The organism is Planctomycetota bacterium (assembly GCA_016235865.1).
Lineage (GTDB): Bacteria > Planctomycetota > MHYJ01 > JACQXL01 > JACQXL01 > JACRIK01.
The window spans coordinates 1-115,343 of sequence record JACRIK010000021.1; the positions used below are offsets into that span (position 1 = coordinate 1).

At 48.8% G+C, this 115,343-nt stretch carries 101 protein-coding genes and 1 pseudogene (1 of these 102 running past the window's edge); 79 read left to right on the plus strand and 23 right to left on the minus strand.

Annotation, left to right across the window (positions count from 1 at the left end):
• From HZA49_05930 to HZA49_06020, 19 genes and pseudogenes are all read left to right on the plus strand, one after another.
• The coding region (locus HZA49_05930; GenBank protein ID MBI5778977.1) for a hypothetical protein at nucleotides 1-2,403 on the plus strand (2,403 nt) is incomplete at its 5' end.
• A 19-nt stretch (nucleotides 2,404-2,422) separates the two neighbouring features.
• Nucleotides 2,423-3,523 carry a hypothetical protein gene (locus HZA49_05935; GenBank protein MBI5778978.1) on the plus strand — a complete coding sequence of 367 codons (1,101 nt, stop codon included), beginning with the start codon at nucleotides 2,423-2,425 and terminating at the stop codon, nucleotides 3,521-3,523.
• A gap of 32 nt (nucleotides 3,524-3,555) precedes the next feature.
• Complete coding sequence (locus HZA49_05940; GenBank protein ID MBI5778979.1) at nucleotides 3,556-3,942, plus strand: hypothetical protein; 387 nt, start codon at nucleotides 3,556-3,558, stop codon at nucleotides 3,940-3,942.
• Between the two features lie 548 nt (nucleotides 3,943-4,490).
• Nucleotides 4,491-5,354 carry a hypothetical protein gene (locus HZA49_05945; GenBank protein MBI5778980.1) on the plus strand — a complete coding sequence of 288 codons (864 nt, stop codon included), beginning with the start codon at nucleotides 4,491-4,493 and terminating at the stop codon, nucleotides 5,352-5,354.
• 113 nt (nucleotides 5,355-5,467) lie between these two features.
• Nucleotides 5,468-6,022 (plus strand): annotated as a pseudogene (gene rplF / locus HZA49_05950) (50S ribosomal protein L6).
• Nucleotides 6,023-6,037: 15 nt separating this feature from the next.
• Nucleotides 6,038-6,406, plus strand: a complete 369-nt coding sequence (locus tag HZA49_05955) for a 50S ribosomal protein L18 (protein ID MBI5778981.1) — start codon at nucleotides 6,038-6,040, stop codon at nucleotides 6,404-6,406.
• A gap of 141 nt (nucleotides 6,407-6,547) precedes the next feature.
• On the plus strand, nucleotides 6,548-7,027 hold the full coding sequence (gene rpsE / locus HZA49_05960) for a 30S ribosomal protein S5 (GenBank protein MBI5778982.1): 480 nt from the start codon (nucleotides 6,548-6,550) through the stop codon (nucleotides 7,025-7,027).
• 3 nt (nucleotides 7,028-7,030) lie between these two features.
• On the plus strand, nucleotides 7,031-7,486 hold the full coding sequence (gene rplO, locus HZA49_05965; GenBank protein MBI5778983.1) for a 50S ribosomal protein L15: 456 nt from the start codon (nucleotides 7,031-7,033) through the stop codon (nucleotides 7,484-7,486).
• Nucleotides 7,483-8,814, plus strand: a complete 1,332-nt coding sequence (gene secY, locus HZA49_05970) for a preprotein translocase subunit SecY (GenBank protein ID MBI5778984.1) — start codon at nucleotides 7,483-7,485, stop codon at nucleotides 8,812-8,814. Before rplO ends, secY begins: the two co-directional genes overlap by 4 nt.
• A gap of 1 nt (nucleotide 8,815) precedes the next feature.
• Entirely contained in the window at nucleotides 8,816-9,463 is a 648-nt protein-coding gene (locus HZA49_05975) for an adenylate kinase (GenBank protein ID MBI5778985.1), read from the plus strand.
• Nucleotides 9,464-10,228 (plus strand): type I methionyl aminopeptidase, encoded by a 765-nt coding sequence (gene map / locus HZA49_05980; protein MBI5778986.1) that lies wholly within the window; start codon nucleotides 9,464-9,466, stop codon nucleotides 10,226-10,228.
• A 2-nt stretch (nucleotides 10,229-10,230) separates the two neighbouring features.
• Nucleotides 10,231-10,446, plus strand: coding sequence for a translation initiation factor IF-1 (gene infA / locus HZA49_05985; GenBank protein ID MBI5778987.1), 216 nt, complete (start codon nucleotides 10,231-10,233; stop codon nucleotides 10,444-10,446).
• A gap of 4 nt (nucleotides 10,447-10,450) precedes the next feature.
• A complete protein-coding gene (gene rpmJ / locus HZA49_05990) occupies nucleotides 10,451-10,567 on the plus strand; it encodes a 50S ribosomal protein L36 (GenBank protein ID MBI5778988.1) in 117 nt (38 codons plus the stop codon).
• A gap of 86 nt (nucleotides 10,568-10,653) precedes the next feature.
• The gene (rpsM, locus tag HZA49_05995) at nucleotides 10,654-11,037 is read left to right on the plus strand and encodes a 30S ribosomal protein S13 (protein ID MBI5778989.1); all 384 of its coding nucleotides are present in this window, start codon (nucleotides 10,654-10,656) and stop codon (nucleotides 11,035-11,037) included.
• A 53-nt stretch (nucleotides 11,038-11,090) separates the two neighbouring features.
• Complete coding sequence (gene rpsK / locus HZA49_06000; GenBank protein MBI5778990.1) at nucleotides 11,091-11,531, plus strand: 30S ribosomal protein S11; 441 nt, start codon at nucleotides 11,091-11,093, stop codon at nucleotides 11,529-11,531.
• Between the two features lie 23 nt (nucleotides 11,532-11,554).
• The gene (gene rpsD, locus HZA49_06005) at nucleotides 11,555-12,187 is read left to right on the plus strand and encodes a 30S ribosomal protein S4 (GenBank protein ID MBI5778991.1); all 633 of its coding nucleotides are present in this window, start codon (nucleotides 11,555-11,557) and stop codon (nucleotides 12,185-12,187) included.
• 102 nt (nucleotides 12,188-12,289) lie between these two features.
• Nucleotides 12,290-13,309 (plus strand): DNA-directed RNA polymerase subunit alpha, encoded by a 1,020-nt coding sequence (locus HZA49_06010; GenBank protein ID MBI5778992.1) that lies wholly within the window; start codon nucleotides 12,290-12,292, stop codon nucleotides 13,307-13,309.
• Between the two features lie 6 nt (nucleotides 13,310-13,315).
• Nucleotides 13,316-13,849, plus strand: a complete 534-nt coding sequence (gene rplQ / locus HZA49_06015) for a 50S ribosomal protein L17 (protein ID MBI5778993.1) — start codon at nucleotides 13,316-13,318, stop codon at nucleotides 13,847-13,849.
• Nucleotides 13,850-13,892: 43 nt separating this feature from the next.
• Nucleotides 13,893-14,318, plus strand: a complete 426-nt coding sequence (locus HZA49_06020; protein ID MBI5778994.1) for an HIT family protein — start codon at nucleotides 13,893-13,895, stop codon at nucleotides 14,316-14,318.
• 7 nt (nucleotides 14,319-14,325) lie between these two features.
• On the opposite strand, the gene HZA49_06025 is transcribed toward HZA49_06020, so the two are convergent.
• A complete protein-coding gene (locus tag HZA49_06025; protein ID MBI5778995.1) occupies nucleotides 14,326-16,656 on the minus strand; it encodes a tetratricopeptide repeat protein in 2,331 nt (776 codons plus the stop codon).
• Nucleotides 16,657-16,858: 202 nt separating this feature from the next.
• Between HZA49_06025 and lysS the strand changes: the two genes are divergently transcribed.
• Complete coding sequence (gene lysS, locus HZA49_06030; protein MBI5778996.1) at nucleotides 16,859-18,421, plus strand: lysine--tRNA ligase; 1,563 nt, start codon at nucleotides 16,859-16,861, stop codon at nucleotides 18,419-18,421.
• Between the two features lie 109 nt (nucleotides 18,422-18,530).
• Here lysS and HZA49_06035 read toward each other — a convergent pair whose 3' ends face one another.
• The 4 genes from HZA49_06035 to HZA49_06050 all read right to left on the minus strand — a co-directional run bounded on the left by HZA49_06035 (nucleotide 18,531) and on the right by HZA49_06050 (nucleotide 21,580).
• Entirely contained in the window at nucleotides 18,531-19,400 is an 870-nt protein-coding gene (locus HZA49_06035; GenBank protein ID MBI5778997.1) for a hypothetical protein, read from the minus strand.
• A 152-nt stretch (nucleotides 19,401-19,552) separates the two neighbouring features.
• The gene (locus tag HZA49_06040; GenBank protein ID MBI5778998.1) at nucleotides 19,553-20,359 is read right to left on the minus strand and encodes a hypothetical protein; all 807 of its coding nucleotides are present in this window, start codon (nucleotides 20,357-20,359) and stop codon (nucleotides 19,553-19,555) included.
• A gap of 144 nt (nucleotides 20,360-20,503) precedes the next feature.
• Nucleotides 20,504-21,259, minus strand: a complete 756-nt coding sequence (locus HZA49_06045) for a trypsin-like peptidase domain-containing protein (protein ID MBI5778999.1) — start codon at nucleotides 21,257-21,259, stop codon at nucleotides 20,504-20,506.
• A 33-nt stretch (nucleotides 21,260-21,292) separates the two neighbouring features.
• On the minus strand, nucleotides 21,293-21,580 hold the full coding sequence (locus tag HZA49_06050) for a hypothetical protein (protein MBI5779000.1): 288 nt from the start codon (nucleotides 21,578-21,580) through the stop codon (nucleotides 21,293-21,295).
• Nucleotides 21,581-21,963: 383 nt separating this feature from the next.
• Here HZA49_06050 and HZA49_06055 point away from each other — a divergent pair, with 383 nt between their 5' ends.
• The 6 genes from HZA49_06055 to HZA49_06080 all read left to right on the plus strand — a co-directional run bounded on the left by HZA49_06055 (nucleotide 21,964) and on the right by HZA49_06080 (nucleotide 27,565).
• Nucleotides 21,964-22,656, plus strand: a complete 693-nt coding sequence (locus HZA49_06055) for a sigma-70 family RNA polymerase sigma factor (GenBank protein MBI5779001.1) — start codon at nucleotides 21,964-21,966, stop codon at nucleotides 22,654-22,656.
• Nucleotides 22,657-22,745: 89 nt separating this feature from the next.
• Entirely contained in the window at nucleotides 22,746-23,240 is a 495-nt protein-coding gene (locus tag HZA49_06060) for a hypothetical protein (protein ID MBI5779002.1), read from the plus strand.
• A 178-nt stretch (nucleotides 23,241-23,418) separates the two neighbouring features.
• A complete protein-coding gene (locus tag HZA49_06065) occupies nucleotides 23,419-24,075 on the plus strand; it encodes an NYN domain-containing protein (GenBank protein ID MBI5779003.1) in 657 nt (218 codons plus the stop codon).
• 62 nt (nucleotides 24,076-24,137) lie between these two features.
• The gene (locus HZA49_06070) at nucleotides 24,138-24,935 is read left to right on the plus strand and encodes a hypothetical protein (protein MBI5779004.1); all 798 of its coding nucleotides are present in this window, start codon (nucleotides 24,138-24,140) and stop codon (nucleotides 24,933-24,935) included.
• Between the two features lie 270 nt (nucleotides 24,936-25,205).
• Entirely contained in the window at nucleotides 25,206-26,060 is an 855-nt protein-coding gene (locus HZA49_06075) for a hypothetical protein (protein MBI5779005.1), read from the plus strand.
• Entirely contained in the window at nucleotides 26,057-27,565 is a 1,509-nt protein-coding gene (locus tag HZA49_06080) for a hypothetical protein (GenBank protein ID MBI5779006.1), read from the plus strand. Before HZA49_06075 ends, HZA49_06080 begins: the two co-directional genes overlap by 4 nt.
• 659 nt (nucleotides 27,566-28,224) lie before the next feature.
• On the opposite strand, the gene HZA49_06085 is transcribed toward HZA49_06080, so the two are convergent.
• The 7 genes from HZA49_06085 to HZA49_06115 form a co-directional block, all read right to left on the minus strand.
• Nucleotides 28,225-29,814: a UDP-N-acetylmuramoyl-L-alanyl-D-glutamate--2,6-diaminopimelate ligase gene (locus tag HZA49_06085; protein ID MBI5779007.1), complete on the minus strand. Its 1,590-nt coding sequence runs from the start codon at nucleotides 29,812-29,814 to the stop codon at nucleotides 28,225-28,227.
• 72 nt (nucleotides 29,815-29,886) lie between these two features.
• Entirely contained in the window at nucleotides 29,887-31,590 is a 1,704-nt protein-coding gene (locus tag HZA49_06090; GenBank protein ID MBI5779008.1) for a penicillin-binding protein 2, read from the minus strand.
• A gap of 148 nt (nucleotides 31,591-31,738) precedes the next feature.
• Complete coding sequence (locus tag HZA49_06095; GenBank protein MBI5779009.1) at nucleotides 31,739-32,038, minus strand: hypothetical protein; 300 nt, start codon at nucleotides 32,036-32,038, stop codon at nucleotides 31,739-31,741.
• Between the two features lie 142 nt (nucleotides 32,039-32,180).
• A complete protein-coding gene (gene rsmH / locus HZA49_06100) occupies nucleotides 32,181-33,068 on the minus strand; it encodes a 16S rRNA (cytosine(1402)-N(4))-methyltransferase RsmH (GenBank protein ID MBI5779010.1) in 888 nt (295 codons plus the stop codon).
• A complete protein-coding gene (locus tag HZA49_06105) occupies nucleotides 33,069-33,335 on the minus strand; it encodes a hypothetical protein (protein ID MBI5779011.1) in 267 nt (88 codons plus the stop codon). It abuts the gene before it with no gap.
• Between the two features lie 18 nt (nucleotides 33,336-33,353).
• The gene (locus HZA49_06110; protein MBI5779012.1) at nucleotides 33,354-33,542 is read right to left on the minus strand and encodes a hypothetical protein; all 189 of its coding nucleotides are present in this window, start codon (nucleotides 33,540-33,542) and stop codon (nucleotides 33,354-33,356) included.
• A 23-nt stretch (nucleotides 33,543-33,565) separates the two neighbouring features.
• The gene (locus tag HZA49_06115; GenBank protein MBI5779013.1) at nucleotides 33,566-34,057 is read right to left on the minus strand and encodes a hypothetical protein; all 492 of its coding nucleotides are present in this window, start codon (nucleotides 34,055-34,057) and stop codon (nucleotides 33,566-33,568) included.
• 602 nt (nucleotides 34,058-34,659) lie between these two features.
• Between HZA49_06115 and phnD (HZA49_06120) the strand changes: the two genes are divergently transcribed.
• The 20 genes from phnD (HZA49_06120) to HZA49_06215 all read left to right on the plus strand — a co-directional run bounded on the left by phnD (HZA49_06120) (nucleotide 34,660) and on the right by HZA49_06215 (nucleotide 58,517).
• On the plus strand, nucleotides 34,660-35,589 hold the full coding sequence (gene phnD / locus HZA49_06120; GenBank protein MBI5779014.1) for a phosphate/phosphite/phosphonate ABC transporter substrate-binding protein: 930 nt from the start codon (nucleotides 34,660-34,662) through the stop codon (nucleotides 35,587-35,589).
• Nucleotides 35,586-37,001: a HAMP domain-containing protein gene (locus tag HZA49_06125; protein ID MBI5779015.1), complete on the plus strand. Its 1,416-nt coding sequence runs from the start codon at nucleotides 35,586-35,588 to the stop codon at nucleotides 36,999-37,001. Before phnD (HZA49_06120) ends, HZA49_06125 begins: the two co-directional genes overlap by 4 nt.
• Nucleotides 37,002-37,004: 3 nt before the next feature.
• Nucleotides 37,005-38,354: a sigma-54-dependent Fis family transcriptional regulator gene (locus HZA49_06130; protein ID MBI5779016.1), complete on the plus strand. Its 1,350-nt coding sequence runs from the start codon at nucleotides 37,005-37,007 to the stop codon at nucleotides 38,352-38,354.
• A gap of 812 nt (nucleotides 38,355-39,166) precedes the next feature.
• Nucleotides 39,167-39,706 carry a hypothetical protein gene (locus HZA49_06135; protein MBI5779017.1) on the plus strand — a complete coding sequence of 180 codons (540 nt, stop codon included), beginning with the start codon at nucleotides 39,167-39,169 and terminating at the stop codon, nucleotides 39,704-39,706.
• Nucleotides 39,707-40,024: 318 nt separating this feature from the next.
• A complete protein-coding gene (locus HZA49_06140; protein MBI5779018.1) occupies nucleotides 40,025-41,197 on the plus strand; it encodes a hypothetical protein in 1,173 nt (390 codons plus the stop codon).
• 93 nt (nucleotides 41,198-41,290) lie between these two features.
• Nucleotides 41,291-42,400: an FMN-binding protein gene (locus HZA49_06145; GenBank protein MBI5779019.1), complete on the plus strand. Its 1,110-nt coding sequence runs from the start codon at nucleotides 41,291-41,293 to the stop codon at nucleotides 42,398-42,400.
• A gap of 10 nt (nucleotides 42,401-42,410) precedes the next feature.
• A complete protein-coding gene (locus tag HZA49_06150; GenBank protein MBI5779020.1) occupies nucleotides 42,411-43,469 on the plus strand; it encodes an FAD:protein FMN transferase in 1,059 nt (352 codons plus the stop codon).
• Nucleotides 43,470-43,489: 20 nt separating this feature from the next.
• Nucleotides 43,490-44,155, plus strand: coding sequence for a hypothetical protein (locus HZA49_06155; protein ID MBI5779021.1), 666 nt, complete (start codon nucleotides 43,490-43,492; stop codon nucleotides 44,153-44,155).
• Nucleotides 44,156-44,510: 355 nt separating this feature from the next.
• Complete coding sequence (gene phnD, locus HZA49_06160; protein ID MBI5779022.1) at nucleotides 44,511-45,419, plus strand: phosphate/phosphite/phosphonate ABC transporter substrate-binding protein; 909 nt, start codon at nucleotides 44,511-44,513, stop codon at nucleotides 45,417-45,419.
• A 1-nt stretch (nucleotide 45,420) separates the two neighbouring features.
• On the plus strand, nucleotides 45,421-46,854 hold the full coding sequence (locus HZA49_06165; protein MBI5779023.1) for a HAMP domain-containing protein: 1,434 nt from the start codon (nucleotides 45,421-45,423) through the stop codon (nucleotides 46,852-46,854).
• Between the two features lies 1 nt (nucleotide 46,855).
• A complete protein-coding gene (locus HZA49_06170) occupies nucleotides 46,856-48,241 on the plus strand; it encodes a sigma-54-dependent Fis family transcriptional regulator (protein ID MBI5779024.1) in 1,386 nt (461 codons plus the stop codon).
• Nucleotides 48,242-49,196: 955 nt separating this feature from the next.
• Nucleotides 49,197-49,886: a redox-sensing transcriptional repressor Rex gene (locus tag HZA49_06175; protein ID MBI5779025.1), complete on the plus strand. Its 690-nt coding sequence runs from the start codon at nucleotides 49,197-49,199 to the stop codon at nucleotides 49,884-49,886.
• 211 nt (nucleotides 49,887-50,097) lie between these two features.
• Nucleotides 50,098-50,775 (plus strand): 4Fe-4S dicluster domain-containing protein, encoded by a 678-nt coding sequence (locus HZA49_06180; GenBank protein MBI5779026.1) that lies wholly within the window; start codon nucleotides 50,098-50,100, stop codon nucleotides 50,773-50,775.
• A gap of 4 nt (nucleotides 50,776-50,779) precedes the next feature.
• Nucleotides 50,780-51,958, plus strand: coding sequence for a polysulfide reductase NrfD (gene nrfD, locus HZA49_06185; GenBank protein MBI5779027.1), 1,179 nt, complete (start codon nucleotides 50,780-50,782; stop codon nucleotides 51,956-51,958).
• Between the two features lie 28 nt (nucleotides 51,959-51,986).
• Nucleotides 51,987-54,479, plus strand: coding sequence for a molybdopterin-dependent oxidoreductase (locus tag HZA49_06190; GenBank protein MBI5779028.1), 2,493 nt, complete (start codon nucleotides 51,987-51,989; stop codon nucleotides 54,477-54,479).
• 9 nt (nucleotides 54,480-54,488) lie between these two features.
• Entirely contained in the window at nucleotides 54,489-55,253 is a 765-nt protein-coding gene (locus HZA49_06195) for a sulfite exporter TauE/SafE family protein (GenBank protein MBI5779029.1), read from the plus strand.
• 97 nt (nucleotides 55,254-55,350) lie between these two features.
• Complete coding sequence (tatA, locus tag HZA49_06200; protein ID MBI5779030.1) at nucleotides 55,351-55,524, plus strand: twin-arginine translocase TatA/TatE family subunit; 174 nt, start codon at nucleotides 55,351-55,353, stop codon at nucleotides 55,522-55,524.
• Entirely contained in the window at nucleotides 55,499-56,509 is a 1,011-nt protein-coding gene (gene moaA, locus HZA49_06205) for a GTP 3',8-cyclase MoaA (protein ID MBI5779031.1), read from the plus strand. The genes tatA and moaA overlap by 26 nt, the downstream gene beginning before the upstream one ends.
• Nucleotides 56,510-56,511: 2 nt before the next feature.
• Nucleotides 56,512-57,156, plus strand: coding sequence for a hypothetical protein (locus HZA49_06210; protein MBI5779032.1), 645 nt, complete (start codon nucleotides 56,512-56,514; stop codon nucleotides 57,154-57,156).
• A gap of 242 nt (nucleotides 57,157-57,398) precedes the next feature.
• On the plus strand, nucleotides 57,399-58,517 hold the full coding sequence (locus tag HZA49_06215) for a hypothetical protein (protein ID MBI5779033.1): 1,119 nt from the start codon (nucleotides 57,399-57,401) through the stop codon (nucleotides 58,515-58,517).
• Nucleotides 58,518-58,654: 137 nt separating this feature from the next.
• On the opposite strand, the gene menA is transcribed toward HZA49_06215, so the two are convergent.
• From menA to HZA49_06240, 5 genes are all read right to left on the minus strand, one after another.
• On the minus strand, nucleotides 58,655-59,581 hold the full coding sequence (gene menA / locus HZA49_06220) for a 1,4-dihydroxy-2-naphthoate octaprenyltransferase (GenBank protein ID MBI5779034.1): 927 nt from the start codon (nucleotides 59,579-59,581) through the stop codon (nucleotides 58,655-58,657).
• An 82-nt stretch (nucleotides 59,582-59,663) separates the two neighbouring features.
• The gene (locus HZA49_06225) at nucleotides 59,664-60,227 is read right to left on the minus strand and encodes a peptidylprolyl isomerase (protein ID MBI5779035.1); all 564 of its coding nucleotides are present in this window, start codon (nucleotides 60,225-60,227) and stop codon (nucleotides 59,664-59,666) included.
• 488 nt (nucleotides 60,228-60,715) lie between these two features.
• Nucleotides 60,716-61,528 carry a peptidylprolyl isomerase gene (locus tag HZA49_06230; GenBank protein MBI5779036.1) on the minus strand — a complete coding sequence of 271 codons (813 nt, stop codon included), beginning with the start codon at nucleotides 61,526-61,528 and terminating at the stop codon, nucleotides 60,716-60,718.
• Nucleotides 61,529-61,832: 304 nt separating this feature from the next.
• Nucleotides 61,833-62,984: a GTP-binding protein gene (locus HZA49_06235; GenBank protein MBI5779037.1), complete on the minus strand. Its 1,152-nt coding sequence runs from the start codon at nucleotides 62,982-62,984 to the stop codon at nucleotides 61,833-61,835.
• Nucleotides 62,985-62,994: 10 nt separating this feature from the next.
• A complete protein-coding gene (locus tag HZA49_06240; protein ID MBI5779038.1) occupies nucleotides 62,995-63,849 on the minus strand; it encodes a type III pantothenate kinase in 855 nt (284 codons plus the stop codon).
• Nucleotides 63,850-64,003: 154 nt separating this feature from the next.
• Here HZA49_06240 and HZA49_06245 point away from each other — a divergent pair, with 154 nt between their 5' ends.
• The 4 genes from HZA49_06245 to HZA49_06260 all read left to right on the plus strand — a co-directional run bounded on the left by HZA49_06245 (nucleotide 64,004) and on the right by HZA49_06260 (nucleotide 70,661).
• Nucleotides 64,004-64,663, plus strand: a complete 660-nt coding sequence (locus HZA49_06245) for a hypothetical protein (protein ID MBI5779039.1) — start codon at nucleotides 64,004-64,006, stop codon at nucleotides 64,661-64,663.
• Nucleotides 64,664-64,743: 80 nt separating this feature from the next.
• On the plus strand, nucleotides 64,744-66,555 hold the full coding sequence (locus HZA49_06250; protein MBI5779040.1) for a hypothetical protein: 1,812 nt from the start codon (nucleotides 64,744-64,746) through the stop codon (nucleotides 66,553-66,555).
• Nucleotides 66,556-66,606: 51 nt separating this feature from the next.
• Entirely contained in the window at nucleotides 66,607-67,692 is a 1,086-nt protein-coding gene (locus HZA49_06255) for a WD40 repeat domain-containing protein (protein MBI5779041.1), read from the plus strand.
• A 53-nt stretch (nucleotides 67,693-67,745) separates the two neighbouring features.
• The gene (locus HZA49_06260) at nucleotides 67,746-70,661 is read left to right on the plus strand and encodes a VCBS repeat-containing protein (GenBank protein MBI5779042.1); all 2,916 of its coding nucleotides are present in this window, start codon (nucleotides 67,746-67,748) and stop codon (nucleotides 70,659-70,661) included.
• Between the two features lie 709 nt (nucleotides 70,662-71,370).
• Here HZA49_06260 and HZA49_06265 read toward each other — a convergent pair.
• The gene (locus HZA49_06265; GenBank protein MBI5779043.1) at nucleotides 71,371-72,681 is read right to left on the minus strand and encodes a hypothetical protein; all 1,311 of its coding nucleotides are present in this window, start codon (nucleotides 72,679-72,681) and stop codon (nucleotides 71,371-71,373) included.
• 391 nt (nucleotides 72,682-73,072) lie between these two features.
• Between HZA49_06265 and argR the strand changes: the two genes are divergently transcribed.
• The 9 genes from argR (at nucleotide 73,073) to HZA49_06310 (ending at nucleotide 83,312) form a co-directional block, all read left to right on the plus strand.
• Nucleotides 73,073-73,522, plus strand: coding sequence for an arginine repressor (gene argR / locus HZA49_06270; GenBank protein MBI5779044.1), 450 nt, complete (start codon nucleotides 73,073-73,075; stop codon nucleotides 73,520-73,522).
• A gap of 2 nt (nucleotides 73,523-73,524) precedes the next feature.
• The gene (proC, locus tag HZA49_06275; GenBank protein ID MBI5779045.1) at nucleotides 73,525-74,358 is read left to right on the plus strand and encodes a pyrroline-5-carboxylate reductase; all 834 of its coding nucleotides are present in this window, start codon (nucleotides 73,525-73,527) and stop codon (nucleotides 74,356-74,358) included.
• Nucleotides 74,359-74,495: 137 nt separating this feature from the next.
• On the plus strand, nucleotides 74,496-75,773 hold the full coding sequence (locus HZA49_06280) for an argininosuccinate synthase (GenBank protein ID MBI5779046.1): 1,278 nt from the start codon (nucleotides 74,496-74,498) through the stop codon (nucleotides 75,771-75,773).
• 111 nt (nucleotides 75,774-75,884) lie between these two features.
• Nucleotides 75,885-77,255: an argininosuccinate lyase gene (gene argH, locus HZA49_06285; protein ID MBI5779047.1), complete on the plus strand. Its 1,371-nt coding sequence runs from the start codon at nucleotides 75,885-75,887 to the stop codon at nucleotides 77,253-77,255.
• Nucleotides 77,256-77,579: 324 nt separating this feature from the next.
• On the plus strand, nucleotides 77,580-78,596 hold the full coding sequence (locus HZA49_06290) for an N-acetyl-gamma-glutamyl-phosphate reductase (GenBank protein MBI5779048.1): 1,017 nt from the start codon (nucleotides 77,580-77,582) through the stop codon (nucleotides 78,594-78,596).
• On the plus strand, nucleotides 78,597-79,793 hold the full coding sequence (gene argJ / locus HZA49_06295; GenBank protein ID MBI5779049.1) for a bifunctional glutamate N-acetyltransferase/amino-acid acetyltransferase ArgJ: 1,197 nt from the start codon (nucleotides 78,597-78,599) through the stop codon (nucleotides 79,791-79,793).
• Entirely contained in the window at nucleotides 79,777-80,634 is an 858-nt protein-coding gene (gene argB / locus HZA49_06300; protein MBI5779050.1) for an acetylglutamate kinase, read from the plus strand. Before argJ ends, argB begins: the two co-directional genes overlap by 17 nt.
• Nucleotides 80,631-81,806 (plus strand): aspartate aminotransferase family protein, encoded by a 1,176-nt coding sequence (locus HZA49_06305; GenBank protein ID MBI5779051.1) that lies wholly within the window; start codon nucleotides 80,631-80,633, stop codon nucleotides 81,804-81,806. Before argB ends, HZA49_06305 begins: the two co-directional genes overlap by 4 nt.
• A gap of 12 nt (nucleotides 81,807-81,818) precedes the next feature.
• Nucleotides 81,819-83,312 carry an aspartate aminotransferase family protein gene (locus HZA49_06310; protein ID MBI5779052.1) on the plus strand — a complete coding sequence of 498 codons (1,494 nt, stop codon included), beginning with the start codon at nucleotides 81,819-81,821 and terminating at the stop codon, nucleotides 83,310-83,312.
• Nucleotides 83,313-83,321: 9 nt separating this feature from the next.
• Here the strand turns inward: HZA49_06310 and HZA49_06315 are convergent, their stop codons facing one another.
• Nucleotides 83,322-83,627, minus strand: coding sequence for a hypothetical protein (locus HZA49_06315; protein ID MBI5779053.1), 306 nt, complete (start codon nucleotides 83,625-83,627; stop codon nucleotides 83,322-83,324).
• Nucleotides 83,628-83,808: 181 nt separating this feature from the next.
• Here HZA49_06315 and HZA49_06320 point away from each other — a divergent pair, with 181 nt between their 5' ends.
• The gene (locus tag HZA49_06320; protein ID MBI5779054.1) at nucleotides 83,809-84,942 is read left to right on the plus strand and encodes a hypothetical protein; all 1,134 of its coding nucleotides are present in this window, start codon (nucleotides 83,809-83,811) and stop codon (nucleotides 84,940-84,942) included.
• An 11-nt stretch (nucleotides 84,943-84,953) separates the two neighbouring features.
• Here HZA49_06320 and kdsB read toward each other — a convergent pair whose 3' ends face one another.
• A complete protein-coding gene (kdsB, locus tag HZA49_06325; protein ID MBI5779055.1) occupies nucleotides 84,954-85,694 on the minus strand; it encodes a 3-deoxy-manno-octulosonate cytidylyltransferase in 741 nt (246 codons plus the stop codon).
• A 9-nt stretch (nucleotides 85,695-85,703) separates the two neighbouring features.
• Nucleotides 85,704-87,122 carry a tetratricopeptide repeat protein gene (locus HZA49_06330; GenBank protein ID MBI5779056.1) on the minus strand — a complete coding sequence of 473 codons (1,419 nt, stop codon included), beginning with the start codon at nucleotides 87,120-87,122 and terminating at the stop codon, nucleotides 85,704-85,706.
• A gap of 220 nt (nucleotides 87,123-87,342) precedes the next feature.
• Here HZA49_06330 and fabD point away from each other — a divergent pair, with 220 nt between their 5' ends.
• From fabD to HZA49_06385, 11 genes are all read left to right on the plus strand, one after another.
• Nucleotides 87,343-88,239, plus strand: coding sequence for an ACP S-malonyltransferase (gene fabD, locus HZA49_06335; GenBank protein MBI5779057.1), 897 nt, complete (start codon nucleotides 87,343-87,345; stop codon nucleotides 88,237-88,239).
• 107 nt (nucleotides 88,240-88,346) lie between these two features.
• Nucleotides 88,347-89,093 (plus strand): 3-oxoacyl-[acyl-carrier-protein] reductase, encoded by a 747-nt coding sequence (fabG, locus tag HZA49_06340; GenBank protein MBI5779058.1) that lies wholly within the window; start codon nucleotides 88,347-88,349, stop codon nucleotides 89,091-89,093.
• A 33-nt stretch (nucleotides 89,094-89,126) separates the two neighbouring features.
• Complete coding sequence (locus HZA49_06345; GenBank protein ID MBI5779059.1) at nucleotides 89,127-92,276, plus strand: HEAT repeat domain-containing protein; 3,150 nt, start codon at nucleotides 89,127-89,129, stop codon at nucleotides 92,274-92,276.
• Between the two features lie 70 nt (nucleotides 92,277-92,346).
• A complete protein-coding gene (locus HZA49_06350) occupies nucleotides 92,347-93,615 on the plus strand; it encodes a hypothetical protein (protein ID MBI5779060.1) in 1,269 nt (422 codons plus the stop codon).
• A 280-nt stretch (nucleotides 93,616-93,895) separates the two neighbouring features.
• Nucleotides 93,896-94,723, plus strand: coding sequence for an alpha/beta hydrolase (locus HZA49_06355; protein MBI5779061.1), 828 nt, complete (start codon nucleotides 93,896-93,898; stop codon nucleotides 94,721-94,723).
• 106 nt (nucleotides 94,724-94,829) lie between these two features.
• A complete protein-coding gene (locus HZA49_06360) occupies nucleotides 94,830-95,744 on the plus strand; it encodes an SEC-C domain-containing protein (GenBank protein MBI5779062.1) in 915 nt (304 codons plus the stop codon).
• Between the two features lie 1,719 nt (nucleotides 95,745-97,463).
• Complete coding sequence (locus tag HZA49_06365) at nucleotides 97,464-99,008, plus strand: methylmalonyl-CoA carboxyltransferase (GenBank protein MBI5779063.1); 1,545 nt, start codon at nucleotides 97,464-97,466, stop codon at nucleotides 99,006-99,008.
• A 6-nt stretch (nucleotides 99,009-99,014) separates the two neighbouring features.
• Nucleotides 99,015-99,245 (plus strand): hypothetical protein, encoded by a 231-nt coding sequence (locus HZA49_06370; GenBank protein MBI5779064.1) that lies wholly within the window; start codon nucleotides 99,015-99,017, stop codon nucleotides 99,243-99,245.
• On the plus strand, nucleotides 99,233-101,089 hold the full coding sequence (oadA, locus tag HZA49_06375) for a sodium-extruding oxaloacetate decarboxylase subunit alpha (GenBank protein MBI5779065.1): 1,857 nt from the start codon (nucleotides 99,233-99,235) through the stop codon (nucleotides 101,087-101,089). The genes HZA49_06370 and oadA overlap by 13 nt, the downstream gene beginning before the upstream one ends.
• Before the next feature lie 5 nt (nucleotides 101,090-101,094).
• Nucleotides 101,095-101,697, plus strand: coding sequence for a cyclodeaminase/cyclohydrolase family protein (locus HZA49_06380; GenBank protein ID MBI5779066.1), 603 nt, complete (start codon nucleotides 101,095-101,097; stop codon nucleotides 101,695-101,697).
• Nucleotides 101,698-101,762: 65 nt separating this feature from the next.
• Complete coding sequence (locus HZA49_06385) at nucleotides 101,763-102,350, plus strand: hypothetical protein (protein ID MBI5779067.1); 588 nt, start codon at nucleotides 101,763-101,765, stop codon at nucleotides 102,348-102,350.
• Nucleotides 102,351-102,366: 16 nt separating this feature from the next.
• Here the strand turns inward: HZA49_06385 and HZA49_06390 are convergent, their stop codons facing one another.
• Both HZA49_06390 and uvrA read right to left on the minus strand, forming a co-directional pair.
• On the minus strand, nucleotides 102,367-103,494 hold the full coding sequence (locus tag HZA49_06390; GenBank protein MBI5779068.1) for a PilT/PilU family type 4a pilus ATPase: 1,128 nt from the start codon (nucleotides 103,492-103,494) through the stop codon (nucleotides 102,367-102,369).
• Between the two features lie 46 nt (nucleotides 103,495-103,540).
• Nucleotides 103,541-106,519 carry an excinuclease ABC subunit UvrA gene (gene uvrA, locus HZA49_06395; GenBank protein ID MBI5779069.1) on the minus strand — a complete coding sequence of 993 codons (2,979 nt, stop codon included), beginning with the start codon at nucleotides 106,517-106,519 and terminating at the stop codon, nucleotides 103,541-103,543.
• Between the two features lie 176 nt (nucleotides 106,520-106,695).
• On the opposite strand from uvrA, the gene lpxC reads away from it, so the two are divergent.
• The 8 genes from lpxC to topA form a co-directional block, all read left to right on the plus strand.
• The gene (lpxC, locus tag HZA49_06400) at nucleotides 106,696-107,529 is read left to right on the plus strand and encodes a UDP-3-O-[3-hydroxymyristoyl] N-acetylglucosamine deacetylase (GenBank protein ID MBI5779070.1); all 834 of its coding nucleotides are present in this window, start codon (nucleotides 106,696-106,698) and stop codon (nucleotides 107,527-107,529) included.
• 37 nt (nucleotides 107,530-107,566) lie between these two features.
• Nucleotides 107,567-108,049, plus strand: coding sequence for a 3-hydroxyacyl-ACP dehydratase FabZ (gene fabZ / locus HZA49_06405; protein ID MBI5779071.1), 483 nt, complete (start codon nucleotides 107,567-107,569; stop codon nucleotides 108,047-108,049).
• Between the two features lie 2 nt (nucleotides 108,050-108,051).
• Complete coding sequence (gene lpxA / locus HZA49_06410) at nucleotides 108,052-108,867, plus strand: acyl-ACP--UDP-N-acetylglucosamine O-acyltransferase (protein ID MBI5779072.1); 816 nt, start codon at nucleotides 108,052-108,054, stop codon at nucleotides 108,865-108,867.
• A gap of 66 nt (nucleotides 108,868-108,933) precedes the next feature.
• On the plus strand, nucleotides 108,934-111,030 hold the full coding sequence (locus tag HZA49_06415) for a hypothetical protein (GenBank protein MBI5779073.1): 2,097 nt from the start codon (nucleotides 108,934-108,936) through the stop codon (nucleotides 111,028-111,030).
• A gap of 171 nt (nucleotides 111,031-111,201) precedes the next feature.
• Nucleotides 111,202-111,774 (plus strand): elongation factor P, encoded by a 573-nt coding sequence (gene efp, locus HZA49_06420; protein MBI5779074.1) that lies wholly within the window; start codon nucleotides 111,202-111,204, stop codon nucleotides 111,772-111,774.
• Nucleotides 111,775-111,792: 18 nt separating this feature from the next.
• The gene (gene lipB / locus HZA49_06425; GenBank protein ID MBI5779075.1) at nucleotides 111,793-112,488 is read left to right on the plus strand and encodes a lipoyl(octanoyl) transferase LipB; all 696 of its coding nucleotides are present in this window, start codon (nucleotides 111,793-111,795) and stop codon (nucleotides 112,486-112,488) included.
• Nucleotides 112,489-112,492: 4 nt separating this feature from the next.
• Nucleotides 112,493-113,344, plus strand: a complete 852-nt coding sequence (gene lipA, locus HZA49_06430; protein ID MBI5779076.1) for a lipoyl synthase — start codon at nucleotides 112,493-112,495, stop codon at nucleotides 113,342-113,344.
• A gap of 304 nt (nucleotides 113,345-113,648) precedes the next feature.
• Nucleotides 113,649-115,343: the 5' portion of a type I DNA topoisomerase gene (gene topA / locus HZA49_06435; protein ID MBI5779077.1), read on the plus strand. The gene runs 870 nt beyond the window's last position; only the first 1,695 of its 2,565 coding nucleotides appear in the window; the start codon lies at nucleotides 113,649-113,651; the stop codon falls past the right edge of the window.

Genomic DNA, 115,343 nt, shown 5'->3' on the forward strand with positions numbered 1-115,343 from the left:
AAACGCGATGCAGAAGGGATTCATAGTATAGAAAGAGTTGCCAAGGATAATGCTGGTAATGAATCCGACAAGAAAACAGTTAAGATTAAGATTGATTTAACATCTCCTAAAATCAGCGATAATGCCAGCGGCTGGTATGCCGCTGGGCCCATAAATCTGGTATTTACTGCCAAAGACGGGGGAAGCCCGCCTTCCGGTTTTGCCAATGGTTCTGATACAATGATAGTTGATACTATTAATATCCCAGACCCGGGTTTCGGAGAGGTGTCATTTAATGAATATACAAGGGGACCTGTCAACGATTTAGCCGGTAACGCCAGCAATCAAAAGACAGCCCAGGTTGGAATTGACCGGGCTCCGCCTATCGTATCATACCCCATAGTAAATGGTTCTGCGGTCATAACCATAACCGTCATACAGAAAATACCAGATGGCATATCCAAAAGCGACCCTGAAATCCAGAAGTGGTTAAACGGTTTCGGTGCCTCTGATGTTGGTGTCGGTTTGGTTGCCGGGCAACCTCCGCCTACAAATAATGCGCCATCTGTATTCCAGGTGGGAACTACCGTGGTGATTTTTACGGCTAAAGATAGAGTAGGCAATTCATCAGAGCCATTAAACGGCTGGGTTGTGGTAGAACCGGTGAGGGTTAATCTAACTTTAGGGAATGAGAAAGATGAAGAAGACCCCGGCGCCTACATCGGAGTGAATAACGACGATGATAATGAAAATGATACGGCTGATAAAGATGAAAAAACAAGACCGCTTTTTGATAATACAGGCAAGCTGGTTAATGATGACGATTTAAGCCGGTTAGGCATGTATATAAGTTACTGGAATGAAATAAAGGAGGGTAATCTTATCCTAAAAGCACAGGGTAGTGAACGTATAAAAATCTGGTCGGTTGATAAGGTTGGTAAAGATGAAAAATGGACGCAGATAATAGGCGCAGGAAGCGCCGCACAAAAAGAATGGACGCCCGGACAGGAGTTACCCAAAGAATTATGGATAGAAGGTTATAAGGGGAGCGATTTTGAGAGAGATGTAACATTGGAATTATGGTATGATGCGGTTACAAACGATAATGTGACATTAACAGTGTGCGAAATTATTGTTCATCCGGTTGAAAACGATTTTACCGCTGGTAAGGAAGGTCGGATACTGATTTCTGCTAAACAAGACAAAAAATATCATACAGCAATTAAGTCTACCAAAGATAATAAAGTGGCGCAAAGAACAGATGGCCAAGTTACTATTACTGCCCATATTCTTCCGAACAACTTAAAAGATAGAATCATATATTTTAGAGTGATTGACCCAGACCCGGATGATAAATCGCAGTATGAAAAAGACGATAAAGGTGGCGATAATGCGGATGTGACAAATAAAAAAGTCCGATTAAGCCAGAATCGCAACGAAGCAACGCTATGTAACATAAATAATAAGCAAGTACTTGCTGCCGAAACGACATTGTATATCACCAAGCAATGTTCCGGCGACAATTATCGAATTGAGGCCAGTTTCACGGATAACTTCTCTCAGATAGCCGGAAAGTCAATGGTGTTCACTGCTTGGAAGAGGGTTTATTTGGAGTACGATAAGATGTATACTAAGGGTGCCACATTAACCCAACCTTTTAGTCCGGATGAAGATGAAGACGATGATAATATAAGTATTGACAATACAGATGATTTTTCAATTGGTGATATGGTTATTCTGTTTGATACTTATGGGACATCGGTTCCACGGATTATTACCGACAAGAGTAGTTTTCTCATAACCGTTGCAGATTTGGACGAGAGTTTTAGTAAATATGGCGGCGTGAAACTTGCAAACGATAACACCACCTATGAAGTATATTTTGACTATCTTGAGCAGACATATGGCAGCAATACTGATGGCAGTGACGGCGGGACTTTTGTCGAATTCGTTCAGAGCTTTGACGGTAGTGGTAACATACCCAAATACACCGAATTTCCGCCAGGTAACGAGCGAGATAATTTTTGCAGCCACTGGTTCAAAAATCAATTAGCGTTCTCAAATGTATTTCAAATAGTAGCCGCAAATAAACTTTACGTGCCGGGAACAATGGGTAGCACTGATGAAGACATTAATATTACCTGTATATATGTTGGTCGTTTTGACTATTTTCCTGAAGAGAAAAATAAGAAGGCGATTGCTGACACGGTGGTGCACGAAATAGGACATCAGTTTGGGTTAAATCAGAAAATTATTAGTCATGTAGATGGTGGGGAGTGCCTTAATCATCAGGGTGATGACCAGTGCGTTATGACCGACTCAGACACCCTTGATGAAATAGCAGAGTTTGATTATAGCAATAAAAACAAAACTCCCGAAGATGATTGTATTTCATTTATCCGCGAAGCACCAGACTTACGATAACTAAAAAAGGAGCATGATTATGAATATAACTAACAAAAAGATGTTTAAATTAATTACTATATTTTTGTTTATGGGCATGTTATTTGCTGTGCCCATTAATATTAAAAGTCAGGAAACTCCAGAGAAAACGCTGGAAGAAAAGATAAAAGATAGGGTTTTATTGGAGGTGTCATCTGTCATCGGGCAGCCATCCTCAGTATTAGAATTCACCATTAGGAATAACAGCGATCAGGTAATCTGGGCGTATAATTTGAATGAAAATAGCAACTTTACCATTATGCGAAACACTCTGGATAAAATATTGCCAAGGATTGAAAATGTCAATTATGGAAGTCGGTATATGCGTAAAGACAATTGGAACAATAATTTGATGATAAAAGCATTTCAGGCAAAGTCCTGGCGATATAATATTGCAGATGGGCTTTGGTTTCGCTCGTCCGATAATCGGAATCCTTATCGGGAATTTTCGGAAGAGGCCGGTATTTATCAACTGTATTGGAGAGTAAGTGCATATGTTGTATATGAGAAACCGGAAGACAAGAAGACGCAAAGCAGTTTTGAAAGTATGGAATATTTAGCCGGACCGATTTTACTTCTAAAAGAGCAAGGGATGGAAGGAATAGATAAGGTGCCTCATTATGAAGAGGCAATAAATGAAAAAACAACGAATTATAAAAATGTACTTCAAAAAGATGAGGTTAGTAAATCAAGCTTATTAAAGATTGTTCATATAGCAAACCAGCCGGCTACTCTATTAGAGTTTACGTTGATGAACGATACTAAAAAAGATATTAAGACGACTCAAATTCTTAGTAATTACAATAAAATTGTAATAGTTAAACCCAACGGTGATGAAACTGAATGTTTTACTTCAGTAAAAGAAAAGGATATTAAAACCCTGACTATTAAGCCAACTGAAAAGCAATCCTGGCGGATTGACTTGTTGCAAGTCGGCAAGGATTATGGCGTATCCTTTGACGAGCCCGGCACATACAAGGTCTACTGGAAACTCATCAATGACAAAGGCGAGACCAAGGAAGAAATCAATTCCGAACCGGTCCTATTCCTGAAAGAGGCGGAAAAGAAACCAGAGGACAAGCAACCGCCCAGGGATAAATAGAGTTTAAAGGAATTTCGCCAGAGGTTATTTATATGTCTTATAAAGCATTCAAGGGTAAGTGGCAGGCGTTCGGAGACAAGCCCATAATCAGCATCCTGTCCACCGGTCTGATTTGTTTTAATAAGGCTTGCTATGATACTTATGTTAAACCCACTAACTGCAAATATGTCAAACTCTATTACGAGCCGGATATGAAGAAGGTGGCATTCGCATTCCGCAATGATAGGAAAGGCGAGTTTGTGCTCCCGGTCAATCTGACCAAGACCGGGCTTATTGCCGTGGTCAATGGCAAGACCTTCTTTAACCAGTTCGGAATCAAATACCCGGAGCAGAGCCGGTCATTCCCGGTCCATCAGACCAAGCCATCAAGCGGAATCAAAGGGATTGAGATTAAACTCACTGAATACGCTACTGCGTAACCGCGCGGCTCCCCGAACGTTTTCGGGGAACGCAAGCGAATATTTCCCGGCCGGTTCTTAACCGCAGATTATACAGATAAACACAGATTATTGGTTCAATTCAACATTTTCTTTTTGGGGTATGAGGTTCCTGCCAGGGGAGTATGCCTGGCCAACCAAGGTAGTATGCCTGGCCCGACAAAGTAGTATGGGTAGCGCCACAAGGTAGTATGCTTGGCTTTACAGGGTAGTATGGGTAACCGCATAAGGTAGTATGGGTAACATTGCATGGTAGTATGCCTAACCCCACAAGGTAGTATGGGTAACATTGCAGGGTAGTATGGATAACCCCACAAGGTAGTATGAGTAGCCTTGCAGGATAGTATGGATAACCCCACAAGGTAGTATGCATAGCCTTCAAGGGTAGTATGCATGGCCTTACAGGGGGGTATGCATAACCTCAAAGGGTAGTATGCATACTCTTACAGGGGGGTATGGGTAATGGTAAGGGGGGAGGGTGGGGTCACTCCTGTTTACTACAACGGTTTAATTTATAAGGAGATATAAAAATGGGGCTTATAGAATTCAAAACCAGGCTGTTGGCGCCGTATTTTACCGAAATCCCTCCTGAAATTAGGGATAAATGGGTAAACGGGGCCAAAAAAGCGGTTTCCAAGACCTATAAAGGGCTAAAGAAGGCGGTCAAAACCCAAAAGGATTTTAAGGAAAAGATTGGCGACCCGACTATGAACACCATTGCCTCTTTTATCAACCCGGAATGGACTTCAAAACACGGCCTGACCTACAAGGACATAATGAATAAGACGAATGATAGTTTGGCCGGGGCCGGGAAACGTTATTTCAAGTCGCGCCAGACGCTTTATGAAAGCGGTAAATACGAAGAAAAACTGGAATACGGGCAAAGAGAATATGCCAGAAAATGGTGCAAATACCTCGGCCCGCTCAAGGGCTATAAAGCCGGTAATATTTTGGGGTTGTCAACTATGGCGATAATGGCGTTGACAGGCGGCAGTAAGTTGGTTGATTATCTAAGGGCTCGAAACGTTCCTCTTGAAGGTGAACCCATGGTCATCACCACCCTAGAGAAGCTTAACAAGTTCAGGCGCAGATTAGACAGCCGGATTGTTCACTGGGGCAGTGAGATAATCACCCAGGACTATAAGGAAGATGTCATTATGAGGGCTAATGAGGAGATAAATCAATTGGTCAACGAATATCGCCGTCCTGAGATTGCGCCATTTAGTCCGGCTGGCGATTCGTTCCGAAATAATCGGAACACCGCAGTGACCGCGATAGCGAACTCCGTTGCGACTTCACATATAGATTTTACAGTCATTTCAACGCCCGACTCAACCAAGCCCAACGGCATACGCAAATCATTGGCCTTGGATATCCAGGTGGCGGGTGGTTAGATATGGGATGCGCGGCCAGAAAATAATATTATTTTACCCCCAAATATTTGACTTTACAACTAAAATAGTTTATACAAATTAGTTCGTGTATTTTTGTAGAAAGGTAATATACTATGTCACGTTTAGGGAAGAAACCGGTACCGATTCCGGACGGGGTCAAGGTGTCCGTTAACGGCAATATTGTCAAGTCCGAAGGCCCCAAAGGTGTCTTGGAATATAAACTGCCGGGTAATGTCAAGGTAAAGGTTGACGAGGCCAAGAAATTACTGGCCGTGGAAACCACCTATGTGATACCTCAGGATAATATCAATCACGGCACTATCCGGAGCCATATAAATAATATGCTTATCGGCGTGCATCATGGCTACGAGGAGAAGATGGAAATTATCGGCACCGGCTACAAGGCGGTGATGGACGGCAAGAATCTGGCTATCAGCCTGGGATATTCGCATCCGGTTAAGGTGGATGTTCCGGCCGGTATAGCCGTGACCATACCCAATCCCAACCTATTGGTAATCCAGGGCGTCAATAAACAGGTGGTCGGCGCCTTTGCCGCCAAAATCAAGGCCATCAAGCCCTCTGAGCCGTATAATCTCAAGGGCATTAAATATACGGATGAGGTAATTAAGCGAAAGACCGGCAAGACCTTTGTATCGGGAACCGCATAGAGAGCAAAATAAATTATGAATATTCAAGAACAGAAGTTAGCCAGGCGCCAGCGAAGGCATAAACACATAAGGAAAAACGTAATCGGGACACCCGAACAGCCGCGTTTAAGCGTCTGCCGGAGTTTAAAGCATATCCGGGCCCAGATAATAGATGACCACAAGGGATTGACGGTCTGTGCGGTATCAACTCAGTCGCCGGATATAAAGAAGGTTATCAAAAGCGGCGGCAATATTGCCTCTGCCAAAGAAGTAGGTAAGAAATTGGCGGAACTGGCCCTGGGCAAGGGTATTAAAAAGGTGGTCTTTGACCGGGGATGTTTTCCGTATCACGGGCGTATCAAGGCCTTGGCTGAAGCCGCCAGAAAGACCGGATTGAAATTCTAAGTTAAAAGGAATGGCGCCGATGGCGCCATCTAACTCGTTCTAACGCCCATATGGGCTGACTGCGAGTAAGAAAGGTAGCTTACATTGGAAAATACTAATAGACAACAAGGTGGTCCGGGGAAAGAGAAGCCGGAAGGCGGGATAGAAGAGATTGTCATCAAAATCAGGCGTGTTTCCAAGACAGTCAAGGGCGGCAAGCGATTTAGTTTTGCGGCCTTAGTGGCCGTAGGCGACCGGCACGGTAAGGTTGGTTTCGGCAAGGGTAATGCCAATGAAGTTCCCTTTGCCGTGGAGAAAGCCGTGAAAGACGCCAAGAAGAATCTGGTGCACGTGCCGATGAAGGATACCACGTTGCCGCACCGAATCTGGGGTAAATACGGGGCCACCGAAGTGATTATCAGGCCGGCCTGCCGGGGTACCGGGATTATCGCCGGTTCGTCGGTCCGGGCCATCTTAGAGTTGGCCGGGGTTAAGGATATCCTGGCCAAGGTGATGGGTAGCACCAATCCGACCAACGTCGTCAAAGCTACCGTCAATGCGCTTTTGTCGATTAGAACATACCAGGAAAGAAAATCATTATTAAGAACCGTCCAGCCCGGGCGGGAGCATAGTGAGAATTAAAATATGAATCTTACCCAATTAAGCAAAGCAGTCAGGAGATACCATAAAAAGGCCAAGAGGCGCGGATGCGGCGACAGCTGTGGCCACGGCGGAACCTCATGCCGGGGCGGCAAGGGCCAGTCGGCCCGGAGCGGCTATAAGCGCAGAGGTTATTTTGAGGGTGGACAGATGACCCTGGTCAGAAAGACGCCTAAAAGGGGATTCCATAATACCAGATTCCAGGAAACAGTTGCCATTATTAATCTCCGGGATTTGAACAGGTTTGAGCCGGACGCGACGGTTAATCAGGCGGCACTGGTGGAAAAAGGAATACTGAAGGGCGCGTTTGATAAGATAAAGGTTTTGGCCAAAGGCGAATTGGAGAAACAAGGCCTGACTGTAGAAGTCCACTATTTCAGCGAATCCGCAAAAAAGAAGATAGAAGCAAAAGGCGGCAAAGTTATCACATGCAAAGAATAAAAGAAGTCATTACCAATATCTTCATGGTGCCGGAATTAAGGCGCCGGATTCTTTTTACCTTTGCGCTTTTGATTGTCTTCCGGCTGGGATACTTTATTACCATTCCGGGTATTGATAAGGATGTTTTAGCCCAGTGGATGAAGCAGTTATCCCAGGACGCCGGGCGGCTTTACGGGTTTGTCAGCCTGTTTTCAGGCGGTTCGGTTTCACAGCTCTCTATCTTTTCGCTGGGTATAATGCCCTATATCACGGCTTCGATTATATTCTCGCTTCTGGTAAAGGTTATTCCGCAATTAGAGGCGCTCAGCAAGGAAGGGCCTTCCGGTTATCGCAAGATAAGCCAGTATACCCGGCTGGTTACCCTGCCGATTTGTATTTTTTGGGCATTCTGGACGGTTTTGTATCTGCAATCATCCGGTGGGAATATCGGTGGTCAGGCGTTGGTGGCAAATCCTGGTTTCTGGTCATTCGGTCTGACCGCAATGCTTTCGCTGACGGCCGGCGCTTTATTCGTGATGTGGCTGGGCGAGCAGATTACGGAATTCGGAATCGGCAACGGAGCTTCCCTTATTATTATGACCGGTATTATTTCCCGTATGCCGGATGCAATCGGGAATATGGTTTATGATGTTTCGAATGGTCAAATCAGTGCGGATAAGCCCATTATGATTATCCTGATATACGTTGCGGTTATTGTGGCGGTGGTGTATATGACCCAGGCGCAGCGCCGGATTCCGGTCCAGTATTCCAAGCATATCAGGGGCCGGCAGATGTTTGGCGGGCAGCGGCACTTTCTGCCCCTGCGCATAAACCAGGCCGGCGTGATGCCGGTTATCTTTGCCTCCACCCTGATGGCTTTCCCGGATATGATTGGCCGGGTATTCAAGTCTGATTTTCTGGTGCATGTATTCAGCCGGGGCGAGGCCGGATTTATCTATAGTTTGTTGTATGTCGGACTCATATTTTTCTTTACTTATTTCTGGACCGCGTTATATTTTAGACCGGTAGAGATGGCTGAAAACCTCAAGGAATGGGGCAGTTTTGTTCCGGGCATCAGGCCCGGTTATGACACGGCCATATATCTGGAACGGATAATGAACCGGATTGCCATCGTGGGCGCGACTTTCCTTGTGGTAATAGCTCTTTTGCCTAACATGGCTTCCTATGCCTTGGGTGTTGATAAATATTTAACCTCTTTCCTGGGCGGCACCGGCATCCTGATTGTCGTGGGCGTGGGGCTGGATTTAATGCAGAAGATAGAGTCGCAATTGTTGGTCAGAGAGTACGACGGTTTCCTGAAAAAAGGCCGGATAAGGGGAAGGAGATAAAATGATAATAGTTTTCTTAGGAGCCCCGGGTTCGGGTAAGGGAACCCAGGCGTCAGTGCTGGCCCAGCATCTTAAGATACCTTTTATTTCCACCGGTGATATGCTCCGCAAGGAAGTGGGTAATTCATCCGTTCTCGGGCTTAAGGCCAAGTCATTTATGGACCAGGGCGGGTTAGTACCTGACATTGACGTAATCAGCATGATAAAAGAGCGGGTGACCCAGAGGGATTGCGTAAACGGCTTCGTGCTGGATGGTTTTCCGCGCAACAGCGTCCAGGCCAAGGCGCTGGACCGGGCCATGATGGAAATCAACAAAGAAGTCAATAAGGTAGTTTATCTGGAAATCCCGCAGGATGTGGCGATAGACCGGATTTCCGGCCGGCGCGTCTGCAAGAAATGCAAGGCCAATTACCATATGAAATACTCGCCGCCCAGGACCGCAGATAAATGCGATTCCTGCAGCAGTGACTTATACCAGCGTGATGATGACAAGCAGGAAACCGTGATAAAACGCTATCAGATTTATCTGGATCAGACCAAGGGATTGGTGGATTACTACCAGGACAGGTTGATAAGTATCAATGGCAATCTTCCGATAAATGCCATTGAACACAGTATCAGGGAAAAACTAAAAGTCCCTGTGGCTTAGATGATAAAATGTAAATCGCCTCGCGAGATAGAGTTAATCCGCCAGGCAGGTGCGATTGTCGCCGGCGCTCTTAATCTGGCCGCGGCACTCGCCAAACCGGGTATTACCACCAAATCGCTTGATGACGCGGTGGTTAAATATATCCACGAAAAAGGAGGCAAGGCGGCTTTCAAAGGATACCGGGGTTATCCGGCTAATATCTGCGTCTCGGTCAACGAGGAGGTAGTGCACGGCATCCCGGATAAACGCATCCTTAAGGCGGGCGATATTGTCAGCGTTGATATCGGTGTCGGCTACCAGGGCTATTATGCCGATGCGGCGCTGACTGTACCGCTGGCCAAAATAAGCCCCGAGGCACAGCAACTGGTTGAGGTAACCAGGGAATCGCTGCGCCGGGCTATAAATAAAATAAGAGCGGGTATAAAATTATCGGAGATATCCGCGGCTATCCAGGGCTTTGTGGAGTCCAACGGTTTTTCGGTGGTGCGCGATTTGGTCGGGCACGGCATCGGTTCGGCGCTGCACGAAGACCCGCAGATACCGAATTATGTGGATAAGACCGTCGCCAGGCTGGAAGATAATGTTATTCTTAAGGAAGGAATGGTGCTGGCAATAGAGCCGATGGTCAATCAGGGCACTTATGAAGTGGAAACCCTGGCCAACGGCTGGACCGTCGTTACCAGAGACCGCAAGCTTTCGGCTCATTTTGAGCATACGATTCTGGTAAAAGAGGATAAAGGAGAGATTCTGACGTCTATAAATTAAGTATGGCCAAAGAAGAAGCGATTAAAACGGAAGGGATAGTTTTAGAGGCGTTGCCCAATGCGATGTTCAAGGTGGAATTGAAGAACAAGCATATAATCCTGGCCCATGTGGCCGGGAAATTAAGGATGCATTTTATCAAGATTCTGGCCGGTGACAGGGTTCAGGTGGAAATCTCCCCCTATGACCTGTCCAAAGGCCGGATTGTTTACAGAGGATAATTTTATGAAAGTTCGGCCATCGGTAAAACGGATTTGCGAGAATTGCCAGATAATCAGGAGAAAAAGAGTCATCCGGGTTATTTGCTCTAACCCTCGGCATAAACAGAGACAGGGAAAATAGACGTGTTCCGCCACCCGTGGCGTCGATAGTGCCATCGGCGGAGCCTAATCCCGTTTCAGCGGGATAAGAAAGGGAAAAACTAATTTATGGCGCGTATTGCTGGAGTTGAATTGCCTCCGAATAAAAGAGTTGAAGTCGGGCTTTCCTATATTTATGGGATAGGAATGTCTAACACAAAAGAGATATTAAAAGAAACCGGTATTGACGGTAATATCAGGGTAAAAAACCTGACTGAGGACCAGATTAGCCGACTTAATGTAGCTATTGACAAGCGCTATACGGTTGAAGGCGCATTGAGGCGTCAGATTGCCCAGAATATCCAGCGGCTTAGAGATATCGGTTCTTACCGGGGTATGCGCCACCGTAAAGGCCTGCCGGCCCGCGGACAGCGCACCCGTTCCAATGCCCGGACCCGCAAGGGACCGCGTAAGACCGTAGCCGGCAAGAAGATGGCGCTGGAAAAGACATAACCTGAACTTTAAGAGAAGGATTATAAAATATGGGAACACAGAAAGCCAAGGTAATGGAGGGCGGACCGGAAGACAAACAGAAACAGGGCAAACAGGAAAAGCAGGCGGCGCCTGCCCCAAAGCCCGCTAAAAAGAAAATCAAGCGGACCGTGCCCAAAGCCGTGGCGCATATAAAATCAACCTTTAATAATACGATTATCACCGTGACGGACGAGCAGGGCAATGTCCTGTGCACGGCTTCAGGCGGGACTATCGGATTTAAGGGCTCGCGCAAGAGCACGCCCTTTGCGGCCCAGAAAGCCGCGGCCAGCATGGTTGATAAGCTCCGCAGATACGGGGTCCGGGAGCTGGAAATCCGGGTTAAAGGCCCCGGTTCCGGCCGCGAATCCGCCGTTCGGGCGCTCCAGGCCGAAGGTTTGATTATTACTTCCATTGAAGATGTAACGCCGTTGCCGCATAATGGCTGCCGGCCTCGTAAGAAGAGAAGGGTATAAGTTAAGTAAGGAGTTAAAATTTAATGGCAAAAATGACTGATGCAAAATGCAAGCTCTGCCGTCGGGAAAAGATAAAACTGTTCCTGAAAGGCAAGCGGTGCGAAACCGCCCGGTGCGCCGTGGAAAAACGGCCCCAACCGCCCGGACAGCACGGGACAAAAAGGAAACGCGGCCGCCTGACCGATTACGGCCTGCACCTCAGGGAAAAGCAGAAGATTAAACGGATGTATGGCGTCGGCGAACGGCAATTCAAAAGATACTTCCAAAAGGCCGTGGGCCAGCCCGGCAATACCGGGGAAAACCTCCTGGTCCTGCTGGAAACCCGGCTGGATAACGTGCTTTATAACGCCGGTTGGGCCACCTCGCGCACCCAGGCCAGGCAGTTTATCTACCATGGGCATATTATGGTCAATAATAAAAAGGTGTCTATTCCTTCATTTAATGTGCATGCCGGCGACGTCATCGCGCCCCACAAACACGAGTTAAGCCAGAAACTGGTGGTCACATGGAAAGACATTGCCAAGAAGGAACAGATTCCCACCTGGCTCAAGCGCAAAGACGATATTAAGCACATAGAAATTATCCAGTTGCCTAAACGGGAGGATATTTCAGTCCCGGTTAACGAACAATTAATTGTAGAATTTGCTTCAAGATAATGAAATAAGGTAGTCCCCCTAAGGACATCGGGGGGTCTAACTCACTGTAACGCCCCCGTCCTGACGGACATGGCTCTAACAGTGAGTAAGAGAGGTTTAGATATGAGAGTAAGATGGCGAGAATTTGAAATGCCCGCGCGCGCAACCCTGGACGAGAAGACCCGCACGGCCACCTACGGCCAGTTTATCGTGGAGCCGTTTGAACACGGCTTTGCCCACACCATCGGAAACGGCCTGCGCCGGATACTCCTGAGTTCCATCGAAGGCGCGGCTCCGGTCTGCGTCAAGATTAAAGGTGTGGAACACGAGTTCTCCACCATGGACGGCGTCCGGGAGGATGTGGTGGAGATTATCCTGAACCTGAAGAAACTCGTGGTTCAGATGGATTCCAGCGAGCCTAAGAAATTATACCTGGAAGTGGACCGTCTGGGCGCGGTTACGGCCGCGGATTTCAAGCCCGACCCGACCATCCAGATTATTAACACCGATTTGCATATTGCCACCCTGGTCAAGGAGCGCGATTTTGTCCTGGAGTTGACGGTTAAAAGAGGCCGCGGCTATGTCACGGCTGAAGAGCACCTGACTTCCGACGAGGAGCACGAAATCGGGATGATCATGATGGATTCGCTCTTCTCGCCGGTTACCCGGGTCAGTTATCAGGTAGAAAATACCCGGGTCGGCAAGCGCACCGACTACGAACGCCTGATTCTGGATGTATTCACCAAAGGTTCCATCAGTCCGGAAATGGGGCTGGTTGAGGCGTCAAAGATATACCGCAAGCATCTTAATCCGTTTGTCCAATACCAGGATGTGGGCCGGGAGATGCAGGTGGATGACCGCAAGGAAAAGGAAACCATCAAGAAGGAAGAGTATGTGGCTAAGCTCCATCAGAAGCTGGCCCTGCCCATCGCAGAACTTGACCTGTCCACCCGGGCTTCTAGGTGCCTGGTTAAACTTAAGGTCCAGACCATTAAGGATATTGTTGCTTATAGCGAACTGGACCTGCTCAAGACCCCGAATTTCGGCAAGACCTCGCTTAAAGAGGTCAAGAAGAAATTATCCGAGATGATGGGCCTGACCCTGGGCATGGACCTGACCGCAGTTACAGCAGAGAAAGAGTAAATATTTATGAGACACGGCAAGAAATGGCGTAAATTAGGACGTAAGGATAGCCACTATAAACTGATGGGGCGCAACCTGATGGCCGCGCTCTTCGAATACGAACGGATTACCACCACCGAAGAAAAGGCCAAGGAATTCAGGCCCCAGGCCGAGAAACTCATTACCATGGCCAAAGACCCGTCGCTGCATCACTACCGCATGTTGATTTCCCGGCTCCAGCACGAGACGGTGGTCAGCAAACTGGTCAAGGAAATAGCGCCTCGTTTCAAGGATAGGCCGGGCGGTTATACCCGCATCATTAAACTGGGCGGCTCGCGCCTGGAAAAGATGAAGCATCCCGGCCGCTTTGCAGCCACCCGGTTGGGCGACAACGCCAAACGGGTCATCTGGGAACTGGTGGTCAAGGCCGAACCGGCCAAGCCGGACAAGAAAAAGGGCGAAAAGGCAGAAAAACCAGCCAAAGCCGACAAGGCCGCAGCCAGTCCCGCTAAGAGGGAGAAAAAGCCCAAGGCTAAAAAGGTTGAAACAGCGGCTAAGTAAACAATAGCCCAGCCCATGAGTTATGGGCTGGGCTCTAAGCCCTATGCTCCCAAACTCCGACTGCATCTTCTGCAAGATAGTTGACGGCAAAATCCCATCCACCAAACTCTTTGAGGACGATTCAGCCATTGCCATTCTGGATATCAATCCTATTACCTTCGGCCATTCGCTCTATATCGCCAAAGAGCATTATGCCACATTGCTGGACGTGCCTGAAGGCAAGTTGCCGGGTATTATTAAGAATCTGCAAAAGGTGGTTTCCGCGTTGCTCAAAGCAACCGGATGCGAGGGTTTTAACATCATCCAGAATAACCAGCGTTGCGCCGGCCAGCTGGTTCCCCACCTGCATTTCCATCTTATCCCGCGCAGGCCCAACGACCCCATCCACTTCAACTGGCAGATTGGAACCTATCAGAATGAGGAATCGCAGAAACTGGCTGAGGAAATCAGGAAACAACTGGCAGAATAATCAACACTTATTTTTGCTCGATTCCCTGCAGTTTATCAGATGCCTGTTGGAATTTGGGGTCAAGCTCCAGCGCCTTTTTGTAATCCGCCTTGGCTTTGTTTGTATTCCCTTTGCCTTCGTAGGAAATGCCGCGGTAGTAATAATAAAGCGGCTCGCCCGGGACGATTTTAATCGCCAGGGTATAATCGATAATCGCCTTGTCGTGATTGCCCTTGGCCGCATAGGCCATTCCCCGGTAGTAATAGGAAAGGTGGTCTTCGGCGTTATTTTCCAGGGCCTTGGTCAGGTCGGCAATGGCTTTATCATACTCGCCCAGGGAATGATACGCCAGGCCACGATTGTAATAAGCAATTGCGTCGGCCTTGAATTCAAGAGAGGTGTTGTAATCCGCAATGGCTTTTTCGTAATCCTTTTTATAATAATAGGCCAAGCCGCGGTAATTGTAGGCTAAATAATTACTGGGGTCGTCGTCAATGAACCGGGTGTAATCCGCGATGGCATCGTCATATTTGGCGCTGGCCGCATAGGCCTGCCAGAGATACTGGTATGCCTTTAAATATTGGGGGTCCAGTTTCAGGGCGCTGTGGAAATCCTCAATGGCGCCGCTGTAGTCACCCTTGTTAAAATAGGACAGCCCACGGTTATAATACGCCTTTATTTCCTTGGGGTCAAGGTTGATAACCTTGGAATAATTGGCAATCGCCCGGTCGTCGTCGTTGCGGCTGAAATAAATAATGCCGCAATTGAGATAGGCGCCGGTATAGCGCGGGTCAAGTTCTATGGTTTTATTGAATTCCTTTAATGCCTTGTCATAATCTTTTTGGTAGTAATAAATCAAGCCGCGGTTAAAGTAAGCCAGTTTGTCCCGCGGATTGAGTTCTATGGATTTGTTATAATCAGCCAGCGCCTTGTCGTATTGGCCGTTATCATAATATGCGACTCCGCGGTCAAGATAGGCGTCGGCATATTCAGGGTTTAGTCCGATTGCCTTGTTGTAATAGGAAATGGCGTTGGCATAATCCGGAACCGCGCAATAGTCGGTGGCCAGGTTATAATAACCCACCGCGATTTTAGATTTCAGCGCCAAGGCCGCCATGTCATCAGGCGCCGGTCTGAGGATGTTATTGAGCGTCTTCCAGGCCTCATCCCATTTCTTCAGTTCTATAAACGACCGGGTGTTATTCATCCACATATTATAGTTCTCATTGCTGATATTTTTATGGGATGCCGTATTGCCCCGGGGCGGCGCTGTCTTGGCCGTTCCTTCGGGTTGTTTAGCCGCCTTGAAAAAAGCTATGTAAACCAAAAGAATCAGGATAATCCCTCCGCCGGCCGCGCCGAAGTAAAGAGGCAGTCGGCTTTTCGGCTGGACCGGGTTCATGTTTCCCGCCGGCCTCATCGTAGCATCCATTGCCACAGAACGGCGGAAATCGCGGGCATGAATAACTGTTTGCCTGTGCCGGAAGGCGTCCAAATCCTCCAGTAACTCAGTCGGGCTGGCATACCGGCGGTCCGGGTCTTTCTGGATGCATTTCATAATGACGGCTTCCAGGTCGAGCGGGATATCGGGATTATATTGGCTCGGCGCAATCGCCGTGTCATAAATATGGTGGCGAATCATGCTTACAGCCGTCCCGGCCTCAAACGGAATACGGTCGGTCGCCATCTCGTACATGACAATGCCCAGCGAATAAATATCGGAGCGGATATCAACCGCCTTTCCCATACCTTGTTCGGGTGACAGGTATTTAGGGGTTCCGATTACCGCGCCGGCCATGGTTGCCTCGTGGTCGCCTTCCATAATCTTCGCTAATCCGAAATCCATTACCTTGATTCTCGACTCCATAAGATTGATGTCCAGTGTACTCATCTGTGAGACACCGGACCTCACGGATGAGGGCATGGCCACCATAATATTGGAGGGTTTGATATCGCGGTGGACAATCCGGGCCGGTGATTCCCAGGCCGTTTTCAATGCCTGGGCAACCGATTCCCCGACATAGCCGATTTCCTTATCGCTGAATTTATGTTTGGTCTCAATTATTTTACTCAAGGGCTGGCCCTGGACTAATTCCATGGCGAAATAATAGGAACTTTGGTATTCTCCGGCTGAATAAACCTGGATGATGTGTTCATCCACCATTTTAGCCAGGCATTCTGATTCACGCCTGAATCTTTTGATAAAATCCTCGTCCTGGGTGAGTTCCGGTTTTAACAGCTTGATGGCGACCGGCCGGTTAAGGGATACCTGGCGTCCGATATAAACCTCGCCCCAGGAACCTTTCCCGATGAGTTTGGAACGGTCTAATTCAAATTCGCCTAACTTTTCAAGTGCCATAAATAGTATTGATATAATAACGGGTGGCAATTGTCAATTATTAGGAAAGTTATGGCTGAATAGTAAATCCGCAATGACTTTTAGTAAATTATTAACAACGGGATTTAGCGGATTAAACAGATTTTACCTTCCGCTAAATCCGTTTAATCCTGTTGTTGTTTTTCTTGCATTTTATAGTATGATTGTGTAATGAAGTAAAACTATGAACAAAGAATCAGAGATTCGCTTAGAGAAACTGGCCAAACTAAAGGCGCTGGGGATAAATCCCTTTGCCTATGAGTTCCGGGGCGCCACAGCGGTTAAGGCCATCACCGATAATTTCCAGGAAACCACGCCTGCCCAGCAGGGTGCTCCTGCAGGGCCGCCACAGGTTACCACCGCGGCCGGGCGGATACTCTCCATCCGGTCGCACGGCAAGGCCGCCTTTATGGACCTGCGCGACAAGACCGGCAAGGTCCAGATTTATATCAAGAAAGATAAAATCAGCCAGCGCGATTACCAGATATACGAATTGCTCGATATCGGCGACATCATCGGCGTCAAAGGCCAGCTCTTCAAGACCCGGACCGGCGAGGTGACCATCATGGCCGAGACCCTGACCTTCCTGACCAAGGCGCTATTGCCCCTGCCGGAAAAGTGGCACGGACTGCAGGACGTCAATCTCCGCTACCGCCAGCGCTATGTGGATATGATTGCCGCGCCAGAGGTCCAGCAGACCTTTATGACGCGCAGCGCCATCATCAAGGCCATCCGCGCCTATATGGACGCCCAGGGCTTTATGGAGGTGGAGACCCCGATGATGCATCCGATTCCGGGCGGCGCCGCGGCCCGGCCCTTCATCACCCATCACAATACCCTGGATATGGATTTGTATCTCAGGATTGCCCCGGAATTGTATCTCAAACGGCTCCTGGTCGGCGGATTGGAACGGGTCTATGAAATCAACCGCAACTTCCGCAACGAAGGTATGTCGGTCAAACATAACCCCGAATTCACTATGATGGAGGCATACCAGGCATACGGTGATTACAACGACATGATGGACCTGACTGAGGGCGTGATTGTCCATGCGGCCCGAAATGTTTATGACTCATTGCGTCATTCCTGCGAAAGCAGGAATCCAGACCACTCATCGGAACTGGATTCCCGTTTGCACGGGAATGACAATCAGGGTCTAAAGATACAATACGACAATCAGGAGATAGATTTGACTCCGCCTTGGAAACGGGCGCCGTATATGGAACTCTTCAAACAGTATTGCGGGGTGGATTGGCACGACCAGCCCGCGGTCATAGCCAAGGCCAAGGCGCTGAATATTCCCCTAATTGACCAATTACCCAATAACCCAATTCCCCGTTCTTTTGAACACATTGCCGGGGACCTGTTCGAGAAATTAGTCGAACCCAACCTGACCGGGCCAATCTTCATCACCGACTATCCGCTGGCCATCTGCCCGCTGACCAAGGCCAAGAGAGATAACCCAGAGTTAGCGGAAAGATTTGAACTATTTATCAGCAAGATGGAACTGGCCAACGCCTTCAGCGAACTCAATAACCCGCTGGACCAGAAGGAGCGGTTTGAATGCCAGCTCAAGAACAAGGCCGAGGGCATGGTCTCTATTGACGAGGACTATGTCAATGCCCTGATGCACGGAATGCCGCCGGCCGGTGGCTTGGGCATCGGCATCGACCGGCTGATAATGCTCCTGACCAACAGCCCGTCCATCCGGGATGTCATTCTCTTCCCGACACTCAGGAATACGTAGAAGAGAATCTGCGTCCCATTAGTCCTTTCAGCGTCCCGCATCTCTTAGAGTCAGTTTGAGTGAAACGAATTACTGACTCTTAGACCCCGCAGAATTGCGGGGCCGCCGCTCAAATAAACCATCCTAAAACCGCCAACTGCAATGTGGTAATGTCGGCGGCGATATAATAATCCACCAGCCGGTCGGAATCAATGGCCAGGATATCCGTTTTATCCATCGGAACGCCGGCCAGTACCGGCGAGCAATTAATAGTATTGGTCAGATTCACCCCGTCCCGGCGCAATACGAAGAACGATGGACCGACCGGCGATATGGCCACGATACCGAGATGGACCGCCCGGGCGCCGGCCGGCACGATGCCCGACAAATCAAGGCCGTCCACCTGCCAGGCGCCTGATATTGGAAAACCGGCTAACAGGAAATCGTATGTGGTGACCAACCTCGGAACGTATATCCCGGCCGCCGTTGGCGTAAACGACAATTTGGCCGGCGTCACCGCGCCATTCAGGATTTTATCCGTGGTTACGGCGTTGTTCTGTATCTCCGATGAGCCGACCGCATTGGCCGCAATCTTTGATGCAGTCACGGCATTAGTCCCAATCTTAGAATTGGTTACCGCGCCATCCGCAATCTTAATGGATGTCACTGCTCCGCTGGGCAACTTATCTGATGTAACCTGCCCGTTGGCAATCTTCTGGGCAATCACGGCGTTATCCGCAATCTTGGGAGTCGTAACCGAATTATCAGCCAGCGGAACGACCGAGACATCCGGGCCTAATTTGGCCTGGGTCACGGCCCCGTCCGCAATATCCTCGGTCTGGACCTGTCCGGCTCCGATATCGGCCCCGGTTATGGTCTCGTCCTTAATCTTGGCGGATGTGACGGCGTTATCCGCAATCTTTTCCTCGGTCACTGCGCCTTCAACGATGATAGGCGTGGTAACCTGTCCATCAATAAAATAGTTTCTTCTGTATGCCATAAAACACTTAATCCTTTAGATTGCTTCGCTATCGCTCGCAATGACAGTCATTGCGAGGAGTCCCAGCGGGACGACGAAGCAATCTCGTTCAAGTTATCATAACGCGTGGTCGGGGGACGCTGCAGCATCCCCACTCACGCTTTGCTGGCGCACTAAACCAGCACTATCCGTGCATGGAGTTTGATTTCCGGGTCGGAATACTCATACTCCAGGAGCGAATCGGTTGCTCCGCCACCCACTACGAACGGCTTCACCGGTGCGACCGTGGTATCCCTGAAGGAATTAGCCATGTCAACCAGCCGGGTGTTCTGCGCCGTGACTTCGCCTGCATCCATATCCGCCTTGAGGATATACATCCCCGCAGATACCAGCAGGTTGGTTATCGCAGCACGGAACTGTTTCCTCAGCCCCGGCTTGGTGAAATCGTAAGGACCTCCGCCGCCAACATTCTCCACGTGGTCTGTGAACTTATTGGCCTTGGGGTCGCCGGTCATCCAGTAACCTATCTGAGGCACCACCATACCACGCACCTTATCGCCGGTAAACCGTAACGAGCCATCGCTGACCGCAATCGCCCATCTGTCCTTGGCGTTAGTTACCTGGTCCTTGAAGAACTTGCCGAATACGCCGTCCACCGTGGCAAAAGCACGTCCGTACTTCTCCACAAATTTAGCGTATGACTCGGCCAACTTCTTATAGTGGAACCTGATGACATTTGCCCCGCTCTTGCCTGCATCAGACACGAATGCCGGGTCAATCATCTTCCTCCACTTCTGATTAGATACCTCAGCCAGTATGGACTGGAACCTACCCTCATCGGATAGGACTTCCAGCATCCGGTCATGCATGCGCTCGGTGTTGTTGAGCATTCCCTCAACCCACCGGTCAGGCATATCGCCCGCTGGTCCCAAACTAACCGGGATGGTTATTAACACATCCAATTTAATTTCGTTTGGCATTGTAATCACCCCCTTATGTTGCCTGTTACTGGCTGTTAGCCCGTCCGGGCGTTATCAGCCAGTTATCCCGATGAGCGTTAGCGACATCGGGACAAAGTTACGATTGGTCATTCCACTGCGCGCTTAGCGGAATTACCGAGTTGATTATTCGTGTTTATCTGCTTGCACTGAGCGAAGCGAATGTGTGTCCAAGAATTGATAGATTTGATTGATAGGAACTATACCGGCCATGGTAGTAACGAGTTGTCCTTGATATGTCTTAACCCATACTGCTATTCCGATTACTTCATAGGTTCGGGCATCGTAAACCGGGCCGCCTGAATTACCCGGTAATATTGGGCTTGACACTTCCCAGGAATCAGTATTGACAGCGGATATAATCCCCTGTGATGGCCGAGGTTTAAGCCCCAGAGAGCACCCCACGGTGTAAATCGGGGTGAAGAGGTAGGCAATGTAACTCTCCGGGGCAAGGCGTGCGGAATATACAACAATGTCATTGCGAGCGTCAGCGAAGCAATCTCTATTAATTCGTAATAACGCTAAATCATTATCAGTGTCAGTTATAACTACCGTTGCTGTGATATTAGTGAAATCATACAGTTCTACATCAACGACACTCTGGTCTTCTACCACATGCGCCGCCGTTAAGATATAGGTTTGGGTATGACTAATGACTACGCCAGACCCGGTCGAGAACCCGGCTGTTATTCTTACGGTCGGGTAGAGCATCTTCTCATATTCCTCTTGATATGGATTTCTTGGCTCTTTACTCGGCGCCTTGACTATTACTATCTCTTTTGCGTCCTGCGTTATGCGTTGGGCATCCTGAGTTAAGACCCAAGACACAAGACCCACGACGCACAGCGCACACCCCAAAACTAATCCTAATATCCTTTTCATATTATCCCCCTAATCTCCCAATTACCTAATTTCCTAACCTACCTCGCCTCTCATCCGTGCATCCCAGTAATCCTCCATCTCCCGGCGGAATGACGGAGACCAAACATCCGGGTTAAACCCGGCCTGTTCGCCTTCCCGGCGCTCGGACCAACCCAGGAGCCGTTCCGCGCCCATCCGGGCCGCCGGCAGGTTTGACGGCTTACGCCTGGGAAAATGCTCCGCATAATGGCTCCGGCAATAGCCCATCAGCCGGGCTGCCAGCGCCGTCAGGCTCTTGCCCCCGGCCACCTGGCTCTTACATTTATATTCCTTGCACCTCATAATCATGTCTCCTCTTAGGGACTGTTAGCGACCAAGGAGCGTTACAGTCCCTTAGACCCCCGCTTACAGCGAGGGCTTCTTAGTCATTCGCTCTTCACACTCTTCTCTCTTCCCTCCATAAGGTTAATACGCAAAGTGCCCGAATGTTACAGTGGAAAATGAGATTTCTGAGCAGATTCTTACAACTCCTCTTGACAAAAAGGGTTATAATGCTATAATTTTAGCATAAAATATAGGCCCGATGTTCACCCAGCCCATAATCTATGGGCTGGGTTCATCGGGATAACTCGCCCGTACGGGCGAGTAAGAAGATACCGATATGCCTGATGACCGCGCCCCGTTAGAGGCGGCCTGACTTGATAGATTAAGACAGTTTAAAACCTATGACAAACTCCAATGATAACGCCTCTAACGGGGTAAAAACCGACGAATCCCTGGCCATGGCCTACCAGAACGGCGATAACTCAGCGGTAGCCATCCTTATCCACCGGTATGAAAAGCCGCTCTGGAGATTCGCCTTAAGGTCCAGCCAATATAAGGACCGGCAGTTCATTGATGACATTCTCCAGGTTGTCTTCATACTCATCTTCAAATTGCTGAAAGACCGCCGGTTCAGGCCGGAATATGACGGCTCATTCAGAACCTGGGCATTTAATATCTGTAAAAAGATAACGCTCCACGAGAACCAGAGCCGGAAACATCTGGAAAAACCGATTAGCGCCCAGTATCAGGACGAAATCTCCGCGGACATCACGGCCCGCCGGTTTGCCGACTCGCTGGACACCCTGCGCGCCGAGCGGAGGATGGAGAAACTCAAGGCCGCGCTGGACCGGCTCAAGCCCGAAGAGCGCAAACTCATTGACCTGCGTAACCAGGAGCCGCCGGTCCCGTTTGACAAAATTAAGGATATGCCGGAGTTTCCGGGAAGTAATGCTGGACAACTCCGGACTGAACATTGTAGGTTATTGGACAGATTAAGGGAGTATATAGAAGGGATGACGATTCAGATTGTGCATCCCGGAACAGAGAGACCTGAAAGGACAGAGTGTCTTTTAGGTAATCTGAGCGGCGCGTAATAAGCCGACCCCGACAAATACTGTCGGGATAAGAACCAGTAAAGGGCATCCCTTCGGGATTTCTAACTGGTTCTAAGAGGAGTATTTATATGGCAAACGAAAAGACCGGGCAGAAACTGAATCCAGAATGCAAGGACTATCGGCTGGACATCGTTGACCTGGCCACCGGCGAAAACGCCTCGTTAGACCCGGCCCGGGTCAAAAAGGTCCTCAAGCACCTGGCCGGATGCTCCGCCTGCCGCGAGGCATTCCTGGGCTACGAGGAAATCTACGCCGCGGCCGCGACCGAGAAACACACCAAGACGCCTGAATTCCGCCAGAAGATGGACGACCTGATTAGCCGCATCAAGAGCGGCGATGATGCGAGCAAGCCCAAATCCGAGACCGTCAGCCGGATTATCCGCGATGCGGATACGGTCTATCAAATCCTGGAAAAGGACGGGACCCAGGTCATCCTGCCTGATTTAGCCAGCAGGTCCAAACTGCCGGCGGACAAATTCCATCAGGCCCTGGGTTACCTGGTCTGTATGGAGCGCATCAACCTCAACGACCACGGGACAAATACCTTTGTGGAGATGAGGTAAGTGAAAACCCTGTATTTTCAATAAATGAAAATACATTTCACTTTTTACTTGACAAATACGATATAATGTATATATTTACATTAGAAATAATTAAATCCGAACGCCAGTAGGCTGGCAAAACGGGCTCTTTATCCCTTAACTGGGGTAAAGAGCCCAATCCATTTATAGGGAGGTTTATATGAAAAAGGTAGCGATTCTGATTGACGGCGGGTTTCTATCCAAAATATTTCATGTTAAAACCAAGAAAAATATCACAGCAGATGATGTTATAAAGATAGCAAATAAATCACTATCAATGTTTTGCTTATCAAGCCCCGCTATTGGTCAAATTGATAGAGATGAAGCAGAACTATTCAGGATTTACTATTACGACGCCCCTCCTTTCGGGTATAAACTGATTAACCCGATAAATAGCCATGAGAACGATTATTCTAAAAACCCATTATTTACGGCGATAAGCAATTTCCAGAGAACATTGGCTGAAAAGGATTTCGTTGCCTTAAGATTAGGCAAGCTATCCTGTCATGACTGGAAACTCTCTAAGGGTGCTATTGATAAGATTAAAGCCGGAAAGCAATTAACCGCATTTGACATTGTCCCTGATTTCAAGCAGAAAGCCGTGGATATGAGAGTCGGCCTTGATATTGCCTGGCTTGCCACAAGAAACATTGTAGATACGGTTATTCTGATTGCCGCTGATAACGACTTTATACCGGCGATGAAGTTCGCCAGGAAAGAAGGCATCCACGTTGCCATAGCAAAGATTGAACAATTAAATAGCGAGATGCGCCAGCACTCGGACCGGGTAATTGAGGTTGATATAAGCCAACCATAAATATCGCCTGACCGAGGCCGAACGCAAGAGCTTCCAGCAGGAAAGCAAGAGGGTGTAGTGAAATGGATATAGATATTACACAATCATTAAAGGATACCGAAAATTCTCTTCGTGATTTTATCGCGCTTATGCTGCAACAAAAACTCGGAGAGAGTTGGGTTGAGAAATGCGGCGTTACGCCGGAACGAATAACAAAATGGAACGAGAAGAAATCTATAGAAGAAAAGCGCCAGAAAACGGGAACTGTTGAAGAACGGCTTATTTATTATGCTGATTTCTACGACTTGAAAACTATCCTTGAAAAGAATTGGGCTGATGTCTTCGCCCAAGTATTTAGTGAATGGAAAACAATGAAAGTGTGGCTTGAGGAATTAGAAAAGTTGCGCGACCCTGATGCACATAGAAGAGAATTGCTACCACATCAAAAACACTTGGCAATGGGAATAGCAGGAGAAATCAGGAGTCTTTTAATCCGTTATCGAAGCAAAAATGAAACAGGCGAGGACTATTTCCCGAGAATTGAAAGTGTAAGAGATAGTATTGGTAATATATGGGCTCCCAAAGAATATCCCGATACTATCTGTTTTACGAAAACAATATTAAGACCCAATGATATAATCGATTTCATAGTTACGGCTTCCGATCCAAAAGGAGAGGCGTTAAAATATGGCATAAGTACTGACACGAGCAAGTCGCTTACATGGCAAAAAGAAAATACTTTTTCAATCAAGATATTAAAGGAAGACATTAGGCATAGTTTTCACATAACTTTGTTTATATGTAGTTGCCGCGATTACCATGCCCAGGGAAAGTGGGATGATTTTGTTCATTTTGTATATCAAATCCTACCTAATAAATAAGACCGAAAGGAGAATGTTTAGTTGGTATGAATTTAGGCTAACAGGGCATGCAGTTCAAGGTTCAATTCCTTGGGCGGGATTAGATGCAGGCCACTTCTTAGTAACCGTATTTCTGGTGTGGTTCGCTAATTTTAATTTGTTAGTTAATTTTAGTTTAATAAAGGAGGTGGTGACTATGAAGATAAAGCTAGCATTGAATTTTAACGTTTGCGCTAATCTTGCGATGGTTTCCCTGCTTGCCTAAATTCATATAAAATAAAGATTAAATCCATGAATAAAACTAAATACCCAAAGGGGTCTATTAATAAGAAAGATATCTTAGATGCAATCGACAAATCAGGATATTTAATGGAGCAAAGAGTTGCCAAAAAATTGGACGATATGGGATGGAGAATTTCCCAGAGTTTTAAGTTTGAAGACCAGGACACGAAAGAATCAAGGGAGATTGATATACTTGCGCACCATAGGTTGGAAAGCGAAGAAATCGATAATTTAATTACTACCCTTGACGTTATTATAGAGTGTAAAGGATATAATTCCCCTCTGATTGTTTTCCCTCGGCAATCAACAATCCCTATTACGCCGAGTTGTCATCTTGTTTTTTCTGGAAGCCTTGACCAATTTTTCCAGAACAAACCGCCACTACCCATTAGTAATTGGTTTTATGAAATTAAGCCAGTTTTCCTGCCATATCTTTCGCATAATATAAAAATAGGATATCAAGCATGCACTATTAAAGAATCCAAACAAAATAGCGATAGTAAATTTCATGCTGACAATTCTGACTTCTATGATGCCATCGAACCATTAATAAAAACGCTGCATTTTATGAGAATGCAAGAGATTCATGTTAGGCCACCCTACGTAACGCTTAGACATCTTGTATTAATATGGCGTAAAGAACTTTACTTATATAACTATGAAAAGAAAGATATTGAACCAATTGACAGCATTCCTTTTTATTATTCCAATTTATCTGAAAAAGTGAAAGGTGATTTTTTTATAGATATTATACGCGAGGATAAATTAGAATCACCGCTTAATAATATAAAAAATAATGTCTTCCCACTTTTCCTGGAATGCATAGAAGATTTTCTATCTAAACATTTGAATAAACCAATATGACCACCTTAAAAGACGTTTTACAGCACTTAATGCCTTGTTACAAGAGCATAGATATTGGAACACTGGCAATTAATGATGGGGATAATAATTTTATCAACATTGCTACCAAGATAACTTTCTCGATGAACGGGTCTATAGTAGATAAAACACCAAGCCAAAAAGAACATGGAGCGTTCAGGTTAATCAAATGCCAACTGCCTATTGGAGAATATCAGCGTATTAAGACAGAACTTGCTACTAAGGGAAAGCTAATGATTTGTAGCACGGAGGTTGATTTCTTATGGAATTTGGATATTGAAAACAGTCCTAATGATAGCTTTCACACATCCATTGGTTATGGTTCTATTTGGCCTGTTTTCATGAGTCATCCTAACACGTATATAGGAAGACCGGATAATCCCCGAATATCAGACCCAATAAGAAACATCTTTGCAACACTTGATATAAACCAAGAATACAAGAAAGTGCTACCTGATTTTGGCTACGGATATATTAAACATCTAATCCAGAGTGAGCTAGAAATTAGATTTGAAGGGTCGCCTCAGATTGATATAGTTGTGCCTATTTATGCCAAGATAACTGATACGAAAATAACTCAGGAACGAAAACTTAATATTACTATTAATTATCATAAAGATGTTAGTCCGTTATTTCTCTTAGGATGGTATGCAAACGATACCCGCGGCATAAATTCTGGTAATTTAAGTGAAAAAATCGACAAATCAGAATCCGAAAAACTTATTTTAGAAAAGACCATAACCAAAACAATTTCGTCTGAAGACCAAAAAGAACGCAATTTGTACTTGGAGTTAAGGTATGCTGAATTTACGAATCCTATTTATGAAGAATATCATTCGGTACAGGAACTGCTGTTAGCGAGTAAGGTTTATCCTTCACCTCTATATACCGCGCTTTCTTTATTTATGCCTGATGATGAGCTTTTAAAAGTTATAGAAAAGCCAGAGGCGTCAAAATTATATAAGGACAACGGTAAGAAAAAGGAATTTGAACGGTGGGGAGCATCTGACGTATTTGAGGAGAGCGTTTGTAAATTGTTAAATGCCGGGGGAATGTCGACAATATGGTTGAATAAATATGAGTATTTTATAGAAAAGAACCGCGAAGGGCAACCATTAGGCTCTGTAGATTTATTATCCTATGATGCCAAAAACAGGATACTTTGTGTTATAAGTTGTAAACTGGCTACACCAGAAAAAAACTACATAGATAAAATCGATGAGGCTTCTCAACTAATAAAGGCACGCATAGATAATGAAATATGTGATGTAAGACCTATTCTTGTAGTTAACAAAAAGCCGGTTGAAGCTGAGGCTGTAGCAGAAAAAGCTGACGTCATAGTTGTTAATTCAGATGGCTTAAAAGAACTATTCAAGTTAGTTAAAACAAGACAAATTACTGTAAAGGATTTTATTAAGGAAGAGAGTTCTGCTCTAAAAGCATCAAGACAGCTTAGTCGGTCATGGAAATATCATGAGTTAAAATAGCATTAAAACGATCCATTTCAGACCCAAAAACCCCCATTTTCGGCTATTTCCGTGGTCCTCCCTGACGGGACTTCCGTCTAAAAATCACGTTATTGTAGGGCGCAACCCCTTACAAATCAATCCCTTACGCAGGCAGGGGGGTGTAGCCCCCCCTGGGGTAAGATGACCCCCACCCCGGGTGTAGATGACCCCCACCCAGGGTGAAGATGACCTATACCCAGGGTGAAGATGACCCCCACCCGGCGTGAAGATGACCCATACCCGGCGTGAAGATGACCCCCACCCAGGGTGAAGATGACCCATACCCAGGGTGAAGATGACCCCCACCCAGGGTGAAGACGACCCATACCCAGGATGTAGATGACCCATACCCAGGATGAAGATGACCTATACCCAGGGTGAAGATGACCCCCATCCAGGGTGAAGATGACCCCCATCCAGGGTGAAGATGACCCCCACCCAGGGTGAAGATGACCCATACCCAGGGTGAAGATGACCCATACCCAGGGGTAAGATGACCCCCATCCAGGGTGAAGATGACCCATACCCAGAGTGAAGATGACCCATACTCAGGGTGAAGATGACCTACCCCCCGGCGAAAAAGATTACCCCTTAACCGGTCTAAAGAATAGGGGAGGGGTGTTGAAAAAATGCTGGGGTTATTGGAGCAGTTGCTTCACTACCTCCCGGTCGTCAAAAGGTTTGACCGTATCTCTAAAAATCTGATAGGTTTCGTGGCCCTTGCCGGCTATCAGAACCAAGTCACCCTGGCGCGCCAGAGATAGCGCTTTTTTGATGGCTTCATACCGGTCCGGTTCTACATAATAGCCCCTCACCCGTTCCTTTCCCCTCACCCCAACCCTCTCCCCAGAGGGGAGAGGGAAGGGTGAGGGGGGAGAGGATAGGTGAGGGGAGCGGATGCCTTTCCTGATGTCCTTGATTATCTTCAGCGGGTCTTCGGAACGCGGATTGTCAGAGGTGATGACAAACAGGTCCGAGAGTTTGCTGACGACCTTACCCATCAGAGGCCGCTTGCCTCTGTCCCGGTCTCCGCCGCAGCCAAAGACCGTGATGATTCTGCCCTTGACCAGCGGTTTTAACGAGCCCAGGACGTTCTTGAGCGCATCCTCGGTATGCCCGAAATCCACCATCACGGTGAATCCGGCATTATTCGGGATGGTCTCCAGTCGGCCCCGCATCATTCTGAATTGTTCCACGCCTTCCCTGATGGTATCCACCGGCACACCCAGGGACACGGCCGTGGCCGCGGCGGCCAGGATGTTATAGACATTGTGCCGGCCGATGAGCGGGCTCTGAACGGTCGTCTCGCCTATCGGGGTTTTGAGCAGGATGGTATTGCCATAGAGCGAGGAGGAGAGGATTTGGGCCTGGATTAGAATCCCACGGAATCTGGGGACACAATTCTTATATTGTGTCCCCAGATTACCGCAGTGATACCACACTACCTGGGCCGGGGTTATTTTAGCATAGTATTTGCTGACCGGGTCATCGGCATTGAGTATAGCAATGCTTTCGGCTGACAGGTTCTTAAACAGTATTGCCTTGGCCTGCTTGTATTGATTTGGGGTTTTATGGAAATCCAGATGGTCACGGGTTAGGTTGGTGAAGATAGCCCGATGGAAGTCAATGCCCAGCACCCGTTTCTGGACCAGCGAGTGCGATGAGACCTCCATCACTGAATATTTAGTTCCGTCCTTTAACATCTGGGCGAAATAGTTCTGCAGGTCGTAGGACTGGGGCGTGGTTACCGGGGCCGGGATATGCCGCTCACCGATGAGGTATTCAATCGTGCCGATTAAGCCCGCCCCCACACCAAAATCTTTGGTGTGGGGGTGAATCTTGTCTAATATGCTCTTTATCAAATATGCCGTGGTGGTCTTGCCGTTGGTGCCGGTGATGCCGATGACCTTTAGTTTCCGGGATGGATAATGGAAGAAGTGATTACTGGCCAGGGCCAGTGCCGCGCGCGGGTCAGATACCCGGATATAGGGCACCATGGTAAAGAGATTGAGTTTCTGGTTGGAGATGACGGCCACGGCCCCGCGCTGGAGCGCCTCGGGGATAAAATACGCGCCATCGGTCTTGGCGCCCGGAATAGCCACGAACAGGTCGCCCGGCTTGACCTGTTTGCTGTTGTAGCTGACGCCCGTGATGTCCAGGTTCCGGAAATTGTATAGCTTGGTCCCTTTGAGCCCAAGCAGGATAGGTTTTAATTCAGAGAGTTCCATAATAAGCTTAGAGCATAGGGCTTAGAGCTTAGATATTTCTTCTATGCTATACGCTCCTTGCTCTATGCTTGGTTACCTGGTGTTCGCTACTCTTGTAGGAGTTTTCAGGTATTTCAGGGTTTCATCTATAATCACGCCGGCGGTCGGCGCGGCCACCGTGCTGGCATAATACTGGCCCTTGGGCTCGTCCACCAAAACCAGAACCGCTATGTCAGGGTGTTCTACCGGAGCGAAGGCCACGAATAAACTCCGGTATTTCTGGGTGGAGTATCTGCCGTTAGCGTCTAATTTGCGGGCGGTGCCGGTCTTGCCGGCTACCGCGTATGTCTTCAGGTTAGCCGCGGTACCGGTGCCGCTCAGGACTACGCCCCTTAATATCGTGGATACCTGCTTGCTTAATTCCGGCGAGATTATCTGATTGGTTAGTGGCTGAATCTCATTCTTATAGACGGTTTTGTTGTCGCGGTCTATGACCTCCTTGAGTAGTTTGGGCTGGACCAGATAGCCGTTGTTGGCAAATGCCGAATAGGCCCGGATTAACTGGAACGAATTAACGCTGACCTCATAGCCCATAGCCACCGAGCCGGTGGTGTAATTGCTCCATTTGTTCAGGGAGGTGATTAAGCCCGGATGCTCGCCCGGGATGTCCAGCCCGCTTCTGGTGCCGGCGAATCCGAAGCGTTTTATCATCCCGTAGAGCGACTCCTTGGGGGTCTGGGAGCCGATTTTGGTCATACCCACGTTGCTGGATTGCATCACCACCTCAGGCAGGGTCAGCCAGCCGTAGGGTTTGTGGTCGGTAATCGTCCGCTTGCCCATCTTGTATTTGCCGTTCTCGCAGAAGAATTTGTCTTTGGTGGTGCAGACGCCCCGTTCCAGCGCGGCCGCAATCACGAATGGTTTGAAGGTCGAGCCGGGCTCGTAGGCGTCGGTGAAGATATTGCAGTGCCGGACCTTTTCAGAATATTTCTGGTATTCGGCCGGGTCAAAGGCCGGGAGTTGGGCCAGGGCCAGAATCTCGCCGGTGGCCGGATTCATGACCAGCGCCTCGGCCCGGTTGGGCTGGTATTTCTTGCAGAGCTCGCGCAGGTTCTTTTCCGCGATGTGCTGGATATTTATGTCAATGGTCAGATAGACGTTCTGGCCGGGCTGGGCCGGTTTTTTAGGCAGGTCGGAGACGAACAGGCGCCGGCGGCCGTCCCGGTTCAGGAATTCATAACCGGCTTCGCCTTTGAGATAATTATCCGCATAGAGTTCCATCCCGTCCAATGCCTGAGAATCCATGCCCCGGTAACCGATGAGATGGCAGGCCAGCGTGCCTTCGGGATAGAATCGTTTATATTCCTTTTTGGTGCCGATGCCTTTGATGTTGAGAGCGATAACCTTTTTAGAGGTTTCGTCGTCTATCTTGCGTTTGACCCAGAGAAAGAGTTTGTCGTCCGCCACGGCCTTGGAGATTTTGGCGGCCAGTTCTGCCGGCTTTAGGCCCAGGAGCGAGGCGAGTTGCTTGATTTCGGTGGGGTGGTTGTCCAGGTCTTTGGGCACCAGATAGACCGAGTCCACCAGCCGGGACAGGGCCAGGATTTTTCCGTTCCGGTCCAGAATCATCCCGTTTTCCGGTGTCGTGTCCACCTTGAGATATGCCTGGGATACCTGGATGGCCCGGTATTTGCTGTGCTGGTAAATCTGGATATAGCCCAGCCGGATAGCCAGGACGGCAAAGACGACAGCCAGGCCGGCGAAGAAGATATTGGCGCGTTTGAGATGAGGCAACATAATTAAGTAAGTACACAGTATAGGATTTAGTGAAACACCCTACATAATTGTCATTCCCGTCCCGCTAAGGCGGGATGAACTCCGGCGGCGATTCCTGCTGGAGTTTATCCCTGCGAAAGCAGGGGCAGGAATGACATAACGGCGTTCCTTAGCGTGGCTTCAAAGCTACGCCGTGCCCGTTTTGGTTATTTATCTGATTTTGATTCAATAAGTCAGGGGAAACCATTTTGGTTTTAGACGGTGCCTCTGATGCCAGAAGTTGTTGGGGTGATTTGATGGAGGTCAATTTGAGGGTCAGGGCTTTCTGCTCACTGATGGCCGCCTCCTTAGCCTTGGTCGTGGCTGAGATATGGTAGCCGTAACGGATGGTCTGAATCTGCTGCCAGGCTGTGATGAGGCCCAGGAAGGTAATAAGCCCGATGATAATAAATAATCTGTTTATATGCATAGTAGAACCTTTCTTTTGCCACTAAGACACCAAGACACGAAGAATAATGTCACCCTGAACTTGATTCGGGGTCTATAGAGATGCTGAAACGAGTTCAGCATGACATCTTGTATTCCTTTGCGCCTTAGTGTCTTTGTGGCGATTATTTCTTAACCGCCACCCTAAATTTAGCGCTTCGGGAGCGCGGGTTTTCTTTAGCCTCTTCGGAGGTGGGGATAATTGGTTTCTTGGTAACTATCTCCAGCACCTCTTGTTTCTTATATTCCCTGAAAGAGTTCTTGACCAGCCGGTCTTCCAGCGAGTGGAACGAGATTATTCCGACCCGGCCGCCCGGCTTGAGCCATTGGGGGAATCCGGCTAAGAACCTTTCCAGATTGTCCAGTTCCTTGTTCACCTCTATCCTGAGCGCCTGAAAGACCCGGGTGGCCGGATGGATTCGTTGCCAGCCCGAGGGCGCGGCCTTTTTTATTATCTCCACCAGCTGTCCGGTGGTGGTTATCTGCTCCTTGGCCCTGTATCTTACGATTCTCTGGGCAATCCGCTTGGCAAACCGTTCCTCGCCGTAGGACCTGAATATCCTGATGAGTTCATCTTCAGGGTAGTCATTGACTACGGTTGAGGCGCTAAATGGATTATCCGGAGACATCCGCATATCAAGCGGGGCATCTGTCATAAAACTAAAGCCCCGGGCCGGCGTATCCAGTTGATATGAGGAAATCCCCAGGTCGAGCAGGATAACGTCTACGCCTTTTAATCCCAATTTCCCGATAATATCGCCGATATTAGCAAAGTTGTCACAGAACAGGTCCAGCGAGCCGATGTGCTCACCGGTCAGTAATCTCTTTTGCGCCATGGCCAGGGACTGGCAGTCCAGGTCAATGCCGATTAATCTGCCGCGCGGGAGAATCCTGGCCAGGAATAACTCCGAATGGCCCCCTAATCCGATGGTGCCATCAATGACTATCTCGCCGGGTTTGGGCGCAAGATACTGAACGACCTCCTTGAGTAAAACTGGTTGATGCACGGTTATTTAAAATAGGGCAGCGGCCCGGGCCAGGAGCGGATACTGCTTCTTGACTTTTTCATGCTGCAGCATCCGGACCAGGGCATAGATGTCTTCGCTCAGGTCAATCTCTTTCATCTCCGGATGGGCGGCGTGCAGTTTTTCCAGTTGATTGAACATAGTATAAATATCGTTTTCTATCTCTCTGACGCGCGATTCAACCACGGCTACAGGCATGTCTTTGAATTCGTCGAGGAATTTCTGGACCCGGTCAAATGATTTACCGTTATCCATAGGCGGGCTCCTTTCTAATTAAAGTAACAAGCGGATGTGGTCGCTCAGGTCCACATCCTTTAGTTTCGGGAATTTTGAGCGCAGGCGCTCTAATTTATCAACCAGCAGAGTGACATCTGCTTTTATTCCCTGGGGCGGGGTGATGGTCATGTCCTGGTTGGTGTCCAGAAATGCTTTAACCCGGTCGTAAGCTTCGACGTTATTCATATTTGGCTCTCTCTACGTGTTTATTACGGTTTATAAATATATTTTTCCAATTGGGGGATTTGGTTGTTAAGCCAGGGGGAAACCGTGTTCCATTTGGCCAGGTCCCAGATTTCTATATGGTCGCCGCCGCCGATAATCATGATGTCCCGTTTCAGCTCAGCCGCGCTAATCAGGCGGGTGGGCACCAGGATGCGCCATTGCGGGTCAACCTTACATAACTCCGTGTCCGAGGTAACCTTGCGCAGGTACCAGGCGGCTTCCTGGCTTTTCTTGGCATTTTCCTTGAGCCATTCAAAGTGTTTTTCCCAGACCTCAGGCGGATAGATTTCCAGGAATTGGGAAACCATGTTCTGATATTCCACCTTTTTCAGGGTGGCAAAGAGGTGGTAATCTTCTGATGCGGGCTTGTCAGATTCGCTTCGCTCACTGTAAACTGATAACGAGAGGCGGAACTTGGCCGGAATCACCAGCCGCTTCTTGTTATCCAGTGTATAATTAAATTGGCCAACGAACATATGACTACTATCCCCAATAGCCCTCTCTCGCTGGGTCCTAAGTTAGGCATAACCCATATGGGATGCTCTCCCACTTTATGGGATTATGTCCTACCTTATTACACTATATTATCGGACTGTCAAGAAATAATCTTTATTTATTAATATTTATTATATTTTATCATAGTTTAGGGCTTGGGATGACTATACATTTCTTAGGTCTTTGTATATCAGGAAGCACAATATATGGTATGTGCTGAGCCTGGGCCGGAATAGGGCTGAGGGGAAAATAATATAAATATAAAAATTATTTTGAGATAGGTGATAAATCGCAATATTATGCCGGAATGGGATTTTATGCCACCTTAAGATTTAGAGATGACAAATATCTTTTTGCCGGTAATATCGTGATCTCTATGCGTATAGATTATAGATGTGATTACTTGACCCCGTTAGAAGTACTTGTTTTAGTTATACGGGTAAAACTCGTGGCCATATTTTTTGCCTTAAGAGAGATGTTGTTTTAAGAAGACGGTGACCCGGAAATCATTTGGGGTCACCTACTTCTAACGGGGTTGATAAATACTTACGATACAGTATGAAATAATTTTGAGGAATAATGCATGCTTAATAGATTCATAATAATTATTGCCATTTTATTTATTATCCTGACTGGAATAATTATTTACACGGTTTATTACCCGCCGGCCGGGGCGCAAAAGGTTGATTTGGGCAAGACCGTGCCTCTGGAACATCATAAAGACACACCTTCGGATTCCTTGAGGGTGGCTATCGGCGGGATTGTTTCACCCAGGGAGACCGCGGTTTATTACAACGACCTGCTGGCTTGTATCTCCGAGAAGATAGACAAGCCGATTGTTATTGTCCAGCGAAGCAGTTATGTGGAGATTAACGACCTCTTGAAGAACGGGCAGGTTGATTGCGCCTTTGTTTGCAGCGGGCCGTATGTGGCGGCCCACGACGAATTCGGCGCGGAACTTTTGGTTGTTCCTGTAGTCAATGGAACGACCTTTTATTGTTCCTATATCATCGTGCATAAAGACAGTCCGTTTCAAAGCATTAATGACCTGAGGGGTAAGAATTTTGCCATCAGCCAGGTGCTTTCTTCCACCGGACGGATTTATCCTGCTTACCTGGTTACCCGGAGGGATTCCACGATTGATGTTTTCTTTTCCAAGACCACCACCATACCCGGGCATGACAATATCATAAAGGCCGTGGCCGAGAAATGGATAGATGGCGGCGCGGTAAACAGCTTCGTCTGGGACTATATGGCGGAGACCCAGCCGAAATATACATCACAGACCAGGATTATCCACAAATCGCCACAGTGGGGCAACCCGCCTTTTATCGTCCGGAAAGACCTGGACGTAGGGTTGAAGAAGAAGTTGCAGGAAGTTCTTCTGAATATGCATACCCATCCTTCCGGCGGTAGTATTCTTAAAGAGAAACTTTTGATTGATAAATTCGTTGAAGGTGATGATAAGTGGTACAATCCTATCCGTGATATGCTAAAAGGGCATGCTAAATGAACAAGAATAGTTTACAAGCCAAATTTATATTTAGTGTTGCCTTTTTGATTATCCTGTTAGGACTGGCGGTATTGCTTGTGATTACCGTAATTTACCGGCAGGAACTTTCTGCGGAATTGCGGCATAAGGGATTTTCCACGGGACGGCTTCTGTCGCTGAACCTGATTGACCCGATTATGACCAATAATATCGTTAATCTGCACCAGATTATCCAGGATGTGAAAGAGGCGGACAAGGATGTGGCCTATATTTTTGTGGTTAATCCCGGCGGTAGCGAAGTCCTGGCGCATACCTTTGACAAGGGATTCCCGATGGACTTATTGAAATCCGGTTTTCTTACGCCCCAGCAGGACTCGAGCATAAAAATACTTGATACTAAGGAAGGTGTTATTCACGATATTGCCACGCCGATTTTAGGCGGAACAATCGGAACAGTTCATATCGGCGTTTCCGAGTCGTCAATCAGGTCCGTTCTTAACAAGAGCACTCTGACCCTGTCTCTTATCACATTGGGTGTTCTTTCACTTGGCTTGTTTGTTTTCTATTTCCTGGTAAATCAGGCCGTCAGGCCGATTAGAGAAATGACCAGCGCCGCCAAAGCCATCGGCGAGGGCGACCTGACGGTTAAGGTTGAAGTTACCACCAGTGATGAAATCGGCATACTCGCCGAGACATTAAACCAGATGAGCGATAAGTTATTCCAGGCATACGAAGACCTGAAATCCGCCAAGACGCAATTAGACCGGGCCAACCGCCTGGCTTCGTTGGGGCAGTTTACGGCCGGTATCGCCCACGAGGTTAATAACCCTCTGGGCGGGATGCTTTTAACGGCCCGTCAGTTATTACGGGACCCGGCATTAAATAGCGCGGAGCGGGAACAATTAGAAATCATCCTGCGCGGGCTGATGAGGGTGGAATCCATTGTTAAGCAGTTGCTGACTATCTCGGACCATAGACCTTTTGCGCCGGTACCGGCGTCTTTGTCTGAACTTATACGGGAATCTCTTTTGTTATTCCAGCACCGGTTGGATGAACAATCCATAAAAGTTAATAATGAGTTAGCCGGCAGGGATGAAGAGATTATGGCTGAGCCGGTACAGCTTCAGCAGGTATTTACTAATGTGATTAAAAACGCCATTGATGCCATGCCCTATGGCGGTAAACTCACCATTGGTTCCATCACGGATAATAAGAGCATCCATATTCGGATACACGATACCGGTAAAGGAATGGACGAGAGGACAATGCATCATATTTTTGAGCCGTTCTTTACCACCAAAGAAGCGGGTAAAGGACAGGGGTTGGGATTATCTGTCAGTTACAGTATTATCCAGCGTCATAAAGGTGATATTAAGATTACCAGCTGTCCCAATGAAGGGACTGCGGTAACAATTATTTTGCCAAACGCATAAATTATGAACAAGAGAGTAATACTTATCGCCGAAGATGACGAAATAATGCGTTCGGCGCTGACCAATGCCTTGTCCCGGGAGGGGTACGAGGTAAGAACCGCCATTGACGGTTCAGAGGCCTGGGAGCAATACCATACCAACGACATTGACCTGGTTTTAGCCGACATCAAAATGCCCAAGATGGACGGGATTGAATTGCTTAAGGAAATAAAGAAAACCAGCTATGAAACCATCGTGATACTTATGACCGCGCACGGCACGATTCCTGACGCGGTAGAGGCCATAAAATTAGGCGCCTACGATTATATCACCAAGCCGTTCCTGATTGAGGAGCTTTTGATGATAATCCAGCGCGCTTTTGAATTGTACCTGCTTACTGATAAGACAAGTGAGGTGGATAAATTTCATAATATCGTCGGCCGGAATAAGGAAATGCAGAAAGTTTACCAGCTCATAGAAACCATTGCCCCGGGCGATAGCTCGGTGGTAATTTACGGTGAAACCGGCTCAGGTAAAGAGCTGATTGCCGAAGCCATCCATTATATGAGCAAGCGAAAGGACAAGCCGTTCATCAAAATCAGTTGCGGCGGTTTTCCTGAAACGCTCCTGGAAAGCGAACTCTTCGGGCACGAGAAGGGGGCCTTTACCGGCGCGTCAGAGCGCAAGACCGGGCGCTTTGAACTGGCCAAGGACGGTACTTTACTGCTGGATGATATTGATGATTTGTCTTTGTCTGCCCAGGTAAAACTGCTTCGTTTTATGCAGGAAAAGAAATTTGAACGGGTCGGCGGTATTGAAACCATTGAGATGGATGTCCGCATTGTTGCCGCAAGTAAAAAGGACTTGAGGCAGGAGGTTACTAAAGGAAGATTCCGGGAGGATTTATTCTATCGCCTGAACGTAATTCCTATTTTTCTGCCGCCATTGCGGGAGAGAAGAGATGATATTCCTCTTTTAGCCAGGCATTTTCTTGGTCATTATTCAGAAACGCTCAATAAGAAGGTGGAAAGATTTTCTTCCCAGGCGCTTAATGCTTTGTTTGAATATGATTGGTCCGGTAATGTCAGGGAATTAGAAAATATTGTAGAACGGGCCGTGGCGCTCTGCAAAGGTTCGGAAATCACTCCGGAAGAGGTATTGCCTTCTCTTGGTTCCCGGAGGTCTTTACGGTCAGGGAAAATCATTATTAGCGCTGACTTAAAACCAGCCGGTGATGTGGTTAAGGAAACGGAAAAACAACACATCAAGAAAATCCTCAAGGAAACCGGCGGACAGAAGATAAAGGCGGCCGAGATTTTGGGCATCAGCCGTAAAACACTCTGGGAGAAAATCAGGGAATATAAGATAAAGTAAAGTCCTGTTATTGGTCCAAATTAAATCCAGCGAAATATAGGGGGACTACACCTATCCCCCACCCCCACTACACCTCTCCCCCCTACCCCCTACCTCCCCCTCCCCATGTGTGGATATACCTCTGGTATCGGTATAAATATCCCCTCATATTCTGTAAATATAACCCCGGCATAGGGTTAATATGTCTCTGGCGGCGTTATATCAACCCGCCCATACCATGTTGATAACCCTCTCGCATCGTGCAGATATGCCTCTGGCGCTGCTATAAACACCCTCTGGCAATCGGTTGATATGCCTGATGGTGCCTTATAAACACCTTCTCACGGTGGGTTGATATGTCTCTCATACCTGTCCCGGCCTGCCCGATGTCCACGATGAAAGACCTCTATGAACATAATAGTAACATACTATTGTTAGAACCCTTACCAAACAGATGTTACATTATCGTAACATTTATATCTTATCTGCTTGATATTAAATGCGTTATAATAATTTACTGCAGTCAAATGTTACTATTTCGTAACATCTACCCGGTTAATCTGTCTATTCTACCTTACGGTCTCTTATATTTTTGTTGTTTCCAACCTATTATACGCCATAGTGATATAATTCACTGTGACATTTTCCACTGTTTTCAGGCAATCTGGCATACCATTTGCATATAAGTGTAGTAGAGGGTGTCAAAAAGTTACTCTGATTTAGGAAGGAGGAAACGAAATAGGTTAATAGGATGAGGGGATTTATTTTTTGGGCGTTTTAGCGCATTATTTCACAGTGAATAATTAAACAAGAACAAGAAAGGAAAAACAGGTATGTTCGAGAATCTGAAATTGAGCGCTCTGCCGGTGCGGATCAAAGTAATGATTACTGGCTTCCTATTGGTCATGGCCTTGGGTTATCTGATGTGTGTGGTAAATGTTTATCTGGTAACCAACTTTTCCATTAATGGGGTAATTGAACATTATCGGGGAACTCAGATTGCCGAAAGCACTCCTTCAACTGGCGGGCAGCCCGCGGCTCCAGCCGTGGAGTCAGAGATTCAATATCCCAAACTGCCGGTGGAAATGGTCCGGGTTTCCCACATCCATCTGATGACCTATGATATGATTTTATTGTTCGTCTGCCTGATATTCCTGCTGAGCGATTTCCCGGTCTGGCTGAAAACGGCCCTGACCACTCCGCCCTGGCTGCTGATTCCGCTGGACTTGGGATGCGGCTGGCTGGTCTGGAAGGTCTGGACGCCGGCGGCCTACGGCCATATAATCTTCGGGGCGTTGCTGGCCGTGTGCTTCTTCGGCGCAATCGGGTTTTCATTGATGGATATGTGGCTGAAGAAAACATCAAATAAATAATAAGGACGCTATGAAATTGGTGGCCCCGAAAGCATTCGGGACCATCTAACTCGCTGTAACGACCAGAGGTCTAACAGCGATAACCCCGATGTCGCTACGCTCATCGGGATAAGAGGCTGTAACACTCCTTTGTCGCTAACAGCCTCTAAGAAAGAGAGGTGTCCGGTTGTCGTTATGGGGTCTCGGCCCATGACGCAGGAGGATATTGGGAATGGAGGAGCAAGGGGACGCTACCTTCTTCCTGGCACGAGGCGCCAGGTTTCTGTTTCTTCTGGAAACAGGAATGTCCTACAGTTTCAATAAGGAGGGAATTAGAACATGGTAAAAAAAGGATTGTTTATCTTGGTGGGGCTGATGCTGATTATCGGCTCAAGCGTGACCGCTGAGGACAAAAAGCCGACCAAAGAAGGCACAAATATGGCATTTGAACTCAATTTGCGTATCCGCAACAATGTGGATGAGGATGTTGTTTCTGACCAGGGATTTCAAATATATGAAATGGAATTGTTTCTTGATTCTACGGTCAATGATAATGCCTCGGTATTTGTAGAGTATCCACTTGCCCACAAAAACGCTCTTAACCTGGGCAATGCTTGGTTGGACCTGCATAAAGCCGGCGAATTAGCCGCAACAGAACAGACCGGATTAATGATAGGCAACTTTGCGCCGCTGGTTGGTTATCTCAACTATGACGATAACCAGAGTTGGGCTTATGGCGGACGGACGACCACCAACACTACCCTTATGAGAGGACAATCTATTGATAGCCAGAAAGTGAGAGACAGACAATTGGGCGTTGCCGGCGGGTACAAAATTAATGATAGTTTCTTTGCCCAGGTTCATCTCTTTGACGGCAGCGGTCCGATTGAAAAAGCCGGCGGTGCGGATAACGACAAAAAGGTTGATGCCGCCACGAGAGTCCAGTACACCATGCCTAATAATTTAGGTAAGGTCGGCGTAGGATATTGGGTTTCACCGGGTACCGATGGGGCGACAGCCAACACTGCGGGCACCCAATTTGGTGGCGCTGGAGCAAAACACCCGCGTACTATAGAACGTACTGTGGTTTACTTTAAGTATCCTAATGTTAACCAGGCAACGCTTCCTGATTTCTCTTTAGGCGGTAAACCTTTTATGGTCTATGGAGAATATATGCAGGGGACAGCCAAGGCCGAAAAACGTGCCGGTGTTCCGGCCAGTTTACAGGTGGACACCGATTTTACCAGTTACTATCTGGAAGGCAATTTCCGGCTCCCGCTTTTTATGGAAAACAATAAAGTAGTCGGGGTATTACGTTATGACTATTGGGACCCTGACAAGGATAAGAGTTCAAACACCTTACAGGCAGTTACGCCATCTGTGAAATGGGAATTCCAAAACAATATGTATCTAACAGTTGGATGGGAATGGTACTTTAGCAATGGGACCAAGGCTGTGGTTCCAGAGAGAGATAACGACCGTCTCGCTGTTGAATTGGCAGTATGGTTCTAAAAACCAGATAAATAGCGCAGGTGGCGGTGACAAATACCGCCACCTGCTTCTATGTTAACCCGATATGTATATTAGTGTAAAAGGAGACAAGTTATGTTTGATAAAAAAGGATATTTTATCCTGACGATGGCGGTGCCGGCCCTGGTGGCCACGACCGCCGATAGGGCGTTTGCCGAAACTTTCCTGACCCATGAGCAGGCGCTTGAGTTCGCGTTCGGTAAGGAAGCCAAGAGCGAGACAGAGGTTAAGTCGCTTACCCCGGAGCAGAAAACCGAGTTCCAGAAGAAACTGGGTTTCCCTTTTGACCCCAATAAAACAGATTTCACATTCTATAAGGGTTTGGTTAATGGCGAGGTCGTGATGTATGCGTATATTGACGTGGTGCCGGGCAAGTGGGGCCCGATTACCTATGTTATTGTCATTACGCCCGAAGGCAAGGTCAGGGATATGTCCGTCACCGAACTGATGGAAAGACGCGGCCGGCCCGTCAAGGAACGGCGATTCCTGGACCAGTTCATCGGTAAAACCACCGAATCAAACATGGTTCTAAATAAGGATATTAAGCAGGTAGCCGGCGCGACAATTTCGTCAACCGGGATGAACAACGGCGTGCGAAAAGTCCTGGCGTTATTCAAACATTTCTATCCGCCGGCTGAGGTAATCAACAAGACCGATGAGGTGCTCAAGAATGTATTTCCCAAGGAAGCCAAAGTAAAATCAGAGGCAGTGACTATTCAGGAAAAGGATATGGAGGGCCTAAAGAAACAATATGGCGCCGCCGTCCAATTCCTGCCGGCTGAGAAACTGGTTGTCTATGTCGATGAAAAGGAGCCAACACCGTCCGTCTCCGCGTTAACCTATTCTGTAAAGGGGAAGAATAACAGCACGGTGAATTATCTGGTGGGATTATCACCGGATGAGAAGATAAATCAATGCTATATCCTTTCGTTGACCGACCCGAAGGATAATCCGGTGGCAGACAAGGCATTTCTGGAGCAGTTTAACGGCAAAGGGCTGGAGGAACTTTTACAGTTGAACCTGGAAAAGGATATCAAGAATGCCGAAGCGCTGTCAAATGTATCCCAGAACTTTGTGCAGGGACTCAGGAAGTCGTTGATATTTGTCAAGACGCTGAAAAACAACGGGAAACAGCAGGGTGCTTCTGACCCTGCAGCGCCGGCGGATAAATCAGCCAGTAAATAGGATATTGAATATGCTTGCAGTGGATAAAAAACCGGTTCAGGGGCAATCCATGCCTTGTTTCAGGCAGGTGCGTTTTCTGATGAACACCTTTGTCAAGGTGGTTATCTATGAGGATGACTCTGCCAAGGCAGAGCGGGCGATGAATTACGCCTTTGACGAGATGAAAAGGCTGGAGGCAATGATGAGCCGGTTTCAGCCGGATAGTCAAGTCTTCTTGATTAATCAATCCGCCGGACAAGCCGAATCTGTCCGGGTTAGTCCTGAGGTTATGTCTGTTTTGGAGGAATCAATCAGGATTAGCCGGCTGACACAGGGGGCGTTTGACATAACCATTGCCCCCTTAATGAACCTTTGGAGTTCGGTAAGCGCATTGGGGCGATTCCCGATCGGGGCCGAATTAAATGATGTCCTGCCGCTGGTCAATTATCAGGCGATAAAGATTGATCGGATTGATCAAACCGTCCGGCTGCCTGATAAGGGAATAGCTATTGACCTGGGCGGGATTGGCAAGGGCTACGCGATTGACCGCGTGATTTTCATCCTGAAATCAGCGGGTATCAAAGACGCCTTGATTGATGTCGGGGGAAATATCTGTGTGATGGGCGATGCCCCGTCAGAAAAAGGATGGAGTATCGGTATTCAGCATCCACTTAATGAAACACAAGTCGTGGCCGCCATAAACCTGGGAAACGAGGCCATGGCTACCTCAGGCGGTTATGAAAGGTTTTTTACGGTTAATAACCGTAAATTGTGCCACATTATCAATCCATCTGATGGCAACCCGGTCCATAATAATGTCTTAAGCGTAAGTATTATTTCCGGGTCGGCTATATTAGGTGACGCCCTTTCCACTGCGGTTTTTGTTCTCGGTGTTGAAAAAGGCATTGCATTGATGGACAAGTTCAAAGATGTCGAGGTTGTTATTATCCATCGCACCCAGCCCTTGCGTGCAAGGGCTGGTCAGCCCCTGCTCGCAGGGGCTGGACACGGTCAGTCCAGGGAAGATTCTTCTGTGTTTCAGGCGGTTTGTTCCGAAGGCCTTAAAGGCAGAATAAACTTTAGGGTTTAATAATACCAGGAGGTGAGGAGATGATTTGCATAATCAGAATTCAGGCACAGGAAAAACCGGAACTGCTCTGGAACGATGTCTTATCCAAAAAGGATAAGTTGCAGGAGGTTCTCAACGGCAAGGGGAAAATACTCTACCTTTCCAAGCGTCGTAACTATAACGAGGTGAGTTTGTTTGTCCATGTGGCCGATGCGAATATACTTGGATGTTTTATAGCCAATCACCTGGCGAAACTTGAGGGCGTGACCGGCATCTGGCTGATTAATATGCTTAAGCCCGTGTTTCATCCGTTGCCCAATGATGCGGGAAAGATGAAACGTTATACGGTGACGATAAAAGCATACTCGCCGAAACTGGGTGAAATCTACAGCGCGCTGGCTAATCTGGCGCCCTCGGATGATGTTTCTGTCGGTTATCTGGCTTATACCTGCCACCTTTTTGGTGACTGCATCCAGATTTCCCTGCAGGCGCCGGACAGCGTTAGGATACAGAAATGTATCGACGAAGTTATTAGCAAGATACCCGGCGTTTTGCGCACCACGCTTTGCGAGATAGAAAGAACCCATCCATTTGTTGCTTACGAGGAGTGGCAGAAATATATTTCCAGGAATGCGGTGCTGGTGGATTGGGATGACCGGCATATGGTGGCTCAGTTTTCTACTTATGGAAAGCAGGATTATAAATAAGATGAAGAATTCTGTTGATACCGAGAGTTGAAGACAGGATTTATTCATTATTGGTCCCGAAATCATTCGGGACCATACCGCCTCGACCCCGCCCCGGTATTTTATCGGGGCGGGGCTCTCTTTTGTCCTATCAAACCGTTATTGTCACCACCGGTTTTCTTGTAATCGTATTATTTTTCTTGACCAGGTCGGCAATTAAGATAATTTATAACTCAAGTTACGTACTCCCCGTCATTCCGTGCTTGACACGGAATCCAGACCGCTTTGGAATTACTGGATTCCCGCCTTCGCGGGAATGACATAAAGGAGGGCTTGTTAGTAATTGCGTAACTCGTATCTATAATGTAACAAACTTATGTTAAGATATTGCCTGATACTATTCCCATTCTTTTTTCTATTAGGCGTTTTTGGTTGTGGTGAGTCAGAGCCGCCGATAGAGGTATCTATGGCGCAGCGCAATGGGGTTGCCGGAGTCAAACAATTACCAGCCAACGGGTATATCCGGCTGGCCATTACCGGCGTTATCTCGCCTGATAAGACATTTAAGTACTACGAGGAGTTCATTGATTATTTTTCCAAGCAAATAAATCATCCGGTTCGGTTAGTCCAGCGCGAGAATTACCGTGAGATAAATGACCTGATGAAATTAGGCAAGGTTGACATTGCCTTTGTGTGCTCCGGCGCTTATGTGGATGCGGAATCCGGAGGCGGGATGGAGCTTCTGGTTGCGCCTGAGGTGATGGGTAAGACGGTTTATTATTCTTATATTATTGTGTCGGCTTCTGCGGATGCTCAAGGCATTAAGGAACTAAAAGGGAAATCATTTGCCTTTACAGACCCGCTTTCCAATTCCGGATATTTAAGCCCTTCTTATATCCTGAAGACCCAATTAGGCGCGACCCCTGAAACATTCTTTAAAGAGATTAAGTTTACCTATAGTCACGACATATCAATTAAAGCGGTTGCCCAGGGAAAGATCTATGGTGCGGCTGTGGATAGTTTGGTTTACGAGTATTTTAAGAGAACGGAACCGGAGCTTATTGCTAAAACAAGGGTTATTCACATTTCGCCGCCCTATGGAATCCCGCCGGTGGTGGTTTATCCCGGATTGCAACCGGAACTGAAAAAGAAGATGCAGGAAATATTTCTTAATATGTATCGGGATATTAGCGGTAAATTAATTCTTGATAAATTGATGATAGATAAATTCGTCATAGTTGACAATAGTTTATACGAGTCCGTCCGCCAGATGGGAAAACATTAGAATGAGATTGTTTGGTAGTTTAAGAAGCAAGATAATCGGCTCTTTTATTGCCTTGACGTTACTTTTGGGAATGGTTACCATCTGGCTGGTTTATAGCCAGGTTAATGGGAATTCCAAAGATGCTTTAATCAGAAAAGGCAGAGGGATTACTCAGGCAATGGTTGAATCGTCAAGGCATCTGATTCTTACGGATAATACCTTCCGCCTACAAGAACTTGTTGACACCCTTAAATTATCGGACAACGAAATTAATTATATTTACATAACAGACCGTTATTCTATGCCGATAGTTCATACCTTTAAGCAGAATATTCCTGATGATTTACTTAAATTGTCCGTTTCTTATAACAGTTCCCAATTTAAGTATTTTTATCTTAAGGCAGACAATGATTTTATCCACCATATCATAATGCCGATTGATGACGGCAAGGTCGGGTTTATTTCCCTGGGTTTGAGTGATTCGCATCGCCGGCAGCGAATCGGGATTATCCTGAGTAATATAATTGTTGTGGCATTGTTCTGTCTAATAGTGGGCGTCATAGGAGCATATATTCTTTCCAGTATTATTACCAGGTCGCTTGGTAAACTTACCAGGGCGGTAAGCAAGGTTGGCCAGGGTGATTTTAATGTAAAGGTTGATATCCCGTCCGGACACGATGAGATTAGCGAATTGGCCAGGACATTTAATAAAATGTCTGAAGACCTTAAGCAGTATGTCAATCGGCTGAACGATTCGGAAAATAATCTCAAGCGCGCCCAGCAAATGGCTGTGGTCGGACAGATGTGCGCCGGGCTGGCGCACGAGATTAACAATCCATTGGACGGCATCCAACGGAGCGTTGAGGTCATTCGTAAGACTCCGGGTGATAATAAAACAAATGAGACGCTTTTTGTCCTAATCAGCGATGGGTTAAAGAGGATTGAAAATACCATCCGTCAGTTATTGGCGTATGCCAGATATCAGCCGAATTTTGGACCGGTGGATATTAATAGCATTATCCAAGACGTGTTCAGGTTAATGGAGCCGCGGATTAAAGAAAATGAAATAGAAGTTGTAATGCAACCGGATAAGGCGCTTCCGTTGTTATCGGCAGACCGGAATGGGATGTTCCAGGTAATCTCTAATTTACTCTCAAATGCGCTTGATATTCTTCCGAAAAAAGGTAAAATAATCATTCGGACGTCCTGGCGGCCGGCTGATAATATCGCGGAAGTATCTTTTGAGGATAATGGTCCGGGGATTACCGAAGGAATTAAGAAACGGATCTTTGAACCGTTTTTTACTACCAAGGAAATGGGTAAGGGAACGGGACTGGGATTGTTTATCAGCAAGAGTATTATTGAACAGCATCAGGGTTCTATCCGGGTGGAATCGGCAGTTGGTAAAGGGTCTTGTTTTATAATAGAACTGCCGCTTAAAGGACATCGGAACTAATATGAAAAAACATATATTGGTCATAGACGATGAAGAGATAGAGCGGATTTCCATTCAGGCGCAACTTACCTCGGAGGGTTACCGGGTTACTACCTGCCCTGAGGTAATCTGCGCTTTGAAGGAACTGGGAAAAGACCCGGATGGATACGATATCATCCTCTGCGACATCAGAATGCCCGGTCTGGACGGCTATGCCTTTTTGGAACAGATTAAGGCGAAATTCCCCGCGCTGACTGTGATAATGATGACCGCTTACGGGACGATTGAGGGGGCGGTCAAGTCAATGCGCCACGGCGCCTATGACTATATTACCAAGCCATTCACGATTGACGAACTGTCCATAAAACTGGAACATGCCCTGGAATACCGCAATAAGGTCCAGGAAAATATTATGCTTAAAGAAGCGCTGAAGGGCAAGCACCAATTTTCCAATCTGGTCGGGAAGAGCAAGGCAATGCAGGGGATATTTGATAAGATTCAGGTGGTGGCTCCGACTAATACTACAATCCTGCTTCAGGGCGAAACCGGCTCTGGTAAAGAAGTGATTGCCTCGGCGATTCACTACAATAGCCCGCGAAAGGATAAACCGTTAATCAAGGTGAGTTGCGCCATGCTTAGTAAAGAGGTGCTGGAAAGCGAATTGTTCGGTCACGAGGCCGGCTCATTTACCGGCGCCATCAAGATGAAAAAGGGCCGGTTTGAATTGGCCAATACCGGCACGCTTTTCCTGGACGAGGTTGATGATATTCCCTACGAGCTTCAGGTCAAACTTCTTCGGGTGATTGAGCAGAAGGCGTTTGAGCGGGTGGGCGGCGAGACGGCTATCCAGTCAGACGTCCGCCTTATTGCCGCCTCAAAATATCCACTTCAGGAACTGGTCAAACAGGGTAAGTTCCGGGACGACCTCTATTACCGCCTGGCCGTGGTTACCGTTAATATCCCGCCTTTAAGGGAAAGAAAAGAGGATATTCCGCTTCTGGTGAACTACTTCGTCAATAAATATCGCAACGAGATTAGACAGGAAACAAGAGATAATACAAGCGATATGCAGATTCCGGATGAGGTGTTAAGATATCTAATGGATTACGACTGGCCCGGCAATATCCGGGAATTAGAAAATGTAATTAAACACATCCTGACGGTAAATAAGACCGGACAACTCAAAGTCGGCGACCTGCCGGAATCGGTGGTTATCCCGCGGCTCCTTGACCTGAAATCCCAGGGGACGGTAAAACTCTCTTCTGTAGTGGGCAAGGTAGAACGCGAAGTGATAGAATGGGCGCTCCAGAAGGCCGGGGGCAACCAGACCAAGGCCGCCGAGATATTGGGCATACCCAGAACGACCCTAAGAGAAAAGATGGCCAGCATTATTCATAAACATTTATAAGATTTCGTCTGAGACCGTCTGAGGATTGTTATATCATAAGGGCAATCCAGCACATAACCTCTACTTTGGGCTACCCAAGTTGAAGGTTATGTGCTGGGCTACTTTAATGGTATAGGCCTGAACATCTAAAACACTTTAGCATCATTTTGACCATTGTATGAATCTGTGATGGAACGGCTCAAGCCGGATTAGTCATAGTTATAGTGGTTATTATTGAAAATCTAACATGGTATTCACCCAATGTCATTCCCGCGAAAGCGGGAATCCAGATAAAAAGGACTGGATACCTGCTTCCGCAGGTATGACAGGTAATGACAACTTTTGACTAATAACCACTATATATATAAAGGGGGTGGCATCATCTTCACACTTGATATGGGTCATCTTCACGCTTGATATGGGTCGTCTTCACGCTTGATATGGGTCATCTTCACACTTGATATGGGTCGTCTTCACGCTTGATATGGGTCGTCTTCACACTTGATATGGGTCATCTTCACGCTTGATATGGGTCATCTTCACACTTGATATGGGTCGTCTTCACGCTTGATATGGGTCATCTTCACACTTGATATGGGTCATCTTCACACTTGATATGGGTCATCTTCACGCTTGGTATGGGTCATCTTCACACTGGGTGGGGGTCATCTTACCCCAGGGGGGGCTACACCCCCCTGACCAATGTCATAACCTGCACCTTTTGCAACATTTTGCCACTCCTGGACCTGACCCACCAAGTAGCCCTATTATTAGTAAAATAACAGACCAAAATCCGTCATATACACACAAACTGACGGAATAAGGTCATAGAATAGTCATAATTAAGGAATATAATCACTATTATTAGTAATTTTTATCACTTTCTACCCATTATATTACAATAAGTTACGGCAATCACTGTGAAATTTTTAGTTTATTAGGCATATCTGGCACGATATTTGCATATACATAGAACATGATAGAGAAAGTATTAAACCCGCAGAAGAAGGTTCCGAGCCCTACAATATCCCGCCTGTTTACCTATTATCGGGCATTGTTAGAATCTCGTGAGACCGCCTATATCTCTTCTGAAGAATTAGCCAAACTCACGGGTTGTATGGCGGCGCAGATTAGAAAAGACCTGACCTATTTCGGGGAATTCGGAACGCCGGGCAAGGGTTATAAAGTAGAGGAATTAAGCCAGCGTCTCAGGAGTATTTTAGGGATTGACCATGATTGGGAGGTGGTATTAATCGGGGTTGGGAATGTGGGTCGGGCGCTGCTTTCTTATCAGGGACTAAAGAGCCAGGGCTTTAAGGTTACCCAGTTATTTGACAATGACTCTAAGAAGATAGGCATGTCCTGTGCTGGATTGAGGATAAAAGATATTGCAAGCATAAAAGAGGAACTCCGGAATAATCAGGTCAAAATGGCGATTATTACGGTTCCGGCTAATTTAGCCCAGGAGGTGGCTGACCTTATCGTGGAGGCGGGCATCAAGGCCATACTGAATTTTGCACCGACCAGGATATCAGCGCCGGCAGATGTCAACATATTGAATATTGATATTACCAACGAATTAACCAGATTGTCTTATTATCTGACGCAATCGGCCCTGTTCGGGGTGAGTAGGCTATCCCAGCAACCGACAAATGAGATAGGGTAATTTTTTTATATAGATTGGTAACTGTATTCACAGTGATAATAATGACAGATACTAACATTAAAAAAGGAGTAATGGTATGGAAAAAGTGAAAAACAGTGAGGTAACCCGTCGCGGTTTTTTGCAGACCGCTCTGGTTACCGCGGGAACTGTGGCAGCGACGACTGCCTTAGGGAAAAATCTGATGGGGGCGCAAGAAACCAAGCCGAATAAGATTCGGCGCTGGGCAATGGTCATTGACCTGCGCAGATGTGTCGGCTGCGAGGCCTGCACCGTTGCCTGCAAGGTGGAGAATAACATCCCGATAGACCATTCCAAAACAGCGGGTCGTAAGATTATGTGGCAGGAGGTCTTGACCACCGAGGGCGGTAAATATCCGCACCCCAACCGCAAGTTCGTCCCCCGGCCCTGTATGCATTGCGAAAACCCTTCCTGCGTCAAGGTCTGCCCGGTCGGCGCCACCTATCAGGACAAGGAAAGGGGATTGGTCCTCCAGCGGTATGAACGGTGCATCGGATGCCGTTATTGCGCTACGGCCTGTCCCTACGGCGTGCGTTATTTCAACTGGTCCAAACCTGAATCGCCGATCTACCAGGCGGATGCAAAGAACCCGAATGTGGAGACCCGTTATAAGGGGATTATGGAAAAGTGTACTTACTGCGTGCACCGGATAAAAGAAGCCGAAGACCGTGCGCAACGCGAGGGACGCGATATCCGCGATGGCGAGGTTCAGCCGGCCTGCGTGCTTACCTGTGCCGGACGGGCCCGGTTCTTTGGCGACCTCAATGACCCGAACAGCCAGGTTTCTCAACTGGCCCGGAGCGGCCGGGAATTTCATCTCCTGGAACATCTCGGTAATGAACCAAAAACCACTTATTTAAAGGAGGCATAACATTATGGAAAATGTAAAAGTAAAACCGCATCCCCTGTTTTATCCGGTAATAATCGGCGCATTGGGTCTGATGGCCGCCGCTGTCTATGCCTGGATTACCCAGATTACCGATGGTCTGGGCGTAACCGGGATGAGCCGGCCGATTACCTGGGGTATCTACATTATCAATTTTGTATTCTTCATCGGCGTGAGCGCCGGCGGCATTGCCGTGGCCGCGCTGGCTAACTTAGGCGGGATTGCCCGGTATAAATCCATCAGCCGTATCAGCGAGGTGGTGGCTATTATCAGTTTAGTCCTGGCCCTGACGGCTATTTTCCTAGACCTGGGCCGGCCTGAACGATTTTACAACCTGATTCTATATGCCCAGTTTTTCTCGCCGCTAACCTGGGATATGGTGATTATTAATATCTACTTCGTCCTGTGCGCCGGATTGCTCTACGCCAGTCTTAAGGGTAATGACAAAATGGTAAAGACCCTATCCTGGATTTCACTGCCGGTCTTTGTTATGGTTCATTCCGTAACGGCCTGGATATTCGGTTTGGTCAAAGGCCAGCCCGGCTGGCACAGTGCGATACTGGCGCCGCTGTTTATTGTTTCAGCGCTGGCTTCCGGATTGGGAATGGTTATTCTGGCCTTGTTATTCACCAAAAAGGTCTGGCGTACGCCGTTGCACCATATTGAGGACGATGTTACGCTCGGTTTAGGCCGTTATTTCAAAATACTCCTGCCCGTGCTTTTCTATTTCTTGTTCTCGGAATTCATTACGATTGCCTATGCCAATGTGCCGGAACATAACCGGATTTTGTCGGAATTATTCACCGGTAATTTCGCTTATATTTTCTGGTTTGATATGGTTCTGGGCATCGTTGTACCGTTTATATTGATTATGTCGCCGCTGGGCAACACGTATTCCGGGGTGGCGGTTACGGCCGTTTTAACCACGTTAGGCGTGCTGGCTGAACGGACCAATATTATTCTGCCGACATTCTATCACCACGATCTGATTAGCACGCCAGCGGTTTATACTCCGACCTGGGTGGAATGGGTGCTGATGCTTGGTTTATGGTCCGGCGGTTTACTGCTTTACTCAATTGCCCTAAGATTTATACCGGCCCATAAACCTGCGCCGGTTATTCCTGCATCCTATCAGCGCAGGGAGGTTTTAGAGGGAACCAGGATTTAATTAACCTAAAATAAAGGAGACGCGCGATATGACAAACCTAACCAGAAGACAACTTTTAACAGGCAGTGCGCTAGCCGGCGGGGCGGCGCTTTTAACGCCCACCCTGCGCTCGCTGGCCCAAACTCCAGCGGCGCCGAATACACATACAGCAGGCGAATGGATTCCCTCCTGCTGTAATATGTGCGGTGGACAGTGCGGGATTATGGTTCATGTGGTTAATGGTAAGGCCGTAAAGATAGAGCCAAATCCCTATGCACCCAATAATTTCTCCAATAACTCAGATGACTGGTTTGCCAATCATCAGAAGGAAGGCAGCCAGATTTGTCCTAAGGGCAATGCCGGTCTGATGACGCTCTACGACCCGGACCGGGTGCAGAAACCATTACGGCGGACTAATCCCAATAAGGGTATCGGCGTGGACCCGGGCTGGAAGGAGATTTCCTGGGATGAGGCATTTGGTGAGATAACCGCCCGGCTTAAGAAACTCCAGGACGCCAATGAGACCCATAAACTTATTTGGTTCAGCGAAGACCATTCATTTACCCATATTCAAGGAGATTTTTGCAAATTATACGGGACGCCAAATTATTCCAATCATTCTAATTTATGTGATACTGCAAGAAAATCTAATTTCAAGGTAATGCTGGGTGATGAACGGCCGTTGTGTGATTTTGCCAACACCAAATATATCCTCTTCTTCGGTTGGAATCCGACCTCGGCCTTAAAGTGGGTTCATCTGGGACGGGTAATTCCGCGTGCCATAGAGAGGGGCGCTAAATTGGTCGTGGTTGACCCCTATCACAGCAAAACAGCCACCAAAGGTGAGTGGATTCCCATCAGGCCGGGAACAGACGGCGCGCTTGCTTTAGCAATGGCGCAGGTGATTATTAGCGAAAATCTCCACGATAAGCCGTTTATTGATGAATGGACAGTCGGATTTGATAAATATGCCGAGTATGTCAAGGACAAGACACCGGAATGGGCGGAAAAGATTACCACCGTGCCGGCCGAGACCATTAGAAGATTAGCCAAAGAGTTAGCCACCACCAAACCGGCCATTGTTGATGTCTGGTCCGGACCGGGACAGCATTCTAACCAGTTTGGCGGCGGCTGGGCTATCGGACTTTTGGCCGCTTTAATCGGCCAGATTGATAAACCAGGCACTTTAATTAATCCCGTTAAAAAAGGTAATAAACATCAGGAGGTTACTGCGACCGATACGGCTGCCGCGGCCAACAAACAACCCCGTCTGGATGGCGGCAAGGACAAATACCCGTTCTTCCACGGCTCAGGGGTCTATACTGAATATATCAACCGTCTTTTAGATGGTAAAGGGCCATATCAGCCCAAGGTTGGAATGGTTATCTTCCAGAATATGGCAATGTCCATACCGGGCACCAACAATGTAGTAGAGGCATTAAAGAAGTTGGAATTCCTGGTGGTGGTGGATATCTTCAAGAGTGAAACGGCCGAACTGGCTGATATCCTTATCCCAGGGGCGCTTTATTTGGAACGTTATGACTTGAATACCCAGTGGGTTACCTGGCCTGTGCTGGGTTTGCGTCAGCCGGTGGTAAAACCCATCTTTGGTCAGCCAACCGAATATGAATTTATAACAGAACTCGGCCGGCGGCTCAATCTGACCGAAAAAGACGGCAAGGAATTCTTCTGGCTTGGTCATGTTTCCGGGCAACGGATTGAGGATAGAACCAAATGGTATGAGGAATTTCTGTCTAAGGAATTAATAACCGGCGAGCCCAAAATGAGTTTAGAAGACCTGAAGAAACTGCCTGGCGCGGTCTGGGTCAGTTCAAAAGGCACCGCTTATAATAAGTTCAAGGCAACCATCCCCGAGGATAAAATGAAAGATACTATCGTAGAAAACGGGATTATTTATTCTACCAAAGAAGGAAAGAAAGACAAACAGGTAGGGTTTATGAAAACTAGTGCTGCGCCAGCGCCGGCACCAGCCGCAGGAGAAACACCAACGCCAGCACCGGTAGGGACGCCGACCGTTGGCTTTATGACACCATCCGGCAAGATTCAATTTGCCGATGAGGGGCTGGCTAAGAAAAAGGATGCCAATGGCAAGCCATTAGCCGTAATTCCGGAATATACTCCGCGCGATTGGCAGCCTGATGCTCAATACCCGTTGTATCTGATTAACTGGAAGGAGGCCAGCCATACCCATAGCCGGACGCAAAACAATCAATACCTGGTGGAACTACAAGGCGAAAATCCCTTAATGATTAATGTGGATACTGCCACAAAGTATGGGCTAAAAAGTGACGACATAGTTTTGGTGGAGTCGCCGTACGGTAAGGTTCAGGCAAAGGTAAAACTTACTGCCGGTATCCATCCTGAAGTGGTTGGACTGCAACACGGGTTCGGCCACTGGGCTTTAGGTAAAACAGCCAAAGGGCGCGGTTTCAGTGATGGCGTTTTACGGCCAACCAAGAGTTGCCCGATTTCCGGCCAGGCGCTCCATAAGGAATGTTGTGTCAAAATCTATAAGGCATAGGGGTTAAATATGGAACAGGAAATACTTAAGTCTATTGCTTTAGGAGTTAGTTTCTTTGTAGTGGCCGTTCTATATTCTTCGGTCGGGCACGGCGGGGCATCCGGCTATCTCCTGATTCTCTCGTTCCTGAGTTTCTCGCCTTTGCAGATGTCGTCCACGGCCCTTATCCTGAACCTGCTGGTGGCCGGGACAAGTTCCTATGTCTTTTGGAAAAACGGTTACCTTTCTCTCAGGTTTACAGCGCCTTTTATTATTGCGTCCATACCGGCGGCCTTTCTGGGCGGAATGCTTAAGGTGCCTTCAGGGATTTATTCTCTAATGTTGGGAATAACCCTGTTGCTTGTTGCCTTGCGTCTGGTGTTTGAGATGCGCCTTCCCCAGGCAGTACACAGTGATAGGAATCCTAATCTCTTGATTATTGTGCCGGCTGGCATAATTATCGGCTTGTTTTCCGGCATCATTGGGATAGGAGGCGGAATTATCTTAAGTCCATTGATACTCCTGATGGGTTGGGCTGATATCAAGCAGACGTCCGCCACTGCGGCTCTGTTTATTTTCGTTAACTCGCTGGCCGGCCTAGGCGCCCGTTTTATCCAAGCCGATACCCTGTATATGTTGCCTCAGGAACTGCTGCCTTATATTGCAGTGGCTTTTGTCGGCGGGTTAATCGGTTCGCATATGGGAGCAAACGTGTTTTCCACGGCCCGGCTTAAGTGGATATTAGGCGCCGTATTGTTTGGCGCGTCAACAAAACTAATCGTAACCGCATTATAAAAAAAACATCCTATAAGGAGTCAAGACAAATCCCGCCATTCGGCGGGATAACTCGCTGTAACGACCAGAGGTCTAACAGCGAGTAAGGAGATGCAGTATGTTTGGACTTGGTATGCCGGAACTTATCGTAATCGCGATTATTCTGATTCTGCTTTTCGGGGCAAATAAAATACCGGCCATTGCCCGGGGACTTGGTTCATCGGTCAATGAATTCAAGAAAGGCCTGAAAGATTCGGGAGAGAATAATGACACAAAACGTTCTGATAGATAATTACGGGCGGCGGATTAATTATCTGAGAATATCTGTCACCGACCGGTGTAATTTCCGATGCCGGTATTGCCGGCCCGCGGAGCCACATCCCGCCTTGCGGGACGCTTATGGCGGGGCAGAAGATGTTTCTCTCCTGCGGCAGGATGAACTCCTGTCTTATGAGGAAATAATGCAGGTGGTCAGGGCCGCCATTAAGTTAGGCGTAACTAAATTCAGAATCACCGGCGGAGAACCTCTGACCAGGCCGGGAATTATCGGATTTTTGCAAACTATGGCCGGAACACCCGGCGTTGAATGGCTGTCATTGACCACCAATGGGTTCTTTGTAAAACAGTATGCTCATCAATTGGGAAAAATCGGTTTGAACGGTATCAACATCAGTGTTAATTCCTTAAAAGATGATACCTTCAGCCGGCTGACCGGTGTGGCTGGGTTAGGCCGGGTATGGGAGGGGATTGAGGCATTATTGCAATCAGGCCAGGAGAATATCAAGCTAAATACCGTGTTGATGCGCGGATTTAATGATGATGAAGCACTGGATTTTGCCTGCCTGACAATTAACCGGCCGATTGTCATCCGATTCATTGAATATATGCCCTGTGGTAATTGGCAGGGAAGTGGTTTTGACCAGACTATTCCGGCGGAGGACCTGATTGACCGTATCAGCGCTATTGGCAGGTTAATACCGGTTAACAAACAGATGGGCAATGGCCCGGCTCGGTATTATCAATTGCTCGGTGCCAGAGGGTTGATCGGTTTTATCACGCCGGTTAGCCAGCCGTTCTGTGAGCGGTGTAATCGGCTGCGGCTCACCGCAGACGGGCATCTTAAACCATGCTTGCTCTCGACGGAAAGTGTTGACCTTAAGCCGGTTCTTAGGCACGGTGAGGGAAATCTTAATGAGGCCTTTTCTGAAGCAACATCATTTAAGCCCCGGGTTCATCAGGAAGAACAATTAAACGTGATGTCAAGGATAGGAGGTTGATTGTGATAGTAATTATCAGAATTCAGGCCCAGGAAAAACCGGAATTGCTCTGGAATGATATTTTAGCCAATAAGGATAGATTGCAGAATGTTCTCAATGGCAAAGGAAGGATACTGTATCTTTCCAAACGCCGTAACTACCGCGAGGTTAGTTTATTTGTCCACGTGGCCGACACCAATATCCTGGGTGATTTTATTGCCGGGCATCTGGCTAAACTTGAGGGGGTGACAGGTATCTGGTTGATTAATATGCTCAAACCCGTATTTCACCCTCTGCCGAAAGGCGTTGAGCAGATGAAACGTTATACGGTAACGATAAAGGCGTTTTCGCCGAAGTTAAGTGAAATTTACGGCGTGCTGGTCAATCTGCCGCCTGCGGATAATGTCTCCCTCGGCTATTTGGCTTATACCTGCCACCTTTTTGGCGACTGCATCCAGATTTCTCTGCAGGCGCCTGATGACACCGGGATGCAGAAATATGTGGATGAGGTCGTCGGCAAGATACCCGGAGTTTTGCGCACCACGCTTTGCGAGATAGAAAGAACCCATCCGTTTGTTTCTTACGAGGAATGGCAGAAATATATTTCCAAAAATTCAGTGCTGGTAGACTGGGATGAGCAGCATATGGTCGCCCAGTTCCAGAATTAGGAGTCATTCGGATTAAATACTCCCTTTCTCATCGGGAAGGAGGTGATGAATCGGGTATAGGGGCTCGGCTTATACTCAGAGAAAGGGTAAGTATCCAGGGTATAACAGGACAAATCCCCCCTGTCACGAGGCGACAGGGATGACGTCGGTCTCTTAAGCATGAACCCGGCGGGTTTACTGAGACATAGTGATTGGCGGCATTAATCCTGATTAAAATTATTTGATTTAAGGAGATTTGTTTAATGAGAACATTGTTATGCGTGATTGCGGCGGTTGCCTTTTTAGGGCTGCCGGTATTAGCCGAAGATGTTAAGGTGGATTTTAAAGGCAGCCGTATGGCCGCCGGCTATATGGATACCGGAGCACAGGGTGATAAAACCCCGGGGACTTTCGTCGTTCCGGATGCCAAGGTCCGGCTTAATGGCACATTTGATGAAAACACTTCTGCCGTGCTGAGATTAAGTTTTAGCAATGCCGCAGCCGGTAACGCCGACTATGCCTACGTGAAACTGACCAATGTTATTAAGAGATTGGCCAATAGCGATACGGTTAACCCGGACATCTATGTCGGTCGGATAAAGATTAACTTCGGAGAAGAGACCTTCACCGACAACCCAGTGGAAGGCGTCTTGATCCAGAATTCACGGGGAGTCGTCAATGGTTATGACAGCGGCGTTGAATTCAGGCAGAAGGCACTCCCAATCGAACTGCCGGTAACCCTGGGTTATTCGCTTTCAATTCTGAACGGTGGCGACGTTGCGGCAACATCAGGCTTTACTGATGACAACAACTCCAAGGCATACGCCCTAAAGGTAATGGCGCAGATGAAGAGCATGCCAATGTATTTCTCGCTGTCCCAGTATGATTCGGGCACGCTCCCGAGCGGCAGCACCTCGGCGCTAATGGGCCGCACTGATGCGACCGGGCCGTGGTATCTCAAGGGCTACGAACTCAATGTCCGTTATGACATGCTGGAAGGCGACCAGAAGTTTGACCCGGCAAAGGCGCCGTTGTTCAGCGATGCTAAGGCTGTTTTCCGTCTGGCTTATGGTTCGGCTACTGACGGGGACACGACGGTTGCCGCCCGGACTACTATCGGCCATGTAATGCTGGATGGCATCTTCAATGCTGATAAGAAGTGGTATGTCGCGTTCCGTTATAGTTATGATGATGTGGCTACTGAAACATCAGCAGATGTAGACGCCGGCAAAACCACCCGGATGTCAATCGGCGGTGGCCATCGGCTTTCGGACAATGCGATTCTGAAGTTGGATTATACAACGAATACCGAAGCTGACAACGCAACCAATCCGAAGGTTGACAATGATTCAGTCAGCTTACTAATGACCGTAAAGTGGTAATTTGATTGTTATAAACGAGGAATTCTGTTGATACCGAGAGTTGAAGGCAGGATTTCTTTATTAAATGGTGGCGTCAAAGACGCCAAACGCCTCGGCCCCGCACCTATCACAATGATGGGTGCGGGGCTCTTTTATCCCTAAAATAGCAGACCGTCTATTACATAGGCAATTATCAGGCCGGCCCCGAAGGTAAGATGCACCATAATCGTCGAGGCATTGGCCGGGATGAGCTCGTATGCCTTATCCTTATGCGCCATGGTTATCCGGATAATCTTTACTGCCAGCGGAAATGTCAAAATGGTAATCAGTCCGAAGACCGGTAATAGCCCTAAAATCACCAGTATAACCGTATAAAGATAAGTGCTCAAAAGCAATCCGTAAAACAGGTAGGCGGCTCGCTCTTTACCCAAAATCACCGGAAGCGTTTTCTTGTTGACCGATTTGTCCGCCTCGTAGTCCGGGAACTCGTTGATATACAGCACCAGGGCAATCAGCAGCGCCACCGGCACTGATGCCAGAAACGGAATTGGCGTCAGATGCTGGGTCTGGACATAGTAACTGCCCACCACCATCAGCGGTCCGAAACCCAGGCCGGTAGCTAATTCACCCAGCCCCAGCCCTCTGTAACCAATCTGTATTGGTCGTCCTGTATAGAAGAATCCCAGGAATACGCCGGCAATCCCGATATACAGAATTACATTACCGGGCAGGATATAGTTGAGATATAAGCCAATTAGCGAGCCGAGCGCAAAACTGGTCAGCGCTGCCAGTAATATCTGATACGGTTTGACGGCTCTATCTTGAATCACCCGGCTGCCGCCGGAAAACGGCGTGGGGGTCTGGTTATTCCAGTCATTGCCTGAAAGGTGGTCGAAATAGTCATTGGCCAGGTTCACGCCGATATGGATAAAAATCCCGCCCACCAGGGTCAGCGCAAAATAGCCCCAGTAAAAGGTATTTATCTCGGTCCAGCCGATGACTGCGCCTAAGATAATCGGGATAATGGTGGCCGTCAGGAACGGTGCCCGGATGGCCTTGAGCCAGATTTTTGCCTTATTGTTCATAAACAACTCCTTTTCTGACTGGCTGTTAGACCTTTAGTCGTTACAGCCAGTTAGACCCCGCCGTATGGCGGGGCATTCATTATTATTTCTTACTTGGCGTTTCCTTAAATTCAAACGATATCGTTCTGATGGTTACTTTTTCCGTAGGTTTTGATGGTGGGTCTTTCGGCATGTTCGGATTAGCCACGGTTCGGACATTGCCGATTGATTCAAGCACGTCCAGGCCTGATACCAGTTCTCCGAAGGCGGTAAACTTATTGTCCAGGATTGTTTGCGGCCCCAGGCAGATGAAAAACTGGCTCCCGGCGCTGTCATTGGGGTCGCCGTGCGCCATGGATAACGTGCCTTTGAGGTGCTTGTTCTTGTTGAATTCCGCCTTTATGGAGTAGCCCGGCCAGCCCAGCCCGTCGCCTTTGGGGCATCCGCTCTGAACCATAAAGTCCTTGATAATCCGGTGGAAGATATTCTTGTTATAATAACCCTCTTTGGCCAGGCGGACGAAATTTATCGTTGTATTGGGTGCCTCGCTGAAGAAAAATCGGCACTTCATCGTGCCTCGTGAGGTGTCTATCTTGGCAATCAGTTCTCCGTCGGTTGGTTTTTCCGGCTTGTTTGATTTAGGCGGGATGACGTTAATCTTCAGCATGTCAGAAGAAATCTGGTTTTGGGCGCCCTTATAATATGCCTTGATTTCCCATGTGCCCATGACCACAGCCGGAATATTGAAAACTGTTTTGGACTCGGCGCCGGCGGCCAGTGAAATCCTAGCCATCTTGGCTTTGTTATGGTCATAAACCGAAGGCGTAATCACCGAATAAGTAAAATTCTTGTCCGACGGATAAATGGTCTTTATCCGGAACGAGACCGAATCAAAATCAAGCATGGGTTTGATAATATCCATATTGTCGTGAGTCATATTGGTCAGGGTGAGCGTAATCACAATCCAGTCCCCGATAGTTACCTCGGTCTGGGCCGGCGTGGCAATCATTTTTAACGACGGCGGCGCGGCCTGACTCTCGTTGCTGGTAAATACGCCTGTGATGATAATGGCCAGGCCGGTTACAATCGCGGCCGTAAAAAGCGGGGCCCGGACGGCTTTAAGCCGGATTTTTAACTTAGCGGGAATAGACGGTTTCATTTATTGCTCGGCATTTCTCGAAATTCCAGAGAAATTGATTTTATAAACACATTCTCCATCGGTTTGGACATCTCTTTTGGGTTGCCGGGATTGGGCCCGGTTTGGATGTTGGCTATGGTATCCAAAACATCCGTGCCCTCGACCAGTTCGCCAAAGGCGGTATATTGGTTGTCCAATTTCGGAGCCGCGTCGTGGCAGATAAAAAACTGGCATCCGGCGCTGTCGTTATCCAAAGGTATCGGCGGATTCTGCGAGCTCCGGGCCATAGACAGGGTGCCTCTAAGATGCCTGTGGGCGTTGAATTCTCCTTTGATGCAATAACCCGGGCCGCCGCTGCCGTTGCCGTTCGGGTCTCCGCCCTGGATCATAAAACCCTTCATAATCCGGTGGAAGGTCAGGTTGTCATAAAACCCTTTTTTGGACTGGCGGAGAAAACTCAGCACCGTATTAGGCGCATCGTTGAAAAAGAACCGGCACTTCATCGTGCCCTTTGAGGTTTCTATTTTGGCAATCAGTTCGCCGTCGGTTGGTTTTTCCGGTTTATCAGACTTGGGCGGAACGATAGTAATCTTAAGCGGTTCGGCGGAAAACAGTTTATTGGACCCCTGATAATAGGCCGTGATTTCCCACAGGCCCAGGGTTGCGGCCGGCAGCTTAAAGGCTTCCTGGACTTGAGCCCCGGCAGCTAGTGAAATCCTGTCCAGCTGGCCAGGATTATGTTCATAAGCCGAGGGTGTAATCGCCGAATGGACAAATTTCTTGATCCCGGCTGGTTTTATCAAAAACGAGACCGAATCAATATCCAGCATCGGCTTGATGATATCCATCTTGTCAGCGGTGGTATTGGTGAAGGTCAGGGTAATCACAATCCATTCTCCGATAGTTACCTCGTTTTGTTCTACTGTAGCGGCCAGTTTTAACGGCTGAGCCGGCGGAGCGACAGCGGAGTCCCGCTCCAAGCGGGGCGGCGCGGCCTGGTTCTCGCTGCCGGAGAATCCGGCTACGCTTAATAATGCGCAGACAATAATCGCGCCGATAAGAATAGAGTTATTAAATGCCATAGACAATCCTTTCTGTTAAGCGTTTTATTTATATCAAAAAGCCATGATGGGGTCAATGAATTAACGCCACCTGTCTTTTGGTAAAAACCATTGGTTGCCCCGGTTTATGCCTGAATCCATCTAATCCTAACGCCCTGATAATCTCTTTTCTTAATTGGTCTATGCCGGTTCGCTTCAGAGCTGAAATATTTACATTTGGGATTTTAGATGTTAGATTTTTGATTTTAGGGTGCAAATCGATTTTATTTATTGCCACTATAATTGGCGCTCGGATTGTGTTTGGTAATTTAAAGATATTAAGAAACCATGGTTTTTTCTTCTTGGTGTCTTGGTGTCTTGGTGGCGGAATAATCTCATCCTTTTCCACCACCAGCACAATCACATCTGCCTTGGGGATTTCTGCCCGGGCATAGGCTATACCGATTTTTTCTATAGCGTCTCTGGTGGACTTGCGCAGTCCGGCCGTATCCACCAGCACAAACGGGAATCCGTCGATGGCAAAGACATCCTCTATAGTGTCCCGGGTCGTGCCGGGCAGATGGTGCGTAATGGCCCGGTCCTGTCCGAGCAGGGCATTGAATAGGGTGGACTTACCGACATTAGGCCGGCCCAGGATGAGAATTCGCCTGGACTGGGTCAGGGCCAGTCCGAATCCGGCTGATTCCCGCAGTTCCTTATGATTCTTGGCTGATTTTATCGCCTTTGATAAAGCGCCGTTGTATTGGTCTAACAGCACGGCCGCGGCCAAGGGCGTTTGGGCCTGCAGCAGGTATTCCAGCGCCTCGGCCTGGATTTTATCCAGCCGGCCTTGTTTATGGGCCAGGTTTATTAACTTTGGCCGGGACAGTTCCTTGGCGCCGAATCGCTTGAGCAGATAGCCGATTAAGCGGCAGGGCATTATCCCGCCGTGCGCGTTGATTTCCACGGTGTCTAACTTGGTCAAGCTATTCTTGGCCGGCGTAAAATGGATGATGACCTCGTCTATTATTTCGCCTTTAACCCTCTCCCCTTGTGGGAGAGGGGAGGGTGAGGGGGTGGAATAAATGTTCCCCAGATAAATCCGGTTCGGTTTAATCCGTCCTTTATGTTTAGCCGGCCTGAATATCTTTCCGGTTATCTCCAACGCATCCCGGCCGAATAACTCGATTATCCCGATGCCGCCTGTGCCCTGGGGCGTGGTGATGGAGAAATAATTGATATTCATAAATAACGGCTTATCTGCCTTTTGTGGACAAATACGCATGAACCAATCCCCTCAGTGTCAGATATGGCACCAGATTGGTTTTAAATGGTATGGCTGATTTGACTATCTCGGCATCGCCGCCGGTCAGCACGATTTTCAGTCCGGAAGGTTTTACCTTAATGGTCTTGACCAGTTCTTGGACGATATTCTTTACCAGTCCCGCACCACCGTGATAGACACCTGAGATAATTGCATCCTGGGTATTCTTGCCCAGAGCCACGGGCCTTTTAGACGGTAACTTTACCCAGGGCAGTTGGGCGCAGTTCTGGTAGAGCGATTTTGCCATCATACTGATGCCCGGCGCAATCACCCCGCCTAAGAATTCACCACGGCTATTGACTATGTCAAAGGTGATGGCTGTGCCGCAACTGATGACCAGAATCGGATGCTTTCCTTTAACCAGTTGCCTTGCCGCTAATGCATTGAGCAGCCGGTCCTTGCCCACCTTGGTCGGGGCATCGGTCCGGTTGATTATCGGGATATCAAAGTCGCCGCTGGACCGGGCCGTGTCGATTATCCGTGACGGTTTCTGAGCGCCATAAGGGCGCCATGGCGCTTCGGCGCCACCCGCCTTTAACGGTTTAATTTTGAATATCTTTCCCGCCCACTCAATGATAATCGGCTCGACCTCGGGATTGGTCGAGGCCACCAGGATGGTCTTGACCTTTGAGATAATCTTATTGCCGCCGTTGATGTCCAGGACCTTGCTTAAGAATGACTTATTAAGCGAGGTGTTGGGAATGCTCTCGGATGCAATAATCTTATTGGGATTAGCGAAGAAACCCAAATGGGTGTTGGTATTGCCGATGTCAATGGCTAAAATCATGATGATATTATACTTGCATCAGGGATAAAAAGCAAGATAATTATAGACGGAACGGTTGGATAAAAAGTATAAAAGAAACCACAGATTCCACTGATTATATCTTATGAAATCTGTGTTTATCTGTGCAATCTGTGGTTACGACTCTTCGGTATTTATGAATTATTTTGTTCCTGTTTTCGCGTACCTTAGCCCGGTACTTTTGGGATTGATAGTCGCCTTTCTGGTCGCCACATCTGAGTTTACCCGCCAAGGTGTAAAAAGCATAGGCAAGATGCTGCTATATTATTTGACCATACCTGTGCTTGCCGTGATGATAGTTATCGGTCTTGTTCCCAGTCCGGCGTCGTTTAATATCAGTTTTATTAATCTCCTCTGCCTGGCCGTCTTCTTCTGGGGCTGGCTGATAATGGTCGCCGGGGTCAGTTACCTGTTTATTAGGGCAGGGCTGAATAAGAACATTGCCTATATCATCGTATCATTGCTAATACTTTTGACAAACGCCACGGTATTTTATATCAATCCGTTTATCAGCGCCTGGCAGGACAATCCCGGCCTGCGCCAGTGGATAATCGGGCTGGCTGTAAAGATTAATCCGATGCTGACCGTGGCCGGTAACTTCTTCGGCCACGACCTGCTGCGGGCCCGGGCCATGTATTCGCTCTGCGATATCGGGCCGTATTACTTTTATAGCTATGCCAATTGGTTCACGCTATGGATTATTTATGTGATAATAGGCGCAGTGATGATTGGGCTGGCCTTAATCAAAAAGAATATAAACACGAATAAGACGAATACGGCGAATAAAACGAATTAGAATTATTCGTGAGATTCGTTCCATTCGTGTTATTCGTGTTCCTCTGGTTTCTTCGTGTTTTCTTGAAAGGTATTGTAACTATGAAGATTATTTTCTACCTGATGATTCCGTTTATCCTGGTGGTCGGAGCGATTATATTCCTGCTGAATGTCAAGATAGATACCAAGGATACTTTGGGCATCGGAATCGGGTTTCTGGTGGTTCTCTGGATTGCCTACTTTGTGATGCAGCGTTTCTTTAATAAGGCCATGAACCGGATTAATACTACTTCCCGCGGCAGCGGATTCCGGGTCATGACCAAGGACCGGATAAAGGAAGAACAGCAGACCCAGACCGCCGGACGCAAGTTCTACTCCCAGGGCTTGTTCCAGATTATCCACAAGGGCCAGCGTTACCGCTCCCCGGATGAGGACGAGAAATTATTCAAGATGCCGGTCTATAAAAAGCATACTGATAGCAACAGGCCGATGTCTTCTGGGTCAAATAGGGCTCATTTCGGCACAGCCGGCATCCGGGGCATGACCAACTCCGAAATCACCCCGCTCCTGGTGCTGAAGATGTCTGAAATCTACGGCGCGTACCTGTCCGAAAAGCGGTCTATTGGCCAGACCAAAGTCGCCATCGGCTATGATTCCCGTTACGGTGTCGAGATGCTGGCCTTGAGCGCCATCAGCGGTCTGAATTCAGCCGGGGTCCAGACCGTCAATTGCGGATGCATCACCACCGGCGGCCTGGCATCTTATATCACCTGCAACAAACTGGACGGCGGGGTGCTGATTACCGGCTCGCACATGCCGCATGACATGGTCGGTTTTATCATCCTCACCTCGGACGGTTCTTACCTGGATATCGAGACCTCGCGCGAACTGGAGCGGCGCTTTGATAATTACGGGCAGGCGCGCCAAGCCGTCAAGCCCGAGGGCATCGGGATTAACACCCCGGCAGTCAATCCGTCTGAGTGTTATAGGAAGTTCCTGCTCGGCAGCGTGGATGTCAATCTGATAAAGTCCAGGCATTACCGGGTGCTGTTAGACCCGGTCAACGGCCCGGCTACCCTGGTATTCCCGGATATCCTAAAGGAACTGGGCTGTGAGGTATTCCTGATAAATGATAAATTGTCACCAGTGCCCAATCGTCCGTCCGAGCCGCGCGCCAAGAACCTGACAGAGACCGCGGCCAAGGTCAAAGAGTATAAATGCGATCTGGGCATTGCCACGGATATTGATGCCGACCGGGTCCTGTTCATAGATGCGGAGGGTAAGGTATTGTCCGAGGATTTGGTGGGCGGTATATTCGCCCGCGAGGTGGTCTCGTCAGATAAGGTCTGCGTGGTGCCGGTTAATTCATCCGGGCTGATAGAAGAGGTTATCTCCAAATGCTCTGGAAAACTGGAATACTGCCGCATCGGCCAGCCCGAGACCATCAAGGCCATCAAGCAGTCCAATGCCTGTTTCTCGTATGAGGAATCAGGCAAGTATTATTTCTCCAATCAGGCATTGTGGCCTGATGCGCTCCTGTCCTCTCTCAAGTTATTGGAGATAATGGCCCGGCTCAACAAGCCGCTGGCTGAGCTGGCATCTGAATTCAGCCGGTTCTATCAGGTCAAGCATACCATACATTATGATGAATTAGCAAAGGGTAAAACCGACCACAATAAGCTATTCCAGAAGATTCAGGAACTCTGGGCCAGCGAACTCAAGGACAAGTCAGTCCGTGATGTGGTGATTGACGGCCTGAAGCGAATCTATGACGATAAATCCTGGCTGTTAATCCGCAAATCAGGCACCGAGCCGCTTATCAGGGTCTATGCCGATGCCCCGACCCAGGAGCGGGCCGAGCAACTGGTTCAACAGGGCGAGGAACTGGTGAAAAAGGCGGTTGGCCAGTTGTAAGGTGTGTGTCATCAGACCCACCAGACCAAAGAGCAGGGGATGAAATAGCTTATGAAAAAGATTGTTATGGCATTTTGTATTACAGTAATATGCATAATTATGGTGCACTACTTATTAAATTATAGAAAACAAATACCAGTAGAAAGTGTACCAATACCTCCGTCTTTTGAATTTGTCGATAACACGGTTGCATGGTGGGGCATATCCCAATCGTTTTTAGTGACTTGCTGGGATGATGGAGAAATGCGTACATGGAATCTTGATAATGGCAAGTTAATTAAGGAAAGCAAGATTAATGACTTTGACCGCAATAGGCTTTTTCTATCTCCCGTAGACAATTTTATTGCCCTAATTATTCCTCCTGATCTATCGACGATTAGGTTTATTTCTATAATAGACTCCTCGTGTAAAGAAATGGTATTAAATAAAAAACTTATGCTAATAAGGGGATTAGGTTTCTCATCTGATGGCAAGAGGTTTTTCTGCATTAACTCTTTTAAGTCATCTGTTTTAGTAATAGACGTTGATACATGTAGTATAAATTATGAGATTCCCTTTAGTCTTTTTAGCAGAACCCAAATTACTTCTGACGGTAACTTCCTAATAGAATGGCAAGAAACTAAAAAGAAGATAGAAACCTGGAAAATTAATAACAAGGGGAATAAGGCGTTACTCTCAGAAATTCCAGTTAATTATTATTTCCAGGAGATATTTGTTTCGAATGATAATAAATGCTTATACACATATCTTTCGGCAGATGGGATGTTACGGAAATATAGTATTCTTGATGGTAAAATATTGTGGGAGAAATCTGTTGGTATATTGTGCGATTCATCATGGGATGGAACGTGTTTAACCTCCTATAATGGTAAGGAAATTATAACGCTATCCTCTGATACATGTGAAGAAGTAGGAAAAGCAAAATACGACTATTCACAGACGCCAAAGATTATTTTTCGTCCATATTCTTCTTGTTATATTTATACTGCTCCCTTAGAGGTTGTGAAGACACTTAAAGAAAAAGATGGTAGCGGTGGACTAAGAGAAAGAATATATTATGCTCGTAAGGATAATATATTTAGGGTTATTGATGCGATAAGTGGAAAAGTTATGCGAACTATAGAAGTAAAAAAGTGATTCTCATGGCTTGGTGACAATTGGATGACTTATTAACGAAAGGAATATTATCTATGAAATACTCAGCAATGATACTGTCCGGTCTGATAATCGTTGGTGGGCTAGTTGTTGGTTGCGCGGCCTCGTCCGAGGCGCGGATTAAGGCCATTGGTGAAATCTCCGGCCAGGGCAAGCTGGATGAGGCCAAGGCCGAGTTCATTAAACTGCTCAAGACCGACCCGAAATGCGTCAAGGCGCATTATGAACTGGGCGGCATCTACCGGGCTCTCAATGATAATGCCAATGCCAATACGGAATTCAATACCGCGTTGAACATAGACCCGACATTTTATGACGCCTATTACGAACTCTGGGATATGGAACTGGAAAACGCCAAGGCCGAACCGGTCAAGACAGAGGCCAAGACGAGCATAAAGGCCCGGCTGGATAAACTCCTCGGCTCGGCCAAACCAACTGACAAACTCTATGCACTGGCATTTGAGATTTACGACAAGATAGACGAGAAAGCCAAGAGCGAGGAAGTCAAGCAGCTTTTCTTAAGCAAATTCCCGGACAGCGACAAGATGGACGATGTGGGCCAGACGGCATTTGAGCAGATGCTGGCCGCCACCCAGGGCGAGAACCGGCCCAAGCGCGCGCCGTTAGGCGAGGCATTTGTCCGCGATTTCCCCAGGCACAAGATGACCGATATCGTTTACCGGTTCCTGCTGGGCTATTACTGGAAGGAAGCCAAACCGCCTGACCCGGAAACCGTGTCCAGCCCCCACTGGGGGCTGAACCAGCCCATCGCAGATGGGCTGGGTGCGAAGGTCAGGCAATATGCCGGCGCCTGGACCGCGTCCAAACCCGAATCGCCCCTGGCATTGGGCACCTCAGCGTTGGTCTATGCCGAACTGAATATCGACATTGACCAGGCCGTCAAGTGGGCCAACGACGCCGTGAAATATATAATGAAGGACGCGCCGACCCTGGCCGAATGGGGCCAGAGCGATAAGAAACCGGTCTGGTATTATGAATGGCAGTTCACGGACGAAATCAGGCCGTTTCAGACCCTGGACACGCTGGGCTGGGTCTATTTCAAGAAAGGCGACTTGAGCCAGGCCGAGAAATATATCAATCAGGCCATGCAATACGAGGACTTCCACAGCCGCATCTGGTATCACCTGGGCAAGGTCTACGAAGCCCAGGGCAAATTGGACGAAGCATTGGACGCCTTGTGCCATTCGCTCATCTCGCGCAATGACGTGCCGGACGCGCCCACGGCCATTAACGAACTGCTCAAGAAGAAGTTCCCGGATATTCGCACCCAGCCCCTGCGAGCAGGGGCTGTGCAGCCCCCAGTGGGGGCTGGACACGGTACTCCCGATGCGCTGGCCGATAAGTTCCAGCAACTCCCGCGTGACCTGGCAACCAAGGCCGGCATCCCGTTCTTCACCGAGGTCACCACCGAGACCGGGCTGGCCAAGGTCAGCGGCCGCGGTGTGGCCTGGGGCGATTATGACAACGACGGCAGGCAGGACATACTATTTAACGGCAGTTATCTCTGGCGCAACAAGGGCGACGGCACATTTGAGGACGTCACGGCCCAGGCCAAGCTGACCGGCGGATACGGGTCCGGCGTCTGGGCTGATTACAATAACGACGGGTTCCTGGATTTCTTTGCCTTTGGCGATGCTGATGCGCTCTGGAAAAATAACGGGGACGGCACGTTCACCAATGTCACGGCTGAGGTCAATCCCAAGATGAGCGATGGTTATCCGACATTAGCCGTTGGCTGGGGCGATTATGACCGGGACGGATTCGTGGATTTGTATGTGGCCAACTACGAACGTCCCTTTGGGGTGGGCAATCCGGACTTCCTCTGGAAGAATATCAAGGGCGAGAGATTCGAGGACGTCACCGCTTCAGCCGGTGTGGTGCCGACCAAGAACATGTGCGGCCGGGGCGTGAACTGGGGCGATTACAACAACGACGGCTGGCTGGATATCTTCGTCTCCAATTACCGGCTCAACCCGGACTTCCTCTGGAAGAACAACGGGAACGGCACGTTCACCAACGTGGCCCGCGAGGTCGGTGTGGAAGGCAAGCCGGTCAACAACGCCTACGGACATACTATCGGCTCAGAGTGGGCTGATTACGACAACGACGGCAACCTGGACCTGTTCCAGGCCAACCTGGCCCATCCCCGTTACATCACATTTTCCAATATGAGTTACCTGCTCCACAATAACGGAGCGTCCCGATGCCCCGAAGGGATACGGGGCGCTCCGCTCGTGAGCATCGGAGCGCCGGAGTATCATTTTACCGAATGCCGCCGTGAATCGGGTATCAGGTATGAAGAGACCCACTCCGATGCGGCCTGGGGTGATTTTGACAACGACGGACTGCTGGACCTGTATATCGCGTCCTGCTATCCCAATGTCCCGTCATTCCTTTATCGCCAATCGCCCAAGGGTAAATTCACCGATGTTACCTGGCTGACCGGCACCCGGGCCACCGACACCTGGGGCTGCACCTGGGCTGACTATGACAACGACGGCGACCTGGACCTGATGGTCTGCGAGCAGGGCAAGGTGCATCTGTTTAGAAATGAAATGATTTCTAATACTGTCATTGCGAGCGAACCCAAAGGGGGAGCGCGGCAATCTCACAATTGGCTTGAGGTTAAACTGGTGGGCAAGGATTGCAACAAGTCAGCCATCGGCGCCCGGCTAATATTGAAAACTAAACCACAAGGAGAAATACCGATAATTTCCCTATCCGTATTAAACAAACCCGGGAGGTCTAGTCAGCAGTACATGCGTGAAGTTGAGGGTGGCAAGGGTGCGGGCAATCAAAACTCGTTGGTCCAGCATTTCGGGTTAGGGGACTATAACGGGAAGCTGGATTTGTCCGTGCGCTGGCCCTGCGGCAAGACCACCACGCATCAGGTGGAACCCAATAAGATTGTGACTATCCAGGAGCCGTAGTGAGGGTAGGGTAGAGGTGTTGCCGGGATCAGAACGTTTGTACCAGATTTGGGGCTATTTTTCTTATTACCCCTTGATTTACCTTGAGTTATATCGTTTTTTACATAAATCAGACTACAGGGGGGGGTACCCCGGGTATACCCACCCCCTCCCCCCGGTATACCCGGCCTGGCTTTTGGGATAATATTATGTTAGTTTTGAGCTAACATAACATTAGCTTTGAACTAACATAATATTAGTTTTGAGCTAATATAACCTTAGCTTTGAGCTAATATAATATCAGCTTTGAACTAACATAACCTTAGTTTTGAGCTAACATAACATTAGCTTTGAACTAACATAACGTTAGTTTTAAGCTAACATAATATTAGTCCATTCAGGCCGGGGTTTTTAAACAAAATCAGATTTTTCAGGTCCGCTTTTGATTCTTGGTTAGAGGGACTTTATTGTTTTAGTCGGGGATAATGCGATTGTGCCGGTTGTATCCGGCTCATTCCAATACGCCTTTATGGACGGGTCAGGAGATGTTAGTGTCACGTTCAACCCGTATGTAATCGGCTACGTGGTGTAAACCACGGGAGGCACTGAGGCACGGAGAGGAATCTGGGACGCAGACTCCACGAACCCTGACGCCCGTACGGGCGGAACAGGTAAACGCAGATAAGACGGATTTTATAATGAGGCCAGGAGATCGGGATGGATTCAAACTTTATCGCCAGTATCGGACTAAGGCAAAACCTCCTCCCACTTGGGCTTCTCCGGTAACTAGAATCTTATTGTCCGGCTGTAGGGTCATGGCTTTGGCATAATCATCACCGCTTCCGATATCCGTGGTGACTATGCCGTCCGCGCCGAAGCTGGCATCTAATTCTCCGGCGGCGGTATACCGCACTACGATAAAATCATCGTTAACGCCAGTCCAGGCACGTCCGGCGACCAGAATCCTGCCGTCCGCCTGCAGGGATAGGGCTTGGGCATTTTCATAACCGCCTCCGATAATGGTGATGACCACGCCATTTGCACCAAAGGTCGTATCTAATGCGCCGGCGGCGGTATATCGCACTAAGACGATATCATCATTAGTTCCATTCCATATACTTCCGGTGACCAGAATCCTGCCGTCCGTCTGCAGGGCTAGGGCAAAGATATCTTCATGACTGCTTCCGATAGTTGTGGTGACAATGCCGTCCGTATCAAAGGTGGTGTCGAGCGTGCCGTTAGTGTTGTAACGCGCTAAGGCAAAATCATCATCACCGCCATTATTAGCGTCTCCGGCGGCGATAATCTTTCCGTCCGGCTGCAGGACCAAGGCAAAGATATTTTCATAATTGCTCCCGATAGTCGTGGTGACAATGCCGTCCGTATCAAAGGTGGTGTCGAGCGTGCCGTTGGTGTTATAGCGCACCATGGCAAAATCACTATCAGCGACATTATTAGTAGCTCCGGCGGCGATAATCTTTTCGTCCGCCTGCAAGACCAGGGCATAGGCAACATCGTCACTGCTTCCGATAGTGGTGGTGACTACGCCACCTGTGCCGAAGGTGGTATCTAATGTGCCGGTGATGGTATATCGGGCTAAGGCAAAATTATAATGAACGCCATTATTGACTCGTCCGGCTAAGATACTCTTTCCGTCCGCCTGCAGAGCCATGGCATTTACCTCACTACTGCTTCCGATAGTGGTAGTGACCGCGCCATTTGTGCCAAAGGCGGTATCTAATGTGCCGGTGATGGTATATCGCACTACGGCAAAATCAAAACTAGCGCCATTCCAGGCATTTCCTGCGACCAGAATCTGACCGTCCGCCTGCAGGGATATGGCATAGGGAGAAACGCCGCTTCCGACAGTGGTGGTGACTATGCCGCCGGTGCCGAAGGTGGTGTCCAGGATTCCGGTGGAGAAGAGCGGGCCGCTGGAGCCGGAGGGTGGGTCTTTGTAGCACATACCGCCGTATCCGGCCATAATGGCAACAGATAAGATTATTCCCAGTCCTAGTTTAATTGTGGTTTGATGTGTCACGATTAGCTCCTTTGGTTAAACTGTTATAAATAATATAACCGGCCTGGATGGTTTGTCAAGGAGAATCAGATATTTTAGGCAGATTGCTAACGCAGGACATGTCGTTTAAACAACCAATAAATAATAACCAATGAAGAAAGTGGAATGGGACGCGGATTATCAGGATTATCCGTGTTAATCTGTGTGTATCTGTGGTCGCAGTCCTTCTTAAAATATTTTGCATAAATATTTATAAAATACTTGACATTTCCACAAATATCTGTATAAGTATGCAGTATTACTGAATAGTTATACAGAAGGGGGTAAGGTGGCCCGCCTGCGCTGAAGCTGCGGCGAGGTCTAAGAGCCAGTAACTCGCTACGCCCTAACTGGCTCTAAGAGAGGTTTATATATGAAAGAGAAATTGAACAGGCAATCAGAGATAGCCAAGATAATCAAAAAACATCAGGTGTTTACCCAGGATGGATTGCTAAAGCATCTCAAGCATGCCGGTATCCGGGTGACCCAGGCCACGCTGTCCCGGGATATTGCTGAGATGGGGATTGTCCAGGTGCCGGGTTTAGCCGGACGTTATTACCAGATGCCCTCGGCGGTCAATGTCCCGGTGGCGCCGGCTGAACTCATCCGGCGGTTCGGCAGTTACGTGGCGACTATTAAACATTCGGGCAATCTGATTGTGGTCACGACCCTGCCGGGCGAGGCCTCAGGCGCGGCCCGGTTGGTGGATGAGCTGAATTTCAAAGAGATACTCGGCACGATTGCCGGAGATGATACCGTTTTAATCGTGGCGGATGGTAATAAATCCGTGTCTAAAATAATGTCAGTGTTGAAGGTAAAATGAATATGATTAATAACCATGTTAAGTTAGCCATAATCGGAGCCGGGAATATCGGCTTGTCCATTGCCAAGGGGTTGGTGGCCTCGAAACATCTTTCGGCCGGCCAGATTATCCTGACCCGGCGGAAAACCGGTCCGCTGGATTCATTCGCCCAAAAGGGCTATGTGGTCATGTCCGATAACCAGGAGGCGGTCAAGCGGTCCGGGATTATCATTATCGCGGTCCGGCCCCAGGAGATTAACGGGATACTGCGCCAGATAGCGCCCAAACTGGCGGCCCACAAGCATCTCCTGATTTCGGTGGTTTCGGGCGTGGCAATCAGCCAGATTGCCGGCCAGATTAATAAAAAGGTGGCGGTTGTCCGGGCCATGCCCAATATCGCCGCGGCTATCAGGGAGTCAATGACCTGTATCTGTGGGGATGACCAGTCCGCGGTTAAGCGGGCCGCGGAGGTTTTCGGGCTGGTCGGCGAGACGGTGATTATAGACGAAGGCCAGATGATTCCGGCCACGGCGCTGTGCGCCTGCGGGATTGCTTTTTTTCTCAGGGCCATCAGGGCGGCCTCGCAGGGCGGGATTGAAATCGGGTTCCATCCCGAGGAATCCATCAGGATGTCAGCCCAGACCGCCAAGGGCGCAGCCGCGTTGCTGCTTAATTCGGAATATCATCCGGAAATGGAGATTGACCGGGTGACTACCCCGAGAGGGTGTACCATTGCCGGATTGAACCAGATGGAGCATAGCGGATTCAGTTCCGCCATGATAAAAGGGATTCTGACCTCGTCGGAAAAGGCCGAGGATTTGTATAATAATTCTGACGGCGCCCGTAAGCGCCCTTAGGGGCGAGATGATATCCGGAAACTGCCGGGCAATAAACAACAGCAAGATATTAAAAACATTAACCCCGACAAATGCTGTCGGGATAAGAGACAGTAAGTCGCTTCGCTCCTAACTGTCTCTAAAAGGAGAGTAAGAGAATGAAAGAACGAATTGTTATGGCCTACTCTGGTGGCTTGGATACCTCGGTGGCTATCAAGTGGCTCCAGGAGAAATACCATGCCGAGGTGATAACCGTAATCGTGGATGTCGGCCAGGGCGGCGACCTGGAGGCGGTCCGGAAAAAGGCGCTGACAATCGGGGCGGTCAAGTCCATCCTGATTGACGCCAAAGAGGAGTTTGTGGCCAAATACATTCTGCCGGCTATCAAGGCCAATGCGGCTTATGAGGATAGTTATCTCTTAGCCACGGCTCTGGGCCGGCCCTTGATTGCCCAACTGCTGGTCAAGGTGGCGGCTCAGGAAAACGCTACGGCTGTGGCGCACGGCTGCACCGGCAAGGGCAATGACCAGGTCAGGTTCGATGTGGCGGTCAAGGTGCTCAATCCGAAACTGAAGATTATCGCGCCGGCCCGGGAATGGGATTTCACCCGGCCTTCGGCTATTGAATACGCCCGGGCCAACGGGATTCCGCTGGACGGGATTATCAAGACCAAGATTTACAGCATTGACGAGAATCTCTGGGGCCGGAGCATTGAATGCGGCGTGCTGGAAGACGCCTGGTTCGAGCCGCCGGAGGATGCCTTTGATATGACTACATCGCCGTCGGCCGCGCCGGATATGCCGACCTACCTGACTATAGATTTTGAAAAGGGCGTTCCGGTCGGATTGGATGGCCAGAAGATTGAGCCGCTGGCGCTGATTAATTCGCTCAACATCATTGCCGGGGCTAACAGCGTCGGACGGATGGACCATATCGAGAACCGGCTGGTGGGCATAAAATCACGGGAGGTCTATGAATGCCCGGCCGGGACGGTCCTGCACATGGCGCATCAGGCCATGGAGTCGATGACCCTGACCCGGGACATGGCTCATTTCAAGAAGCTGATAGAGCAGAAATATTCGGAGCTGGTTTATTACGGGCTGTGGTTTTCGCCGCTCAGGGAGGCGCTGGACGCCTTTGTGGAAACCACCCAGCAGACCGTGACCGGCAAGGTCCGGATGAAACTATATAAAGGCACCTGCACGGCAGTTGGCCGGCAGTCGCCGTTCTCTTTGTATAACGTGAAACTGGCCACCTATGAGGCCGGGGATACCTTTAACCACAAAGCGGCTGAAGGTTTTATCCATCTCTGGGGCCTGGACCTGCAGACCTATGGCAAGGTCATCCGGAAGGCCAGCCAACCGGCGCCTGAGGCCGCGGTAACGGCCGAGGTTAATTGCCCGGTAACTGCGATTGATACCTGCTATACGGGGTAATTTATCGTATGGAGTTTCAAAGTCCCCTCTATCAAGAGGGGATTTAGGGGTGTGTCGGTTAGTAATTAACACACCCCCTGCCCCCTCTTTTTAGAGGGGAGTAAAAGGAATATGACAAAGACATTGTGGTATAAGAGTAAAAAAGGATTGACCAGCGGCCTGATAGATGGTTTTCAACAGTCATTCTCAGTGGATAAGCGGCTGACTGATGAGGATATTGCCGGCAGTATCGCCTATGCCCAGGCGCTCAAGCAGGCCAAGGTGTTGTCAGGCAAGGAAACTATGACTATCAAGAAGAACCTGTTAAAGATGAAGAAGCAATTTGCTGTTCGCAACGGCGCCAAGGCAGAGGATGTTCACACGGCTGTGGAAATGGAATTAACCAAGCTGTCCGGTAAGATGGCCGGGAAGATTCATACCGGCCGGAGTCGGAACGAGCAGGTGGTAGCGGACGAGCGGCTGTATCTCAAAAAGGCCGTGGCCGGGATTCAGGCGGAGATTCATAATCTGCAGCAGGAGATTGTCAGCCAGGCCCAAACACATATCAAGGTGATAATGCCCGGCTATACCCATCTCCAGCAGGCCCAGCCGATTTTGTTCAGTTACTACCTGATGAGTTGGTTCTTTGCCCTGGAGCGGGATAAGAACCGGCTGAGCGATTGCGCCCGGCGGATTGACGTGTCTCCGTATGGTTCCGGCGCCCTGTCCGGCAATTCCTATAAGATTGACCGGCGCAAGCTGGCTAAGCAATTGGGTTTTGGCGGTGTTTCTGATAATGCCCTGGACGCCATCAGTGACCGGGATTTTATCATCGAGTGTCTGTCCGGATGCGCCATTCTGATGATGCATTTGAGCCGGGTGTGCGAGGATTTGGTTATCTGGTCCACCGGCGAATTTGGGTTTGTCCGGATGGCCGAAGGCATTGCCACCTCAAGTTCTCTGATGCCCCAAAAGCATAATCCGGATGCGCTGGAACTTATCAGGGGCAAGACCGGCCGGGTCTATGGAAACCTGTTCAATATCCTGACCGTGATGAAAGGACTGCCCGGCGGATATAACAAGGATATGCAGGAAGACAAGGCGCCGATGTTTGACAGTGTGGACACGGTCCAAGAATGCCTGAAGATTCTGGCGCTGGCAATCAAGACCATGAAGATATTCCCGGACCGGATGAGCCGGGCGATAAACAGCCGGATTTTAGCCACTGATATTGCCGATTATCTGGTCAAAAAGGGCGTGCCGTTCAGGTCCAGCCACCATATTGTCAGCAAGCTGGTGCGCTACGCCATAGCCAAACAGCAGCCGGTCGAGTCGCTGAAGATAAATGAGTTCAGGCGTTTTTCTAAATTATTTGATAAAAGCGTTTATAAATTGTTTGATATAAAGAAATCGATTGAATCGAAAAACACCCTGGGCGGAACCGCTACGCCGATGGTGAAGCAGCAGATAAAAATAGCGCGGAAGTTATTAGAGCCAGTTTGAGTTTAGCGAATTACTGGCTCTTATCCCGCCATAGGCGGAGTTGAAGTAAATAATAGTTACCCGGACAGCGAAACTGCAGAAAACACTTGACGGGGCAGATTTTTAGTCTATCGTATGTAATTTCAAATATGAAATTCCAACAGCACTTAACCTTGCGTGTTAAGCGCTGGACTGTGTTAGGCAACCGTGCTAATACGACCCAGCACTTTGCGAAGCATAGTGCTGCCCGAAGGGAGTTGCCGAGCTAAGCGAGGCCTAACTGGTTATACCCGTTTCCATTTCATTTGCCGCATTAATCAGGTAGGGGAAGTGACAGGAGAATTTATGTTGAAAGTCGGGGTGGTCGGCGCGACCGGTTACGCCGGGCGCGAATTGATAAAGATTTTGCTGAGGCATCCCAAGGTCAAGATAACCTCAGTCAGCGCCAGCGGCAACAAAATCGAACCTATCTCGGATGTATTCCCGGTATTCAGGAATCATCTGGATTTGATATGCGGCGAGTCGGACCCGAAGGCAATAGGCCGGGTAGCTGATTTTATATTTCTGGCCCTGCCGCATCGGGTTTCCATGAGCTTTGCGCCGCAGTTCCTGGAGTTGAATAAGAAGGTGGTGGATTTAAGCGCTGATTATCGCCTGAAGGATGAATCGTTGTATGAAACCTGGTATGGCGTAAAGCATTCCAGCCCCCGGCTGCTGGCCGCGGGTGTTTACGGTCTGTCGGAATTGTACCGGAAAGACATTGCTAAGGCCAGGCTGGTAGCCAACCCCGGTTGTTATCCCACCTCGGCCATTCTCGGGTGCGCGCCGCTGCTTAAGAAAGATTTGGTTGAAGCAGACCGGATTATCATTGACGCCAAGTCAGGAGTGACCGGCGCCGGCCGGGTGCCGGCCAGGCCGTTGCAGTTTTCCGAGGTGAATGAAAACCTCAAGGCCTATAAAATAAACCAGCACCAGCATATGCCGGAAATAAATCAGGAGCTGTCCCGGCTGGCTAAATCAAAGATTGAGGTAACTTTTGTGCCGCATCTGGTTCCGATGAACCAGGGTATGCTGTCAACGATATATTTTAATCTCAAGAAGGAATTGGTTGCGAAAGATTTAATAACGCTATACCGGAATTATTATAAGGATGAACCGTTTATCCGGGTTTTGGATGAGGATGTTTTTCCCGAAACCGGGCATGTCCTGAATACCAATTTTTGCGATATCGGAATAAAGGTCACCGGCCGGAAAGCGTTCGTAGTAACCGCCATTGATAATCTCTGGAAAGGCGCGGCGGCCCAGGCGGTCCAGAATATGAATATTATGGAGGGTTTTGACGAGAAAGCGGGTTTATTATAGATGAGAAAAATATCAGGTTCCGTAACCGCGCCTAAAGGGTTCCTGGCCGCCGGCATCAAGAGCGGCATCAAGGAGAATAAGCTTGATTTAGGATTAATCTTCAGCAAAGTGCCGGCGCTGGCTGCCGGGGTTTTTACCCGTAATGAGATAAAGGCGGCGCCGGTAGAAATCTGCCGGGAATATCTGAAAGACGGCCGGGCCCATGCCGTTATTGTTAATAGCGGCAATGCCAATTGTCTCAGTGGACAGAAGGGATTCAATCAGGCCGTTGACATTACCAGGCATTTATCAGCCCGGCTGGGGATTCGGACCGAGGATGTGCTGATAGCATCTACCGGCGTTATCGGCAAGCCGTTCCCGGCTGATAAAATAATCGCCGCCATACCGGAGTTGGTGAATAAACTGAGCCGGTCCGGCGATATTACCGTGGCCAAAGCTATCATGACGACTGATTTGGTTCTTAAGAAGGTTGCCGTGAGTATAAAGATCGGCGGCTGTAATGTGAAAATCGGCGGCATCGCCAAGGGCTCCGGAATGATACATCCAGACATGGCCACGATGTTGTGTTTCCTGACCACCGACGCTTCTATTGAGTCCGGCGCGTTGAGCCAAGCCCTGCGCGATGCGGTTGACGAATCCTTTAATGCCATAACAGTTGACGGCGATATGAGCACCAATGACTCCGTATTGATTTTGGCGAATTCTCTGGCCGGTAACCCCCGGATAAAGACGGGCACCGGGCATTACCGAATATTCTATGATGCGTTGAAATATGTTGCCTCCTATCTGGCGAAAGAGATAGCCAAGGATGGCGAAGGCGCCAGTAAATTCGTTGAGGTGGCGGTAACCGGCGCTAAGAATAAATCTGATGCCCAAAAGATAGCTGATCGGATTGCTAATTCGAGTTTGGTCAAGACAGCCATTGCCGGTGAAGACCCGAATGTCGGCCGGATTGCCTCTGCCGCCGGCGCCGCCGGGGTAAGATTTGATGCGGCCAGGTTAGAAATCTATCTGAGCGGGCTGAAGATAATGGGCCAGGGGAAAATATATGACCAAGCCCGGGCGCGGGCCAGGAGATTGCTGCAGAATAACGCGATTAAAATAACCGTCAATCTTAATATGGGAAAAGCCACCGCGACCAAATGGACCTGTGATTTGACCGAAGGATACATAAAAATAAATGCAGCATATAATTAAAAAGGCCGAGGTTTTGATAGAAGCCATACCATACATCAGGAAATTCCGGCATAGCGTTACCGTGGTCAAGCTGGGCGGCAGCCTGGAAGACAACGGCCGGGCCATTACCGAAATCCTCAAGGACATTATATTCTTAAGCTCGGTCGGAATTAAGGTGGTCCTGATTCATGGCGGCGGACGGCGCATTAGCGCCCGGATGGCGCAGGCCGGCTTGCAGCCTGAATTCGTGGACGGTCTGAGGGTGACCAATCGAGCCGTTATCAAGATTGTCAAGAAGACGCTGTATGAAAGGAACCTGGAATTAACCCGGCAGATCAAGCGTTTGGGCTGGAAGGCCAGGTCGCTCTGCGGCAAAAGAAACGAGATAATCTGGGCTGATAAACTGAAGCCTCAGGGTAAGGATATCGGTTTTGTCGGCGAGGTGTCATCGGTGCATACCAGACCGATTGTCAAGGCGTTTAATATCGGTGAGATACCGGTATTGACCCCTTTGGGTTTTGGCAACGACGGCCAGACCTATAATATCAACGCCGACCAGGCCGCTTGCGATATTGCCGCCTCATTAAAAGCTGAAAAGTTCGTTTTGATTACCGATATCAAGGGGATTCTTAGGAACAAGTCGGACGAGTCGACCATTATTCCCACCCTGACCATAAAAAAGGCGCAGGCCTTAATAAGGAAAGGTGTTATTAACAGCGGGATGATTCCCAAAGTGAAGTCAATTATCAGCGCCTTAAGGCACGGCGTCAAGAAGACGCATATTATTGACGGCAGATTAGCCCATGCCATTCTGCTGGAGATTTTCACCGATAAAGGCATTGGAACGGAGATAGTAAAATGAGTTTAACCGAAGATGTGGCAAAATTGTATCAGCAATATGTCATGCCGACTTACACCAAAACGCAAACGGTCCTGGTCCGGGGCAAGGGCATCAAGGCGTATGACATAGAAGGAAAGGAATTCCTCGATTTCTTCCCCGGCTGGGCCGTATCCGGCATCGGTCATTGCCATCCCAAAGTGGTTTCGGCTATCAGGGAACAGGCGAAGAAAATGATTCACGTATCCAATAACTTTTATAATGAATTGCAGGCGCGCCTGGCCAAGAAAATAGCCGAACATTCGTTTGACGGCAAGGTATTTTTCTGCAACAGCGGGGCCGAGGCGGTTGAAGGCGCTATGAAACTGGCCCGCCGGTTTGGGTATCCGTCCCGATATGAAATAATCACCATGGAGAATTCCTTCCACGGACGGACGCTGGCGGCCATTACCGCGACGGCGCAGCCGAAATACCAGGAAGGTTTCGCGCCGCTGCCGGCCGGTTTCAGTTACGCTCTTTTTAACGATTTGGAGGCGGTTAAGGCCAAGATAACGGAAAAAACCGTGGCCATAATGCTGGAGCCGATTCAGGGAGAAGGCGGCGTTAATGTGGCCGCGCCGGATTTTTTAACCGGCCTGAGAAAGATATGCGATGAGAAAAAGATACTCCTGATATTTGACGAGATTCAAACCGGCATGGGCCGAACCGGCCGGATGTTCTGTTACCAGCATTATGATGTCGTGCCGGATATTATGACATTGTCAAAAACACTGGGCGGCGGATTCCCGATCGGCGCGTTTATCGCCCGGCGTGCGATTGCCGATACCTTGCAGCCGGGGATGCATGCCTCGACCTTTGGCGGCGGGCCGCTGGCCTGCGCGGCCAGCCTGGCAGTATTTGAAGCGATTGAGAATGGTGACTTGGCCGCCAAAGCGGAGAAAAGAGGCCGCTACCTGCGCAAGAAACTCCTCCAGCTAAAGAAGGATTTCAGTTTTATCAAGGCCGTCAGGGGAAAAGGGCTGATGCAGGGGCTGGAACTTGAAGTGGAAGGCGCGCCGATAGTCAACAAATGCCTGGAGCGGGGATTGCTTATAAATTGCACCCATAAAACAGTTTTAAGGCTGATGCCGCCAATGACCGTAAAGAATAAAGAAATTGATACAGCCATCGCTATTTTACAGGATGCGCTTAAATAAGAAAGACTAAAAATGAAGACAGCTCTGCTTAATGCGTTGGTTAACGACCGGACCGCGCATCCGGAACGGATGGCTGCGACTGTCGGACGGATAAAGGAGGTTTTGGATATCACCTGTCCGGCCAAGGCTCGGATGATATCTGACCATTATTTGAAGGCCGTATCCAAGGATAGTAATGGGAACGGACTGGTGCACCTGTCTCCGGCCGGAATCACCAAACTGGTTAATGCGTTGCTTAAAGAATTGTTATCGACTCAGGTAAGGAAGACTATATCGCTTCTGAACGATTCTGATGTTTCCACAGATGAGGCAGTGGCTATGCACGAGAGATTCAAGATACCGGTTTCGCGGCTGGAAAAGGATTTGGTGTTTGTTCGGGCCCAGGGCCCATGGCTCTATGACACGCTGGGCAACAAGTATCTGGATATGGACAGCAACTACAGCGCGACGAATCTCGGCAATGAGAACAAGGAAATCGCGCTCGGGCTCTTCAACCAGGCCAGCCAGCTGATTGGCACCAAGGAAGACCGGGTCCATATCCCGCGGACCCGATTCCTGAACGTGATTCATCCGATGATGCCCAAGGGCCTGACCCAGTTTTACTGGCAGAATTCAGGCGGCGAGGCGGTGGACAAGTCGCTCAAGATTGCCAAGGCCTATACCAAGCAGAAAGGCGTGATTGCATTAAAGAACGGATTCCACGGCCGGACCCACGGCGCGGTGGCCGTGACATATAATCCGGCCTATCGGACGCCGTTCATGCTGGATAAAGAGGATTGGGTCCATTTTGTAGAGGCGAATGATTCAGCAGCAGTGGAGAAACTATTCAAGCAGGGTAAGGCCCGGATTATTATTATGGAGTTAATCCAGAGCGAAGAAGCCGGCATCAGGCCGCTCAAGCCGGAATTCGTCAAGAAGGTCCGGCAACTCTGCGATAAATATAACGGCGTGATGATAAGCGACGAGGTCCAGACCGGATTCGGCCGGTGCGCCACCAAGCCGGGCGAGTGGTGGGCGTCCCAGACCTACGGCGTGGTGCCGGACATTATGGCCATCGGCAAGTCATTCGGCGGCGGGTATCCGGTGACGGCGGTGGTGACCAATCAGCATATCAGCGATGCCATGAAACCCGGTTATGACGGTTCGACCTTTGGCGGCAATCCCATGGCCATGGTCGCGGCCTATATCGCCACCCGGCAGATGCGGGAAAAGGATATTACTTCCAATGTTGTGGCCCGGTCAAGGCAGTTGAAAGATGGGCTGAAGAAACTCAAGAAACAGTTCCCCAAACTAATCGGTGAAATCCGCGGCCTGGGGCTGATGATTGGTTTTGAACTGCCTGACAAAGAGGCGGTCTGTAAAATGCAGGAATTGCTTAAAGAATACCAGATACACTCGTCGCTGTCCACGGATAATGCGATAAGGTTATTGCCGCCATTGATTATCTCAAAGTCGGAAGTGGCCTTTACCCTAAAAGGCATTGGACAAGCGCTGGCTCAGCTTTAATTAAAGCGACTATGCCTTTTTCTCTTCCGGCGCTGGTGTTGCGGCTGCTACCGGTGCGACGACTGGCGTTGCTGCTGGTTTGGCCGGTGCAGTAGCTGCCGGCGCGGCGGATGGGGCTTCTTTCTTGCCTTCTTCTTCTTTTTTGGCCGGGAGTTTCCGGCCGGTCATAGCCCGGACCTTGCGCTGGGCCCTTCTCAAACTCTTATGCAGGGTTCTGGCCTCGGCTAGTTTTGATTTGTCGGTATTCTTGTCGGCTTCCTGGACCTTGGTTTTGAGTACCTTTACCTTGGCTTGAAGTTCTTCTACTTTTACCATCTTATTTTCCTCTCCATTTCTGATTTTATGCTTGACTTTTTATGTTTAATCTGGTAGTATTTATAATAATTCAATAAGATTGTCCATAAAATAGGTAAATATCATTTTCAGGGAAACTTTATAGAAGTAAGGGTGTTTATGACATTACCTAAACCAACAATCTGTTTAATAGGAGGATAAAATGAAGATAAAGCATTATATCGCGTTCTGCTTGATAATGTTTTTAGCGTTCAATGTTATAAATCTTGAAGTATCAGGCGCGGGCGGCAGGCCGGCCCCGGCGCCCCGGCCAGCGGCTCCCAAGCCAGCGCCGGCTCCCAAGCCATATAACCCGCCTCAAAAACCGCCCAGCAGCAATAATCCTGGCACGGGCGGTTCAACCGGCTCCGGCTCTTCCTCAGGCACCGCAGCCGATGCGCCAGAAATATTAGAGCTCAACTGGCAGGCCGATACGCTTTCGTCCGCAATCAACACCGCTTCCCATGAGAAAAAGGTTGTGTTTGTGTATTTCTATTTTAACAAAGACAAGGAAGATTTTCCGGCTAACTACGACGCCAAACTGCAAAAGTTATCAAGCGAAAAATATATATTTGCCAAGATATTAGTGGTTACTGACAAAGACAAAAATGGTCGGGTGTTTATCAGCGATGGGAATGCCTCATTTTTCGAGAAGCACAAACTGGCCCATTCAGCCATTGGAGTAGCGTTCGACCCTTACGGCAACCTGATGGACAAACTCGCTCCTCCGATGTCGGCGCCTAAAATCGTCCCCTTTATGGAGAATGCCGAGAAAAAATATGAATCTATCCTGACTGATTTGGACAACCGGTATGAACGGGCTGACAAGATGTTTTCGGAACTGGAATCAACTCCGGAAAAGGATAAGGAATTAAGGAAGGGCAAACTTATTCCTGAAGCAACTAAAACCCTGTTGAGCATAGTTAACAGTATTTATGAAGGGTATCAGTCCGTAGAAAAGGCGAATACCAAGCTGGGCGAGTTAAATGAAGATGGCCGGGCCGAATACCTGAAGTTAATGAAAGAATATGCTTTGCTGGACAAGGAATTGCGCGACCCTAAGTCCGTTACGCCTGAGATGGAGAAACTGATGAAGATATATAAGGGTTTGCCGGTGGAACAGGAAATCAAAGATGCCATGAAAGATGTAAAAGAAAAGAACATTCCGGAAAAAGCGGTAAAGGAGCTGGAAAAACCTGCTGCGCCGCCGGCATCCAAGGATGAATCGGAAGATGACCATCAGGGGCACGGTGAGACTACGCCTCCTGAAGAGCAGCATGGCCCGGATAACAAGTAAGTCACCGTTGGTTAGTCGGTGTTTTTGATTCTTTTTAGGAATGCCTGATAATCCCGCGGCGTGTCTATTCCGTAAAATGCCTTATCAATCAGTGCCACCTTTATTTTGAATCCGTTCTCCAGCGCGCGTAGTTGTTCCAGCCTCAGTTCTTTCTCCGACTTGGTCTGGGGTAGCTTAACGAATCTTAACAGCGCATCTTTTTTGTATCCGTAAATCCCGATATGTCGGTATAATGGCGAATGGCGAGTGGCGAGTGGCGAGTGGTGAATAACTCTCATAAACCCGACCGCCAGGTTATTTTGGGCCACCCGCACCTTTACCTTATTCATGTCAGGCATATCTTTCTTGTCTAACCGCGCGGCCAGGGTGGCGATATCCACATCCTTATTACGCTGCAGGATGGCAATGACTTTGTCCACTGCCTTGGGGTCTATTTGCGGCTCATCTGCCTGGACATTGATGACATATTGGTAGGGCAGATGCCGGGCCACTTGGGCAATCCGCTCGGTCCCGCAGGTGTGATACCTTGAGGTCATGCGCGCCTCGGCCTTGAATTCCTTGCCTGCCTTAAAGACCCGCTTGTCATCGGTGGCAATAATTATCCGGTCAACTAATTTACATTTTAATGTTTGTTCGTAGGTGTGCTGCATCAGGTATTTACCGCTGGTTTTTAGAAGGACCTTGGCCGGCAGGCGGGTTGAGCCGTACCGGGCCGGAATAACCACTAATGTTCTGCATTCTGTATGCCGCATCCTGTATCCTTACTTTATCTGTTTTAATAAATTTACTATTTCCGCATCATCCGGATTTAATGCCAAGTATTTCTCCAATATCTCTGTAGCCTTTGGCAAGTCTTTCAACTTGTAATAGGTAATACCCAGATTTTTGTAATAAGCCGCATTATTCGGCTTGAGCGCCACCGCCCGCTCAAAATCACTAATCGCTTCATTATACCGTTTCTGATTGTTGTAGGCAAATCCTCGGTTGTTATAGGCGTCAGCCATTTTGTTATCCATTGACAGTGCTTTGGACAGGTCCTCAATAGCCTCATTATATTTCTTGGTGTTGACATAAACCAGGCCTCGGTCATAATAGGCCTTGGCGCTGGCCGATGACTTAATCACGAAAGACAGGTCTTCGAGCGCCTCATCATAGTCTTTTCTCTGGGCATATACCAGCCCGCGGTGATGATAAGCATCCAGGTATTGGGGTACCAGTTGGATGGCCTTATCAAGGAATCTTAATGCTTCGTCAAAGTCCTTGAGATTGAAATAAACCGCGCCCAGATTGAAATAGGTGCCCGGGCAGTCCTCCTCGAATCGGGCCGCCTTAATCAGGTCATCCAGTGCTTCGTTGAACCGGCCTTCTTTGAGATATGTCACGCCCCGGCTCTTGTAGGCCTCGTGGAAACTGTCGTATAGCTTCAGGCAGGCCGTAAAGTCCAGTATAGCCAGCTTATTATTATTGCGGTTGAGATTATCCACCCCGCGGTTGTAGAGGATTAGCCCGACAAACTGCTTCTTGGTCAGGACATGGAAACTGATGATGTCAGGCGTGCTGTAGTTCTGAATCTTGTTGCCGATAAGTTTCTTAATCTGTTTGACGTATTCCTCGTCTTTTATTTCGGCGCCGAATGCCGTGGCTTCAATATTCCGGTATTCCTTGCCCTGGTAATGGCGTAGGAAGACGTGCTGGGGAATGATGACCGCAGTCAAGGGCAGGTCCATCCGCTCGGCAATAGACCAGTAGAGCGTGCTCAGGCCCAGGCAGTTGCCGCTCATCGTGTCCAGCACCTTGCTGAGCATGAACTTATCGCGTTCGGATTCGGACAGGAACGATGGTATGCCGGTTAGGACCGATTCGGCCTTTATCTTCTTTTCCTTGAAGAATTGGTTTATCTCGGCAATGATTTGGGCCGGGTCGTTTGACCCCTTGGTTTTCATCCGGTTGCTGATTTCGCTGGCGATTTCATCCACCCGCTCCATATAGGTCTTAACATCCACCTTGGGATATATGGTTTTGGAAAAGACAAAGGCGGATTCAGCCAGGTTGATATTGTTGTCCGGCAGGTAGGGTGATTCCAGTTTCTCTATAACCTCCGCTTCTGTGGGTTCAAAAGCCCAGAGATAACCCGGTGAAAACAAGAGAATAATAGAGGCGATGCATAAAAATGATCTCATGCCAAAGAACTTTACTATATAAAAAGATGTTTAGCAAGAAAAAGAACAACAGGATTAAGCGGATTGATCGGATTAACCAGTTTACTTCGTTAAATCCCGTTGTTAATATTTCCACAAAATATTGACTGATGAGTTAATAGTTAATAGAAATTTAGCACCACTTGGCAAGATAGTTAATCAACCTTGTATTTATCTGTGTCAATCTGTGGCTGTATTTATTATGAGAACAGCATTATTATTCCCTGGTCAGGGCGCCCAGGTGGTCGGCATGGGCAAAAAACTATACGAACAGGAACCAAAGGCCAAGGAACTTTATGCTAAGGCAAACCAGATTCTTGGTTTTGACCTGGCCAAAATCTGCTTTGAAGGTCCGCAGGAGGATCTTAACAAGACCAATATCTGCCAGCCGGCCATACTGGTTACCAGCTTGGTGGCTTTTTACGTGATGCAGGAAAAAGGACAGTTGCCGGACTGGTCTGCCTCAGCCGGCCTGAGTCTGGGCGAATACACGGCACTGGTGGCAGCCGGGGCGCTGTCGTTTGACGATGCGGTTCGGCTGGTGGAACGCCGCGGCGCCTTTATGCAACAGGACTGCGACAAAACCAAGAGCACCATGGCGTCAGTTCTGGGCCTGGACCGTGAGAAGATTCAGGGCGTCTGCACGGCCGTAGGCGGGATTGTTGGAGTGGCTAATATCAATAGTGTTGACCAGATAGTGATTTCCGGTGAACTTAATGCAGTCCAGATGGCCAGCGCTAAACTTACCGAAGCCGGCGCCAAACGGGTCATTCCGCTCAAGGTGGCCGGTGCATTCCATTCGCCCCTGATGAAACCGGCCCAGGATAAACTTAAAACAGAATTAGCTAATGTCAATATCAAACAGCCGGTCAAGGATGTCATCTCCAATGTCACAGCTGATTATGTCAAGAGTCCGGATCAAATCAGGGACAACCTCAGCCGTCAGGTGGCTAGTCCGGTGCTCTGGGCGGACAGCATGCAGAAACTGGTTGCGGATGGCTATGATAACTTTTACGAAATCGGGCCGGGTAAGGTCCTGAGCGGTCTGATTAAGAAAGTCAGCGATAAAGTAACCGTGGCCAATTACGAAGTCCTGTAAGGAAAGGCGTCAGGAAAAGGTGTCAAAAATAATCAAGGGTAGTCAAGTCAATACTTGACCATCCTTGACGAATTTATACTTGACAATGCTTGACGATATTTAATGTTATGAATTATGAATTAAAAGACAAGGTGGCCCTGATTACTGGCGCCGGACGCGGCATTGGCCGCGAAATCGCGTTGAACCTGGCATCTGAGGGATGCCACGTGGCTATCGTTGACGTGGATGAAAATACCCTCAAGGCCACGGCCGCGGAAATACAGGCCAAGGGTGTCAAGGCATTAGGGCTTAAGGCCGATGTCTGCAGCTCGGCTGAAGTGGAAAAGGTGGTGGATGATGTCAATAAGCAACTCGGTAAAATAGATATCCTGGTCAATAATGCCGGCATCACCCGCGATAACCTGATTATGCGGATGAAGGACGAGGAATGGGATAAGGTCATTGCCATTAACCTGAAAGGGACATTCAACTTTACCAAGGCCGTGTGCCGGTATATGTTTAAACAGCGGGCCGGCAAGATTGTCAATATCGCATCCGTCATCGGCATCGGCGGCAATGTCGGCCAGGCCAACTATGCGGCCTCCAAGGCCGGCGTGATTGCACTGACCAAGTCATCGGCCAAGGAATTCGCCGCGCGTAATATCAATGTTAATGCCATTGCTCCGGGATTCATCCAGACCGCTATGACTGAGGTCTTAAGCGACGAGGTCAAGAATAAGATGAACGAGCGCATTCCGTTGCAGCGGTTGGGCACGGTTGAAGATGTGGCCAATGCCGTCTTGTTCCTGGCCTCTGAGAAATCCAATTACATCACCGGCCAGGTCCTGGTCGTGGACGGCGGGATGGTGATGTAAACAGTTAATAAACTCACGTCAAGGAGGGTGGTCATGAGAAAGACAATTCTATTATGCCTAATAGCCATCATTGGTTGCTCGATTGTAAGCGGGTTGGCTAATTCCAGTGAAAAGGGTCCAAATCCCGCCGCACTACCGGCCGTGGAAACTAAAAAGGATGACGGACCTATCCTGGGACAGGCCGAATTATATTACCTGCGCCAGGCATTGCGCTGCATCAAGATGACGCCCCAGGACCTGCTCTATAAGAAGAATCGGGACCCGGAGATGCCGTATCGTCTGAAGTGCGTGGATAATATGATGGCTAACCCGATTGATGTGCCGTTCTATACGGATAATTTGGCCATGGATATTTCTAAGCAGCAAAATAAAGTGTCATCTCTTATTCTTCGTCTTGAATCTGATCTTGATTTGGAAATGACAACTTCTTTAAATATGCCTCTCCCTGATGATAAAACTTTCACTCTGATAGTTGAAAAGGAAAATATTGCTAACGTCTTAAAACAAGTAGATGAACTGCCAAAGCCCTTAAAAGAAGCACTGTCTGTTTTGCTTATAGGAATGCGTAACTCGGGGGGGCTTATTAAAACAGCTTTTTCTGGCCTTTCAGATGAAGGCAAGAAGAACCTGGCAGAAAAAGGTGATTCCTTTGAGGTCTATCAGGAATATGAATCTGTTTCACGGGAAAAAATTATTGCAGCTGGCTATTATAGTTCAATGGCTGTGGAAGAATCACTGAAAAGGTTGAGTAAACTTAAATCCGAATTGGGCAAGCCGGCCAAGGAATTCGGCTTGGATGAAACCCGGGTCAAGGGCGGAATCCTGTTCTATGCCAAGACCGCTATCGGCGAGGTGATTATCGGTGACCGCGGCCCCAATGAATACAACGGAGATTTCTCGCTTATTATTGACTTAGGCGGCGATGACAAATACACCGGTCGGGCCGGGGGCACAGACGGCCGGACCCAGCCGCCGGTGGCTATCTGCCTTGATTTGGGCAACGGCAATAATGAATTCATCGCCCGGCTGGCTCCTGAACCTGTTGTGACTGACGGAAAAGACAGTCCGCCCAAGGATGAATCGGACAAGCTTGAGCCGGGTAATGACCGGATAGATTTCTGTCAGGGCGGGGCGCTGGCTGGCATCGGCATCCTGGTGGTGGACGGCGACGGCAATAATACATTTACAGCCGGTGACTGGTCTCAGGGCGCGGCCCATCTGGGCGTGGGCATACTCCTGAGAACCGGCCAGGGCAATGATTCCTACAAAGCCCTGGACTGCGTCCAGGGCGCGGCATCATTCGGTATCGGCATACTCCAGGACGAACAGGGCGATGACCGGTACCGGGGCACCTTTGCCTCTCAGGGATTCGGCGGACCGGCCGGGGTGGGTATGCTGAATGACCGGACCGGCAATGATAATTATTATGCCGGCGGGCGCTATGAGGGCTATCCCCTGCGTCCTAAGGGCTCTTTTATCGCCATGTCCCAGGGATTTGGCTACGGCCTCAGGCCGAGCTGTTCAGGCGGTATGGGCATCCTGATTGATAACTCCGGCAATGATTATTACCTGCTTCATAACCAGTTCGGTATCGGCGGCAGTTATTGGTACGCATTCGGGATGTTCGTGGACGACTCCGGCGATGATGTTTACCAGACCGGCAATGCCGGCGATTATGACGGCTATACCATGGGTGCGGCGATTCATCTGGCCGCGGCCTGCATGATTGACCGGGCCGGCAATGATAAATACCACGGCAACAAGATTGGCCCGGCGGTGGGCTGGGACCTGTCTCCGGCCTGGCTGATTGACGGCGGCGGCACGGACGAATTCACCACCGATGCCGAGCGCAAATGGAACTGGATTGGCGGGGTGCAGAACGGCTGCGGATTCCTGGTCAAGAAGAGCGGGCTGGCCAAGTTTGACTGCCTGAACTTTCCCTGCGGGCAGATTTGCCGCGACACTGGCAGTATCGGCATCCTGCTCAACCTGGGCGGCAACGGCCAATACAATATTGCCAATCTGATTTCGCCGGTCATACCGCCGCACGAAATGAATAAACCCCGGCCGTTTACCGGAATGAAACCGGGCGTCTACTGGAGCGGGGTTGGTATGACTGACAACAACACCTGGTGCGCCGGCATTGATGTGGCTGTGCCGCCGGACTTCAAGGCCGACGAGAATCTGGCCAACTGGCCGCGCCGCGAGGTGGCCAAGCCCAAAAAGGAAGAGCCAGAACCGCCGATGGAAGGCGTTGACAAAATTACGCCCAAGGAACCGATTACCGCCACCATCACGGCTGAAGAACTGGACAAACTCTGGGTAGCATGCGTCACGGAACAGGGCGCCAACTGGGATAAGTCATTCGTAGCCCGGGACAAATTCAAGGCGCTCGGACCCAAGATGCTCTATTACGTCATTCCGGAATTGGCCAGCGAGAATTACAATGAATCCGGCTGGGCCTCGGCATTTATCGCCGCGCAGGGCAAAGTGGCCGTGCCGGCGCTGCTGGAGCATCTTAAACTCAAGGACAAGGGATTGCGGCGGGCGATTATCATGACCCTGGGCGATTTGGCAGACCCGTCTGCCACCGAGGCGCTCCTGCCTTTCCTGCAACATCCGGGTCTGGTTGACATCACCTGTATGTCTTTGGGCAAACTCAAGGACAAGCGGGCCGTGCCGGCTCTGCTCAAACTGGCGGACAACAAGGCGTTCAAGGAGTCAGAGGGCCTGAGGAAATTACTGGCCGTGGCGCTGGGCAATATCGCGGATGCGGCTGCTGTTCCGCATCTGATTAAGGCGTTGGATGAGGAATATTTCTGGGTGCGCTATCCGGCTGAGCAGGCGCTGATTCAAATCGGAGAACCGTCTGTGCCGGCGTTGTTGGATGTGGTCAAGGCAAACCGATTCCCGGCATCAGCCCACGCCATTGAGGCACTGGGTCGGATTAAATCCAAGGACGCCAAGGTCTATGACGCGCTGGTTAAAGGGTTGGACAATACTGATTGGGCAATGAGGGGATTTGCAGTTGAGGCGCTGGGCGACTTAGGTAATACGACTGCTTTGACCGTGTTTGATACATTGAAGAGGACCGAAAAGCATCCCTTTGTCTTGAATAAGATTGAATGGTCAATAAGTAATTTGACCCCCAAGCCGCCGGCTCCGGTTGAAACGCCGAAGTAGGAATATAACCGGTTATTGACAAATAATCCCCGGAAGGTATAATACATTCTCTACAAAGCACTTATAAATTATGGTGAAACAAATTCTCATCACCGTTATTGTTCTTCTTCTTGTTGTGTTTGTCCAGCCCGGTCTGACCGACAAGGACAGCGACTATAATTTAAGTCGGCTGCAAATCAAGAAACCGCACAGCGGCAAGGCGGATAAGACCGTAAAAATAGTCATCGTCGGCGACGGCTATGTCAAGAAGGATTTAGCCCCGGGCGGCAAATACGAAGGCGATTGCCAGAAGGTGGTCAACGCATTCCTGAAAAAGGCGCCGTTCCGGCAATACCAGGATTATTTCAGCATCTATGTCATCTATGCCGAGTCCTACACCAGCGGCGCTGAGAATAATCCGGGCGAGGATAAAAAGAGGAATATCCTGGACACCACGGTAGAAACAAACCCGGACGGGACGCAGAAGGGCCGGCATATACTGATACAAAAGCCGGAGCGTTTGGGGCAGATTGTCAAGAAGGCCTGGATTGAGGATTTGCATATCGCATTGGTTATTGTCAACGACCAGCGCAATGCCGGCACGGGAAACGTCCTGATATATAATAAACAGCCGATACCAGCGCCGACCTTTACCACCTGCGGCGATTTTGAGAACACCGCCTTGCACGAAATCGGACACTCCTTTGCTAATCTGGCTGATGAATATGTTGATTATGACATGGGCAAAAATGTTAAATTGGCCGGCGCCGTGGATTTTTACGCGCCTAATGTAACATTAGCCGCGGTGGTAACCGATACCTCAAAAGAAGCGCTGATAAAGACACTGAAATGGGGGCATTTCCTTGAGTTGCCCGGTACTGAAGGGATTATCGGCCTATATAGCGGCGGTTATTATCTCCCGAAAGGGGTTTATCGCCCCCAGGCGGATTGTTTTATGCGCGGATTTGATTTCAACGTGGATTTCTGCTTCGTCTGCCAGGAGGCAATCATCAAAAAGACCTATCAGAAACTGGGACTGGCCTTTGACGACAGGGAATACCATCAAAAGAATCCTATTCAGGTAAAGGTAAAAGAGGACTACTTTACCGTGCTGGAAAAGGATATTAATTACTATTTTGATATGCTATTCCAGGATGCGGAAAAGTCATTGAAGACAGCTAAGGATAAGAAGTTCCTTATATCATCTCTGGGAAAGGTGATTGAGGAGCACGCCCGATGGCTGGAGAAGCCGGGATTTATCAGCACGCTCCCGATGAAAAACCCGCGCCGGTTAAGTACTATCGCCGACGGCTTGAGAAGCCGCCTGGAAAACCTGAAGAAAGTATATCGGGTGGAATAAAATAGTTTTAAGAATAGCGCCCGTATATTAACCACAGATTTCGCTATCGCGGTCACTGCGGTGTTCACAGATTGCGCAGATGTCATTCCCGCGAAAGCGGGAATCCAGAAGAGCAAAATAAAACTAAACAGAGACTCTTAAGAGACCTTAAAGAGACAATCTTGCTTAATATCGTCTGAGCGCCATAAGGGCGCCATGGCGCTTCGGCGCCACAAGTCCCTGTTATATCTTATCCGTGTCTATCTGCAAAATCCGTTTAATCCGCTTACGTAATTATCCTATGAATAAAATCAGCAAGTTACTGCTCAGGATATTTATCATTCTTATCGCTGCGTATCTGGGTATCCTGGGCCTGGTATATCTGGGCCAGGGGATGATGATTTACTTCCCGGATGATGAGATTACCGGCACACCTGATGATATCGGGCTGGCGTATGAAGATGTTGTCTTTACCACCACGGATGGCGTTCGGATAACCGGATGGTATATTCCCTGTACATCTGAAAGGGCTACTGTCCTGTTCTGCCACGGCAATGCCGGCAATATCTCCACCTGGCTGAACCGGATTGCCTTGTTCAACAAGATGAATCTGTCTGTGCTGGTATTTGACTACCGCGGATACGGTCGGAGCGGCGGAGAGCCATCGGAAAATGGAACCTATCTGGATGCCCAGGCGGCCTGGGATTATCTGATTAATATCCGGAAGAAATCACCGGCCAGATGCATCATCTACGGGCATTCATTGGGTGGTGCCATTGCCGCTGAGACGGCTTTACATAATAATCCGGCCGGGCTGGTCATAGAATCCAGTTTCACCTCAGTGCCTGATATGGGGGCGCGGATTTATCCCTGGTTGCCGATACGCCTGATTGCCAGATTTCAATACGCCACCATTGACAAGATTGGCCTGATAAAATGCCCCAAACTCATCATCCACAGCCCTGAGGACGAAACTATTCCCTTTGAATTCGGCAGGGCGTTATACGACAAGGCATCCAAACCTAAAACGTTTTTAGAAATCCAGGGCGACCATAATAATGGATTTATCACTTCAGGGGATGTGTATGTAAACGGCCTGAAATCGTTCCTGGATAGGTGTTTTAAGTAGGGCATTCAAATAATTAGCCACAGAGGCACAGAGACGCTAAGGTTCCTTGTTTTAATCGAGAAGAAATGGTAGAATAAAAATAAATTAGGACGTGTTCCTGGAATTTATGTCCCCAGAATTTGGGATTGAAATGAAACCAGATAGAAATTCTCCTTGCCCATGTGGAAGCGGTAAAAAGTATAAAAAATGTTGTTCTGAGAAAGGTAAGTTTATGGAAGTAACTCCGTCAAATAAACCTGAAACTATTGATTACCATTTAGTTGGTGATAATAAGGGGAACTGGATAAGAAAACCCGGTCTTTTAAACGTTACTATCGGTGTAAGAGAGGAAAATGACGTAGCCAGTGAAATAGAAGATATTGTTCGTATTATTCATAGTTGTCTTAAACAGCCGATTGATAACACCGTCTTGGAGAAATTTGTTAACTGCGAGCACAAATTATACGCTGTTAAGTACCATAAGAAGGCTATCGAAAATGAAATTGTCAGTCAAGTAGAGAAATTCAAGGAAAATTATAAGGCGGGATCTGGAGCGAAGTTTGAAACTGAAAATCACATTCTGCTATATAATACAGAAGCATTTTTATTCCAAGTAAAAAGTAGTTTGGATTTATTAATAAAGGGTTTAGCATTTTTTTATCCTGAGCTAAAAAGTTTATACACCTTTAAGCATAGAGGTGAAGGAGAAAATTATCGGGCAGGGGGGACGGTTATTGATGTTTTATATAGAAAAGGTCGGCAAGGAATTGCAGAGATTTTCGAGGCAAATAGAAAAATTTGGATTCAAGAAGTGACGGGTATGAGAGATACAATCACTCATTATTCTCGATTGAAGAATTTTAAATGTTTTGTTGAAGAGCCATATACTGGCGGATTGACTGTTAATGTACATTATCCGTCAATGCCAACAGAAGAGCAACTTGATATATATTGCACTAAAATATACGGCTATTTATTATCTCTATATAAAGATGTCTTTAATTTAATAAAAGAGGATCTCCATAACAAAAGTTTGTCGTAATCCGGTGACACCTACAACACCACACTGGAATCACGGAAACACCACCTTGACCCGGGCCTACCTGCCTACCGGCAGGCAGGCGCCCCCCGATTGTTTCGGGGTAGGGGCGGAGTACTGGTGGCCTGCCTACGCTATTTGAGTTTCGGTGAGGTCTAACGGACTATAACCCTTCGCTATGCTCAGGGTAAACTCTGGTCACAAAGAAATCCATTCCCCTTTTCAGCTATTCTACTCATCAGAAAGGAGGTGAAAGCAGCAGCGCATCCCGTGAGGGAAATGCAGTCATTTTCCGATATAGGATTGGAGTAATCCGATATGGGATTGGAACATTCCGATATGGGATTGGAACATTCCGATATGGGATTGGAGCATTCCGATATCGGATAGAGTAATCCGGTATGGGATTGGAGCATTCCGGTATGGGATTGGAGCATTCCGGTATGGGATTGGAGTAATCCGATATGGGATTGGAACATTCCGGTATAGGATTGGAGTAATCCGACATGGGATTGGAGTAATCCGACATGGGGCAAAGTCACCGCTTGGTGATATAACATTAGTATTATATGGAGTTATGAGAGATTGCCACGTTGGCCCGTACGGGCCACCTCGCAATGACTGTCATTGCGAACGAAGTGAAGCAATCCCAGAAAGAGAGGATAAAAGTATGGCAATCGCAAAAGTAAAGTTAGGGCTCAAGGGTATGACCGTTGGAGACAGGATTAAATTTGGGAAAAATGTCGTGGTTCAGATGACCGGGAATCCGAATTTCCCGATATCCATCGGGACTCCCCGCCCAAAGGCGGACGCTCACGCTACGTCAGCCCGTTCTTTACCAAAAAACCGACCCCAGGGATACGATTGCCGCCACCCATTCCTATATTACCAGATACCCATCCTTAGCAATACAGGTACCCTCTGATACGACAACCAGTACCCACTGATACGACAACCGGTATCCATAGATACGACAATCACCACCTATGGATACGACAACAGGCACCCATGGATACGACAAGAGCCACCTACGGATACGACAGCCGATACCCATAGATACGACAACCCGCACCCATATATACGACAACAGGCACCTATGGATACGACAACCAGTACCCATGGTTAGCATATAAGGGGGGTAGGGGGTAGTATACCCCGGGGGGAGGAGTAGTAGGGGTAGTACCCCCTTTAGGCACCTCAGTGTTGAATTTTACGACATTTTCACCGATTTTGCATGAGCCGACCGGGTAAAGTTTGGTTATTTAAAGAATTTACGCCAAATTCCTATTTTCTTTGTCACAAGGCCATTTTCGGTCAGTTTAGAATGGTGAAGGGGACGAAGGGCTTCCGGGTGGGGGTGTTAAGGGAAGATACGGATAAAAATCCCCCCCTTAACTTCCTCTAATCCCCCTGCCTCCCCCTTTGCAAAAGGGGGATACCCGCCCGACCGAACGGTCGTTCGGGCGGGAGAGGGGGATTTAACAAAGAGGGATATGAGGGGATTGGAAACAATGGGGATGATAAAAAGCTTTTCTTTATTTGACTCCATCAGGCAGAAGTGGTATTGATTCATTATTAACCGGTGGCGGACGATTGTCTTTGGCAAGGATGCCATTGACGGTGATTTCGTTAAACTTTAACCTGCATAGAGCTAAGAGCGTAGAGCGTATAGTAAATTCCTTAACATCTATGCTATAAGCCCTATGCTCTAAGCTGTAAATTATGGAAGACAAATTGAAGTTATTGCGCCAGAAGAAGGCCGAGTCGCTCCTGGGCGGCGGTAAGGACAAAATCGCCAAACAACACCAGCAGGGTAAACTCTCGGCCCGGGAACGGATTGACCTGTTGCTGGACAAGGATAGTTTCCAGGAACTGGACGCCTTTGTGGTCCACCAGTGCGACCATTTCGGTATGGAGGATAAAAAGGTCTTGGGCGACGGCGTGGTCACCGGCTACGGCACGATTGACGGCCGGCTGGTCTATGTCTTCAGCCAGGATTTCACGGTCTTCGGCGGCTCGCTGGGCGAGGCCTTTGCCAACAAGATTTGCAAGGTGATGGATTTGGCTATGAAGGTGGGCGCGCCAATCATCGGCATCAACGATTCCGGCGGCGCCAGAATCCAGGAAGGCGTGGTCTCGCTGGGCGGATATGCCGAGATTTTCTTCCGCAATACTTTGGCCTCCGGAGTCATACCACAGCTTTCCATTATTATGGGACCCTGCGCCGGCGGCGCGGTTTATTCGCCGGCACTGACCGATTTCATCGTCATGGTCAAGAACACCAGCCATATGTTTATCACCGGGCCTGAGGTCATCAAGTCCGTGACGGCCGAGGAAATCACCTTTGAGCAATTAGGCGGGGCGATGACCCACAACGCCAAGTCCGGCGTGGCCCATTTTGCGGCTGATGACGAGAAGGCCGGCATCAAACTGATTCGGGAGTTGATGGGATTTATCCCGGCCAATAATATGGAAGAGCCGCCGTATGCCAAGCCCAAGGACAAGCCCAACCGGATGGCCAAGGAATTGCTCAAGGTCATACCGGATGATTCTAACAAGCCCTATAATATCATTGATGTCATTAAGCACGTGGTTGACGACGCGGAGTTCCTGGAGATACACAGCGAGTGGGCTAAGAATATGGTCATTGGCTTTGCCCGGCTGAACGGGCACAGTATCGGAATAGTGGGTAATCAACCGGCTCATCTGGCCGGATGCCTGGATATCAATGCATCGGTCAAGGCCGGACGCTTTGTCCGGTTCTGCGACGCCTTTAATATTCCGCTGGTGACCTTTGTGGATGTGCCGGGATTCCTGCCGGGCAGCGCACAGGAATACGGCGGCATTATCCGGCACGGCGCTAAACTACTTTACGCTTATTGCGAGGCGACGGTGCCGAAGCTGACTGTGATTACCCGCAAGGCCTACGGCGGGGCATACGACGTGATGTGCAGTAAGCATGTCCGGGCGGATATGAATTTCGCCTGGCCGACGGCTGAGATTGCCGTGATGGGTCCGGATGGCGCGGTGAATATTATTTTCCGTAAGGAGATTATCGAGAGCAAGGACGCCAAGAAGACCAAGGATAAGCTGGTGTCCGAATACCAGGAAAAGTTTGAGAATCCCTATATCGCGGCCGAGCGCGGGTATATTGACGAGGTGATTGAGCCGCAGGAGACCCGGCCGAAACTGATTACGGCCCTGGAGAGTTTGTTGAATAAGCGGGAGTCCCGGCCGCCTAAGAAACACGGGAATATACCGCTCTAAGAAGAGATGAGAGATGAGAGTGGAGAGATGAGAGAGAATGACCTGGCGCTTATCAGCGCGGCGGTTTATGCGTATCTGTCGGATGGTCAGCCAGTCCTTCAGTCGGCCAGTCAACCGGCAGACAGGCAGACCGGCAGACCTTTTATCAGGCAAACCGGTAGACGTAACCGCTGGAAGCAGGCGTTTTTCCCTCAGGTAAATGAAAAAGGGATGAGGTGTAACCAATGGTCAAGATAACCGAAACTGTTTTGCGTGACGGGCACCAGTCATTGATTGCCACCCGGATGGCAACTGAGGATATGCTGCCGATTCTGGAAAAGATGGACCGGGTCGGATTCTTTTCCCTGGAGATGTGGGGCGGGGCGACCTTTGACGTCTGCCTGCGTTATCTCAAGGAGGATCCCTGGCAACGGCTGAGGCAAATCCGGGAGCGGGTTAAGTCCACCAAGCTTCAGATGCTCCTGCGCGGCCAGAATCTGGTCGGCTACCGCCATTATCCGGATGATATCGTGGTCAAGTTTATCCAAAAGTCGCGAGACAATGGCATCGATGTGTTCCGTATCTTTGACGCCCTGAATGATATCCGGAATCTGGAACTGTCCATCAAGACGGCCAAGAAGACCGGGGCCATGGTGGAAGGCACCATATCATACACGGTCAGTCCGATTCATACCATTGCGAAATTCATCAGTTTCGCCAGCGAGCTCAAGGATGCCGGGTCTGATATTATCTGCATCAAGGATATGAGCGGGATTATCACGCCGACCGCGGCTTACGACCTGATTAATGCTTTGAAGAAAGAGATTAAACTGCCGGTGCATCTGCATACCCATTGCACCAGCGGCATGGCGCCGATGGTATATCTGCTGGCTTGTGAGGCCGGGGTTGATTACCTGGACACAGCCATTTCGCCGTTCGGCTGGGGCACCTCACAGCCGCCGACCGAGAGCATTGTCGGCGCGCTCAAAGGCACGCCGTTTGATACCGGACTTAATTTAGACATTATTGTTGAGATTTCAGAACATTTCCAGAAGGTGCGCGAGAAATATAAGAGCATTTTAGACCCGATTTCAGAACGGGTGGACCCGAAGATATTAGTGCATCAGACCCCGGGCGGGATGATTTCCAATCTGATATCGCAGCTCAAGGAGCAGAATGCGCTGGATAAATACGATGAGGCGCTCAAGGAAACCGCGTTGGTGCGCAAGGATTTGGGCTATCCGCCGCTGGTCACGCCGACCAGCCAGATCGTCGGTACCCAGGCGGTCTTTAATGTCATTCTGGGCGAGCGCTATAAGATGATTTCCAATGAGGTCAAGGATTACATCAAGGGATTATACGGCCGCTCGCCCGGGCTGATTGACGAGGAGCTGCAGAAGAAGGCTATCGGGAATGAAACTCCGATTACCACCCGGCCGGCCGAGTCCATTGCGCCGGAATGGGACAAATCGCTTGAGACAGTCAAGGCCTTAAAGCAGACCGACCAGCCGTCAGATGAGGATGTGCTGGCCTATGCGCTTTTCCCGTTGGTGGCCAAGGAATTCTGGGCTAACCCGGCAGTGGTTGCAGCGCCGGCGCCAGCAGTAAGCCCTGTAGAGGCGAAACAACCCAAGGAGGAGGTAGATTCATATTCTTCTAAGGCTACATTGGTACTGGAGTTGAACAACAAGAAATATTCGGTCAAGGTTACGCCGGCTTCATCCGGCAGTTTAAAGGTGGATGTAGAGGGCCGGCCTTATGATGTCAAGGTTTCTTATTCGGGAAAATCCGGATTAAAGAAGCCGGCAGCAGAAATTAAGCCCGAGCCGGCCGCGGTAAAATCCGCCCAGCCAATAGCGCCGGTTCAGGCTGCGACTGAGGGCGGTATGACCAATGTCACGGTGCCGATGCCCGGCAAGGTGGTAAATATCAAGGTGAAAATATCAGATAAGGTCAAGAAAGGGGAAGTGCTTTTTATACTTGAGGCGATGAAGATGCAGAATGAAATCTGCGCGCCCGGCGACGGTATTATCAGCGAGATTTCAATAAAGGTGGGCGATACAGTTGATAACCAAACAATACTGATGAAGATAAAGGGGTAAAGATTATGTACAGCAAGATTAGTTTGGAAAAATATCTGGAGATGATAGCGGCGCCGACGGCCACGCCGGGCGGCGGGAGCGTTTCGGCATACGCCGGAGCCCTGGGCGCATCGCTGGGCAGTATGGCCAGCGGTATCGCGCTCAAGAAGGTGCTGGCCCATTCGCATGATTTTGAGACGCTCAAGGAAGCGCAGAAGATATTCCGCCGGAATTATTACGCGCTTTTGAAACTGGCCGAGGCGGATAGCGCGGCATACGATAAGGTTAGTCAGGCATATAAACTCCCGCATCACGTCCTTAAGCGCCGGGGCGAGATTAACAAGGCCCTTAAAGCCGCCACAGAAGTGCCGTATAGGACAATGCTCCTGTCGCTGGAAAACCTCAACGAGATAAGCAAGGTCCGGAAACTTCTGCCGGTCCAGATATTGAGCGACATCAACGTGGCGGCCCTGCTCAGCAAAGCGGCTTATAACGGGGCCCGGCTGAACGTTATTGTCAACGTCGAATCGCTCACTGACAAGAAGGTCTCGCGCAAGATAGAAAAAGATATAGAGAAGGTGGAGCAGGCATTTGCCGAGACCATTCTCTGGCTTGATGATTGGATGTAGGAGCAAAGAGCGTAGGGCGTATAGCGTAGAAACTATAAGCTCTATGCTATAAGCTCTATGCTATTATGTGGCAGATAGAAAAAACCACCAAACGCTGTCAGGAATGTAACTCAACTATAGAGGTCAGCCAGCATTATTTTTCGGCGCTGTTCCCTAATCCAACGGATAAAACAGGGGAGCCGCGCCTATTGCGCCGGGATTTTTGCGCTAATTGTTGGGAGCGGCGGACCGCGGCCGGTGAAGAGCCACCCTTTTCCTTCTGGCAGACTGTCATAGAACCACCGGCTGAGCCGCCCAAGACCCCGCGCGAGGTTCTGCTTAATTTCTTTGATAACCTATTTAAGGAAGCAACTGAAGTGCCCGCGGCAGAGAATACGTCTGTGCCGGTGGTTCAGGACACCAGATTAAAATCCCAGGTAAAATACCTCTTTGCTTTGATTATGATGCGCAAGAAATTATTGCGGCTGAAGAGCCCGCTGACCCGGGACAATACCCGGTATCTGGTCCTGGAGCGGTTTGCGAAGCCGCAGCGGAGTCCCGATAACTTCGGGGGTGATGCTAAGGTTTATGAGGTGGCCGAAGTAAACATTTCGGATGAGGAGTTAGATTCCCTAAGGCAGGAATTTTCACAACTCTTTGAATTCAGGATATAATCCGGTCTACTCCAGCTTATTTAACCTTGAAATCAAAGTCAGAGGCATCGCCTTTGGTAATCCCGCGCAGTTCCAGTTTCAGTTCATCAGGCCGGTCCGCAAAGGCCAGGGCATCTTCCACGCTGATGAAATTATTCTGGTAGAGGTACTTTAACGACTGGTTAAAGGTCTGGGTGCCGTAGTAGGTATTGCCTTCCTTGATGGCATCATATAATTCGCGGGTCTTGCCTTCATAAAGCATATCTTTGATAGTCGGCGTGGCCAGCAGTATTTCAGCGGCCGGAACCATTCCCTTGCCGTCGTGCCGGGCGATTAACCGCTGGGAAATCACGCCCTGCAGGAGCATCGACAACTGCTGGCGCAGAAGTGGATGCTGGTGGGGCGGAAAGAAATTGATAATCCGTTCCACGGTCTGGAATGAATTGATGCTGTGCAGGGTGCTGATGACCAGGTGACCGGTTTCGGCCGCACCGATGGCCGCTTCCATCGTGTCTTTGTCGCGCATTTCGCCGATCATAATGATATCCGGGCTCTGGCGGACCGCATGTTTCAGCGCCGAGGTGAATGAAAACGTGTCAATTCCCAATTCTCTCTGGTCAATCAGTGATTTTTCGTCCATAAAGAGGTATTCTATCGGGTCTTCTATGGTGACCACGTGTTTGCGCCAGTTTTTATTGATGTAATTTATCAGGGCGGCAATGGTGGTGGATTTTCCGCTGCCGGCGATGCCGGTGACAATGACCAGACCGCGGGTGGTGGTAGCTAATTTCTGCAACGGTTTCATTGGTAGTCCCAGTTCTTCTATCGGCGGGATATTGGAGCGGATATAGCGCATGGCCATTCCGATAAAACCTTTTTGCCTGAAAATATTTACCCGAAACCGGCCCATGCCAAAGACCTCATAAGCAGTATCCACTTCACCCTGGTCCACGAATTTTTGCCTTAATTTTTCAGTGGTGATTTCCAGGAAGAGTTTTTCTACCATCTCCGGGGTGAGCGGGAAAGTCTGAGGGAGAACTTCCAATTTTCCGGTCAGTCGGATCATGGGTGGGGCGCCGACTTTGATGAACAAATCAGAGGCGTTCTTGGCCACCACGGCGGCAAATAATCCCTTGACGTCTAATTCCTTTTTAGTTTCAGACATATTTGATTCCTTTCAGTTTGACTTCCCGTACTCTTAATGTAACAAATTATAGATATTTCTTCAATATTTTTCCAGTATAAGAGCGTTCTTGCCTGGCAATCTCTTCAGGGGTGCCGGAAGCGACTACTCGGCCGCCTTCATCACCGCCTTCGGGTCCCAGATCAATGATATAGTCAGCCATTTTGATGACGTGCATATTATGTTCGATGACCACAACGCTGTTACCGCGGTCCACCAGTCGATTGAGGACATTGAGCAGTTTATTGATATCGGAGAAATGCAGGCCGGTAGTCGGCTCGTCAAGTATGTAAAGGGTTTTATTGGTGGCGGTCTTGCCTAATTCAGCTGATAGCTTGACCCGCTGGGCTTCGCCGCCTGAGAGCGTGATGCTGGATTGGCCCAGGGCGATATAGCCCAGTCCGACGTTATCGAGTGTCTTGAGGATGCGCACGATATGCGGGAAGTTCTGGAAGAATTCCACGGCGGCTGAGACCTCCATTTCCAGGACATCGGCGATATTCTTACCCCGGTAGGTGATGTCCAGGGTCTCGCGGTTATATCTTTTGCCTTTGCACTGTTCACAGGTGATGTAGACATCAGGCAGGAAGTGCATCTCGATTAGTTTAGTGCCTTGGCCCTGGCAGTCGGCGCATCGGCCGGCCTTGAGATTAAAACTAAATCGGCCGGACTGGTAACCCCGTAATCGGGCTTCCTTAGTCATGGTAAAGACCTTGCGTATCTCGTCAAAGACGCCGGTATAAGTGGCCGGATTTGAACGAGGCGTCCGGCCAATCGGCGACTGGTCAATGATAATTACTTTGTCAACATGTTCGGCACCGATAATGTCGTCGCATTCACCTGAACGAATCCGGCTCCGGTAAATTTTCTTCATCAGCCCTTTATAGAGGATTTCATTGACCAGCGTGCTTTTGCCTGAGCCGGATACGCCGGTTACACAGGTAAAGCAACCTAATGGGATGGGTACATTGATGTCTTTCAGGTTGAATTCCCGGGCCCTGATGATGTTTAGCCAGTTATGTTCGCTCGCGCGGTCTCTGCGGAGTTCGCTGGCGCGGTCACTGCGGCCTTCTGATTTGTCATTTTTTATTTTATTATTAGCAGTATTTGGCTGCGGGAATAGATTGCGGTCAAAACGCCTTTTCTTTGGCACTTCTATTCTTAATTTATTGGTCAGGTATTGCAGGGTCAGGGAATGGTTATTATTATTTTCTCCTGAAGTTCCGTTAGGCGGTTTTACAGTATTATTATTGTTTGTCATTTTACCGTTTAGGACATCCTTACTCGGAGCCGAGATGATTACCTGTCCACCCCGGGTGCCGGCGCCCGGACCGACATCAATCAGATAATCCGATGCCCTGATGGTGTCTTCGTCGTGCTCAACTACAATGACTGTATTGCCTAAGTTTCTTAATTTTATCAGGGTATTGAGCAGGCGTTGGTTATCGCGTTGGTGCAGTCCGATGGTTGGTTCGTCAAGGACATAGCAGACCCCGACCAGACCTGAACCGACCTGGGAAGCCAGCCGTATCCGTTGGGCCTCGCCGCCTGAAAGCGTCAAACTGCGCCGGTCTAATGTCAGGTAGGACAGTCCCACGTCTATCAGAAATGAAAGGCGGTTCTTGATTTCCTTTAACGCCATCTGTCCGATAAGCGTCTGTTCAGCGGTTAGGACGAGTTTATCAAAGAAGTGATAGGCGTCCTTAACCGCCATCTGAATCACCTCGGAGATATTTTTTCCGCCGATGCGGACGGCCAGTGGCTCTGGTTTTAAGCGCGCGCCTTTGCAGGTTGGGCAGGGCAGTTCGCTCATATATGAGTGTATCCGGTGCTTGACTCCTTCGCTCTGGGTTTTGTAGAACCGGTTCTCCAAGTCCGGTATCACGCCGGTAAAACTGCGTTTATATTTGGCTTCATCTGGTTGATTGGTGCCGTACATCAGGATCCGTTTCTTATCTTCAGGCAGGTTGTAGAAAGGCGCATCCATAGCTATGTTGAAATCGCCGGCGAACTCCTTGATAACATACGAATAATAAATAGCCATCCGGTGTCCGGATTTACGCCAAGCCTCGATGGCTCCGTTAGCCAGCGAGAGCGACTTGTCAGGCACAATCAGGTCCATATCCAGTTCCATCCGTGTGCCCAGGCCGTTGCAGCGTGGGCAGGCGCCATAAGGTGAATTAAACGAGAATATCCGCGGGCTTAATTCCGATAAACTTATCTGGCATTCCGGACAGGCAAAATGCTCCGAGAATACCAGGTCGGAAAACCGTTTGCCCTGGGGCTGATGCGAGATGATGACCAATCCTTCGCCTAATCTCAATGCGGTTTCGACCGAATCAGCCAGCCGGCTCTTTTCTATGCCGGCAGGCTCAACGCTCAGTCTGTCGATGACTATCTCGATATTATGACGTTTGTATTTATCCAGTTTAGGGACGGATGAGCCGAGTTCTATAACCTTGTTGTCAACCCGGACTCGGACAAAGCCATTGCGCCGGATGCGTTCAAAGACATCCCGATGTTCGCCTTTTTTGCCTCGGATAATCGGAGCCAGGACAATAATCCGGGAATAAGCCGGGAATGATTGGATATGCTGGATAATCTGCTGGGCGGACTGTTTGACAATTGGTTTATTGCACTTGGGGCAGAAGGGTTGGCCCAACCGGGCGAAGATAACGCGCAGATAATCATATATCTCGGTAGTGGTAGCCACGATCGAGCGAGGTGTGCCGGTTCCGCCCCGTTGTTCTATAGAAATCGTGGGAGGCAGGCCTTCGATAGATTCCACATCCGGTTTGGCAATTTGTTCCAGGAACTGCCGGGCGTAGGCCGAGAGCGATTCGATATAACGGCGTTGTCCCTCGGCGTAAATGGTATCAAAAGCCAGGGAGGTCTTGCCTGAGCCGGAGACACCGGTTACCACAATTAGTTTATCACGCGGGATATCAATGTTGATATTCCTGAGATTATGCTCCTTGGCTCCGCGTATGGATATATGATTGGTCATAGGGGTAATTAATCCTGCAGTATATATTATTTTGTAAACTGTGTCTACGTTTTGGGATTTATTCTTTGACGATGGCTAGTGGTTTTTGGTATAGAATAAAGGTAATGAACTAAGCGAAGCGTGAACTCGAAGAGGCCGCGAAGCGTGACCCTGAGCGAAGCGAAATGAAAACCTTAATGCAATGTACTATTAAAAAGCCTGTTTTCTGTGAAGGCATCGGACTTTTTACCGGGCAGAAAGTGAAATTGTGTTTCCAGCCCGCTAAAGTTAATGATGGCATAACATTCATTGCCAATGGCGCCAGAATTTCTGCTTCTATCAGTAACGTGCTGACCCAATACCGCCGCAATGCCATCGGGAAAGACGGCATCATTATCGAGACTATAGAACACCTAATGGCAGCTTTGAACGGATTAGGTATTACCAATATTGATATCGAGATTTATTCTGATAGTCAATCTGCAACCTATGAGATACCGAATACGGACGGCAGCGCTAAGTTATTTGTGGATTTATTATTAAAAGCCGGTATTGAGGAACAGCGCGCACCCAGGAGAGTCCTGCGAATAAATGCGCCGGTTAATTACAGGGATGGCGAGTGCTCTATTATTGCCTTGCCAGCCGCTGACGATTCATTAACTGTTGACTATACCTTTTCGCATAGCGCCGTGATTATCGGCAATCAGCATTTATCAGTGGAACTGGTACAGGATAACTTTATTTCGGAGATAGCCCCGGCCCGAACGTTTTGTATGGCCGACGAAGTGGCGTCTCTTCAGGCACAGGGAATAGGTAAGTCAGCCAATTATCAGAATGTTCTGGTGGTGGATAATGACAAAATCGTCCAGAACACCTTGCGCTTTAAAGACGAATTCGTGCGCCATAAAATACTTGATTTAATCGGCGATTTATACTTGTTAAATGCCTCGTTATTTGCTAAAATAGCAGCGGTTAAGACCGGCCATAGACAAAATGTAGAATTTGTCAGGAAATTGGTTGGATTACTCTAAGGCAGCTGAATTAATCAGATAAATGGAGGATAATGTTATGAATCCAGAAAATAGCGAAATTAAATCTTCCGATGGGAATAAAGGCGTGAGGCTTGACATCAGGGAAATCCATAATATCCTACCGCATCGGTATCCTTTTCTCCTGGTGGATCGGGTTATAGAAATGGAAGGATACCAGCGTGCGGTCGGGATAAAGAACGTCACGATGAATGAACCGTATTTCCAGGGGCATTTTCCGGGTATGCCAATTATGCCCGGCGTTCTGCAGATTGAGGCGATGGCGCAGTTGACTGGTATTATGCTTCTTTCCCGGGCCGGTAACGAAAAGAAAATAGCCATGTTTTTGTCGATTGACGAGGCTAAGTTCCGGCGATCGGTCATTCCGGGAGACCAGTTGCGCATAGAAGTCAATACCACCAAGGTCAAGTCCAGAATTGTTGAAGCCGAAGCCAAGATTACCGTGGAAGGAGAGGTGGCTTCAGAATCAAAGTTCAAGTTTATGCTGGTAGATAAGGAATAATTATGACAAATATTCATCCGACGGCCATTATTGACAAGAGCGCGGAGATTGACCAGAGCGTTACCATCGGTCCATATACGACTATCGGGCCTGATGTCAGAATCGGCGCGGGTAATATTATCGGCCCTTATTGCCATTTTGAATCGCATACCACTATCGGCCGGAATAATAAGTTCCTGGCCTATTGCAGTGTTGGCACCCCGCCCCAGGATGTCGGCTACAAGAATGAGCCGACCCGCCTGATTATCGGCGATAATAATACCTTCAAGGAATTTGTCACGCTCAACCGCGGTACTATGAAGGACAGGCAGGAGACGGTTATCGGCAACAATAATTATCTGATGGCATATGCCCATGTCGGACACGACAGCGTTTTAAGCAATAATATCATTATGGCCAACGCCGTTCAGGTGGGCGGACACGTTCACATAGAGGATTACGCGGCTTTAGGCGGGATGGTCGGGGTTCACCATCTGGTTACTGTTGGAGCCCATGCTTTTATCGGAGGAATTGCCCGGGTGATTCAGGATGTGCCTCCCTATATGATTGCCGAAGGCCATCCGGCCAAGGTGCGCGCCCTTAATGCCATCGGCCTGGAAAGAAGAGGGTTCCCGCCGGAGATTATCAGCGCTTTAGAAGCGGCGTACAAACTTATCTGGCGCGGTAAGATAACAACCGCCGAGGCATTTCAGAAACTGCTTTCGCCTGAAAAGAATCCCTGCAAAGAGGTTCAGTATCTGATAAAATCACTGCAAAACACCCGGGACGGCAAACACGGGCGCTATCGCGAATCGCTCCGCAAGGTGCCGGCCAGGTAGTCAATAGTGAATTGTGGAATGCGAATTGTGAATTGACTAATCCGCAATCCGCAATTCGTATCCATTATGTTCCAAAAAAGGATTACGGTCATTGTCGGATTTATCGCGATAACCTTTTTTATCATTGTCATTAGGTTATTCGCCTTGCAGGTTATCAATAATTCTTATTATCGAACCCAGGCGCGTAAATATGCGACTCGGATTGAACTCATCGCCGACCCGCGCGGCAAGATTCTTGACCGTAACGGTAATACCCTGGTTAGCAACAAACTTGCCTTTGATCTTTTTATCACACCGGCAATATACCTAAAACCGAAGACGCCGGCCGGCAAGACCGCAGTCAGTCCCGCTAATAGCGACAAAACCGCCGGCAAGAATGATTTGCCGTCTAAATCTGATGTTTCTAAGGCGGCTGATTACAATACGGATGACGATTTGGTTCAGTGGGAAGTGATCAGGAAGCTGACCGGGCTGCTAAATATTAAATCAGACTTGTTTATTTCAAAGATAAAAGCCATTCAGGAGAAAATCATTGCTCAGGCCCAGACCAGACCGGAGCGGGAACAAAAACGTTATATCAAGCAACAATACCGCAATAAATACCGGATTTTCTCGGGCCTGACGCTCAATCAAGCCATGCAGATAGAGTCGCACCCGGAGATTTTCAGGGGCTTCAGCGTTTCGGAAACCATCTCGCGTAATTATATCTATAACGATCTGGCCTGTCATGTTATCGGATATACCGGTCCGATCTGGAAAGAGGAATATGACCAGTTTGTGGAGAACGGCTATTTTGACGATATGCTCAACCAGGAGATAGACGAGAATACCTACCAGGCGTTGATTGATATGGGCGAATTTAAGAATGTGTTCATCGGCCGGAGCGGTATCGAACGGATGCATAACCGCTTGCTGACCGGGCGATACGGTGTTCGGATGAGTGAATTCGATTTTGCCACCAGGCAGAAGGACGAGTTGAGCCGGACCGAGTCCGTTCCGCCGACGGATATTATGCTGACCATTGACCTGAATCTGCAGAAGAAACTGGAAGCGGCGCTTAAAAATAAGTCAGCCGGCGCCGGAATCGTAATGGATATACATACCGGTGAGATCCTGGCCATGGCCAGCGCGCCGTCGTTTAATCTCAACCTGCTTCAGCCGCCGGTGGATAGTCAGGTAACCGAGTTTATCTCCAAGTCGCCCCTGAAACCATTGTATAACCGGGCCATTTCCGGCGAATACCCGCCCGGGTCGGTCTTTAAGATTATCACCGCCCTGGCCGCCTTGGAAGAAGGCAAGATTACGCCTTATACGCCCTTTTACTGCAACGGCCATTTTTCGCCTAAATACAAGAAATTCAAATGTTGGATTGCCGAGCATAACCGGGAGCATGGTTCTCTTTCTTTAGAAGAGGGTTTCAAGCATTCCTGCAATATTTTCTTCTTTAATGCGGGTAATTTAGCCGGCGGTGAGGCGATTACCAGATGGGCGCGGAATATGGGGTTCGGTGAGCGCGCCGGCATAGATGTCTCGGGCGAGAAAAAAGGCCGGGTGCCTAAGTCGCCGGCTGATAAAGACCTGAAAACAGGTAGACCTAATTGGGCGCTGGCTGATACCCTCAATATGTCCATCGGCCAGGGTGACTTGATGGTTACGCCGCTCCAGATAGTCCGGATGGTGGCGGCCATTGCCAACGGCGGCACGCTGGTCAAGCCGCGGATTATCAAGACCGATATACCGAAAGAGCCGTTAGAATCATTACATGAAAACGATTCAAAACTTTCTGTTTCATTCAAGCCCGGAGACAGCAAGCCGGCTGTGGTTCAAAAGAATGAGCCGCCTCAAAAGATAAATATCTCCGAAAGCACGCTGACGCATATCCGTAACGGGATGTATAAAGTGGTGCATTCCGAGGGCGGGACCGCCCACGGTAGCGGGGTGCGGAATTTCCCAGCCGCCGGCAAGACCGGCACGGCCGAGGTCTGGGGCAAGAAATCGCACGCCTGGTTTGCCGGATTCGCGCCTTTTGACAAACCGCAATTCGCCTTTGTGGTCGTGGTGGAATACGGCGGCAAGGGTTCTGAGGTCTCGGCGCCCATCGTGGCCTCATTCCTGCCCGAAGCCCTGGCCATATATCAGCCGGCCCAACCGCAGGGAAAATAAGATATAATCCATAAATTCCTTGACCCCGCACATAAATAGTGTTAGAAAACCACACTACAAATAATAACTAAATTAGTACTGTATGTACTGCTTATGTGCGGGGTTGACTAATTACCTTTTACATAAAATGAGCTTGTAATCTCTAACGGGATGAATGAGAAGATTTAACCTATGTCTACTATTAATGCGACCGAGATAAAGAAGGGGATGATCATTAAGTTCAATAATGACCTTTACGAGGTGGCGGACTATGACCACGTCACGCCCGGCAACTGGCGGGCCATGATGCAGGTCAAGATGCGCAGTGTCAAGACCGGCTCCACCCTTGAATACCGTTTCCGTTCGGTGGACAAAGTAGAACAGTTATCCGTGGAAGTAAAGCCGGCAGATTATCTTTACCAAAAAGGGAATTTCTTCGTATTTATGAGCACTGAGAACTACGAAGAGATTTCCATTGCCCTGGATGTCATTAAGGAAAAAGCCAAGTATATGAAAGAGAACCAGTCCGTGATGCTGGTTTATTGCGACGGCGGGCTGATTGATGTCCAGTTGCCGGTAACGGTTGACCTGAAAATCACCGAGACTACGCCGCCTTTGAAGACCGCCACGATTACCAATGTTTCCAAACCCGCCACCCTGGAAACAGGACTGGTGGCTCAGGTACCGGCATTTATCGAGCAGGGGGAAACCATCCGCATTGATACGCGCGACGGGCGCTACGTGGAACGCGTTAAAGTGGAATAAGGTCTCTGCACTTTCTGTATGAAACCATTAACTGTCTTCAAATTGGGCCCTACTGCCTATGATGAGGCGCTTTCTTTCCAGTTCGAACTGGTGGAAAGGGTTCGGGAGTCAAAAGGCAAGAATTCATTCCTGATGCTTCTGGAACACCAGCCGGTTATCACCAAGGGCAAGAATGCCAACGGCAATAATATCCTGGCCTCTCCTGAGGCGCTTAAGAGAAAAGGCATCTCGGTAAAACAGATTGACCGGGGCGGCGATGTGACATATCACGGCCCGGGACAGCTGGTCGGCTATCCGATAATACAATTAGCATACCACAAGAAAACGCTCCGGGAATATGTCCGCCTGCTCGAGCAGACCCTGATTAAAACCCTGGCTGGTTTCGGCATAGATGCCCAGACCAATGATAACAGCTCGGCCGGCGTCTGGGTCGGTGATTCCAAAATCGGATTCATCGGCATGCGGGTTTCCAAAGGCGTCACTTATCATGGGTTTTCGTTTAATGTCAATAACACTCTCGATGCCTTTGAACTGATTAATCCCTGCGGTATGAAAAACCCCCAGATTACCTCGTTGGCCAAACTGCTTAATAAACCGGTGTCAATCAGTGAGGTGACTGCCAAATATCTTGAGGCGTTCCGGGAATTATTTAATGTCGGGATAACCGAGGTCAAGACCCATCTATCGTATATACCCAAAGAAATACCGTCATAAAATTATGTTGCCGTCCTGGTTAAAACAGAATAAACCATCGCTGGGCAAATCCATGGCAATTAATAATATCATCAAGAGTCATGGTCTTCATACGGTCTGCCAGAGCGCCAAATGCCCCAATATCTTCGAATGCTTTGCCAAAGGCACGGCTACCTTTATGATTCTGGGCGATGCCTGCACCAGGCACTGCCGGTTCTGCTCGGTCAAGAAACAAGCGCCTCTGCCGTTGGCTTCCAATGAAGCGAAGGAAGTGGCGGATGCCTGTTGCAAGATGAAACTAAAACATGTCGTGATTACTTCGGTTACCCGCGATGATTTGCCGGACGGCGGGGCAGGCGTATTCTATGATACGATTATGGAAGTGCGTAAGACGTCTCCTGGAGTGGCTATTGAGGTCCTGACTCCGGATTTCCAGGGTAATCAAACAAGCATCCGCCAGGTTGTCTCAGCCCAACCCGATATATTTAATCACAATATCGAAACCGTGCCCCGGCTTTACTCCGAGATTAGACCCGAAGCGGATTATCAGCGCTCATTAAAACTGCTGGCCTATGTTAAGGAGTTAAACCCGGCCATGCGGACCAAGTCAGGCCTGATGTTGGGATTAGGAGAAAGAGAAGACGAGGTGCTGTCGGTGCTCAAAGACCTGAGGGTCGTGGATTGCGATATGGTTACCATCGGTCAATACCTGCGCCCGTCATTAAGCGCCGGAACCGTGGAGGTGGCCAGATTCGTCCCGCCCGAGGAATTCGAGGCATACCGCGCCAAGGCATCAGAGATGGGTTTTAAGGCCGTGGCCTCGGGTCCTTTTGTTCGCTCGTCATACATGGCTGCGGAGTTGTACGGAGTTCGCTAGCGCGGTCACTGCGGTGTTCCGATAATTTCGGGGAAGAATTAGGATTAACCCCTCGACTTCGCTCGGGATAAGACATTGTAACGTTCTCCCGCCCCAAAGGGACGGCATAACTAACAATCTCTAAAGTTTAGCCGCTAAACAACCGAGAGTCATATAATGGGTTTTTTCTTTTATCTTATCGGATTTCTTGCCATTGGAGTGTTTTTTGTTATGCTTTGGAAAACCAGGTCCCGGAAAGAGGCCATGAGGCAAGAAGACGAGTGGATGCAGAGTTTGCCTCCTGAAGAGTGGGGTAGTAGTGAACATGAAGAAGAAGACGAAGAAAAAGATAGCTAAGGCTTCTGGTGCAGGCGCTAAGGCCAAACCGGCCACCAAGATTAAGTTCAAGTCGCCAGTTGATGCCTCTGGCGCCCCTGAAGCAAAATCAGAACCGGTAGCTAAGGTCAAAAAAGCCAAGGTGGTGTTGCCGGCAACGAAAGGTAAGTCACTGGTGATTGTCGAATCGCCGGCCAAAATCAAAACCATCAGCAAGATTCTGGGCAGCGATTATGTCATCACCTCGTCTTACGGCCATATCCGTGACCTGCCCAAGAGCAAGCTCGGCATAGATATCGAGGACAATTTCAAGCCCGGCTATATCATCATGCGCAAGCAGATAAAGAATGTCAACGCGCTGAAAAAGATGGCGGCCGCGTCCAATGGCGTGTATCTGGCCACTGATCCGGACCGGGAAGGCGAGGCCATTGCCTGGCACCTGTCCGAGATTCTGGGCATGCCGCCAGATAAGTTCTGGCGGGTGAGTTTTGACGAGATTACCGCGCCGGCCGTTAAGGAGGCGTTCAGCCATCCCCGTAAGATTTCCATAACCCTGGTCAATGCCCAGCAGACCCGGCGTTTCCTGGACCGGATTATGGGCTATAAATTATCACCGCTCCTCTGGGACAAGATAACCCGGGGCCTGTCAGCCGGCCGGGTCCAGTCCGTGGCGCTTCGGCTGGTGGTGGAACGGGAAAGGGCCATCCGGTCATTCAAGCCCCAGGAGCACTGGAAAATAACGGCTGACCTGTCCCACGCGATGCCGCATGGCTGTCGCGCCCATCAGGGCAAGGACATATTTAACGCGACACTTTACAAACTTAACGACTCCAATGTCGGCAGTCCGATGGACGGCAGCGCCAATATCTGGATTGGCTCGGAAACCGAATCCAAGAAACTGGTCGAGCGCCTCGGGAAAAGCGATTTCAAGGTGCTGGGTATAACCGAACGCGAAAGCAACCAGTATCCGGCGCCGCCGTTTATCACCAGCACGCTCCAGCAGACCGCGTCCATCAAGCTCAATTTCAGCCCGCGCAAGACCATGATGATTGCCCAGCAATTATATGAAGGCGTGGAACTGCCGGAAGGCCCGGCCGGCCTGATTACCTATATGCGCACCGACTCGGTCCGGGTCAGCGAGGTGGCTATCAAGGAATGCCGGAGTTTTATCGCTAAGCACTTCGGAGAGGGGTTGCTTAATCCGGAAGCCCGGCATTACAAGCCCAGCAAACAGTCCCAGCAGGCGCACGAGGCCATCCGGCCGACCTATCCGGCCAAGATGCCGGATGATATCGCCCAATACCTGACCAGAGACCAGTATAAACTCTACACCCTTATCTGGAAACGGTTCACGGCCACCCAGATGAAACCGGCGGCCTGGAAGAGCAAATCAGTGGAGATTGAATCGCAGTTGGCGCCAGCACTGGAACTGGAGGTCTTCTCCAATGACAAGCGGCACAAGCTCATCGCCGAAAAGATACTCGCCTCAGTTGGGTCCGGCCAGAACGGGGCAGTGCTGGAAAAAATCATAACCATATTAAGCCGGAACAAGCAGGACGATGAGACGGCCCGGAAAATCATTGAAGCCCTGGGGCAGAATGTGGAAGACAAGGCATTAACCGCCCGGATAATCGGCATCATGGATGAAACCGTGGACGGTGCTCTGATACTTGAGAAGATGAAC

What these genes read in the sequence shown, in the direction of transcription:
- HZA49_05935 (MBI5778978.1), top strand. Translation starts at nt 2,423, where the DNA reads ATGAATATAACTAACAAAAAGATGTTTAAATTAATTACTATATTTTTG.
- HZA49_05940 (MBI5778979.1), top strand. Translation starts at nt 3,556, where the DNA reads ATGTCTTATAAAGCATTCAAGGGTAAGTGGCAGGCGTTCGGAGACAAG.
- HZA49_05945 (MBI5778980.1), top strand. Translation starts at nt 4,491, where the DNA reads ATGGGGCTTATAGAATTCAAAACCAGGCTGTTGGCGCCGTATTTTACC.
- HZA49_05955 (MBI5778981.1), top strand. Translation starts at nt 6,038, where the DNA reads ATGAATATTCAAGAACAGAAGTTAGCCAGGCGCCAGCGAAGGCATAAA.
- rplO (MBI5778983.1), top strand. Translation starts at nt 7,031, where the DNA reads ATGAATCTTACCCAATTAAGCAAAGCAGTCAGGAGATACCATAAAAAG.
- HZA49_05975 (MBI5778985.1), top strand. Translation starts at nt 8,816, where the DNA reads ATGATAATAGTTTTCTTAGGAGCCCCGGGTTCGGGTAAGGGAACCCAG.
- map (MBI5778986.1), top strand. Translation starts at nt 9,464, where the DNA reads ATGATAAAATGTAAATCGCCTCGCGAGATAGAGTTAATCCGCCAGGCA.
- infA (MBI5778987.1), top strand. Translation starts at nt 10,231, where the DNA reads ATGGCCAAAGAAGAAGCGATTAAAACGGAAGGGATAGTTTTAGAGGCG.
- rpmJ (MBI5778988.1), top strand. Translation starts at nt 10,451, where the DNA reads ATGAAAGTTCGGCCATCGGTAAAACGGATTTGCGAGAATTGCCAGATA.
- rpsM (MBI5778989.1), top strand. Translation starts at nt 10,654, where the DNA reads ATGGCGCGTATTGCTGGAGTTGAATTGCCTCCGAATAAAAGAGTTGAA.
- rpsK (MBI5778990.1), top strand. Translation starts at nt 11,091, where the DNA reads ATGGAGGGCGGACCGGAAGACAAACAGAAACAGGGCAAACAGGAAAAG.
- rpsD (MBI5778991.1), top strand. Translation starts at nt 11,555, where the DNA reads ATGGCAAAAATGACTGATGCAAAATGCAAGCTCTGCCGTCGGGAAAAG.
- HZA49_06010 (MBI5778992.1), top strand. Translation starts at nt 12,290, where the DNA reads ATGAGAGTAAGATGGCGAGAATTTGAAATGCCCGCGCGCGCAACCCTG.
- rplQ (MBI5778993.1), top strand. Translation starts at nt 13,316, where the DNA reads ATGAGACACGGCAAGAAATGGCGTAAATTAGGACGTAAGGATAGCCAC.
- HZA49_06020 (MBI5778994.1), top strand. Translation starts at nt 13,893, where the DNA reads ATGCTCCCAAACTCCGACTGCATCTTCTGCAAGATAGTTGACGGCAAA.
- HZA49_06025 (MBI5778995.1), bottom strand. Translation starts at nt 16,656, where the DNA reads ATGGCACTTGAAAAGTTAGGCGAATTTGAATTAGACCGTTCCAAACTC.
- lysS (MBI5778996.1), top strand. Translation starts at nt 16,859, where the DNA reads ATGAACAAAGAATCAGAGATTCGCTTAGAGAAACTGGCCAAACTAAAG.
- HZA49_06035 (MBI5778997.1), bottom strand. Translation starts at nt 19,400, where the DNA reads ATGGCATACAGAAGAAACTATTTTATTGATGGACAGGTTACCACGCCT.
- HZA49_06040 (MBI5778998.1), bottom strand. Translation starts at nt 20,359, where the DNA reads ATGCCAAACGAAATTAAATTGGATGTGTTAATAACCATCCCGGTTAGT.
- HZA49_06045 (MBI5778999.1), bottom strand. Translation starts at nt 21,259, where the DNA reads ATGAAAAGGATATTAGGATTAGTTTTGGGGTGTGCGCTGTGCGTCGTG.
- HZA49_06050 (MBI5779000.1), bottom strand. Translation starts at nt 21,580, where the DNA reads ATGAGGTGCAAGGAATATAAATGTAAGAGCCAGGTGGCCGGGGGCAAG.
- HZA49_06055 (MBI5779001.1), top strand. Translation starts at nt 21,964, where the DNA reads ATGACAAACTCCAATGATAACGCCTCTAACGGGGTAAAAACCGACGAA.
- HZA49_06060 (MBI5779002.1), top strand. Translation starts at nt 22,746, where the DNA reads ATGGCAAACGAAAAGACCGGGCAGAAACTGAATCCAGAATGCAAGGAC.
- HZA49_06065 (MBI5779003.1), top strand. Translation starts at nt 23,419, where the DNA reads ATGAAAAAGGTAGCGATTCTGATTGACGGCGGGTTTCTATCCAAAATA.
- HZA49_06070 (MBI5779004.1), top strand. Translation starts at nt 24,138, where the DNA reads ATGGATATAGATATTACACAATCATTAAAGGATACCGAAAATTCTCTT.
- HZA49_06075 (MBI5779005.1), top strand. Translation starts at nt 25,206, where the DNA reads ATGAATAAAACTAAATACCCAAAGGGGTCTATTAATAAGAAAGATATC.
- HZA49_06080 (MBI5779006.1), top strand. Translation starts at nt 26,057, where the DNA reads ATGACCACCTTAAAAGACGTTTTACAGCACTTAATGCCTTGTTACAAG.
- HZA49_06085 (MBI5779007.1), bottom strand. Translation starts at nt 29,814, where the DNA reads ATGGAACTCTCTGAATTAAAACCTATCCTGCTTGGGCTCAAAGGGACC.
- HZA49_06090 (MBI5779008.1), bottom strand. Translation starts at nt 31,590, where the DNA reads ATGTTGCCTCATCTCAAACGCGCCAATATCTTCTTCGCCGGCCTGGCT.
- HZA49_06095 (MBI5779009.1), bottom strand. Translation starts at nt 32,038, where the DNA reads ATGCATATAAACAGATTATTTATTATCATCGGGCTTATTACCTTCCTG.
- HZA49_06105 (MBI5779011.1), bottom strand. Translation starts at nt 33,335, where the DNA reads ATGGATAACGGTAAATCATTTGACCGGGTCCAGAAATTCCTCGACGAA.
- HZA49_06110 (MBI5779012.1), bottom strand. Translation starts at nt 33,542, where the DNA reads ATGAATAACGTCGAAGCTTACGACCGGGTTAAAGCATTTCTGGACACC.
- HZA49_06115 (MBI5779013.1), bottom strand. Translation starts at nt 34,057, where the DNA reads ATGTTCGTTGGCCAATTTAATTATACACTGGATAACAAGAAGCGGCTG.
- phnD (MBI5779014.1), top strand. Translation starts at nt 34,660, where the DNA reads ATGCTTAATAGATTCATAATAATTATTGCCATTTTATTTATTATCCTG.
- HZA49_06125 (MBI5779015.1), top strand. Translation starts at nt 35,586, where the DNA reads ATGAACAAGAATAGTTTACAAGCCAAATTTATATTTAGTGTTGCCTTT.
- HZA49_06130 (MBI5779016.1), top strand. Translation starts at nt 37,005, where the DNA reads ATGAACAAGAGAGTAATACTTATCGCCGAAGATGACGAAATAATGCGT.
- HZA49_06135 (MBI5779017.1), top strand. Translation starts at nt 39,167, where the DNA reads ATGTTCGAGAATCTGAAATTGAGCGCTCTGCCGGTGCGGATCAAAGTA.
- HZA49_06140 (MBI5779018.1), top strand. Translation starts at nt 40,025, where the DNA reads ATGGTAAAAAAAGGATTGTTTATCTTGGTGGGGCTGATGCTGATTATC.
- HZA49_06145 (MBI5779019.1), top strand. Translation starts at nt 41,291, where the DNA reads ATGTTTGATAAAAAAGGATATTTTATCCTGACGATGGCGGTGCCGGCC.
- HZA49_06150 (MBI5779020.1), top strand. Translation starts at nt 42,411, where the DNA reads ATGCTTGCAGTGGATAAAAAACCGGTTCAGGGGCAATCCATGCCTTGT.
- HZA49_06155 (MBI5779021.1), top strand. Translation starts at nt 43,490, where the DNA reads ATGATTTGCATAATCAGAATTCAGGCACAGGAAAAACCGGAACTGCTC.
- phnD (MBI5779022.1), top strand. Translation starts at nt 44,511, where the DNA reads ATGTTAAGATATTGCCTGATACTATTCCCATTCTTTTTTCTATTAGGC.
- HZA49_06165 (MBI5779023.1), top strand. Translation starts at nt 45,421, where the DNA reads ATGAGATTGTTTGGTAGTTTAAGAAGCAAGATAATCGGCTCTTTTATT.
- HZA49_06170 (MBI5779024.1), top strand. Translation starts at nt 46,856, where the DNA reads ATGAAAAAACATATATTGGTCATAGACGATGAAGAGATAGAGCGGATT.
- HZA49_06175 (MBI5779025.1), top strand. Translation starts at nt 49,197, where the DNA reads ATGATAGAGAAAGTATTAAACCCGCAGAAGAAGGTTCCGAGCCCTACA.
- nrfD (MBI5779027.1), top strand. Translation starts at nt 50,780, where the DNA reads ATGGAAAATGTAAAAGTAAAACCGCATCCCCTGTTTTATCCGGTAATA.
- HZA49_06190 (MBI5779028.1), top strand. Translation starts at nt 51,987, where the DNA reads ATGACAAACCTAACCAGAAGACAACTTTTAACAGGCAGTGCGCTAGCC.
- HZA49_06195 (MBI5779029.1), top strand. Translation starts at nt 54,489, where the DNA reads ATGGAACAGGAAATACTTAAGTCTATTGCTTTAGGAGTTAGTTTCTTT.
- tatA (MBI5779030.1), top strand. Translation starts at nt 55,351, where the DNA reads ATGTTTGGACTTGGTATGCCGGAACTTATCGTAATCGCGATTATTCTG.
- moaA (MBI5779031.1), top strand. Translation starts at nt 55,499, where the DNA reads ATGACACAAAACGTTCTGATAGATAATTACGGGCGGCGGATTAATTAT.
- HZA49_06215 (MBI5779033.1), top strand. Translation starts at nt 57,399, where the DNA reads ATGAGAACATTGTTATGCGTGATTGCGGCGGTTGCCTTTTTAGGGCTG.
- menA (MBI5779034.1), bottom strand. Translation starts at nt 59,581, where the DNA reads ATGAACAATAAGGCAAAAATCTGGCTCAAGGCCATCCGGGCACCGTTC.
- HZA49_06225 (MBI5779035.1), bottom strand. Translation starts at nt 60,227, where the DNA reads ATGCTGAAGATTAACGTCATCCCGCCTAAATCAAACAAGCCGGAAAAA.
- HZA49_06230 (MBI5779036.1), bottom strand. Translation starts at nt 61,528, where the DNA reads ATGCTGGATATTGATTCGGTCTCGTTTTTGATAAAACCAGCCGGGATC.
- HZA49_06235 (MBI5779037.1), bottom strand. Translation starts at nt 62,984, where the DNA reads ATGAATATCAATTATTTCTCCATCACCACGCCCCAGGGCACAGGCGGC.
- HZA49_06240 (MBI5779038.1), bottom strand. Translation starts at nt 63,849, where the DNA reads ATGATTTTAGCCATTGACATCGGCAATACCAACACCCATTTGGGTTTC.
- HZA49_06245 (MBI5779039.1), top strand. Translation starts at nt 64,004, where the DNA reads ATGAATTATTTTGTTCCTGTTTTCGCGTACCTTAGCCCGGTACTTTTG.
- HZA49_06250 (MBI5779040.1), top strand. Translation starts at nt 64,744, where the DNA reads ATGAAGATTATTTTCTACCTGATGATTCCGTTTATCCTGGTGGTCGGA.
- HZA49_06255 (MBI5779041.1), top strand. Translation starts at nt 66,607, where the DNA reads ATGAAAAAGATTGTTATGGCATTTTGTATTACAGTAATATGCATAATT.
- HZA49_06260 (MBI5779042.1), top strand. Translation starts at nt 67,746, where the DNA reads ATGAAATACTCAGCAATGATACTGTCCGGTCTGATAATCGTTGGTGGG.
- argR (MBI5779044.1), top strand. Translation starts at nt 73,073, where the DNA reads ATGAAAGAGAAATTGAACAGGCAATCAGAGATAGCCAAGATAATCAAA.
- proC (MBI5779045.1), top strand. Translation starts at nt 73,525, where the DNA reads ATGATTAATAACCATGTTAAGTTAGCCATAATCGGAGCCGGGAATATC.
- HZA49_06280 (MBI5779046.1), top strand. Translation starts at nt 74,496, where the DNA reads ATGAAAGAACGAATTGTTATGGCCTACTCTGGTGGCTTGGATACCTCG.
- argH (MBI5779047.1), top strand. Translation starts at nt 75,885, where the DNA reads ATGACAAAGACATTGTGGTATAAGAGTAAAAAAGGATTGACCAGCGGC.
- HZA49_06290 (MBI5779048.1), top strand. Translation starts at nt 77,580, where the DNA reads ATGTTGAAAGTCGGGGTGGTCGGCGCGACCGGTTACGCCGGGCGCGAA.
- argJ (MBI5779049.1), top strand. Translation starts at nt 78,597, where the DNA reads ATGAGAAAAATATCAGGTTCCGTAACCGCGCCTAAAGGGTTCCTGGCC.
- argB (MBI5779050.1), top strand. Translation starts at nt 79,777, where the DNA reads ATGCAGCATATAATTAAAAAGGCCGAGGTTTTGATAGAAGCCATACCA.
- HZA49_06305 (MBI5779051.1), top strand. Translation starts at nt 80,631, where the DNA reads ATGAGTTTAACCGAAGATGTGGCAAAATTGTATCAGCAATATGTCATG.
- HZA49_06310 (MBI5779052.1), top strand. Translation starts at nt 81,819, where the DNA reads ATGAAGACAGCTCTGCTTAATGCGTTGGTTAACGACCGGACCGCGCAT.
- HZA49_06315 (MBI5779053.1), bottom strand. Translation starts at nt 83,627, where the DNA reads ATGGTAAAAGTAGAAGAACTTCAAGCCAAGGTAAAGGTACTCAAAACC.
- HZA49_06320 (MBI5779054.1), top strand. Translation starts at nt 83,809, where the DNA reads ATGAAGATAAAGCATTATATCGCGTTCTGCTTGATAATGTTTTTAGCG.
- kdsB (MBI5779055.1), bottom strand. Translation starts at nt 85,694, where the DNA reads ATGCGGCATACAGAATGCAGAACATTAGTGGTTATTCCGGCCCGGTAC.
- HZA49_06330 (MBI5779056.1), bottom strand. Translation starts at nt 87,122, where the DNA reads ATGAGATCATTTTTATGCATCGCCTCTATTATTCTCTTGTTTTCACCG.
- fabD (MBI5779057.1), top strand. Translation starts at nt 87,343, where the DNA reads ATGAGAACAGCATTATTATTCCCTGGTCAGGGCGCCCAGGTGGTCGGC.
- fabG (MBI5779058.1), top strand. Translation starts at nt 88,347, where the DNA reads ATGAATTATGAATTAAAAGACAAGGTGGCCCTGATTACTGGCGCCGGA.
- HZA49_06345 (MBI5779059.1), top strand. Translation starts at nt 89,127, where the DNA reads ATGAGAAAGACAATTCTATTATGCCTAATAGCCATCATTGGTTGCTCG.
- HZA49_06350 (MBI5779060.1), top strand. Translation starts at nt 92,347, where the DNA reads ATGGTGAAACAAATTCTCATCACCGTTATTGTTCTTCTTCTTGTTGTG.
- HZA49_06355 (MBI5779061.1), top strand. Translation starts at nt 93,896, where the DNA reads ATGAATAAAATCAGCAAGTTACTGCTCAGGATATTTATCATTCTTATC.
- HZA49_06360 (MBI5779062.1), top strand. Translation starts at nt 94,830, where the DNA reads ATGTCCCCAGAATTTGGGATTGAAATGAAACCAGATAGAAATTCTCCT.
- HZA49_06365 (MBI5779063.1), top strand. Translation starts at nt 97,464, where the DNA reads ATGGAAGACAAATTGAAGTTATTGCGCCAGAAGAAGGCCGAGTCGCTC.
- HZA49_06370 (MBI5779064.1), top strand. Translation starts at nt 99,015, where the DNA reads ATGAGAGATGAGAGTGGAGAGATGAGAGAGAATGACCTGGCGCTTATC.
- oadA (MBI5779065.1), top strand. Translation starts at nt 99,233, where the DNA reads ATGGTCAAGATAACCGAAACTGTTTTGCGTGACGGGCACCAGTCATTG.
- HZA49_06380 (MBI5779066.1), top strand. Translation starts at nt 101,095, where the DNA reads ATGTACAGCAAGATTAGTTTGGAAAAATATCTGGAGATGATAGCGGCG.
- HZA49_06385 (MBI5779067.1), top strand. Translation starts at nt 101,763, where the DNA reads ATGTGGCAGATAGAAAAAACCACCAAACGCTGTCAGGAATGTAACTCA.
- HZA49_06390 (MBI5779068.1), bottom strand. Translation starts at nt 103,494, where the DNA reads ATGTCTGAAACTAAAAAGGAATTAGACGTCAAGGGATTATTTGCCGCC.
- uvrA (MBI5779069.1), bottom strand. Translation starts at nt 106,519, where the DNA reads ATGACCAATCATATATCCATACGCGGAGCCAAGGAGCATAATCTCAGG.
- lpxC (MBI5779070.1), top strand. Translation starts at nt 106,696, where the DNA reads ATGCAATGTACTATTAAAAAGCCTGTTTTCTGTGAAGGCATCGGACTT.
- fabZ (MBI5779071.1), top strand. Translation starts at nt 107,567, where the DNA reads ATGAATCCAGAAAATAGCGAAATTAAATCTTCCGATGGGAATAAAGGC.
- lpxA (MBI5779072.1), top strand. Translation starts at nt 108,052, where the DNA reads ATGACAAATATTCATCCGACGGCCATTATTGACAAGAGCGCGGAGATT.
- HZA49_06415 (MBI5779073.1), top strand. Translation starts at nt 108,934, where the DNA reads ATGTTCCAAAAAAGGATTACGGTCATTGTCGGATTTATCGCGATAACC.
- efp (MBI5779074.1), top strand. Translation starts at nt 111,202, where the DNA reads ATGTCTACTATTAATGCGACCGAGATAAAGAAGGGGATGATCATTAAG.
- lipB (MBI5779075.1), top strand. Translation starts at nt 111,793, where the DNA reads ATGAAACCATTAACTGTCTTCAAATTGGGCCCTACTGCCTATGATGAG.
- lipA (MBI5779076.1), top strand. Translation starts at nt 112,493, where the DNA reads ATGTTGCCGTCCTGGTTAAAACAGAATAAACCATCGCTGGGCAAATCC.